This window comes from Tepidimicrobium xylanilyticum, assembly GCF_900106765.1.
In the GTDB taxonomy this organism is placed as follows: domain Bacteria; phylum Bacillota; class Clostridia; order Tissierellales; family Tepidimicrobiaceae; genus Tepidimicrobium; species Tepidimicrobium xylanilyticum.
The window spans coordinates 1-92,029 of record NZ_FNNG01000006.1 but is presented as its reverse complement, the minus strand read 5'-3'; the positions used below and the strand labels follow the sequence as shown (position 1 = coordinate 92,029).

96 protein-coding genes are annotated in these 92,029 nt (G+C 31.8%); 87 read left to right on the top strand and 9 right to left on the bottom strand.

The features are described 5' to 3' along the window. Positions 1 to 75: 75 nt before the first annotated feature. The 86 genes from BLV68_RS07985 (at position 76) to BLV68_RS07560 (ending at position 81,026) form a co-directional block, all read left to right on the top strand. On the top strand, positions 76 to 570 hold the full coding sequence (locus BLV68_RS07985; protein WP_234949859.1) for a magnesium chelatase subunit ChlI family protein: 495 nt from the start codon (positions 76 to 78) through the stop codon (positions 568 to 570). A 5-nt stretch (positions 571 to 575) separates the two neighbouring features. Then, complete coding sequence (gene dprA, locus BLV68_RS07980; protein WP_093752625.1) at positions 576 to 1,676, top strand: DNA-processing protein DprA; 1,101 nt, start codon at positions 576 to 578, stop codon at positions 1,674 to 1,676. Between the two features lie 25 nt (positions 1,677 to 1,701). Further along, entirely contained in the window at positions 1,702 to 3,786 is a 2,085-nt protein-coding gene (topA, locus tag BLV68_RS07975) for a type I DNA topoisomerase (protein ID WP_093752623.1), read from the top strand. A gap of 106 nt (positions 3,787 to 3,892) precedes the next feature. After that, entirely contained in the window at positions 3,893 to 4,423 is a 531-nt protein-coding gene (gene hslV, locus BLV68_RS07970) for an ATP-dependent protease subunit HslV (protein WP_093752621.1), read from the top strand. A 13-nt stretch (positions 4,424 to 4,436) separates the two neighbouring features. Beyond that, on the top strand, positions 4,437 to 5,822 hold the full coding sequence (gene hslU, locus BLV68_RS07965; protein WP_093752619.1) for an ATP-dependent protease ATPase subunit HslU: 1,386 nt from the start codon (positions 4,437 to 4,439) through the stop codon (positions 5,820 to 5,822). Between the two features lie 12 nt (positions 5,823 to 5,834). Next, a complete protein-coding gene (codY, locus tag BLV68_RS07960) occupies positions 5,835 to 6,617 on the top strand; it encodes a GTP-sensing pleiotropic transcriptional regulator CodY (protein ID WP_093752617.1) in 783 nt (260 codons plus the stop codon). Positions 6,618 to 6,881: 264 nt separating this feature from the next. After that, a complete protein-coding gene (gene flgB / locus BLV68_RS07955) occupies positions 6,882 to 7,289 on the top strand; it encodes a flagellar basal body rod protein FlgB (protein ID WP_093752615.1) in 408 nt (135 codons plus the stop codon). A 2-nt stretch (positions 7,290 to 7,291) separates the two neighbouring features. Beyond that, the gene (gene flgC / locus BLV68_RS07950) at positions 7,292 to 7,732 is read left to right on the top strand and encodes a flagellar basal body rod protein FlgC (protein WP_093752613.1); all 441 of its coding nucleotides are present in this window, start codon (positions 7,292 to 7,294) and stop codon (positions 7,730 to 7,732) included. A gap of 4 nt (positions 7,733 to 7,736) precedes the next feature. Then, on the top strand, positions 7,737 to 8,042 hold the full coding sequence (fliE, locus tag BLV68_RS07945) for a flagellar hook-basal body complex protein FliE (protein WP_093752611.1): 306 nt from the start codon (positions 7,737 to 7,739) through the stop codon (positions 8,040 to 8,042). A 31-nt stretch (positions 8,043 to 8,073) separates the two neighbouring features. After that, positions 8,074 to 9,597, top strand: coding sequence for a flagellar basal-body MS-ring/collar protein FliF (fliF, locus tag BLV68_RS07940; RefSeq protein ID WP_093752609.1), 1,524 nt, complete (start codon positions 8,074 to 8,076; stop codon positions 9,595 to 9,597). Between the two features lie 12 nt (positions 9,598 to 9,609). Continuing rightward, on the top strand, positions 9,610 to 10,614 hold the full coding sequence (fliG, locus tag BLV68_RS07935; RefSeq protein WP_093752607.1) for a flagellar motor switch protein FliG: 1,005 nt from the start codon (positions 9,610 to 9,612) through the stop codon (positions 10,612 to 10,614). Continuing rightward, positions 10,607 to 11,374, top strand: a complete 768-nt coding sequence (locus tag BLV68_RS07930; RefSeq protein ID WP_159428648.1) for a FliH/SctL family protein — start codon at positions 10,607 to 10,609, stop codon at positions 11,372 to 11,374. The genes fliG and BLV68_RS07930 overlap by 8 nt, the downstream gene beginning before the upstream one ends. A 5-nt stretch (positions 11,375 to 11,379) precedes the next feature. Beyond that, on the top strand, positions 11,380 to 12,711 hold the full coding sequence (fliI, locus tag BLV68_RS07925) for a flagellar protein export ATPase FliI (protein WP_093752603.1): 1,332 nt from the start codon (positions 11,380 to 11,382) through the stop codon (positions 12,709 to 12,711). Positions 12,712 to 12,727: 16 nt separating this feature from the next. Continuing rightward, on the top strand, positions 12,728 to 13,165 hold the full coding sequence (gene fliJ / locus BLV68_RS07920) for a flagellar export protein FliJ (RefSeq protein ID WP_093752601.1): 438 nt from the start codon (positions 12,728 to 12,730) through the stop codon (positions 13,163 to 13,165). 11 nt (positions 13,166 to 13,176) lie between these two features. Next, a complete protein-coding gene (locus BLV68_RS07915; protein WP_093752599.1) occupies positions 13,177 to 14,409 on the top strand; it encodes a MotE family protein in 1,233 nt (410 codons plus the stop codon). A gap of 26 nt (positions 14,410 to 14,435) precedes the next feature. Continuing rightward, complete coding sequence (locus BLV68_RS07910) at positions 14,436 to 15,734, top strand: flagellar hook-length control protein FliK (protein WP_093752597.1); 1,299 nt, start codon at positions 14,436 to 14,438, stop codon at positions 15,732 to 15,734. An 11-nt stretch (positions 15,735 to 15,745) separates the two neighbouring features. Further along, on the top strand, positions 15,746 to 16,348 hold the full coding sequence (locus tag BLV68_RS07905; protein ID WP_200773701.1) for a flagellar hook assembly protein FlgD: 603 nt from the start codon (positions 15,746 to 15,748) through the stop codon (positions 16,346 to 16,348). Between the two features lie 40 nt (positions 16,349 to 16,388). Continuing rightward, positions 16,389 to 16,769, top strand: a complete 381-nt coding sequence (locus BLV68_RS07900) for a TIGR02530 family flagellar biosynthesis protein (protein WP_234949858.1) — start codon at positions 16,389 to 16,391, stop codon at positions 16,767 to 16,769. Between the two features lie 75 nt (positions 16,770 to 16,844). After that, on the top strand, positions 16,845 to 18,236 hold the full coding sequence (locus tag BLV68_RS07895; protein ID WP_093752593.1) for a flagellar hook protein FlgE: 1,392 nt from the start codon (positions 16,845 to 16,847) through the stop codon (positions 18,234 to 18,236). Between the two features lie 61 nt (positions 18,237 to 18,297). Continuing rightward, complete coding sequence (locus tag BLV68_RS07890) at positions 18,298 to 18,507, top strand: flagellar FlbD family protein (RefSeq protein WP_093752591.1); 210 nt, start codon at positions 18,298 to 18,300, stop codon at positions 18,505 to 18,507. 3 nt (positions 18,508 to 18,510) lie between these two features. Further along, positions 18,511 to 19,296, top strand: a complete 786-nt coding sequence (locus BLV68_RS07885) for a motility protein A (protein ID WP_093752589.1) — start codon at positions 18,511 to 18,513, stop codon at positions 19,294 to 19,296. Continuing rightward, entirely contained in the window at positions 19,296 to 20,021 is a 726-nt protein-coding gene (locus tag BLV68_RS07880) for an OmpA family protein (protein ID WP_093752587.1), read from the top strand. The genes BLV68_RS07885 and BLV68_RS07880 overlap by 1 nt, the downstream gene beginning before the upstream one ends. Positions 20,022 to 20,039: 18 nt before the next feature. Beyond that, positions 20,040 to 20,459: a flagellar basal body-associated FliL family protein gene (locus BLV68_RS07875; RefSeq protein WP_093752585.1), complete on the top strand. Its 420-nt coding sequence runs from the start codon at positions 20,040 to 20,042 to the stop codon at positions 20,457 to 20,459. Between the two features lie 18 nt (positions 20,460 to 20,477). Beyond that, positions 20,478 to 21,464, top strand: coding sequence for a flagellar motor switch protein FliM (gene fliM, locus BLV68_RS07870; protein WP_093752583.1), 987 nt, complete (start codon positions 20,478 to 20,480; stop codon positions 21,462 to 21,464). Between the two features lies 1 nt (position 21,465). Beyond that, complete coding sequence (gene fliY, locus BLV68_RS07865; protein WP_093752581.1) at positions 21,466 to 22,605, top strand: flagellar motor switch phosphatase FliY; 1,140 nt, start codon at positions 21,466 to 21,468, stop codon at positions 22,603 to 22,605. Between the two features lie 28 nt (positions 22,606 to 22,633). Beyond that, positions 22,634 to 22,996 (top strand): response regulator, encoded by a 363-nt coding sequence (locus BLV68_RS07860; protein ID WP_093752579.1) that lies wholly within the window; start codon positions 22,634 to 22,636, stop codon positions 22,994 to 22,996. A gap of 1 nt (position 22,997) precedes the next feature. Beyond that, the gene (locus BLV68_RS07855; protein WP_093752577.1) at positions 22,998 to 23,507 is read left to right on the top strand and encodes a flagellar biosynthetic protein FliO; all 510 of its coding nucleotides are present in this window, start codon (positions 22,998 to 23,000) and stop codon (positions 23,505 to 23,507) included. After that, on the top strand, positions 23,491 to 24,234 hold the full coding sequence (fliP, locus tag BLV68_RS07850) for a flagellar type III secretion system pore protein FliP (protein ID WP_093752575.1): 744 nt from the start codon (positions 23,491 to 23,493) through the stop codon (positions 24,232 to 24,234). Before BLV68_RS07855 ends, fliP begins: the two co-directional genes overlap by 17 nt. A 10-nt stretch (positions 24,235 to 24,244) precedes the next feature. Then, entirely contained in the window at positions 24,245 to 24,514 is a 270-nt protein-coding gene (gene fliQ / locus BLV68_RS07845; protein WP_093752791.1) for a flagellar biosynthesis protein FliQ, read from the top strand. A 13-nt stretch (positions 24,515 to 24,527) separates the two neighbouring features. Then, complete coding sequence (fliR, locus tag BLV68_RS07840; RefSeq protein ID WP_093752573.1) at positions 24,528 to 25,298, top strand: flagellar biosynthetic protein FliR; 771 nt, start codon at positions 24,528 to 24,530, stop codon at positions 25,296 to 25,298. Positions 25,299 to 25,312: 14 nt separating this feature from the next. Continuing rightward, positions 25,313 to 26,425, top strand: a complete 1,113-nt coding sequence (gene flhB / locus BLV68_RS07835; RefSeq protein WP_093752571.1) for a flagellar biosynthesis protein FlhB — start codon at positions 25,313 to 25,315, stop codon at positions 26,423 to 26,425. Further along, complete coding sequence (gene flhA, locus BLV68_RS07830) at positions 26,412 to 28,436, top strand: flagellar biosynthesis protein FlhA (protein ID WP_093752569.1); 2,025 nt, start codon at positions 26,412 to 26,414, stop codon at positions 28,434 to 28,436. Before flhB ends, flhA begins: the two co-directional genes overlap by 14 nt. Further along, positions 28,436 to 29,506, top strand: a complete 1,071-nt coding sequence (locus BLV68_RS07825) for a flagellar biosynthesis protein FlhF (protein WP_093752567.1) — start codon at positions 28,436 to 28,438, stop codon at positions 29,504 to 29,506. The genes flhA and BLV68_RS07825 overlap by 1 nt, the downstream gene beginning before the upstream one ends. Continuing rightward, positions 29,507 to 30,385, top strand: coding sequence for a MinD/ParA family protein (locus tag BLV68_RS07820; RefSeq protein ID WP_093752565.1), 879 nt, complete (start codon positions 29,507 to 29,509; stop codon positions 30,383 to 30,385). A gap of 1 nt (position 30,386) precedes the next feature. Further along, positions 30,387 to 31,052 carry a flagellar brake protein gene (locus BLV68_RS07815; protein ID WP_093752563.1) on the top strand — a complete coding sequence of 222 codons (666 nt, stop codon included), beginning with the start codon at positions 30,387 to 30,389 and terminating at the stop codon, positions 31,050 to 31,052. Further along, complete coding sequence (locus BLV68_RS07810; RefSeq protein ID WP_093752561.1) at positions 31,053 to 32,105, top strand: protein-glutamate methylesterase/protein-glutamine glutaminase; 1,053 nt, start codon at positions 31,053 to 31,055, stop codon at positions 32,103 to 32,105. Next, positions 32,105 to 34,102 carry a chemotaxis protein CheA gene (locus BLV68_RS07805; RefSeq protein ID WP_093752559.1) on the top strand — a complete coding sequence of 666 codons (1,998 nt, stop codon included), beginning with the start codon at positions 32,105 to 32,107 and terminating at the stop codon, positions 34,100 to 34,102. The genes BLV68_RS07810 and BLV68_RS07805 overlap by 1 nt, the downstream gene beginning before the upstream one ends. Before the next feature lie 17 nt (positions 34,103 to 34,119). After that, the gene (locus BLV68_RS07800) at positions 34,120 to 34,551 is read left to right on the top strand and encodes a chemotaxis protein CheW (protein WP_093752557.1); all 432 of its coding nucleotides are present in this window, start codon (positions 34,120 to 34,122) and stop codon (positions 34,549 to 34,551) included. Positions 34,552 to 34,564: 13 nt separating this feature from the next. Beyond that, positions 34,565 to 35,167 carry a chemotaxis protein CheC gene (locus BLV68_RS07795; RefSeq protein ID WP_093752555.1) on the top strand — a complete coding sequence of 201 codons (603 nt, stop codon included), beginning with the start codon at positions 34,565 to 34,567 and terminating at the stop codon, positions 35,165 to 35,167. A gap of 1 nt (position 35,168) precedes the next feature. Then, on the top strand, positions 35,169 to 35,651 hold the full coding sequence (locus BLV68_RS07790) for a chemotaxis protein CheD (RefSeq protein WP_093752553.1): 483 nt from the start codon (positions 35,169 to 35,171) through the stop codon (positions 35,649 to 35,651). A gap of 24 nt (positions 35,652 to 35,675) precedes the next feature. Beyond that, on the top strand, positions 35,676 to 36,422 hold the full coding sequence (locus BLV68_RS07785; protein ID WP_093752551.1) for a sigma-70 family RNA polymerase sigma factor: 747 nt from the start codon (positions 35,676 to 35,678) through the stop codon (positions 36,420 to 36,422). 15 nt (positions 36,423 to 36,437) lie between these two features. Continuing rightward, the gene (locus tag BLV68_RS07780; protein WP_093752549.1) at positions 36,438 to 37,847 is read left to right on the top strand and encodes a DUF342 domain-containing protein; all 1,410 of its coding nucleotides are present in this window, start codon (positions 36,438 to 36,440) and stop codon (positions 37,845 to 37,847) included. 5 nt (positions 37,848 to 37,852) lie between these two features. Further along, on the top strand, positions 37,853 to 38,164 hold the full coding sequence (locus BLV68_RS07775) for a hypothetical protein (RefSeq protein ID WP_093752547.1): 312 nt from the start codon (positions 37,853 to 37,855) through the stop codon (positions 38,162 to 38,164). A gap of 14 nt (positions 38,165 to 38,178) precedes the next feature. Further along, positions 38,179 to 38,637 (top strand): hypothetical protein, encoded by a 459-nt coding sequence (locus BLV68_RS07770; protein ID WP_093752545.1) that lies wholly within the window; start codon positions 38,179 to 38,181, stop codon positions 38,635 to 38,637. Between the two features lie 154 nt (positions 38,638 to 38,791). Beyond that, positions 38,792 to 39,499, top strand: coding sequence for a 30S ribosomal protein S2 (gene rpsB / locus BLV68_RS07765; protein WP_093752543.1), 708 nt, complete (start codon positions 38,792 to 38,794; stop codon positions 39,497 to 39,499). A 71-nt stretch (positions 39,500 to 39,570) separates the two neighbouring features. After that, positions 39,571 to 40,218, top strand: coding sequence for a translation elongation factor Ts (gene tsf / locus BLV68_RS07760; protein ID WP_093752541.1), 648 nt, complete (start codon positions 39,571 to 39,573; stop codon positions 40,216 to 40,218). 73 nt (positions 40,219 to 40,291) lie between these two features. After that, positions 40,292 to 41,008 carry a UMP kinase gene (gene pyrH / locus BLV68_RS07755; protein ID WP_093752539.1) on the top strand — a complete coding sequence of 239 codons (717 nt, stop codon included), beginning with the start codon at positions 40,292 to 40,294 and terminating at the stop codon, positions 41,006 to 41,008. A 1-nt stretch (position 41,009) separates the two neighbouring features. Further along, a complete protein-coding gene (gene frr / locus BLV68_RS07750; RefSeq protein WP_093752537.1) occupies positions 41,010 to 41,567 on the top strand; it encodes a ribosome recycling factor in 558 nt (185 codons plus the stop codon). Between the two features lie 51 nt (positions 41,568 to 41,618). Continuing rightward, complete coding sequence (locus BLV68_RS07745; protein WP_093752535.1) at positions 41,619 to 42,362, top strand: isoprenyl transferase; 744 nt, start codon at positions 41,619 to 41,621, stop codon at positions 42,360 to 42,362. Beyond that, on the top strand, positions 42,363 to 43,136 hold the full coding sequence (locus BLV68_RS07740) for a phosphatidate cytidylyltransferase (protein WP_093752533.1): 774 nt from the start codon (positions 42,363 to 42,365) through the stop codon (positions 43,134 to 43,136). A gap of 22 nt (positions 43,137 to 43,158) precedes the next feature. Beyond that, a complete protein-coding gene (gene rseP / locus BLV68_RS07735; protein WP_093752531.1) occupies positions 43,159 to 44,172 on the top strand; it encodes an RIP metalloprotease RseP in 1,014 nt (337 codons plus the stop codon). Positions 44,173 to 44,176: 4 nt separating this feature from the next. Next, positions 44,177 to 45,226 (top strand): flavodoxin-dependent (E)-4-hydroxy-3-methylbut-2-enyl-diphosphate synthase, encoded by a 1,050-nt coding sequence (gene ispG, locus BLV68_RS07730; protein ID WP_093752529.1) that lies wholly within the window; start codon positions 44,177 to 44,179, stop codon positions 45,224 to 45,226. 21 nt (positions 45,227 to 45,247) lie between these two features. Continuing rightward, the gene (locus BLV68_RS07725) at positions 45,248 to 45,931 is read left to right on the top strand and encodes an MgtC/SapB family protein (protein ID WP_093752527.1); all 684 of its coding nucleotides are present in this window, start codon (positions 45,248 to 45,250) and stop codon (positions 45,929 to 45,931) included. Between the two features lie 6 nt (positions 45,932 to 45,937). Next, positions 45,938 to 50,215, top strand: a complete 4,278-nt coding sequence (locus BLV68_RS07720) for a PolC-type DNA polymerase III (RefSeq protein ID WP_093752525.1) — start codon at positions 45,938 to 45,940, stop codon at positions 50,213 to 50,215. Between the two features lie 173 nt (positions 50,216 to 50,388). Then, entirely contained in the window at positions 50,389 to 50,853 is a 465-nt protein-coding gene (rimP, locus tag BLV68_RS07715; RefSeq protein WP_093752523.1) for a ribosome maturation factor RimP, read from the top strand. Between the two features lie 14 nt (positions 50,854 to 50,867). Continuing rightward, on the top strand, positions 50,868 to 51,917 hold the full coding sequence (gene nusA, locus BLV68_RS07710) for a transcription termination factor NusA (RefSeq protein WP_093752521.1): 1,050 nt from the start codon (positions 50,868 to 50,870) through the stop codon (positions 51,915 to 51,917). Positions 51,918 to 51,934: 17 nt separating this feature from the next. Further along, positions 51,935 to 52,216 carry an RNase P modulator RnpM gene (gene rnpM / locus BLV68_RS07705; protein ID WP_093752519.1) on the top strand — a complete coding sequence of 94 codons (282 nt, stop codon included), beginning with the start codon at positions 51,935 to 51,937 and terminating at the stop codon, positions 52,214 to 52,216. Positions 52,217 to 52,242: 26 nt separating this feature from the next. Then, positions 52,243 to 54,291 (top strand): translation initiation factor IF-2, encoded by a 2,049-nt coding sequence (gene infB, locus BLV68_RS07700; RefSeq protein ID WP_093752517.1) that lies wholly within the window; start codon positions 52,243 to 52,245, stop codon positions 54,289 to 54,291. A gap of 13 nt (positions 54,292 to 54,304) precedes the next feature. Continuing rightward, the gene (gene rbfA / locus BLV68_RS07695; RefSeq protein ID WP_093752515.1) at positions 54,305 to 54,682 is read left to right on the top strand and encodes a 30S ribosome-binding factor RbfA; all 378 of its coding nucleotides are present in this window, start codon (positions 54,305 to 54,307) and stop codon (positions 54,680 to 54,682) included. Continuing rightward, positions 54,675 to 55,649 carry a DHH family phosphoesterase gene (locus BLV68_RS07690; RefSeq protein WP_093752513.1) on the top strand — a complete coding sequence of 325 codons (975 nt, stop codon included), beginning with the start codon at positions 54,675 to 54,677 and terminating at the stop codon, positions 55,647 to 55,649. Before rbfA ends, BLV68_RS07690 begins: the two co-directional genes overlap by 8 nt. Before the next feature lie 4 nt (positions 55,650 to 55,653). Further along, a complete protein-coding gene (gene truB, locus BLV68_RS07685) occupies positions 55,654 to 56,547 on the top strand; it encodes a tRNA pseudouridine(55) synthase TruB (RefSeq protein ID WP_093752789.1) in 894 nt (297 codons plus the stop codon). A gap of 10 nt (positions 56,548 to 56,557) precedes the next feature. Then, entirely contained in the window at positions 56,558 to 57,481 is a 924-nt protein-coding gene (locus BLV68_RS07680; protein ID WP_093752511.1) for a bifunctional riboflavin kinase/FAD synthetase, read from the top strand. Between the two features lie 128 nt (positions 57,482 to 57,609). Continuing rightward, positions 57,610 to 57,879: a 30S ribosomal protein S15 gene (rpsO, locus tag BLV68_RS07675; protein WP_200773699.1), complete on the top strand. Its 270-nt coding sequence runs from the start codon at positions 57,610 to 57,612 to the stop codon at positions 57,877 to 57,879. Between the two features lie 135 nt (positions 57,880 to 58,014). Further along, positions 58,015 to 60,105 carry a polyribonucleotide nucleotidyltransferase gene (locus BLV68_RS07670; protein WP_093752509.1) on the top strand — a complete coding sequence of 697 codons (2,091 nt, stop codon included), beginning with the start codon at positions 58,015 to 58,017 and terminating at the stop codon, positions 60,103 to 60,105. Between the two features lie 146 nt (positions 60,106 to 60,251). Beyond that, positions 60,252 to 60,959, top strand: coding sequence for a polysaccharide deacetylase family protein (locus tag BLV68_RS07665; protein ID WP_093752508.1), 708 nt, complete (start codon positions 60,252 to 60,254; stop codon positions 60,957 to 60,959). Positions 60,960 to 60,983: 24 nt separating this feature from the next. Continuing rightward, a complete protein-coding gene (locus BLV68_RS07660; RefSeq protein WP_093752506.1) occupies positions 60,984 to 62,255 on the top strand; it encodes a M16 family metallopeptidase in 1,272 nt (423 codons plus the stop codon). Between the two features lie 9 nt (positions 62,256 to 62,264). Next, complete coding sequence (gene dut, locus BLV68_RS07655) at positions 62,265 to 62,696, top strand: dUTP diphosphatase (protein WP_093752504.1); 432 nt, start codon at positions 62,265 to 62,267, stop codon at positions 62,694 to 62,696. A gap of 116 nt (positions 62,697 to 62,812) precedes the next feature. Continuing rightward, positions 62,813 to 63,043, top strand: coding sequence for a YlmC/YmxH family sporulation protein (locus tag BLV68_RS07650; RefSeq protein WP_234949863.1), 231 nt, complete (start codon positions 62,813 to 62,815; stop codon positions 63,041 to 63,043). 75 nt (positions 63,044 to 63,118) lie between these two features. Then, positions 63,119 to 63,799, top strand: coding sequence for a ClpP family protease (locus tag BLV68_RS07645; protein WP_093752500.1), 681 nt, complete (start codon positions 63,119 to 63,121; stop codon positions 63,797 to 63,799). Positions 63,800 to 64,038: 239 nt separating this feature from the next. Further along, complete coding sequence (locus tag BLV68_RS07640) at positions 64,039 to 66,150, top strand: FtsK/SpoIIIE family DNA translocase (RefSeq protein WP_399264114.1); 2,112 nt, start codon at positions 64,039 to 64,041, stop codon at positions 66,148 to 66,150. A 3-nt stretch (positions 66,151 to 66,153) separates the two neighbouring features. Further along, positions 66,154 to 67,482, top strand: coding sequence for a 30S ribosomal protein S12 methylthiotransferase RimO (gene rimO, locus BLV68_RS07635; protein WP_093752496.1), 1,329 nt, complete (start codon positions 66,154 to 66,156; stop codon positions 67,480 to 67,482). Beyond that, positions 67,479 to 68,024 (top strand): CDP-diacylglycerol--glycerol-3-phosphate 3-phosphatidyltransferase, encoded by a 546-nt coding sequence (gene pgsA / locus BLV68_RS07630; protein WP_093752494.1) that lies wholly within the window; start codon positions 67,479 to 67,481, stop codon positions 68,022 to 68,024. Before rimO ends, pgsA begins: the two co-directional genes overlap by 4 nt. Before the next feature lie 14 nt (positions 68,025 to 68,038). Beyond that, positions 68,039 to 69,256: a competence/damage-inducible protein A gene (locus tag BLV68_RS07625; RefSeq protein WP_093752492.1), complete on the top strand. Its 1,218-nt coding sequence runs from the start codon at positions 68,039 to 68,041 to the stop codon at positions 69,254 to 69,256. Positions 69,257 to 69,366: 110 nt separating this feature from the next. Next, complete coding sequence (gene recA / locus BLV68_RS07620; RefSeq protein ID WP_093752490.1) at positions 69,367 to 70,401, top strand: recombinase RecA; 1,035 nt, start codon at positions 69,367 to 69,369, stop codon at positions 70,399 to 70,401. Positions 70,402 to 70,443: 42 nt separating this feature from the next. Continuing rightward, entirely contained in the window at positions 70,444 to 71,430 is a 987-nt protein-coding gene (locus BLV68_RS07615) for a metallophosphoesterase family protein (RefSeq protein ID WP_093752785.1), read from the top strand. Positions 71,431 to 71,432: 2 nt separating this feature from the next. After that, positions 71,433 to 72,875, top strand: a complete 1,443-nt coding sequence (locus tag BLV68_RS07610) for an AAA family ATPase (protein ID WP_093752488.1) — start codon at positions 71,433 to 71,435, stop codon at positions 72,873 to 72,875. Between the two features lie 10 nt (positions 72,876 to 72,885). Next, entirely contained in the window at positions 72,886 to 73,134 is a 249-nt protein-coding gene (locus BLV68_RS07605) for a hypothetical protein (protein WP_093752486.1), read from the top strand. Positions 73,135 to 73,138: 4 nt separating this feature from the next. Beyond that, positions 73,139 to 73,795: an ATPase gene (locus tag BLV68_RS07600; RefSeq protein ID WP_093752484.1), complete on the top strand. Its 657-nt coding sequence runs from the start codon at positions 73,139 to 73,141 to the stop codon at positions 73,793 to 73,795. A gap of 178 nt (positions 73,796 to 73,973) precedes the next feature. Continuing rightward, positions 73,974 to 75,512 (top strand): ribonuclease Y, encoded by a 1,539-nt coding sequence (gene rny / locus BLV68_RS07595; RefSeq protein WP_093752482.1) that lies wholly within the window; start codon positions 73,974 to 73,976, stop codon positions 75,510 to 75,512. 140 nt (positions 75,513 to 75,652) lie between these two features. Beyond that, positions 75,653 to 75,913: a stage V sporulation protein S gene (locus BLV68_RS07590; RefSeq protein WP_093752480.1), complete on the top strand. Its 261-nt coding sequence runs from the start codon at positions 75,653 to 75,655 to the stop codon at positions 75,911 to 75,913. Positions 75,914 to 75,938: 25 nt separating this feature from the next. Beyond that, a complete protein-coding gene (locus BLV68_RS07585) occupies positions 75,939 to 76,199 on the top strand; it encodes a stage V sporulation protein S (RefSeq protein ID WP_093752480.1) in 261 nt (86 codons plus the stop codon). A gap of 133 nt (positions 76,200 to 76,332) precedes the next feature. Next, a complete protein-coding gene (locus BLV68_RS07580; RefSeq protein WP_093752478.1) occupies positions 76,333 to 77,148 on the top strand; it encodes a PHP domain-containing protein in 816 nt (271 codons plus the stop codon). Continuing rightward, positions 77,149 to 77,532: a PadR family transcriptional regulator gene (locus BLV68_RS07575; protein WP_093752476.1), complete on the top strand. Its 384-nt coding sequence runs from the start codon at positions 77,149 to 77,151 to the stop codon at positions 77,530 to 77,532. A gap of 42 nt (positions 77,533 to 77,574) precedes the next feature. After that, positions 77,575 to 78,768 carry a pyridoxal phosphate-dependent aminotransferase gene (locus tag BLV68_RS07570; protein WP_093752474.1) on the top strand — a complete coding sequence of 398 codons (1,194 nt, stop codon included), beginning with the start codon at positions 77,575 to 77,577 and terminating at the stop codon, positions 78,766 to 78,768. A 168-nt stretch (positions 78,769 to 78,936) separates the two neighbouring features. Further along, positions 78,937 to 79,623: a HesA/MoeB/ThiF family protein gene (locus tag BLV68_RS07565; RefSeq protein ID WP_093752472.1), complete on the top strand. Its 687-nt coding sequence runs from the start codon at positions 78,937 to 78,939 to the stop codon at positions 79,621 to 79,623. A gap of 425 nt (positions 79,624 to 80,048) precedes the next feature. Then, a complete protein-coding gene (locus BLV68_RS07560) occupies positions 80,049 to 81,026 on the top strand; it encodes a tyrosine recombinase XerC (RefSeq protein WP_093752470.1) in 978 nt (325 codons plus the stop codon). Between the two features lie 24 nt (positions 81,027 to 81,050). Here the strand turns inward: BLV68_RS07560 and yneA are convergent, their stop codons facing one another. Further along, complete coding sequence (gene yneA / locus BLV68_RS07555; protein ID WP_159428647.1) at positions 81,051 to 81,371, bottom strand: cell division suppressor protein YneA; 321 nt, start codon at positions 81,369 to 81,371, stop codon at positions 81,051 to 81,053. A 203-nt stretch (positions 81,372 to 81,574) separates the two neighbouring features. Here yneA and lexA point away from each other — a divergent pair, with 203 nt between their 5' ends. Then, a complete protein-coding gene (gene lexA, locus BLV68_RS07550; RefSeq protein WP_093752466.1) occupies positions 81,575 to 82,192 on the top strand; it encodes a transcriptional repressor LexA in 618 nt (205 codons plus the stop codon). A gap of 26 nt (positions 82,193 to 82,218) precedes the next feature. Here the strand turns inward: lexA and BLV68_RS07545 are convergent, their stop codons facing one another. The 8 genes from BLV68_RS07545 to BLV68_RS16285 form a co-directional block, all read right to left on the bottom strand. Beyond that, positions 82,219 to 83,523 carry a methionine gamma-lyase family protein gene (locus BLV68_RS07545; protein WP_093752464.1) on the bottom strand — a complete coding sequence of 435 codons (1,305 nt, stop codon included), beginning with the start codon at positions 83,521 to 83,523 and terminating at the stop codon, positions 82,219 to 82,221. 69 nt (positions 83,524 to 83,592) lie between these two features. Beyond that, positions 83,593 to 83,832: an RNA chaperone Hfq gene (gene hfq / locus BLV68_RS07540; RefSeq protein ID WP_093752462.1), complete on the bottom strand. Its 240-nt coding sequence runs from the start codon at positions 83,830 to 83,832 to the stop codon at positions 83,593 to 83,595. 12 nt (positions 83,833 to 83,844) lie between these two features. Next, positions 83,845 to 84,798 (bottom strand): tRNA (adenosine(37)-N6)-dimethylallyltransferase MiaA, encoded by a 954-nt coding sequence (gene miaA, locus BLV68_RS07535; protein WP_200773698.1) that lies wholly within the window; start codon positions 84,796 to 84,798, stop codon positions 83,845 to 83,847. A gap of 12 nt (positions 84,799 to 84,810) precedes the next feature. Further along, positions 84,811 to 86,649, bottom strand: coding sequence for a DNA mismatch repair endonuclease MutL (gene mutL / locus BLV68_RS07530; RefSeq protein ID WP_093752458.1), 1,839 nt, complete (start codon positions 86,647 to 86,649; stop codon positions 84,811 to 84,813). A 1-nt stretch (position 86,650) separates the two neighbouring features. After that, entirely contained in the window at positions 86,651 to 89,269 is a 2,619-nt protein-coding gene (gene mutS / locus BLV68_RS07525; RefSeq protein WP_093752456.1) for a DNA mismatch repair protein MutS, read from the bottom strand. A gap of 16 nt (positions 89,270 to 89,285) precedes the next feature. Next, positions 89,286 to 90,605 carry a tRNA (N6-isopentenyl adenosine(37)-C2)-methylthiotransferase MiaB gene (gene miaB / locus BLV68_RS07520; RefSeq protein ID WP_093752454.1) on the bottom strand — a complete coding sequence of 440 codons (1,320 nt, stop codon included), beginning with the start codon at positions 90,603 to 90,605 and terminating at the stop codon, positions 89,286 to 89,288. Positions 90,606 to 91,067: 462 nt separating this feature from the next. Further along, the gene (locus tag BLV68_RS07515) at positions 91,068 to 91,661 is read right to left on the bottom strand and encodes a MerR family transcriptional regulator (protein ID WP_234949856.1); all 594 of its coding nucleotides are present in this window, start codon (positions 91,659 to 91,661) and stop codon (positions 91,068 to 91,070) included. A 197-nt stretch (positions 91,662 to 91,858) separates the two neighbouring features. Further along, entirely contained in the window at positions 91,859 to 92,029 is a 171-nt protein-coding gene (locus tag BLV68_RS16285) for an IS3 family transposase (protein ID WP_407702352.1), read from the bottom strand.

The window sequence follows — 92,029 nt, the reverse complement described above, 5'->3', positions numbered from 1 at the left end:
ATCTTTCTCCAAGGGAAGACTCAGGTAGAGTTTCTACATTATATATAGGGTATTCTAAAGTTATGGTTTTGCTTTTTGCTAATACATCCATGTCCGTGTGGATATTATGGGGATCCCTATCACGAATGCACTTGTTCACAAAGCAGCATAGAAAAATACCTTGGGAAACTTAGCAGTCCACTATTAGATAGAATCGACATTCATATTGAAGTTTCACCCGTAGCCTATAAAGAATTAAAGGGAGAAAAAAATATCGAATCCTCTAAAGATATTAGAACAAGAGTAGAAAAGGCAAGAAGGATTCAGCTTGATAGATATAGAAATAAAAGTATTTATAGCAATTCTCAACTAAATTCAAATGACGTAAAACAGTGTTGCAAATTAACTAAAGGGGCAGAAAAAATAATAAGGGAAGCTTTTAATAAGTTTAGGTTTAGCGCAAGAAGTTATAACAAGATTTTAAAAATTAGTAGGACCATTGCAGATTTAGATGGTGAAGATTTAATACTTGAAAATCATGTATTGGAAGCTATAAGATACAGGAGCACTGATAAAAAATATTGGAGGTAACGCAAATGTCAATAATCACCAACAAAAGTGTGTTGGTTTGGTTAAATAGTCTAAGTATAAGGAATAAGACTATTGACAAGATAATGAAACAAGTACCTGAACTAACGGATTTATGGTATTCATCTTCTGATGCCATATATAGTTTAAATGATATTAATACAGAAATAAAGGATAGATTAATAAATTATCGTAATGAGGATTATCTTAAAAGATTATTTTATAATTTTGAAAAGCAGAACATAGATGTGGTTACTGTTTTTGACAAAAATTATCCAGATAGGTTACACTATATTTGTGACAGCCCAAAAGTTTTATATGTAAAAGGAAGTTTAACTGAAGATGACAATTTATCCATAGCTATAGTGGGCTCTAGAAAAACTACTTCTTATGGGAAATGGGCTACAGAAAAATTTGCTGAAGAATTGGTGGATTTAGGGGTAACTATAGTAAGTGGTTTAGCTTTAGGCATAGATGCGATAGCTCATAGGAAAGCTTTAGAAAAAAAGGGTAGAACTATAGGTGTACTTGGAAATGGAATTGATATAGTATATCCTAATACGAATAAGGCTTTGTTCGAGGAGATTCCTAAAAATGGAGCTATAATTTCAGAATTTTTTTTGGGGACACCACCTTTATCCTACAATTTTCCTCAAAGAAATAGGATAATCAGTGGATTGTCTTTAGGGGTAATAGTAATCGAAGCTAAGGAGAAAAGCGGTTCTCTAATAACAGCGCACCATGCACTAGAACAGGGAAAAGAAGTTTTTGCCCTACCCGGGAATATTAATAGCATATTTAGCAAAGGAACTAATAAGTTGATTAAAGATGGAGCTAAATTAATAATGGATATTGAAGATGTAGTAGAAGAGATACATGAATTACAAGAAAAACTGAGCAATAAAAGGAGAGTAGAACTAGATTATGACCAATTTAGTTCTAGTGAGGTAAAAGTGTTAGAAACTATGAAAGAAGGGCCAATTCATGCTGACAATATAGCGGTAAATACTGGAATAGATATATCAACTATCAATAGTATTTTAACCATATTAGAATTAAAAGGGGTTATTAAGGAAATAGGAGGAAGCATATTTACCTTATCAACTTAGTAATATTTAATCGGAGGTGTAATCATTGCAAAAGAATTTAGTTATCGTTGAATCACCTGCAAAGGCAAAAACTTTAAAAAAATTTTTAGGGGGAAATTATAAAGTCAAAGCTTCTGTGGGACATATAAGGGATTTGCCAAAGAGTAGTTTAGGTATTGATACTGATAATAATTTCGAACCTAAATATATAACTATCAGGGGGAAAGGGCCAATAGTACAGGAATTGAAAAATGAGGCTAAAAAAGCAGATAGAATTTTATTAGCAACGGACCCTGATAGGGAAGGGGAAGCTATATCCTGGCATTTAGCCCATATTTTAGGGATTGATGAAGATGAACCTATTAGAGTTGAGTTTAATGAAATAACTAAGGATGCTGTTTTAAAAGCTGTTAAAAAACCTAGACCAATAAATATGGATTTAGTTGACGCCCAACAGGCAAGGAGAATATTGGATAGATTAGTGGGGTATAAAATTAGTCCGCTTTTATGGAGGAAGATTAAAAAAGGTTTAAGTGCTGGGAGAGTTCAATCTGTTGCAGTAAAACTCATTTGTGATAGAGAAAAAGAGATTGAGAATTTTGTACCTGAAGAGTATTGGACTATAGTAGCTTTATTAGAAAAAGATGGTACCATATTTGAGGCTAATTTCTATGGAATATATGAAAATGGGGAAGAAAAGAAAGTAGAGCTGTCTAATAGAAAAGAAGTAGATGGAATATTGAAATCGATAGATAAAGATAATTTTATTATTAGAGAAGTAAAAAAGGGAAATAAGAAACGAAATCCATATCCGCCTTATACCACTAGTACCTTACAACAGGATGCATCTAAGAAATTAGGTTTTACTACCAAAAAGACTATGATGTTAGCTCAACAATTATATGAGGGCGTTGATATAGAAGGGGAAGGTACAGTTGGTTTGATTACCTATATGAGAACCGATTCTACTAGGGTTTCTAGCGAGGCTATTAAACTGACTAAATCCTTCATTGAAGGTAAGTTTGGGAAAGATTACAGTAATGGTGGAAAATCCTATGTTAATAGGAGTAAAAAGGAAGCTCAAGATGCCCATGAAGGTATAAGGCCCACATCAGTATTAAGAAGACCTGAAGATATAAAAAGTTCATTGACTCAAGATCAGTTTAAATTATACCAATTGATATGGAATAGATTTGTAGCCTCTCAGATGAGCCATGCAAAATATGAAACCATATCGGTAAAGATTTTTAGTAACAACATAATATTTAGAGCTTCTGGTTCTAAATTAGTTTTTGATGGTTTTTTAAAGGTATATAAGGCAGAGGAAGGAAATGAAAGTGAAAGGGAAATGCCTAGCTTCCAAGTTGAAGAACTAGTTAAAGTCAATAAAATTGAACCCAATCAGCACTTTACTCAACCTCCAGCTAGATATACGGAAGCTTCCTTAGTCAAGACTCTTGAAGAATTGGGAATAGGTAGACCTAGTACCTATGCACCTATAATTTCTACCATATTAAGTAGGGAATATGTAAACTTAGCAAATAAGTCTTTTGTGCCTACAGAATTAGGTATCTTGGTAAATGACCTTTTAAAAGAGTATTTTAAGAATATTATTAATGAAAAATTTACTAAAGAGCTGGAGGATAAATTAGACGAAATAGCTGAAGGAAAATATCCTTGGCAACTAGTCATTGAAGAGTTTTACGATCAATTTAAAAAAGAGTTAAAAGTTGCAGAGGAGGAGATTGATAAAATTAAGATTGAAGATCAAGTTACCGATGAAGTTTGCGAAAAATGTGGCAAGTATATGGTGATTAAACATAGCAGGTATGGTAAATTTCTGGCATGTCCTGGGTATCCAGAATGTAAGAATACTAAACCAATATTAGATGAGTTGGGAGTGCCATGTCCAAATTGTGGAGGAGAAATTGTTAGAAGAAAATCTAAAAGAGGAAGGATATTTTATGGCTGCAGCAACTATCCTGAATGTAATTTTGTATCCTGGTATGAGCCTATTAAAGAAAAATGTCCTAATTGTAATGGAATTATGATAAAGAAAAAGTCTAAAAAAGGGATAATGATAAAATGTATTAATAAGGATTGTAATTATAGTAGAATCGATGGGAAGTAAAAATTACTGTACTTTTTGTTAATTATGTAGTAATCTATAATATAGATGATGAAATATTCTGAAAACTATAACAAAAGGATTAGCACATAATGGTGGGGTGTTAAACATGCTAAATGGGACAACGATTATAGCGGTGAGGAAAGATGGTCAAATTGCTATTGCTGGAGATGGACAAATAACCTTTGGAAATACTACAATTATGAAGAACACTGCAAAAAAGGTTAGAAAAATTTACAATGGTAATGTTATAATAGGTTTTGCTGGAGCAGTTGCTGATGCATTAACCTTGGGTGAGATATTAGAAGAAAAGCTAGAACAGTATAGTGGCAATTTAAAGAGAGCTGCAGTAGAATTAGCTAAGGATTGGCGAAGAGATAAGATGCTTAGGAAATTAGAGGCCCTATTGATAGCAGCAGATAAAGAGAATTTGCTTTTAGTGTCAGGAAATGGAGAGGTGATAGAACCTGAAGAGGGTATAGTTGCTATTGGTTCTGGTGGAAGTTTTGCGCTTGCTTCAGGGAAGGCCCTACTGAAATATGCTAATTTAACTGCTGAAGAGATAGCAAGAGAATCAATATTAATTGCATCATCAATTTGTGTATATACCAACGATAATGTTACTGTTGAAGTACTCTAAGGGGGAATATAGGATGAAAGATTTGACTCCTAAATCAATAGTGAAGGAATTGGATAAATATATAATAGGCCAAAAGGAAGCTAAAAAGGCTGTAGCTATTGCCCTTAGAAACAGGTATAGAAGGAGTTTGCTACCTGATGAGTTTAAGGATGAAGTAAAGCCTAAAAACATACTCATGATTGGGCCTACTGGAGTAGGAAAAACAGAAATTGCTCGACGCCTATCAAAATTGGTGGATATTCCTTTTGTAAAAGTTGAAGCAACCAAGTTTACAGAAGTAGGTTACGTTGGAAGAGATGTGGATTCCATGGTGAGGGATTTGGTTGAAGAATCTATTAGAATGATAAAGGCAAAGAAAATTGAACAAGTCTATGAAAAAAGTAAAGAATTAGCAAATGATAAAATAGTAGAAATCATGTTGCCTTTTCCTAGTCGGAAAAGGAGTAATAATCCAATCGAGATGTTATTTGGTACTGTAGAAGAAAAGGATCATTTAGTTGAAGAAGAAAATGAGAATGTAAAGATAAAGCGTAAAGAATTGAAGGAAAGATTGTTAAAAGGCGAATTAGATAATGAAATAATAGAAATTCAAGTAGAAGATACCCATAACTCAACTATAGAGTTATTTAGTGGGCTTGGAATGGAAGAATACAATATTAATATGGGAGATATTTTTGGAGATTTATTACCAAAGAAAATGAAGAAGAAAAAAGTAACTGTAAAAGAAGCAAAGAGGATAATAAGTAATCAAGAAGCCCAAAAATTGATAGATATGGATGAAGTTATTGAATTGGGGATTAAACAGGCAGAAGAAAATGGTATGATCTTCATAGATGAAATAGATAAGATCGCGGGTAAATCTTATAGCGGTGGCCCCGACGTATCTAGAGAAGGTGTTCAAAGGGATATACTACCGATAATCGAGGGTACTACCGTTATGACTAAATACGGCCCCGTTAAAACGGACCACATATTGTTTATTGCAGCAGGAGCTTTTCACGTGTCCAAGGTTGGGGATTTAATACCAGAAATACAAGGAAGATTTCCCATCAGAGTTGAGTTGGAAAGCTTGACAGAAGATAACTTCAAAGAGATTTTAGTCAAACCTAAAAATGCCATAACAAAGCAATATAAATATTTACTTGGGGCTGAAGGTATAAATTTAGAATTTACCGAGGATGCAATAGATGCAATAGCAAAGGTAGCATATATCTCCAATGAACAGACAGAAAACATAGGAGCAAGAAGATTGCAAACGGTAATGGAAAAGCTACTTGAAGATATTTCTTTTGAAGCACCAGATTTAGATGTGAAGGAAATAGTAATTGACAAAGATTATGTTAACAAAAAGTTAATGGCTTATATATACGAAAAAGATATATCAAAATATATATTATAGAGGAGGATATAGATGACTGAAAGTTTATTGCAAAAAACAAGAAGATTAAATAAAACACTGCAGAGTTCAGGTTCAAATCCCGTGTCATTTCAAGAATTAAGTAAGATACTAAGTGAGATTTTAGATGCTAATGTTTATATTGCAAGCAAGAAGGGAAAAGTACTAGGTTATGAATTGGCAACAGGTTTTGAATGCGATATTATACAGATGGAAGTAGTAAAGGAGAAAAGATTTCCTAAAAGTTATAACGATGAACTTCTAAGGGTGACGGAAACTAGAGAAAACGTTGAAGAAACCACTGAATGTGTATTCGATCAAACTTCTCATTGCGATTATCCAGATAAAATAGTGACTATCATACCTATCATTAGCGGTAGGGAACGACTGGGTACCCTTGTTCTGGCAAGGTTTGGTAGATTATTCACAGAAGATGATTTAGTATTGGCTGAATATAGTGCTACCATAGTGGGAATGGAAATACTTAGGTCTAAGACTGAGGAGATGGAAGAAGAATCAAGAAAAAGGGCTATGGTACAGATGGCTATTAGCACCTTATCCTACTCTGAATTGGAAGCAATGGAGCATATTTTTGAAGAGTTAGATGGAGAAGAAGGATTGCTAGTGGCAAGCAAAGTTGCTGACAGAGTGGGAATTACAAGGTCGGTAATAGTCAATGCTTTAAGAAAACTGGAATCTGCAGGAGTTATTGAATCTAGGTCCTTAGGTATGAAAGGGACCCATATTAGAATATTAAATGACAAATTGTTAGAAGAGCTTGATAAATTGAAAGAATAAAACAATCAAAAAGTAGTGGTATTATACCACTACTTTTTTTTATCTTTAGGTCTATATCTTTAGGCATATAGTAGGTCTATAGACACAATTAACATTTTATGCATTTTTTTACTATGAAAATGTTGATAATTATTGTATTATATAGATTAGTGGCATAGAAATACGAACTTTGTAAATTTGCATACAAATTAAGAAAAAAACATGGTAAATTGTTGAAATTTCTGGCCATATTTATTATGATTTAAGATAACGAGGTGATTTGATATGTATAAAGGTCTAGATACCAAAATTGAATTGTTTAATAAGGTGTTGGATGGCATTTGGCTTCGTGATAAGGTCATTAAACATAATATAGCTAATGCTAATACGCCTAATTACAAAAAGCTTACAGTGAGTTTTGAGGATAAATTGAGGGAAGCACTATCAAAAGATAATACTAAATTGGTAAAAACCCATGAAAAACATTTACCATCTCCTACCAGATTAACAGAAATACAACCAAGTATTGATGTTAATAGGAACCTTTCTTATAGGTTTGACAAAAACAATGTGAATATAGATACGGAGATGGCAGATTTAGCTAAGAATACAATAATGTATAATGCTGTAATTGATCAGCTAATAGGTGAGTTTGATAAAATTAAAAATGTGATCCAAGAAGGGGGTAAATAGGAATGGGTATGTTTGATTCTATCAATATTAGTGCATCTGCATTGACAGCAGAAAAGACCAGAATAGATATTATTAGCAAGAATATGGCAAATGTTAATACTACTAGAAGTACTGGTGGTATGCCTTACAGAAGACAAATGGTCGTGTTTGAAGAACAAAGGGGTTCTAATTTTGCTACATATTTAGAAAAGCATACCAACAAATTTGCTGGGAAAGGAGTAGAGATCAGTGAAATTGTAGAAGATACTACTCCCTATAAGTTAAAATACGATCCTGGTCATCCCGATGCTAATGAAGATGGTTATGTCATGTTACCAAATGTAGATATTATTACTGAAATGGTGGATATGATAGATGCACAAAGAGCATATGAAGCAAATATTACCGCTATAAATGGGACTAAGTCCATGTTGATGAAGGCATTAGAAATAGGCAGGAGGTAATTAAATGGAAGTAAGAACCATAAGGACCATAAACCAAATAGTTCCTAAAGAAGTTGAAGAAGGACTAAATAGAAAATCAAGTAAAGGAACCATTCAATTCAGTCAGTTGTTAGAAAGTGCATTAAATAGAGTTAATGAATTGCAAATAGAAAGCGATGAGTATAAGAAATTATTACTTACAGGGGATTTGGACAACCTTCACGATGTGACTATAGCAGCAGAAAAGGCTAATATATCGTTTCAGCTAACTTTGAGCATTAGAAATAAGATAATTGAAGCTTATCGCGAGATTATGAGAATGCAGATATAGGAAAATTAGCTGTAAGAAATGAGGTGTTAAGGTGGGGGAATCAATACAGCAAATTAGGAATCAATTAAATGAATATTGGCAACAATTGGATAAAAATAAAAAAATAAAGATGATTATCATAGGAATAATAGTTTTACTATCCATAGTAATACTTTCTATAGCTTTGACAAGGACCAAGTATGAAATACTCTATCAGGACCTATCTTTAAAGGATACTTCAGAAATAACTAAGAAGCTAGATGAACTTGGTGTTAAATGGAAGACACCTAAGGACAATACTACAACAATCTTAGTTCCAGCAGATATGAAGAATAAAATAAAAATTGAGTTAGCATCTTATGGGCTTCCAAAAGAAGGTTATACTTTTCAAGATGCTTTTGATGACAGTAGCTGGACCATGACTGATTATGATAAAAAGGAAAGAATGAAATTAGCCTTACAAAATGAGCTGTCTTCGACTATTTCTGAAATTGAAGGGATAAAGAAGGCGACTGTGTACATAAATGAAAAAGAAGATACAGGTTTCGTTTTGGATGGTAGTAATAAAGAAACAACTGCTTCTGTATTCATAGAGAAGAGTGATAACAATACTTTAACTGTAGAAACAGTTAAAGCTATACAGAACCTTGTAGCAGGATCTCTGAACATGGATCCAGAAAAGGTGCAAATCGTAGATAGTCAAGGCAGGCTGTTAACGGGAGAACAGGATGAAACTGAATTATTAATGACGGACCAGTTCAATATTAAGACAAGCTTAGAATATAAAATCAATGAGAGTATACGAAAATTCTTAGAAAATGTATTTGGTCCCGGAAATGTTGATGTTAGATCTAGCGTAAAGATCAATTTCGACAGCGAAAGCACTAAAATAGTAGAATTTAGTCCTCCTATAGAAGGTAGTGAAGAAGGACTGATTCGGAGCATGGAGGAAATAGAAGAGCATATGGTAGGTGGGGCTGCTGCAGGAACTCCAGGACTTGGGGGAAATACTCCTGATGATCGAATGATAGATGACGGTAGTGAAAGATATGACAAGAGGAGTAGCACTATTAATTATGAATTAAATGAAATCAATAAGGAAATCAGGAAAGCTCCTGGTCAAGTGGAGGATATAACTGTTGCAGTGTTAATTAACAGGGATGTTTTAATAGGTGGGAATTTTACACCTGAAATAGAAGAAGAAATTACAGAATTGATATATGCAGCTACTGGATTAGATACAAAGAATGTAGCTGTAAAGGCAGAAAGCTTTAGATCTCATGAAACTGAAAGGGTTGTTGATGCAAAAGAAATTAACTGGATAATCGTTGGTTTGGCCTTATTTGCAGCAGCATTTGCATTAGGTTTTGTAGTCTATAGGAGAAGAAAGCTCAGAGAATTAGAGGAATTAGAGGAAATGGAAAGTCAATTAGAGGAAGTAAGAGCTATAGAGGAAGAGGTAGAAGATTTAGAATTTGCAACTGAGGAATCAAAGATGAAAGAGCAGATAAATAGGTTTGTCGAGAAAAAACCAGATGCTGTGGCACAGTTATTGAGAACATGGTTAAATGAATAGGAGCGAGTTATTATGGCAAGGAGACAATTTACTGGAAAAGAAAAAGCTGCAATATTATTAATAGCCTTAGGACCTGAAAAATCAGCGGAGATTTTTAAACATTTGAATGAGGATGAAATTGAAGAGTTAACTTTACAAATAGCCAATATGCGTTTGGTCTCAGCTGAAGAAAAACAACAGGTAATAGAAGATTTCTATCAGATGGCTTTAGCACAAGAATATATTTCAGAAGGTGGAATTAATTACGCTAAAGAAATCCTTGAAAGAGCTTTAGGTAATGATAAGGCTGTAGATATTATAACTAGACTTACTTCTTCTTTACATGTTAGGCCCTTTGAGTTTATTAGAAAAGCTGATCCTAATCAGTTATTAAACTATATACAAAACGAACATCCGCAAACTATTGCGTTAATCCTTTCTTATTTACAGCCTAGCCAGGCAGCTCAGGTATTGGCAAGCCTTACCCCTGAAAAGCAGGCGGAAGTAACCATGAGAATTGCCACCATGGATAGGACATCACCTGAGATTATAAAGGAAATTGAAAAGGTATTGGAAACTAAGTTTTCCGGAATACTATCTCAGGATTTTACTTCTACTGGTGGAATTCAAGCAGTAGTAGATATATTAAATTCTGCTGATAGGGGAACTGAGAAATTCATTATGGAAGAATTAGATATAATGGATGCTGAACTAAGCGAAGAGATAAGAAGGAGAATGTTCGTATTTGAGGATATTGTTTCATTGGATAATAGAAGTATTCAAAGAATTATCAGAGAAATTGATAATACTCAATGGGCTATTGCATTGAAAGGTGCAAGTGAAGAAGTTAAGGAAGTTGTGTTTGCCAATATGAGTAAGAGATTGTCTGAGATGATAAAAGAAGATATCGAATTTATGGGACCAGTACGTATTAGAGACATTGAAGAAGCACAACAAAATATAGTAAATGTTATAAGAAAGCTTGAAGAAGATGGAGAAATTATCACTCCTAGAGGAGGAGATGAAATTATTGTCTAATATCATTAAATCTTTCAGAGTTATTGAAAGCAATATTGAAATAAAGAAGGAACCTAAGGTTGAACAATATCAAGAATTGATTGAAAAATTACTTGAAGATGCCAAGGAAAAAGCTAAAGACATAATTCTTGAAGCGGAAAAAGAAGCAAATGCTATTATAGAAGCTGCTAATAGAGAATATGAGCATAAGCTAAATTCTGCATATAAAAAGGCAAAGGAAATCCTTGAAGACTCGAGAAAAGAAGGGTATGAGTTAGGTTGTGAAACAGGATTTAAAAAAGGATATGAAGAAGGATATGATCAAGGATATTCAGAAGGGAAAGAGGATTCAAGGAAACTAATAGAAGAGGCATTAAATATTAAAAAGGATTATATTGAAACCAGAAATAGATCATTAAAAGAATTGGAAGAAGAGTTAATCGAGTTGGTAATAACAATATATGAAAAGGTATTATATAAAAAAGTGGATGAAGATGAAGATTTAATTATTTCTCTAATAGCTAAAGGGATTGATAATTTGGAAATCTCTGAAAAACTAACGATTATTGTTTCTAAGGATGATTACGAGACAGTTCAAAAGTCAAAGGACCTTATATTAGCCAAGGCAAGCTTGGTTGAGGATTTAGAAATAAGGGTTAATAGCAACATGAAAAAAGGAGATTGTATATTGGAAACTTCTAAAGGAAGTGTAGATGTTAGTATGGGTGAACAACTTAAGGAAGTAAAAGATCTATTAATTTCAATATTAAGCGATGAGTGATGAGAATGTTAGAAAGTATTGATTTACAAAAATATATCAGGTCGATAAATGAAAAAAGATTTATTAAGTTTACAGGGAAGATTACAAAGGTGACAGGATTAACTATAGAATCCAATGGCCCCATTGCCACTATAGGTGAATTATGTAATATTTACCCCCATGATAATAAGGAGCCTATTCCTGCTGAAGTAGTTGGTTTTAAAGATGACCATATACTACTGATGCCTCTAGGCGATATGGAGGGAATTGCTTCAGGTAGCAAAGTAGTGGCAACAGGAAAATCCCTTAGAGTAAGTGTAGGGGAGGAATTAGTAGGCAGAGTATTAGATGGATTAGGTAATCCAATCGATGGAAAAGGGCCAATAAAAACTGAAAAAACCTATCCTGTTTCCAATTTTCCCCCTAGTCCTTTGGAGAGAAAACTGGTAGAAGATCCCTTGCCTTTAGGAATAAAAGCAATTGATGGTTTAATTACCTGTGGTAAGGGACAAAGAATAGGTATTTTTGCAGGTAGTGGGGTTGGCAAAAGTACTTTAATGGGAATGGTGTCTAGAAATAGTTCTGCTGATATCAATGTAATTGGATTAATAGGTGAAAGAGGTAGAGAAGTTCGAGAGTTTTTAAAAAAGGACTTAAAGGAAGAGGGGTTAAAAAAATCAGTAGTAGTGGTAGTTACTTCAGATCAACCAGCATTAATTAGGGTAAAGGGTGCTTTAGTTACCACTGCAATTGCTGAATATTTTAGGGATCAGGGTAAAGACGTATTATTATTAATGGATTCTGTTACAAGATTTGCCATGGCGCAAAGGGAGATTGGACTAGCCATAGGAGAACCACCTGTAACTAGGGGGTTTACTCCTTCTGTATTTGCTGTTTTACCAAAATTATTGGAGAGAGCTGGAACATCATCAAAGGGGACTATAACTGGCTTATATACGGTATTAGTGGATGGAGATGATTTAAACGAACCTGTTACCGATGCAGTTAGAGGTATTTTAGATGGGCATATAGTTCTTTCCAGAAAACTAGCAAATCAAAACCATTATCCAGCCATCGATGTATTAGCTAGTGTGAGCAGGGTAATGCCCAGTATAGTAGAAGTTAAACATTTAAAGCTTGCTAATTCAATTAAGAATATAATGGCAGTTTATAGAGAATCAGAGGACCTAATAAATATTGGAGCTTATAAAAGGGGTACTAATGTGAAGCTAGATAAAGCCATAGATGTGAAAGAGTCTATCGATGAATTTTTAACTCAGGCAACTCAAGAAACATTTTCTTTCGATAGTACTATATCAATCATGGAAGAAATTGACGCTAAAATTAATGAATCATAGTGGGGGTAGGTAAGGGATGAAATTCAATTTCAAATTAGAAAGGGTACTAAACTATAAAAGGACTGTAGAAGATTTAAAGAAAAATCAATATGGTTTTGTAAAGCAAAAGTTGAATAGAGAAGAAAACAAGTTAGATGGCTTTATGGAACGGAAGAAAGCAATAATTAATGAGAAAGATTCATCGATAGTTAAGACTAAGGTGGGAAATTTAGTAATGTACAATAATTACATAAAAGATATAAATAGAAGAATTGAGGAACAGAAGAAGGTTGTTGCTCAAGTTCAAGAGGAATTGGAAAAATCAAAAGAAGAAATGATTAATGCTGTAAAGGAAAAAAAGATTTTTGAAAAATTAAAAGAAAACAAATATGAAGAGTATTTATATCAAGTTAAAAAAGAAGAAGAAAAATTAAACGATACAATAGTAAATTTTAAGATAAGTACCCGACAGTAGGGGGAGAAGCGATGGAGAATGTAGAAGTTATAAAAAATAAAAAAGGTAAAGCAAAAAGGTTTATTATAGCCATTTTAATCATTATTCCTATTTTAGTATTAAGCTTATTATATTTTAATAATAAAACTTTTAAGTTGAAGGTCAATAGTCTGTTGGCAAAGGTGCCAGGAGGAGTTGGAGACTATTTTCGCACTACACCAACTGAGTTGGAAAGAGAAGATAAGAAGGTTTATCTAGCTGATTATTATCTTTCATTAGACCCAGTTAATGCAGCGGACAAGCTATATATTATAAAAAAAGATGATGAAAAATTATATAGTGAAATCATTAGATTAATGAATTCCAATTCTCCTACAAAAACCAGTGAAATAATAAAAAATATTAGAAATTTAGAACTTAGAAAGGATTTACTATTTTCCATTTATGATGAAATTCAGGAGGAAAAGGCAAATCAATTTTTAAATGAAGTAAGTAGATTAGAAAGCCAAGACTTGTTGATTACCATTAATGAAATAAAGAACAGATATGAAAGAGAAGCGGATTTTAAGGAAACATTACCCCAGATGCTTAGTCAGATGAACGAAGATAGATTGACAGATATACTCTTTTATATAGACGACTCTCTGAGAGAGGAACTTTTAAACAAGTTTAATATTGATTTAAGAACTAAACTGGACAATAAGTTATCAACTAAGAAATTTAAACGAAATAATTTAATGGATTTAGCTCATTTATATGAAGTAAAACCATTAGAAGAAGTTTTAGAGGAGATTGGAAATAGTGATAAGTATTCTTTTGAAGAATTAGGAACTATCTATAAGAATTTATCCATTATTAAATCTGCTGAAATTTTTTCTGAAATAGAAGATGACAGCTTTAAAGAACAGTTATTTGCTGCAATTAGGAAAGAAGAGGAGTTAGTAGGTGAAGAGAATTCTATTACCAATGATATTAGCAGAGCTATCCAGTTTTTAACTGAGTATAATAAAAAGATAGATGATTTAGTAAAACTTTATAATAGAATGAGTCCTGATAAAGCAGCAAAGGTTGTTGAAAAGATGTTGGCAAATGAAAATACAGTAACTGCCTTAGAGATAAATTCAGAACCAATATATGAAATTTCCGATGCAACCATAATAGTCGATGTATTATCCAGGATGAATAACAAAAACTTATCCAGTATTATGGATAATATGAACACTGAAAATGCTTCTAAGCTAACTCAACTGTTAGCTAAACCATAAAAACAAGCAAAAAAGGAGGTGAAAAATTGTTAAATCTAGCTATTGAAACCAAGAATTTAGATAATTTTCAAAACAATCCTATTCAACCTAAAAAGAAGGATACAGTAAAAGAAAAGGACTTTGCACAAGTTTTAGAAAAAGAAAAGATTAAGTCAGAAAACAAGGCAGTAAGCGATGGGAAAGAAGTCACATCATCCATGAAGAATATTGTTAAAATCAACCATTCGGACGAGGAAGAATTTGTAGAAGATACGCTTTTAGAGTCACCAATGGATGAAGATAATTACCTTATTAATCTTCTTCATGGGCTAGCGTTAAATCTCGATTTGTTAACTAATGACTACGACAAGACTAAAGTAGGAGTTATAGAAGATATGCTTCAAGAAATTGCTGACGTAATTGCAGAAATTGACCTTTCTGAAAATGTTATAGTGCCCTTTGAAAGCTACGAAGAATTAATTGAAGTAACCAATGCGTTGGATGATTTGATTTTATACGCTAGGAATAAGAATCTAATAGAAGATGGTATTATACCTGAAGAACTCGTGGAAATGGAATCTAATTTGGATTCAATAAAGGCAATGATAGAGGAAATAGGATCTAAATTCAAGAATGAAGATAAGCAAACTGAAGAACATTTATTGGAGATTGAGGATGACAGCAGTCTTACTCTACCAAAGGAAAACAGAACAGAGAATACTAGTTTATTGGAACCTAAACAAGATAGTAAGACAAATATTAAAAAAGCTGAAAATGATCCAGAAGTAGTTATTGCAGACAATGAAGAAATCGATGAAGAAGATGTGGAATTTAAAATACCTTATCAAATTGAGGATAAGGTTATGACAAAAACTGTTCCCCGCCAGAATGTTAAAGAATTTGAAGCAATTGACAAGAAACAGGTTTTTGATCAAATAATTGAAAAAGCAAGGTTAATAGTAGATGAAAACAAGCAGGAAATACGCATTAAACTTAAGCCTGATGTATTGGGGGAACTGGTATTAAAAATGGAAATAGAAGATAAGGCCATACTTGCAAAGATAATGGTGGACAACTACAGGACAAAGGAATTAATTGAAACCAACTTATTCCTCTTAAAAGAGGAAATGAGAGAAAATGGATTAGAAATTAAGACCTTTGAAGTCTTCGTAGGGACTAACGAGGATTTTCAAAAAGATTTTAAACGGGAGTTTTACTTTAATCAAAAGCCATCCAAGGTTAAAATTCGCAATAGTGGTTCAAATGAACTCAAAAAGTATGAAGAAAAAGTGTTCCGCAAAAATCAAGTGGATTATCATGAAGGCCAGCTAAATCTGTTGGCATAGGAGGTGGAGATTTGAAAGTAAATAACTACGATGACCTAGAATATATTTATAGGTTTGATGATAAAAAGAATAATGAAAAGGATAATAAAACTACAAACAGAACTAACAACGATTTGGATAAAACTGCCTTTTTAAGACTGTTGACTACCCAACTGGCTAATCAGGACCCATTAAATCCAATTGAGGATAGGGAATTTATCGCTCAACTAGCCCAATTTACAGCGCTAGAACAGATGCAAAATTTAAATAAGACCGTGGAAACCTTGGGAGGAGAACTATTAGATTCAATTGAAATGCTAAATGTAAATCAGATACAAGCTAATATTCAACTGTTAAAGGAAGTTACAAACATTAGAAAGGCCATGGAAAGCTATTTTGGGATAGAACCAGATCCAGGAAAAATTGATAAGTTAGAATTGAAAATAAAAGTTGAAATGGTTAAGAGATTAAAGGAAGATAATTTCACGAAAGAGTCCTGGGCTGTACTCCAAGAAGCTATCAATATGGCTATAGAAGTAATTGAAAATGAAGAGGCAACCGATTCAGAAATAGAAAATGCGTACAGGAAACTATTAGCAGCTGTAGAAGGTTTAGAAGGAAAAGAATCGAAGTAGATGAAATTAAGATTTTTTCTTAAAGACAGGGATGATGTATATGGATAATTTTAAAATTAGAAGACTGGAAAACCAGTTAATAAACTCAGCTAAACCCGTTGAGAGGAAAAGCAATCTTTCAAATAAGAGTTTTGAGTCAATATTACAACAGATTCAAAATAGGGATTATGAAATAAAATTTTCAAAACATGCTATAAATAGGATGGATCATAGGGATATGACTCTAAGCAAAGAGGAACTTCAGAGGTTAAAGACGGGTTTTAATAAAGCTGAAGAAAAAGGTGTTAAAGATGCTTTAATCCTTATGGGAGATAAGGCTTTTATCGCCAGCATCAAGAATAAAACTATAATTACAACTGTATACAAAGAGCAATTAAAAGATAATGTATTTACTAATATAGATGGGGCAGTTATAGTATAGCTGGACCTTTATAGGAGGCTATATATATCCGACTGATAGAGGATATATCTGCCCTAATAAGGGGAGGTAATAATTATGTTGCGTTCTATGTACTCAGGAGTATCGGGATTAAGAGTACACCAAAATAAGATGGATGTAATAGGTAATAATATTGCCAATGTAAATACTGTTGGTTATAAGAGAAGTACAATGACTTTCCAAGAAGTATTTAGTCAAGTTATACGAGGTGCTAGTGCTCCTCAAGGAGGAAGGGGAGGGACAAATCCTCAACAAATAGGATTAGGAGTAAGTATTGGCTCTATAAACACAATTCATACAAAGGGTGCAGCTTTAAGGACTGATAATCCTGAAGATTTAATGATAGACGGAGAAGGGTTCTTTGTAGTATCTGATGATGAAAATTTCGAGAATAGATTCTATACTAGAGCAGGAAATTTTACGTTGGATAAGGATGGGAATTTGGTCACTGCTGATGGATATAAGGTATTAGGATATCTTGTTGATGAGAATGGAGATATTACTAATCAAGTAGGAGCAATTAGAGTTAATAGGTCAGAAACAGTAGCAGCAACTGCAACAGAGAATATTCAGTTTAGGGGTAATTTAGATTCAAGATTAAAAGAAGATGATAAGCATGAAGTTGACACTATAATCAAAGATAGCCTTGGAAATTCTTATACTGTGACTTTTAATTTCCAAAAAGGTGCATCAGAAGCAGATGGTACAACTTGGGTTTTAAGTGTAAGTAGAATAACTGATCAGGCTACTGGTAATTATTTTGAGCCGGGTAGCACTAATATTTTTGATGGTGATGCTACTGGAAATAGTTTAAATATAAAATTCGACAAAAATGGCAAAATAGTTTCTATTGGAAATTCTTCGTTAAATGATTTGGATAAAGTTTTGCTTAATCTAGAAACTCTATCTTTTAATAAAGACAAAAATAATGGTGACATCAATCCACCAGTACTTCCTGCAGGGTTATTTGGCACAGGTGGAAATGGCCAGATTGTCATTTTTGATGGAGAAGATAGCAAGATTGCAAGTAATTTAACTCAATATGCAAATGATATGGATGCTAAGCCCTATGCCTTAGATGGCAATTCTTCAGGCAAGCTGGATGGTTATGCTATTGATAGTAGTGGTGTTGTGGTAGGTATATTTAGTAATGGAGAAAGAAAGTCTTTAGGACAAATTATGTTGGCTAAATTTGACAATCCAATGGGATTGCAAAAAGCAGGTAATAACTTTTTTGTTGATACTAGAAATTCTGGAGAACCTCAATATGGAAGGGCGGGTAGCGGTGGTTTTGGAGCCATAGCTCCAGGCACTTTAGAGGCATCTAATGTGGATTTAGCTCTGGAATTTACAGAAATGATTACAACCCAGAGAGGATTCCAAGCAAATTCTAGGATAATTACCACTTCAGATGAAATGCTTCAAGAATTGGTAAATATTAAGAGATAATTAAAGGGTCTTAGGAAGGGGAAGATTTTCTCCTTCCTAAGGAAATGAAGGTGGGGTATAGATGATTAGAGTAAAAAGGTTAAATGGAAAGGAATTCGTTGTTAACAGCGACTTAATCCAATTTGTAGAGGAAACTCCAGACACGGTTATTACATTGACAACAGGACAGAAGATAGTTGTGTCCGAATCAATAGATGAGATTATCGATAATGTAATTAAATATAAGGCAATGATATTAAAATATAAAAGCGCTGAAGAGAAAGAGGTGTAGCAATTGGATATATCAACTATAATAGGCCTCATTTTAGGTGCGATCTTTTTAGTGTGGGGTATAATGGAATCAGGCTTAATAAGTTCCTACTGGGATTTTGCATCGGTGATGATCACCCTTGGAGGAACCTTTGCATCTACTTTGGCAAGCTATCCTATGAAAAATTTTTTAAATACAGTAAATGTTGTCAAAAAGGCTTTCGTTTATAAAGAAGTATTTCCAGACGAAGTTATAGGTGAAATAATTAATCTGGCAAATATTGCCAGAAAGGAAGGTCTATTAGCTTTAGAAGAATATGCTGAAGATTTACAGGATGATTTTCTAAAGAAGGGGATAATGTTAATTGTTGATGGAACAGATCCTGAATTAGTTAGAAACATTTTGGAAACTGAATTAACTTTTTTAGAGGAAAGGCATACAGAAGGGCAAAGTATATTTGAAACTATGGCATCTTTTGCTCCTGCATTTGGTATGATTGGGACTTTGATAGGGTTGATTAATATGCTTAGAACTATAGATGATACCAGCAGCATAGGTCCAAATATGTCTGTAGCACTAGTAACTACCTTTTATGGCTCTGTGTTAGCGAATGCCGTATTTTTACCTCTAGCAAATAAGTTGAAAGTTAGGAGTAAATCTGAGATATTGGTAAAAGAGCTGATGGTTGAAGGGTTATTGTCAATCCAAGCTGGAGAAAACCCAAGGATTATTGAAGAAAAATTGAAGACTTTTATTCCGCCAGATGCAAGAGTAAATTATAAGCAAAAACTTGAGAGAGAGGGAGCATAATGAGTAGAAGAAGAAGGCGAAGAACAGAGTCGGGTAGTACTGGCAATTGGCTTACTACATATAGTGATATGGTAACATTATTATTATGCTTCTTTGTATTGTTGTTTGCCTTTTCAGAAGTTGATGCCCAAAAATTTCGAAGTATATTGAGTAGTTTTAGGGGAGGCACAGGAGTATTTGACGGTGGTACCTCATTAGAATTGTTGGATTTTGAAACTGCAGAACAGGATGAAATGAAAAGAGAATTAGAAGAACTAAAAGAGCTATTAGAGGAATATGCAGGCGAAAATGGCCTGGGACCTGAGATAACATTATCCATCGAAGAGCGAGGCTTAGTTATCCGCTTCATGGACAAGGTGTTGTTCGATTCGGGAAAGGCAGATTTAAAGCCTGAATCAATTCAAATTTTAGATTCCATTGGCGACATATTAAATAGTGAAGAGTTTAAAGAAAAATTGATCAAAGTAGAGGGGCATACCGATACGGACCCAATAATCTACTCTTCAAAGTTTCCAACCAATTGGGAATTGTCAGCAATTAGAGCTACTAATGTACTAAGATATCTAGTTGAAGAAAAAGGCATTGATGGCAATAGAATATCCTCTTCAGGATATAGCTACCATAGGCCTATTGCACCAAATGATACTCCTGAAAATAAACAGAAGAACAGAAGAGTAGACATTGTTATTTTAAAATCTATTTATGAAGATATGGAACCGAAGTAGAAGGGAATGAGATGAGTTATGAATAATAAAACTATTATTTTATTAATCGTTTTAATATTGGTAATTGTACTTGCAGTTTTAGGCATTGTGTTGGGAATTACTTATTATAGAGGTAATACTCAGCATACTTCCAAATCAATGGAAACTTATAGTTTTACATTAGAGGAAATGTATTGCAATATCAAGGAGAGTAAGAGAATACTGAGAGCAGTAATAACTATTGAAGCAAATAATGAAAGCACCATAAAGAATTTACAGGAAAAAGAATTTTTAATCAGAGATGATATTAATAAAATTATAAGAAGCAAAACAGAAGAGGATCTTGAAGGAAAGGAAGGACAAATTTCTTTGCAAGATGAAATAAAGAATAGTTTAATAAACCTATTTAATGATAGTTCAATAACCAATATTTATTTTAACGAATTGATTATTCAATGATAGAGGAGGTAGAGGCGGTTGGCGGAAATATTATCTCAATCTGAAATTGATGCCCTACTTCACGCACTGAGCTCTGGAGAGGTTGATGTTCAGGATATTAAGGAAGTAGAAAGTTCAAAGAAAATAAGAAAATATGATTTCAAAAATCCACAAAAGATTGCGAAAGATCAATTACGAACCCTTGAGATGATTCACGAGAACTATGGAAGACTTTTTCAAACTTTTTTATCTGGATATTTGAGAGCTCCAGTAAGGGTCTCCATCTTAAGTGTAGATCAATTTGCATATAGTGAGTTTAGCAATGCTATAACTAATCCTGCTTTTTTAACTGTAATTGATTTCCATCCATTAAGTGGGCAAATACTGATAGATATATCTACCAATGTTGTGTTTTCAATGATTGATAGACTTCTAGGAGGCGATGGCACTAAAGAACAGGAATTAAGAGCTTTTACAGAAATTGAACTTACCCTCTTACAAAGTTTAATGAAAAGGTCTATGCCGCTAATAAAAGAAGCTTGGAGCAACGTCATTGATTTAAAGCCTAGTTTAGATAAAATTGAGGTGAATCCACAATTTGCACAAATAGTACCTCATAATGAAACCATAGCTTTAATAACTATGAATATTGAAATTGGAACAGTGGAAGGAATGTTAAATATATGTATTCCCTATTTGGCAATAGAACCTATTTTAGATAAACTTAGCACTAGATTTTGGTTTTCAACTACTCAAAAAGAATTAACAGAAGAAGAATTGAAAATTATTAAGAAAAGGATGCTCGAAACTAAAGTTCCAGTTGTTGCGGAATTAGGTTCAACTTTAGTTGATATAAGGGATATATTAAATCTTCAAATAGGGGATGTTATAAAACTGGATACTTCCATAGAGGATAAAGTTAAAATCAGAATTGGTTCAAATATTAAATTCTATGGCAGTATTGGTAAATCTAGGAATAAGATGGCCATAAAAATTTCAAATGTTGCAAAGGATGGTGAAGATTAAAATGGATAAGGACATACTTTCCCAAGAAGAGATAGATCTACTTTTAAAAGGTGATAGTAACTTAGAGGGTAATCTGGATGAAAACTTTGAAGATGATGGAGTCATTACAGACATTGAAAGGGATGCAATTGGGGAAATTGGGAATATCAGCATGGGTACTGCTGCCACTACGTTATCTACTTTGCTTAATAGAAAAGTCACTATTACAACTCCAAAGGTGGAAGTGACCACAGCAGGGGAGTTATCTAACGAATATCCCATTCCTTTTGTTGCTGTAGATGTAAAATATAAAGAGGGGTTTGAAGGTTCTAATATATTAATTATACATGTTGATGATGTAAAGATAATTACTGATATTATGATGGGAAAGGAAGAAATTGATACAAGTAGAGAGTTAACGGAGATGGATTTAAGTGCAATTTCTGAAGTTATGAATCAAATGATGGGTTCTTCTGCAACTTCTTTGTCGGAAATCTTTTCAAAGAAGATAGATATTGAACCTCCAAAATCTTATGAAATTACTTTTAGCGAAGGAAGAAAAAAGTTAGACGTATTAAAAACTTCTGATCCGATTATAAAAGTATCTTTTAGAATGGTTGTAAAGGATCTAATTGATAGTGAGATCATGCAATTAATACCTCTTGAATTTGGACAAGGAATGGTAGAAAACCTTATGGGTACTCCTCAAAGAGAGGTTATAGATAGCATAGATAGAAGGGAGGAAACTAAATTAGTAGAAGAAATTTCTTCGAAAAAAATGGATATGGCTACTTCAAACGGAATAAAACAAAAAACTGCAAGAATTGACAAAATGAGCGAAAATAAAGATGAAGAGCACGTGATAATTAAAAAACCAGAGTTTGAGACTTTTGACGGCAGTGATGATGTCAGCTATAATGAATCTATAGATTTAATAGGCGATATTCCTGTTGAATTAACGGTTGAATTAGGTAAAGCTATCAAGAAAATTAGCGAAATATTGGAATATGGACCAGGTACCGTCATAGAATTGGATAAATTGGTTGGAGAGCCGTTGGAGATATATGCAAATGGGAAGTTTATTGCAAAAGGTGAAGTTGTAGTTATAGACGATAATTTTGGTGTAAGGATCACTGATATACAGAATAGATATGGACATTAATATTGTTAATATTAAAGGGGGAATTGATATGGCGAAGGGTATATTAATAGTTGATGATGCATCGTTTATGAGAATGATGATTAAAGACATTCTTACAAAAAATGGATTTGAGGTAGTTGGAGAAGCTGAGAATGGTGCAATTGCCGTTGAAAAGTACAAAGAACTGAATCCAGAACTGGTAATTATGGATATCACTATGCCAGAGATGGATGGAATTCAAGCTGTAAAGGAAATAATAAATATTAACCCAAATGCAAAAATAATCATGTGTTCAGCAATGGGGCAGCAGGCCATGGTTATTGAGGCAATACAAGCTGGAGCGAAGGATTTTATAGTTAAACCCTTCCAGCATGAGAGGGTAGTAGAAGCTGTAAAGAAGGCTTTGAGGTAATATGAATAAATATGCGTTTTTACTAAATGCTGTTTTAATAAGTCCATTATTAACTTCGAATAATTATCCCTTAGCTATGGAGGATGAGAGTCTTGGTAAAGCTTTATTTAGACTAGCTTTCTATATATTCATAGTCGTATTTGTAATAATTGTTGCTGTTTATGGGACAAGGTTCCTTGCAAAAAGTACAAAGAAATTTATTAATAGCAAATATATTAAAATAATTGATAGCTTAAATGTAGGTGTTAATTTAAAAATTGTGATAGTTCAAATTAATAATTTTATATACATTCTGGCTATAACAAGCAATAATATACAGTTGATAGATAAAATTGCTGAAGACCAATTTCAAAAGGATATAAGTTTTGAAGAACATTTAGAAGCATATACTGATATCTATTTTAGAAGCGATAAGTTTTTTGATCGAATACAGTGGGGTATATTAAAGAAGCTGAGTGGATTAAGCAAAGATATAGATGAGGAAGAAGGTTGCAATGAAAAGGACGATTAGAATAACTTTAATTATAGCTATAATAATTATAATGGGCGGAGTTTCCTATGCAGAACCAGATATATCAATAATGGAAAGGCTAGTAGGTAGCCAATCAGGAGATTATGTATTCTCTTTACAAATATTGTTCCTGTTAACAGTGCTTACACTAGCCCCATCTATTTTAATTATGATGACTAGTTTTACTAGGTTAATAATAGTGTTATCTTTCATAAGGAATGCATTGGGACTCCAGCAAACACCTCCAAATCAAGTTATAATTGGGCTTGCTCTATTTTTAACATTTTTTATCATGGCCCCTATAGGAGCCCAGATTAATGAAGAGGCAATCCAGCCTTATTTAAGAGAAGAAATTAATCAAGAAATTGCTTTGGAAAGAGCTATGGAACCTATTAGGGAATTTATGTTTAGGCAGACTAGAGATAAGGATCTAGGATTATTTTTAAACATAAGGAATATGGAGAATGTTAATGATATTAAGGATGTCCCAAATCATGTTTTAATACCAGCTTTTATAATAAGTGAATTAAAGACTGCATTCCAAATAGGATTTGTTATATACATACCATTCCTTGTAATAGATATGGTCGTATCCAGTACTTTAATGTCTATGGGTATGATGATGTTGCCGCCGGTAATTATTTCATTGCCTTTTAAAATACTATTATTTGTTCTAGTTGATGGTTGGAACTTAATAGTGAGGTCGTTAGTGCTTGGTTTTAGATAGGGGTGATAAAGTGAATCAAGGGGATGTGCTGAAATTAGCTCAGGATGCTATAAGGACAGCTTTAATGATGTCTGCTCCAATGTTGATTTTTAGTTTAACAGTAGGATTGCTCGTAAGCATTTTTCAAGCTGTAACTCAGATACAGGAAGCTACTTTGGCATTTGTGCCCAAAATAGTAGCCGTACTTATATCGATTATAATATTTGGTCCATGGGTAATGAAAGTAATTACTCAATTTACAACAAATTTGATTAGTAATATAAATCTATATATACAATAGCTAGGTGTTTAATATGGATGAAGTTTTTAACTTATTACTAAATCAATTTGAAATTTTCCTATTAGTTTTTGTTAGAACCTCAGGGATTTTCATTGTATCTCCGTTTTTTAGCACACAAAATACCCCAAATACATTAAGAGTGGGTTTTGCTTTTATTTTATCTGTACTATTAGCTTTAAGCTTAGACTTTGATTCTAGCATTGTAGAAAATGGCTATATTCTATTAATATTTAAGGAATTGGTTGTCGGAATGATTATAGGCTTTATAAGCTATAGTTTTTTTTCAACTTTTTATATAATGGGCCAGCTTGTTGATATGAAGATTGGATTTGGTATGGTGCATGTTATAGACCCTCAGCACAGGGTGCAAGTACCTTTAATGGGGAATTTTTACTACATACTATCCTTTTTGTTATTTATGTCAATTAATGGTCACCATTCTATTATTAATAGTTTGGTTGATAGTTATAAATTCATCCCCATTGGAGAGTTTTCTCCTATTGCAGAAGATGGATTTTTTTTAATCGACATATTGTCAAAAGTTTTTAACATAGGTTTTAAATTGAGTTTGCCAATAGTTGTTACAATTCTGTTAATAGATGTACTATTAGGTATTTTGGCTAGAACTATACCTCAGATGAATGTTTTTGTAGTAGGTCTACCTTTAAAAATTTTAATTGGATTGGTAGTAATAGGGTTATCTTTGTCTATATTTTATTCTATTTCACCAACTATTTTTGATAGCGCAATTAAGGAAATATATAATTTTCTAAACTTATTTTAATAAAGGTTGATATTATGAATTACACCTTGGATTTACAGCTATTTGCAAATGGAGAAAAAACTGAAAAAGCAACTCCTAAAAAGCGTAGGGAAGCAAGAGAAGAAGGACAAGTTTTACAGAGTAGAGAGGTAACTGCTACCTTTATACTTTTGATTTCCTTTTTAGGAATAAAGATTTTTGGAAAGTATTTCTTAAGTTATATGCTTAAATTTATAAAGGATATTTACGAAGGGATAGAAAATGTAGACCAAATATTTTATGAGAATAATTTAATGATAAATTTTGTTAAAGTTATTTCTGCTTTTGCAATATTGGTTGGTCCTATTACATTCATATCCTTTATTGCTGGGCTAGTGATTAATTATCTGCAAATAGGTTTTTTGTTTACTACTAAACCGTTGAAAATCAATTTAAACAGGCTTAATCCTGCAGAAGGTTTAAAAAGACTTTTTTCTAAAAGATCTTTAGTTGAATTAGTAAAATCCATATTGAAGATAGTCTTAATTGGATATATAGCATATTCTTATATTAATAAGAATATGTTGAAAATAATCAATTTACCTAAATTTGAACTTCTTTCATTTCTAAGCAATTTTTCTAGTTTATTATTTGGTTTTTCCATAAGAATAGTGGGAGCCTTGGTAATTATATCGATAGCGGACTATTTTTTTCAATGGAGAGAATATGAAAAGAATTTGATGATGACAAAGCAAGAAGTTAAAGAAGAATTTAAACAAACAGAGGGAGATCCATTAATCAAGTCTAAAATTAGAGAGAAACAAAGAAAAATTGCGATGTCAAGGATGATGCAAGATGTACCAAAGGCCGATGTAATTATTACTAACCCTACTCATATAGCTGTTGCTATCGAATACGATAGGAATCTTTATGAGGCTCCTTATGTTTTAGCTAAAGGAATGGATGTAGTGGCTGAAAATATTAAGAAGGTTGGGGAAGAACATTCTATTCCGATAGTTGAAAATAAGCCTCTAGCTCGAGCTTTATATGAAACAGTTGAAATTGGCGATTTGATACCAGAAGAATTGTACGAAGCGGTAGCAGAAGTGCTGGCATATGTATATAGTTTAAAGGATGAGTTTAGGAGGAAAGACGATGAAATTTGGTGATATTGTAGTCGCTTTGGGTATTATTGGAATTGTCTTAATAATTATTATACCAATACCAAGTGGTTTATTAAGTGTATTATTAACAATTAATATTGCTTTGTCATTACTAATTCTGTTGATATCAATGTATACAAAAGACGTGCTAGAAATTTCTATTTTCCCATCTTTGCTTTTAATTGCTACAATTTTTAGACTGGCTTTAAATATTTCTACCACACGAAGCATTTTAACTGAAGCGAATGCAGGTGCTGTTGTTGAGACTTTCGGTAAATTTGTGGTACAGAATAATTTAGTTGTTGGTTTTGTAATATTTCTTATAATAGTTGTTATCCAATTTATTGTAATAACTAAAGGTGCTGAAAGGGTAGCTGAAGTATCAGCAAGGTTTACTTTGGATGCTATGCCAGGTAAGCAAATGGCTATTGATGCTGATTTGAATTCTGGTCTAATTACGGAACAAGAAGCTCGAAAAAGGAGAAGAGATATACAAAGATATGCAGATTTTTATGGAGCTATGGATGGTGCTACAAAGTTCGTTAAAGGGGATGCAATAGCAGGGATATTAATAACTATAATTAATGTAATTGGAGGATTGCTAACAGGTATTCTTTCAGGAATGAAATTGAATGAGGCATTACAAACCTATATATTATTAACTGTTGGAGATGGATTAGTTAGTCAAATTCCCGCCTTGTTAGTTTCTACAGCTACAGGATTAGTTGTAACAAGAGCAGCTTCTGAATCGAACTTAGGACAAGATTTAATTGACCAGTTGTTTAAAAACAATTCAAAAATTTTATTTGTTGTTGGTGGGGTATTAATATTTCTAGGGATTACCACTACATTACCATTCTTTACTTATTTATTACTGGGATCTATCTTCATTTCTATGGGATATGTAATGAATAAAGGCGCTAAAGAGGAAAATGAGGAGCCAGTAGAAGAAATTTCAGAAGCAGAAGAGTTAAGAAAACCAGAAAATGTGTTAGAGCTTTTGAAAGTAGATGATATTGAACTTGAATTAGGTTATGGATTGATTCCATTAGCAGATGTAAATCAAGGAGGAGACCTATTAGACAGGATTGTAATGATTAGAAGGCAAATAGCTATGGAATTAGGATTAATAGTTCCTATAGTTCGGTTGAGAGATAATATTCAACTTAATCCAAATGAATACATCATAAAGATAAAAGGGGTTCAGGTATCTAAAGGAGAAGTTTATTTTGATCATTATTTGGCAATGGACCCTGGTACAGCTGAAGGGGAAATAGAGGGAATTGAAACTGTTGAACCTGCCTTTGGATTACCAGCTAAATGGATAAGTGAAAGTGAACGAGAAAAAGCGGAAATTTTCGGATATACTGTTGTTGATCCTCCTTCAGTGATTGCTACTCATCTGACAGAAGTTATAAAAGAAAGAGCTTTTGAATTAATTGGTAGGCAGGATGTAAAAATGCTAATTGATAATGTTAGGGAAGAATATCCTGCTGTAGTGGAAGAAATTGTGCCTAAAGTACTTTCATTAGGAGAAGTTCAAAAAGTACTATCTAACCTATTGAAAGAACAGATAAGTATAAGGGATATGGTGACAATCTTAGAAACCTTAGCTGATTATGGAAATGTAACAAGAGATGTAGATTTATTAACTGAATATGTTAGACAGAGGTTATCTGGGTATATAACTAATAAATATGTTGAAAATAGCACTTTAAATGTAATAACCTTAGATAGTGAAGTCGAAGATATAATTATGAAGTCCATAAATAAAACAGAAACCGGCTCCTATTTAACTTTGGAGCCAAATATAGCTCAAAGAATACTAAACAATACATTAAAAGCAGTACAAAGGCTTACCTCTGTTGGACAACAACCTATAATTTTAACTGCTCCGATAGTGAGATTATATTTTAAACGATTAACAGAACAGATGACTCGAGATTTAATTGTTTTATCATATAATGAAATTGAACCTTCAGTAGAAGTTCAATCCGTTGGGATGGTGAACTTATAATGAAAATAAAAAGGTATGTTGGATATACCACCCACGAAGCTATGAGTAAGTTGAAAAAGGATCTTGGTTCTGAGGCTGTTATTTTAAGTACTAGAACCATAAAGCAAAAAGGCCTTTTTGGCTTTTTAAAAAAACCAATGGTGGAGATAACTGCCGCCTATGAAAAGAAAGATTTAAACAGCGAATTATTTGATGAAAAACTTAAAAAAATTAATAGCGAATTATATCTATTGAAAAATATGGTGTTGCAGATTACTTCTGAAGCAAATATTAAGCCACCAGCTCTTCCTAAAGAGCTGGATAACTTTAAAACTAAGCTAATTGAAAATGGGGTAGATTATAAAATTGCTACTACAATTCTAGAGAGATTGAACAAGCAGATTAATATTAATGATAAGAGCGATAACACAATCAAGAGTATCTTAAAAGAAACTTTAATGGAATATATTGGTTTAATTGAACCTTTGAATATGGATGATTTAAATCAGAAATTTATATTCTTCTTGGGACCTACAGGGGTAGGAAAAACGACTACATTAGCAAAAATTGCAGCTAAATTAGTAATGGAAGGAAAATATAACATAGGATTAATTACAACTGATACTTATAGAGTAGCAGCCGTGGAACAGTTAAAAGTATATTCAGATATTTTACAATTACCTTTAAAGGTAATATATAGCGAAGAGGATATGTATAAATCTTTAGTAAACTTTAGGGATAAGGATGTTTTACTCGTTGATACAGCTGGAAGAAATCATAAGGAAATAAAAGATGATGATATTATTTTTAAATTGATAAATTCAATCAAGAATAAAGAGATTTTTCTGGTATTAAGCTGTACTACAGAATATGGTGTATTGAAATCTATAATTGAGCAATATAGTTTTATTCCAGACTATAAAATAATTTTTACTAAGGTTGACGAATGTGAGAATTTTGGAAATATATTAAATGCAAAATTGTTGACCAATAAGCCACTTTCTTATATTACAACAGGTCAAAATGTACCTGATGATATTGAGATATTAAACAGAGAAAAGATAGCGAATAGCCTAATTGGGGAGATTTAAATGAAAGACCAAGCAGAAAGATTAAGGCAAATAATGAAAAACAAGGATGAACTGAATAAAAGTATTAGCAATAAAGCCAAGGTATTAGCAGTAACAAGTGGTAAGGGGGGCGTTGGTAAAACCAATTTTGCACTCAACTTAGCCATATCCATTAAACGATTAGGCCATAAAGTATTAGTCTTAGATGCAGATTTAGGATTAGCAAATGTGGAAATATTGAGTGGTACTAATGTAAAATTTACAATATTTGACTTTATAATAGGGGAAAAAAGTATTAATGAAATAATTGCCACAGGTCCTGAAGGAATTAAATTGATTTCTGGTGGATCTGGTTTGGAAGGATTATCCGTTATGGATGAAAATAATATTAACAGATTAATAAAGGAATTAGAAGGCTTAGAATCATCAACAGATTTTATTATAATAGATACAGGTGCAGGCATATCGGGAGTAGTGACCAATTTTGTAATGGCAGCAGATGAAGTTATAATTATAACTACTCCAGATCCAACTGCTGTAATGGATGCATATACTATGATTAAGACTTTGGTAAACAATGGTTATAATGGTAGGATAAATGTAGTTGCTAATATTGTAAACAACAAAAAAGAGGCTATTTCCACATTTAATAGATTGAACTTGGTTGCCGATAATTTTTTAAAAATCAAACTTAATTTTTTAGGATATTTGGAAAGAAACACTGCAGTAGACAACGCTGTAAAAAAACAGATACCTTTTTTATTATCCAATCCTAAGTCGTCCATATCAAAAAAAATTAATGTTATGGCTTTGAAATTTGTTGAATCCAATAATGATATTAAGGATAATAGTTTTACTGGTAGATTAAAAAAATTACTTGTTAGGAGAGGCGGTTTATAGCATGTACAATGAGAAGGATGAACTAATGATTGGCCATAAGATTAATATTGGCAGAGGTTCATCGAAGACTAAAAAGACTTATCCTAGCCAAATATTAGATATTTTAGATGACGACATTTTTGTAGTAAGTGGACCGATGTATAAAAGAGGTGTAGTTTTACTACATAAGGGTGAAATAATTGAGGTTAGCTATATGGTAGAGAATAAAGGAAAATATTACTTTAAAGCCAAAGTATTGGAAAGGTGTGATAAAAGGATTTATAAAATTAAATTGAAAAAGGTTTCAGATATTAAACGAGTACAACTAAGGAATTATTATCGATTTGATTTAGATTTGCCGGTTGAAAAAGATTTTGCTATCGAAATAGATGGCAAAAAAGAAGTAATTACTGAAAATTGTAGGACGAAAAATATTAGCGGTGGAGGGCTAAAGCTTTATTCTAATTTTCATCACAGAATTGGGGATAGAGTAGTTTGTAGTTTTTATATCAATAACCACAAAATTGTTATAAAGGGTGAAGTTGTAAGAATTGAGGAAGTTGATGTTTTTTATTATAAATACGGATTAGGCATTAAGTTTATTGGTTTAAAGGAAAAAGATAGGGACAGAATTATAAGGTTTATTTTTCAAAAAGAAAGAGAATTAAAGAAAAAAGGATTGATATAAGTGGTTAAGGTATTAATAGTAGACGATTCTTTGTTTGCTAGGAAAATATTAACTGATATATTGAATAGCGATAAAGATATAGAAGTAGTAGGAGTAGCCAAAAATGGAAAAGAAGCTTTAGAAAAAATCCCCATTTTAAAGCCCGATTTAGTAACCCTTGATGTAGTCATGCCCATTATGGATGGCATTGTTACGCTGGAAAGAATAGTGGATAAATATGATATACCGGTCATTATGGTTAGCGATCTAACACAAGAAGGTGCAACACTAACGTTAGAAGCGTTAGACAAGGGTGCAATTGATTTTATACCTAAGCCTAAAAATATATTTAGCTTAAATAATGAAACTATAAAAACTCAGATTATCGATAAAATTAAGATTTCGGCTCAATGCAATGTTCATGTTAAACCCGTTATAAAAGAACCTAAAAGTATTCCTGAAAGGGCTGCTTTAACAGGGAAAACATCTAAAGATGGTTTTGATTATATAATAGCCATAGGGAGTTCAACTGGGGGTCCTAAAGCTTTACAACAAGTTTTGCCATTAATACCTAAGAATATCAATGGATCAATAGTTGTAGTACAACATATGCCTCCCAAATTTACAAAATCCCTTGCTCAGAGATTGAATGAAATTTCAAGTATCAATATAAAAGAAGGAGAAGAAGGTGAAGTATTAAAGAGGGGTCATTGTTATATAGCACCTGGGGATTTTCATATGGAAGTAGTGAAAAGGGGCAGTGAGTATGTTATTAGATTAAACAAGGACAGTCCTATTAAAGGTTTAAGACCTTCAGTAGATGTGTTAATGGATTCAGTAGCCCGTTTAGATAGTATAAGAAAGATTGGTGTAATCTTGACAGGAATGGGGTCGGATGGTTCAAAAGGTATTGTGTCTATAAAGCAATCTAATGGTTTTACTATTGCACAAGATGAGAAGACCTCTGTAATATTTGGAATGCCTAAATCTGCTATTAATACTAATCATGTAGATAAAGTTGTACCATTAGATGAAATAGCTTATGAGATAACTAGGAAAGTGGAGGTGTTATGATGGATTTCGACATAAATCAATATATTAATTTATTCGTTGAAGAGGGAAAGGAACATTTGCAAAATATGAATGATGCACTATTAGCCTTAGAGAAGGACAGAAATAATGAGTCATTAGTAAATGAAATTTTTAGAATAGCCCATACTCTAAAGGGTATGGCAGGTACTATGGGATTTATCAACATGGCCAACTTAACCCATGAGATGGAAAATGTTTTGGATGGTATTAGAAATAAGCAAACAGTATTGTCAGAGGAAGTTATAGATATTATTTTTGAGTGTTTTGATGTCTTGGATAATTCGGTAAATCATATAGCTAAAACTGGCAAAGAAGAAGAGGAAAATTATAGCTTTCTTATTGGAAAGCTAAGAAATGTTTTAGATAAGAATGGGATTGAGGGTGATAATCTACCCAATGACAGGAAACAAGAAATTCATATTAATGAATACGTTACAAATATAATAAGTGCAGCTAAGGAAAAGGGATTAAGTGCCTATAACATAGAAATAGAATTGAGTCCTAGTTGTATGTTAAAATCTGCTAGAGCTTTTATTATAATTAATACTTTAGAATCAATGGGAGAAATAATATACTCTAATCCCGCTATTGAGGAAATTGAAGATGAAAAATTTGACTTAAGCTTTAGTTTAATCGTTATTTCTGAGGCAAGCGAAGAAAAGATAAAAGAAAGCTTGGAAAAAATATCAGAAATAGAAAACATTACCATCAACCATTTGGAGCAGGCATTTAAGGAACAATTGGAATATTTAGAAGAAGCAAGCACTCCTGGTTCCAATTTAAAAGATAGTTCTATAGATACAGAAAAATCTAAAGTTTTTGAAAGGCAAAGCAAGGTTGGAAAAACAGTTAGGGTTGACATAGATAGATTGGATAATTTAATGAATTTAGTAAGTGAATTAATAATTATTAAAACTAGGATGGATGATTTAAGCGGTATATCCAACAGGGAAAACATGACAGAGGCAATTGAGTATCTAGAAAGGATTACAACTAGTTTACATGATGCAGTAATGAAGGTGCGAATGGTACCCATTGAGAGAGTTTTTAATAGATTCCCTCGTATGGTAAGGGATTTATCAAAAGAATTGAATAAGGAAATAAATCTTCAAATGTTTGGTGAAGAAACTGAGGTAGACAGAACTGTAATAGATGAAATAGGGGATCCGTTAATTCATATTATACGAAATTCAATTGACCATGGGATTGAGACACCTGAGGAAAGGATAAGGTTAAACAAACCTAAGGAAGGAAATGTAATTTTAAAGGCTTATCCCGATGGTAATAGTGTTGTGATTGAAGTAATAGATGACGGAAAAGGAATTGATGTCCTTAAAGTAAAGAAAAAAGCTGTAGAAAAAAATCTTCTTACTGCTGAAGAAGCAGAGTTATTATCTGAAGATGATATATTATCTTTATTATTCCAACCAGGTTTTAGCACTTCTGATGAGATATCTGATATATCAGGACGAGGAGTAGGTCTTGATGTAGTGAAGAATAAAATCGAATCGATTAATGGCTCAGTTGAAGTAGAAACTCAAGAAAATGTAGGTACAAAGTTTATAATTAGAATACCATTGACTTTAGCAATTATACAAGCATTGCTTATTAAATTAAATGATGAAATATATGCTATACCATTAAGTTCTGTTACGGAAATAATCGATTTGCCTAGAAACAGCATTAGGAATGTTCAAGGACAGGATATTATCCTTTACAGAGGGAAAACCATCCCTATGGTTAGATTACATCAAATAATGGGATTGGAATTCAATAATTCGGATGAAGAATATTTGGTGGTAGTTGTAAGGAAGGGAGAAAAATTAGCTGCATTATTGGTGGATGATTTAATTGGTCAACAGGAAATTGTTATTAAGCCACTAGGCAAATATTTATCTAATATTAGATATATTTCTGGGGCAACTATATTAGGAAATGGGAACGTATCATTAATTTTGGATGTTAATTCTATGATTTAGGAATAGGAGGTGGCGTTATGTCTTCTAATATAGGCAGTAGGTATGTAGTATTTAAACTAAAAGAGGAATATTATGGAATACCAATAGAAAAAGTCATATCCATAGAAAAAATAGGAAGAATTACCCGAGTACCAAATGCACCTGATTATATTAATGGTGTCATCAATTTAAGAGGAGAGGTTATTCCTATTGTCAATTTAAGGAGAAAATTAGGGATAGATGAAAATGGTATAAATAAGAATTCAAGAATAATAGTAGTTAATGATGATGATATGGTTGTGGGGTTAATAGTGGACTTTTCTTCAGAGGTACTGGAGATAGATGGAGAAAGTATAGACAAGCCTCCTAAGATGGAAGATAATCAGCTATTAGATTATATCAGTGGAATTGGTAAAGTTCCAGATAGATTGGTTATACTATTGGATTTAGGGAAATTACTACTTAATTAAGGGAGAAGTAGGTATGGATATAGATAATTTAAACAATATGATGATAGATATCATGAAGGAAATTGGGAATATTGGTTCTGGCAATGCAGTAACTGCTTTAGCTAATATGTTGGATAAAAGGGTTGATATGACAGTTCCTAAAGTAAGGATTATGGAATTTAATGATGTAGCAGAAATACTAGGAGGAGAAGAAAATATAGTAGTAGGTATATATTTAGATTTAAATGTTGATATACATGGAAATATTATGTTCATATTGGATATGGAATCTGCCATTAATCTAACTAATATGCTTCTTAATAGGGAGGATAAGGAATTAGATGATATTGCTGTATCTGCCTTGTCTGAGATAGGCAATATATTAGCTTCTTCCTACGTCAATTCGTTAAGCGGTTTAACTGGGTTAAAGATAACCGTTTCTGTGCCTTCGTTAGCCATCGATATGGCAGGAGCAATTTTATCTGTTCCAGCTATTCAATTTGGCCTTGTAGCTGACCAAGTGCTTTTTATAGAAACCGTATTTAAAGAGGGAGAAAATTCCGTTCATGGGAATCTATTCTTATTACCAGATATAGATTCATTTGATAAAATACTTTCTAAATTAGGGGTTTTGTAAAATGAAAGCGATTAAAGTAGGTATGGCTGATTACAATGTAGTAAAGGCTCCTGGAATTTTAACAACGCTTGGTTTAGGATCTTGCGTAGGTATAGCTTTATATGACAAATACAATAAAATAGCTGGATTGGCACATGTTATGTTGCCATCTAGTAAAGAAATAAAAAATAACCAAAATAAGTCAAAATTTGTTGACACAGGTATTGAATTGCTTATAGAAAAGCTATTGAAGGAAGGAGCAAATATGGATAATTTAGTTGCAAAGATAGTTGGTGGTTCTCAGATGTTCTCCTTTAATGACAATAGTAGTATTTTAAGAATTGGGGAAAGGAATGTATTAGCTACAAGAGAGAAATTGAAGGAATTAAAGATTAGGATTTTGGCAGAAGATACTGGTGGAAACTATGGAAGAACTGTGGAATTGAATGCAGAAGATGGTTCTTTGCTAATAAAAACTATTGGTCATGGCATTAAAATAATCTGATTCCATAGGGAGGTTGTAGCTATTATGAAAAAAGATGAACTATGGAAAAGATATGCTAAGAACAGGGATAGAGCGACAAAGCAACAGCTAATAGAAACGTACATAGATCTAGTAAAAATAGTTGCTGGTAGAATGTATAATTTCTATGGAAGTAAGGTTGAGTATGAGGACCTAATTGGGTTTGGGATTATTGGTTTAATTGACAGCATAGAGCGATTTGATGTCAATAAGAATATAAAGTTTGAAACTTATGCTCAGATTAGGATTAAGGGAACCATCATAGACAATATAAGAAAACTTGACTGGATTCCAAGAAGTTTAAGGAAAAAATCAAAGGATATTCAAAATGCAATATTCCATCTTGAAAATAAGTTAGGAAGAAACCCAACTAACGAAGAGCTTTCAGAACATTTAGGTATACCTTTAGAGGAAGTGGAAGCTTGTCTTGCTGATATAACTAATTTCAATATGGCTTCTTTAGAAGATTTACTAATAAATAAGGGAGAGCAATATATAAAGGATAGTCAGAACCCAAATACCCCAGAAAGCATATTTGAAAAAAAGGAATTAATAGAAATACTAGGTAAGATAATCGATGAGTTACAGGAAAATGAGAAAATGGTTATTTCCCTTTACTATTACGAGGAATTAACTTATAAAGAAATAGGTCATATTATGGAACTGTCAGAATCAAGAATTTCTCAAATACACAGTAAAGCCATATTGAATATTAAAAATAAACTGATGAAATTAGGAATATATGAAAATTAAATAGGAGGCAGGAGCATGTATAAGATTTCTCCCAATATTATAATTGAAGTTTCTAGAGATGGACTGGAAGGCTATATTACGATAGTAGGCAAACCTCAGGATTATAGCGAAGAATTTACAGAAGGAATATATAGCGATGGAGAAATAGAAGGAATTATTGAAGAAGTGAAGAAGGTAATAAAAATTGGATTAGATGAAGATACATTGAAAAGGGCACTTTATGAAAGGTATTATAATACCAAGATATTAATCGCAGAAGGGTTCAAGCCAGTTAATGGAAAAGATGGGTACATAAAATATTTTTTTGATTTAGAAAAGAAAATTGCACCTAAAGTATTAGAAGATGGTACCGTCAATTATAGAGAATTAAATATAATAAATAATGTTAGTAAGGGAGACGTTTTGGCTGAATTAGTCCCACCTAAGGAAGGGAAAGATGGATTAAAGGTTACAGGTGAAACAATATCCTATAAAAAAGGAAAATCTCCCGTATTAAGATATGGGAAAAATGTTAGGTTGTTGGATAATGGAGTTACCCTTGTTGCAACGAAAGATGGACATGTAGAAATAAAGGGTGGGAAAATTGTAGTTTCAGATGTGTATGAAGTTGAAAATGTAGACAATACGGTAGGGAATATATATTTTAATGGTTCGGTTTTTGTTAAAGGCAATGTATATAATGGTTTTCAAATTAAAGCTGATGGAGATGTTGTTATAAACGGTTTAATTGAAGGGGCTTATGTGGAAAATGGGGGAGATGTAGTAGTTAAAAGAGGGATACAGGGACTTAACAAGTTAACTATCAAAACAGCAGGTCGAGTAACTACTAGGTTTATTGAAAATGCAATAATAAATTCTAAAATGACTATTACAGCAGAGGCCATTATGCATAGCCAAGTATTTACTAAAGAAGACATTACATTAATAGGTAAAAGAGGTCTCATTGTTGGAGGAGTTTGTAGGGCAGGAAAGAATATTCATGCTAAAACCATTGGATCCTCCATGGCTACTAAAACTATTTTGGAAGTAGGAACAGATCCTGAACTCAAGGATAAAAGCGAAAAATTGAAAAATGAAATTGAGCAATTGGAAGAGAATTTAGGAAAAATAATGAAATCATTGGAGTTAATGAATAAGTTGAAAAATATTAGATCGTTAAATAATGATCAAGCTGAAATGTACTCAAAACTCATTATGACTAAAGAGACATTGGAAGAAGATCTAAATAAACTGAAAGATGAATATGAGTTTATAAGAGTACAAATAGAAAGTATTTCGAGAGGAAAAATTAAAGTTGCAGATACTGTATATCCAGGAGTTAAGATTGTTATAGGTAATGGCACTATGACTGTTAGAGATGAGCTTAAAAGGTGTACTTTCTACAATGAAGGTGGAGAAATACGAATTGGTCCATATTGGGAGTGATTTTCATGTCCATTAGGTCCGTAGATTATGTTAACATAGTAACTAAATCTCAAGAAGTGTCGAAGATCAGACAAGTTGAACACGATAAGTTGCGAGTTCAAGTGGAACAGGGGATTGTACAACAGGAAAAGTTAAGGGAGACGAAAAGTAAAAGGGTATTAAATACAAATAAAAGTGAAGGTCTACGAATTGATGTTGATAAAAGAGATCAGTCTAGGGACAATTCTAGTGAAAGCAATAGAAAAAGAAAAAAAAGGGATAATAGTGGAACAGATAATAATAGTCAACTGGGCAATAAAGTAGATATTAAAATTTAGATGAGGATGATTAGATGGCTATTACATTGAATATATTAGGTATATTATTTATCTTAGCATCATTAATGGTTATCAACAGGACAGATAAAGGTGAAAAAGAGATTTATGAATCCATTGTATCAATGCATAGAGATGTAAAATATTATCATGGTATTATGGAGGATATTTTAACCAGCTTCGACGAGTTAATTGAAGAAAGCTTAGCTAAATTGGATAAGCTACAGTCTATAGATTATCAACAATTAGGACGTATAAAATCTAATGAAGTATGTGATATTCAGCTAGAAGAAAAGATGGCTAGAACCAATGATGGAGTAAAAATCCCTGATAAAAATGAAATTAGTTTCAGGGAATTGAGAAAAAAGATTCATCAATTAAATAGGGAAGGTTTATCCAAGGAAGAAATAGCTAAGACATTGAATAAAAGTGTCAGGGAAATTGAAGTGATATTAAAAATTTGGTCTGATATTTAATAAAAATATTAACTTGAAAATATTGATAAATAATTTCGTATATGTTATACTACTAACGTGATTACACACACTTTCTGATATTTGAAGTTGTGCCTTATAGGTCCTTTAAATAGATGAGGGAAGTGGAGGATTAAAACATGGAGGTGAATTAGATATGTCAGTTATTACAATGAAAAGTCTACTAGAAGCAGGAGTACACTTTGGACATCAAACTAGAAGATGGAATCCTAAGATGGCAGAGTACATTTTTACTGAAAGAAACGGAATTTATATCATCGACCTTCAAAAAACGGTTAAAATGGTTGAGATTGCATATGATTTCGTTAAAGAAGTAGCTGCCAATGGTGGAGAAATTCTTTTTGTTGGGACTAAAAAGCAAGCTCAGGAAGCTATTGAAACTGAAGCTAAAAGATGTGGCATGCATTACGTAAATCAAAGATGGCTTGGAGGAATGCTTACCAATTATAAAACCATCAGGAAGAGAATCGAGAGATTGCATGAATTAGGCAAAATGGAGGAAGAAGGGCTATTCGAAATATTGCCTAAGAAAGAAGTAATCCAATTGAAACATGAAAGAGAAAGACTTGAAAAGTTCTTAGGTGGTATAAAGAATATGGATAGAATTCCTGATGCTTTATTTGTTGTAGATCCTAGGAAGGAAAAGATTGCTGTAAACGAAGCAAAGATTTTAGGAATACCAGTTGTAGCAATAGTTGATACTAATTGTGATCCGGACGAAGTAGACTATGTAATTCCTGGAAACGACGATGCTATAAGAGCCGTTAAATTATTAACTGAAACTATGGCTAATGCTGTATTAGAGGGCAAACAGGGAGAACAAATAATAGATGTAGAAGAATAGGAAAGGGTAAGGGTTTAAAGGGTTATATTCCTTTACGCTCTTACCATTTTTAACAATAAAGGAGGGTTAGAATGAGTATAAGTGCTGCACAAGTAAAGGAACTAAGAGAGAGAACTGGAGCTGGAATGCTTGATTGTAAAAAAGCTTTAGAAGAGACTAATGGCGATATAGAAAAAGCTATAGTTTTATTAAGAGAAAAAGGATTGTCACAAGCTGCTAAAAAATCTGGAAGAATTGCAGCAGAAGGATTAATAGAAGCCTACATTCATGGTGGAAGAATAGGTGTTTTGATTGAAGTTAATTCGGAAACAGATTTTGTTGCAAAAACTGATGAATTTAAACAATTTGTAAAGGATATGGCTATGCAAGTAGCTGCATCAAGTCCTAAATATGTTAAGAAAGAAGATGTTCCTCAAGAAGAAATAGAAAAAGAAAGAGAAATACTAGTGCATCAAGCATTAAATGAAGGAAAACCAGAACATATAGCACAGAAAATAGTGGAAGGAAGACTAGAGAAGTTCTTCGAACAAGTATGTTTATTAGAACAGCCCTTCATTAGGGAGCCAAGCATGAAAGTTAAAGATTTATTAAATGAAAAAATAGCAAAGATAGGTGAAAACCTAGTAATTAGAAGATTTGTTCGATTTGAAGTTGGAGAAGGATTAGAAAAAAAAGAAGAGAACTTTGCCGAAGAAGTAGCAAAGCAATTAAAAATGTAATTAAATGGAGAACACTAGTTGTTCTCCATTTAAATAGGCAATCATTTTATTCATAAAATTTGGGAGGATATATATGGTAGAACCTGTTTACAAAAGAGTTGTACTAAAGTTAAGTGGAGAAGCACTGTCTGGTGGTAAAGGGTTTGGAATAGATATGGAAACTATCAATAGGATTTCTACAGAAATTAAGGAGTTAAGAAATCTTGGAGTAGAAGTAGCTATAGTAGTAGGTGGCGGGAATTTCTGGCGGGGTAGGTCTGCATCGAATATGGATAGAGCCACATCAGATTATATGGGTATGTTGGGTACAGTTATTAATGCACTTGCTCTTCAAGATGCTTTAGAAAATATTGGGGTCATTACAAGAGTGCAAACTGCCATTGAAATGAGACAAATTGCTGAACCATATATCAGAAGAAGAGCTATAAGACATTTGGAAAAAGGAAGAGTGGTTATTTTTGCAGCAGGCTCAGGCAATCCATATTTTTCTACTGACACAACTGCAGCTTTAAGAGCTGCTGAAATAGAAGCAGATGTTATATTATTAGCCAAAAAAGGGGTAGATGGCGTTTATGATTCTGACCCATATGTTAATGCTTCTGCTAAGAAGTTTGATGAATTGAGGTACATAGATATACTAAATATGGGTTTGGGAATTATGGACTCTACTGCAACATCTCTATGTATGGACAATGATATACCAATTATCGTATTTGGTATAGACAAACCAAATAACATAGTGGATGTGGTTTTGGGTAAAAAAATAGGCACTCATGTAAAGGAGGGGTAATATGTATTTAGACATTCATAAGGAATCTGAACAGAAAATGAAAAAAACCGTTGAAGTTTTCAAAGAAGAGCTAAAAAGTTTAAGAGCTGGAAGAGCTAATCCTGCATTATTAGACCAAATATCTATTGACTACTATGGAACTTTAACACCTCTAAAACAAGTAGCTAGCATTTCTGCTCCTGAACCTAGGTTGTTGGTGGTTCAACCATGGGACGCAAATCTTATACCGGTTATTGAAAAGGAAATACTCAAATCCGATCTAGGGTTAAACCCATCAAATGATGGTAAGCTAATAAGGCTTCCTATTCCATTGCTGACCGAAGAAAGAAGAAAAGAGTTAGTAAAGATTGTTAGGAAAAGTGCAGAAAATGCTAAGGTTTCCATAAGAAATATAAGAAGAGAAACAAATGATGCCATTAAAAAGATGGAAAAAGATAAGGAATTAAGTGAAGATGAACGGAAATTAGCAGAAAATGAGACCCAAAAGATTACAGATAAATATATTGAAGAAATCGATGAGCTTACGAGAAAAAAAGAGGAAGAGTTGTTAGAAATCTAAGCATTCCCCTTCTTGCAATAGAAGGGGTTTTTAATGATAGGAGGAATTTTCATGGAGAGGAACCCTGTTACAGAGCTTAGAGAAAAAATTGATATGGATAGATTGCCAAGTCATATTGCCATTATAATGGATGGTAATGGAAGATGGGCTAAAAAAAGACTTTTACCTAGGACAGCAGGCCATAGAGAGGGAATGAAAAGGGTAATTGATATAGTTCAAGTTGCCTCAGAATTAAATATAAAATATCTATCTCTCTATGCATTTTCAACGGAAAATTGGAAAAGACCAAAGGAAGAAATAGATGGATTGATGAAATTATTAGTTGAATATATAAGGATTGAATTAGACAGAATCCATAGGAATAACATTAAAATTCAAACCATGGGAGATTTATCAAAGATACCTGAGTTTGCTAGGAAGGAAATAAAAAGAGCAATAGATACTACCCAAAATAATACAAAAATGGTATTGAATATAGGGTTGAACTATGGTGGTAGAGATGAAATTATTCGGGGTATAAAGAGTTTGTTAGAAGATATTAGAATGGGTAAAATAAATATAGAAGAAGTGGATGAAGGTTCATTTAAGAATTACCTTTATACCAAAGATATTCCTGATCCAGATTTATTGATTAGACCAAGTGGTGAACTTAGAATTAGCAATTTCATGTTATATCAAATTGCTTATACCGAGTTCTGGTTTTCTGATATACTTTGGCCCGATTTTAAAGAAGAACATTTGTATATGGCAATAATTGATTATCAGAGAAGAAATAGAAGATTTGGAGGAATTTAGGTGAGAAATTTAATAATAAGAACTTTAAGTGGAACTGTATTAGTATTGCTAACCTTATCTATGCTCTATAAAGGTGGGTTTTATACATCCTTTTATATATTCATATTATCCCTTATTGGAATAAGAGAGTTTTATGCAGCTGTGAATAATAATGGTTTTAACCCTATCAAAGAGATAGGGTATATAAGTTGTATTGGTTTCCTTTTTAATTCATTAAATATTAAATGGATTACGTTGAAATCTATAAGTTTATTGATTATTATACCGACAATTTTTTCCCTTTATAGAAAGAAAGCCAATGTGAAAGATGTTATGATTACAATTCTTGGCATAATTTATATACCTTTTTTGTTTCAATATATTATACATTTAAGAGGAAGCTCTTATCTTTGGTTTGTTTTCATAATTGCATGGGGTACTGACACTTTTGCTTATTTAATAGGATTATTATTTGGAAAAACTAAATTATGTCCAAAGATTAGCCCAAAAAAGACTGTAGAAGGGGCCTTAGGAGGAATATTGGGTTCAATTTTTTTAACTATAATTTTTGTGAATTATTTTGATTTATCTTCAATGGGGAAATTTATATTGCTTTCTGTAATTGGGTCTGTTTTAGCTCAAATTGGAGATCTAACTGCTTCAAAAATTAAAAGGAAAACGGGCATAAAGGATTTTGGTTTTATTATGCCTGGTCATGGCGGTGTACTAGATAGATTTGATAGTATATTATTTATTGCACCATATGTATACTACATAGTTAATTATTTCATATAATGTTTAACAGGTGGTGATGTATATGGTAACGCTAGTAGCAGCAATTTTTGTATTTCTACTGGTAGTACTTTTTCATGAATTTGGTCATTTTATAATTGCAAAATTGGTTGGTATCAAGGTAAATGAGTTTTCAATTGGTATGGGGCCTAAAATTTTTCAAAGAGAAAAAAATGAAACAAAATACAGTATTAGGTTACTTCCTATTGGCGGATATGTGAGCATGGAAGGAGAAGATGAAAAGTCTAAAGACCCAAGAAGCTTTAATAATATGCCTGCCATATATAGGATTGCAGTAGTTGGAGCAGGAGCATTGATGAACTTTGTTTTGGCATTAATAGTTTTCTCCTTAGTTTCTTTTAGTGTAGGTATGCAAACAACTACAGTAGCAGAAACACTAGCTGGATCTCCAGCAGAAAAAGTGGGTATCAAAGCTGGAGATAAGATAGTCAGCATAAATGACGCAAAAATAAAAAACTGGGAATCCATAGTAAATGAAATAAGTAACTCTAGCCCAGATGAAGATATGACTATAGAAGTATTGCGTAATGGAGAAAGGATAGGTTTTGTTTTAAGACCGGAGATAAATAGTGAGAATAGGGTTTTGATAGGTATAACACCAGTTATTGATAAGGGATTGATTCCTGCTATAAAGGGTGGTATTCAAAAGACCATTTCAGCCCTTACACTTATGTTTGACTTCATTAAGATGGTATTTAAAGGGCAAGTAACCACTAAGGACCTGTCAGGTCCGGTAGGAGTAATATATACCATTGGAGAAGCTGCAAAATATGGAATTACAGACCTACTTTTTTTAACAGGTTTAATAAGTGTGAACCTAGGATTCTTCAACCTATTACCCATACCAGCTTTAGATGGAAGTAGAATAGTTATTTTATTCCTTGAAATAATAAGAGGAAAAGCTATTGATCCTGAAAAGGAAGGCTTTATACATTTTGTTGGATTTATAGCCTTGATTTTATTGATGCTAACTATTACCTATTCTGATATAACTAGAATAAATATGCTTAGAAGGTGATTATGTGGAAAGAAAAAAGACAAAAAAGATTATGGTTGGAGATGTTGCCATTGGAGGGGATAGTCCAATAACCGTCCAGTCTATGACCAATACTATCACAAAAGATATCAATGCAACTATTAAACAGATTAAGGAGTTGGAGGAAGCAGGTTGTAATATAATAAGATCTGCTATAACTGATTCTGATGATGCTAAAGCTATAAGAGAGATTAAAAAACATATAAATATTCCATTCATTGCAGATATTCAATATGATTATAGATTAGCAATTGAGGCTGTTAAAAATGGAGCTGATTGTTTAAGGATAAATCCAGGCAACATAGGCTCTGATATAAAAGTAAAAGAGGTAATAAGTGCTTGCAAAGAAAGAAAGATACCTATTCGCATAGGGGTTAATTCAGGCTCTATAAAGCAAGAATACTTAAATAAATACAATGGCGTCAACGCCAATTCTATGGTGGAAAGTGCCCTTGAACATGTAAGAATATTAGAAAGAATGGGCTATGACGAGATGAAAATATCTTTAAAGGCAAGTAATGTTCTTCTTACCATAGAAGCATATAAAAAAATATCTAAAATGGTTGATTATCCTCTGCATCTTGGAGTAACAGAAGCTGGACCTGTTTGGAATGGCACTATAAAATCAGCTATAGGTATGGGTAGCCTTCTTTCAATGGGGATTGGGGATACTATAAGGGTTTCACTAACTGGTTATCCTGTCGAAGAAGTAAGAGTAGGACGTGAGATTCTACGGTCCTTAGGCCTATTGCAAGAAGGGGTAGATATAATATCGTGTCCAACTTGTGGCAGAACAAGGATAGACCTTATTGAGCTGGTAAAAGAAGCTGAAGAAAGATTTAAGTTCATAAAGAAACCCTTAAAGGTTGCCATTATGGGATGTGCAGTAAATGGGCCAGGAGAAGCTAAAGAAGCTGATATAGGAATTGCAGGAGGAAAAGGTGAAGGTTTAATATTTAAAAAAGGAAAAGTTTACAGAAAGGTAAAAGAAGAGCTTTTATTGGATGAGTTGTTAAAGGAAATTGAGGACCTTTAATTCAATGTAAAGGGTGTTAATATGCTAGATAACAAACAGGTAGTAATTAGAATGTTGTTATCCATTTTATTGTCTGGCTTTATAGGCATTGATAGAGAGAGTACAAAAAAGCCTGCCGGTTTAAGAACTCATATTTTAGTTTCTTTAGGCTCTACATTAATTATGTTGTTGTCCATATACATGAATACCTATTATCATGATACTCCTAGCTATTATTCAGATAGGATTGCAGCACAAGTGATAAGTGGTATTGGTTTTTTAGGAGCTGGAACTATACTAAGAAGGGATACTGGGGCTGTAACTGGATTGACTACTGCTGCAAGTTTATGGGTAGTGGCTGCTATAGGCTTAGCTGTTGGAGCTGGTTTTTATATTGGTGCAATAATAGCCACTTTATTAGTAATGGTTACCCTTATGTCCTTTCATAGGTTTGGAAGAGGTTTACAGAGAAGATTTGTTCCATTTATTTCGTTAAGTATTTTGACAACAGATAAGCCAGGGCAAATTGGAAAAATAGGAAAGATTTTAGGAGAGTATGATTCTAGCATATTTAATATAGAAATTGAACATAAAGATGATAGATTAGTGAGAATAAACATAGATACAAGAATAAAAGATTCTAATATAAAATATGAAATACTTAATTCCCTTGCAAGTATAGATGGAATATTAGAAGTCTCCGAGGGCATTAAAAAGGGGGAATAGCTTAAAATGAGCAAGTCCAGTATACGATTGGCAGAAGTGTTGAAGAAGAATAACATACCAATAGATAGTGAACTAGATTCAATAATTATTGATAAGGTAAAAATAAACAGGGATTTAAATTTAGTTGAGATATTATTAATTTCTAATAACATTGTGGAAGAGAAAATTTTGGATAATATAACTTGTTTATTTAAAGAGAAGTTTGATGGGTTGCAGGTATCTCTTAAAATTGAGTATAAAATAGATAAAAAAAATGATGAAGTAATGGAAAAGTTTTGGAGTAATATATTATACTTAGTTGAAAAAGATCTACCCTCTAGTCGATCTTGGATTGACCAATTAGAATACAAAATAAATGATGAATCTATTATTATATATCCTTTAAATGGGGTAATAAGTTTTGCATTAATAAATAATGGGATAGATAATAAGATAAGGGATAAATTTAGAGAAGAACTCAAGTTAGATATTAATGTAATAATTGATGATTCCAAAATAGAGAATAATGGTGATAAGATAATAGAAAAAACCATTGATGAGGAGAAAAAGATTTCTATTGAAACTTTAAATAGCATTAATGAAAATAAAGATAAAAAAATAAAGAATGAAAAACCTGTTTCTAACGGGAATTATGTATTCGGGAGAAAAATTGATGATGAAATAATAAAAATTAAGGACATTACGTTGAATAGTGGAACTGCAGCAATATGTGGGGAGATATTTCAGCTAGAATATAAGGAAATTCGTGAGAATAGAATACTTGTTACATTTAATATTACAGACTTAACGGATTCTTTAACTGTAAAAGCCTTTTTAAATGATAAGCAATTTGAGGATTTTAAAGCCAATATCAAAAATGGACTGCATGTGAAAGCAATGGGCGATGTAGCATATGATAGCTATTCTAAATATCTAGTGTTAATGCTTAAAGCATTAAACCTTGTGGAGAAAGAAGAGAGAATGGATTTAGCTGAAGAAAAAAGAGTAGAATTGCATTTACATACTCAAATGAGCGCCATGGATGGAATTAGTAGTTTTAAAAAATTAGCTAAAAGGGCAAAAAAATGGGGTCATACTGCCATTGCTATTACCGATCATGGAGTCGTTCAAGGGTTTCCAGAAGCCATGGAGGCTAGCAGAGAATTAGGGATTAAAGTTTTGTATGGAGTAGAGGGATATTTAGTAAATGATAAAAAGCCCATAGTTTCCAATTACAGTAGAGAAAAAGTATACGATAGTTTTGTAGTATTTGATATTGAAACTACAGGTTTATCTTCAAGAAATGATATGATAACGGAAATAGGTGCCGTTAAAATTAAAAATGGGCAGATAGTTGATCGATTTAGTCAGCTGATAAATCCTGAAGTACCTATTCCCAGTAAAATTACAAATCTAACTGGGATTACTGATGAAATGGTAAAGGATAAACCTACCATAAAAGAGGTATTGCCTAGATTTTATGCTTTTATTGAGAATTCAGTCTTGGTTGCTCATAATGCTTCCTTCGATGTTTCCTTTATTAAAGAACAGTGTGCAAGATTAAACTTAACTTTTGATAACCCCATTTTTGATACATTGGAATTGTCAAGGGCATTATTTCCTGAGCTTAAAAGTCATAAACTTAATTTAGTAGCTAAACATTTAAATGTAAGCTTATTAAATCATCATAGGGCAGTAGATGATGCAAAAGCTACTGCAGAGATATTTATCAAATGTATGGAGATTTTAAAAAGTAGTGGGATTAATGGATTTGATGCGATCAACAGGCTAGTAGAGGGCAAGAATATTTCAAAAAATGAATCCTTTCATATTATCATATTGGTTAAGAATCTAACTGGCTTAAAGAATTTATACAAGTTAATATCTGAATCCCATTTAAATTATTTTTATAGGAGACCGAGAATACCTAAATTTTTACTCAAAACCTATAGGGAAGGGTTAATTTTAGGAAGTGCATGTGAAGCGGGTGAACTGTATAGAGCCATCATTAATAATAAAGACACAAATGAGTTAAAAGAGATAGTTGATTTTTACGATTACTTAGAAATTCAACCCATTGGTAATAATATGCATTTAGTTAGAAATGGTCTTGTGAAAGGAGTAGAAGAGTTAATTAGTATAAATAAAAAAATTGTAGAATTAGGGGAAAAATATAATAAGCCTGTAGTAGCTACGGGAGATGTGCATTTTTTAGACCCGGAGGATGAAGTTTTCCGAAGAATTTTAATGCATGGACAAGGGTACGATGATGCAGACTTTCAACCTCCTTTATATTTAAAAACTACTGATGAAATGTTAAAGGAGTTCGAATATTTAGGCAGTGAAAAAGCCAAGGAAGTAGTTGTTAAAAACCCAAATTTAATTGCTGATATGATAGATGAAATAGACCCCATTCCTAAAGGCACTTTTCCTCCTGTAATAGAAGGAAGTGATGAGGAATTAAGAAGGATAACCTATAAAAGGGCTATAGAAATCTATGGTAACCCATTGCCAAAGATAGTTAGGGATCGATTAGATAGGGAGTTAAATTCCATAATATCCAATGGATATGCAGTTATGTATATTATAGCACAAAAATTGGTATGGAAATCCTTGGAAGATGGTTACCTAGTAGGTTCAAGAGGTTCAGTAGGTTCTTCTTTTGTTGCTACCATGAGTGGAATTACTGAAGTTAATCCATTGGTACCCCATTATGTATGTCCTAATTGTAAATATAGCGAATTTATAGAAGATGGTTCAGTAGGTTCGGGAGTTGATTTACCTGATAAGGATTGTCCTGTATGTGGTACTAAATTGTTTAAGGATGGGCACGATATTCCCTTTGAGGTCTTTTTAGGCTTTGAGGGAGATAAAGAGCCAGATATAGATTTAAACTTTGCTGGAGAATATCAAGCCACTGCTCATAAATATACAGAAGAGCTATTTGGTGAAGGTTATGTTTTTAGAGCAGGAACTATTGGCACTATTGCAGATAAAACAGCATATGGTTTTGTAAAAAAATACTTTGAAGAAAAAGGATCAAATGTCCATCCTGCTGAAATAAATAGATTAGTACAAGGCTGTACTGGAGTGAAGCGTACATCGGGTCAACATCCTGGCGGGGTAATGATAGTACCAAGGAATAAAGAAATTTATGATTTTACTCCTATACAATATCCAGCTGATGATAAAAACTCTGGAGTAATAACAACCCATTTCGACTATCATTCTATAAGCGGTAGGATACTTAAATTGGATATTCTTGGACATGATGTTCCTACTATAATAAGGATGTTAGAAGAGATAACTGGAGTTAATCCAAGGAAAATTCCTTTAGATGATAGATTGACTATGGAACTTTTCACTAGTTCAAAACCTTTAAATATTAAAGATGAAAGTGTTAAATTAGAAGTTGGAACCTTGGGGATTCCTGAATTTGGTACTAAGTTTGTCAGGCAGATGTTAATTGATACAAGGCCTACTACGTTTGCTGAACTTGTTAGAATAAGCGGCTTATCTCATGGAACCGATGTTTGGTTAAATAATGCTCAGGATTTAGTTAGAAGTGGCATTGCTACTTTAAAGGAAGTAATTTCTACTAGAGACGATATTATGCTTTATTTAATCTATTCTGGCTTAGATAAAAAGAGGGCTTTCAAAATAATGGAGAATGTAAGAAAAGGTAAAGGTTTAACTCCAGAAGATGTAGAATATATGAGGAGTTTTAATATCCCAGAATGGTATATTGAATCCTGTAATAAGATCAAATATATGTTTCCTAAAGCTCATGCTGTGGCTTATGTAATGATGTCTTTTAGAATAGCTTATTTTAAAGTTCACTATCCCGAAGCTTTTTATGCTACCTATTTTACGACTAAAGCGCAAGATTTTGATGCAGAACTAGTATTAAAAGGCAAGGAAGCAGTGGCTGAAAAAATCAGAGAATTGGATAGTTTATCTAATCAAATGACAGCTAAGGAAAAGAATTTACTTACCGTTTTAGAAGTAGTTCAAGAAATGTATGCGAGAGGTTATAATTTTGAAAATGTAGATCTATATAAATCACATAGCAATCGTTTTTTAATAGGAGAAAAAGGAATAATTCCTCCTCTAGTAAGTTTAGAAGGAATTGGAGATACTGCAGCAAAGAGCATTGTAAAGGAAAGAGAAAATGGAGAATTTATGTCTATAGAAGACTTAGTTTCTAGAACTAAGGTAAGCAAGACAGTTGTGGAAGCCCTTAAAGCTCATGGTTGTTTAAATAATTTGCCTGAAAGCAACCAAATTAGCCTTTTTAATATTTGATTTTATTTCATATTATGTTATAATATTATTGACCAATATCAGAAGACAATAATGACTTTGATTGCTAATAGAGTGGGCTGACCCACTCTTATTTGTTTAATTTCTAATAGAGAACGATAGTATATTTATTTTGGTATTACAAAAAATAGGAATGATTTTGTGGAGGTGAGAATATGAGCAGAAAAAACATTATAAAAACTGTCAGAGAACACTGTGAACCCATTATTGAAGAATTAGGATACGATTTGGTAGATTTAGAATATGTAAAAGAAAATGGTAGAAACTTTTTGAGGTTTTACATAGGAAAACCCGAGGGTATAAGTATTGATGACTGTCAGAAGGTAAGCGAAGTGATTAGTGATAAATTGGATGAAATAGATCCTATTGAGAGCAGCTACTATTTGGAAGTTTCTTCCCCAGGCCTAGATAGACCATTAAAAACTGACAAAGACTTAAAGCGCAATATTGGTAGGAATGTAGAGATAAGTCTCTATAAAAACATTGATGGGAGGAAAAAGTTCTACGGTATATTATTAGGTTATACTGAAACTCATATAACAATAGAAGAGGAAAATGGAATTGAAAGAAATATTGAAAGAGAAGCTATTTCAAATATAAAATTGACTGTTGAATTTTAAGGGAGGTTTAATTAATGAATGCAGAGTTTATTGATGCCCTTGTGGAGATTGAAAAGGAAAAAGGGATCTCCAAAGACATCATTTTTGATGCTTTAGAGTCTGCTCTTATATCAAGTTATAAGAAGAACTTTGGATCATCTCAAAATGTTGAAGTGACAATTGATAGGAATACTGGAGAAGTTAAGGTATTTGCTAAAAAAACAGTAGTTGAAGAATTGGAAAATGAAACATTGGAGATTAGCTTAGAAGATGCTAAGGCAATTAATGAAAAATATCAGATTGGCGATGTGGTTAAAATAGAAGTGACCCCAAGAAATTTTGGAAGGATTGCTGCTCAGACTGCAAAACAGGTAGTAATACAAAGAATTAAGGATGCGGAAAGAGATGTTATATATGAAGAATTTATAAATAGAGAAAATGAAATAATAACTGGGATGGTACAGAGAATCAGTAAGAATAACGTATATATCGATTTAGGAAGGACTGAAGGGGTACTACTTCCCACAGAACAAATTGAGGGAGAAGTGTACAATCAAGGGGATAGGCTAAAATTATATATACTAGAAGTTAAGAAGACTACTAAAGGACCACAAATAATACTTTCTAGGTCCCATCCTGGATTGGTAAAAAGACTTTTTGAGTTGGAAGTCCCTGAAATCCACGAAGGCATCGTAGAGATATACGCCATATCAAGAGAAGCAGGTTCAAGGACTAAAATAGCGGTCTACTCAAAAGACCCTAATGTAGACCCTGTAGGGGCATGTGTTGGGTTTAAAGGTAGCAGGGTTAAAGCAATAGTTGAAGAATTAAACGGTGAGAAAATAGATATTATAGTTTGGAGTAAAAATATTGAGGAATTTATTGCTAATAGCTTAAGTCCCTCTAAAGTCCTAAAAGTAGAAATCAATGAAAGAGAGAAATCTGCATTGATTGTAGTTCCAGACTATCAGCTATCCTTGGCTATTGGCAAAGAAGGACAAAATGCTAGATTGGCTGCTAAGCTTACTAATTGGAAAATAGACATTAAAAGTGAAAGTCAATATAATGAAGAAACGAGATCTTGATATAAAGGGGTGGTAATTTGAGAAAGAAAAAAATACCATTGAGGAAATGCGTTGCTTGTAATGAAAATAAGCCAAAAAGAGAAATGATTAGGATTGTAAAGAATAAAGAAGGAGTTGTGGATGTAGATTTAACTGGTAGGATGAATGGCAGAGGTGCTTATATTTGTTATAATGTGGATTGTTTAAGTAAATCCAAAAAAGGTAAGAAATTGGATAGAGCTTTAGAAATAACAATACCCGAAGATGTTTATTCTAAAATAATGGAAGTAATAGAAGAAGCGTCAGAAGCTGATAAATAATGGTTATAGATTATCACCTATAATAAATGGGGGTGCATAGTTTGGTTAAGATAAGAGTTTATGAATTGGCAAAGGAACTTGGAATGACTAGTAAAGATTTAATGCAAAAGCTAAAAGATTTAGATATTAATATTAGCAGCCATATGAGTTCAATAGAAAATGAAGAAGCAGAGATGATAAAAGAGCTTTTTGAAGAGGAAAAGGAATCAAAAGTCAAAGACAGTAAACCAAGCAAGAAAAAGAGTAAGAAAAAAGTGAATAAAGAAAATAAGGGTAAAAAAGCTGAAGTAATACCACAAAAAGAGAAAGAAGAGAAAGAGGAAATTATAGAAATAGATGATACGATTATAGTAAAGGATTTGGCAGACAAAATGGGATTAAGTGTTACCCAGGTAATTAGCAAGTTGATTGGATTAGGTGTTATGGCAAACCAGAACCAATCCATCGATTTTGATACTGCTAGTATTGTTGGAGACGAGTTTGGATTTAAAATTGTTAAGAGCAATATAGAAGATGAAACGAGTATGGTAGAGGAGTTCCGTTTAGATTTTGAAGATGATCCAGAGGATTTAAAACCAAGACCACCTGTAGTTACAGTTATGGGACATGTAGACCATGGCAAAACTTCGTTATTAGATGCAATTAGAAAGACTTCAGTAACTTCACAAGAAGCAGGTGGGATAACACAACATATAGGGGCTTCAACGGTAAATATAGATGGTAATAAAATTGTTTTTTTGGATACACCAGGGCATGAAGCTTTCACTTCTATGAGAGCTAGAGGTGCACAAGTTACAGATATAGCAATTTTAGTCGTAGCAGCTGATGATGGAGTAATGCCTCAAACAGTAGAAGCTATAAACCATGCTAAAGCTGCGAATGTACCTATAATAGTAGCGGTTAACAAAATTGATAAACCTACAGCTAACGTGGATAGAATTAAACAAGAATTGGTAGAGCATGGATTGGTTCCAGAAGAGTGGGGAGGAGATACAATTTGTGTACCCGTTTCAGCATTGAAAAAAGAGGGTATAGATGAATTACTTGAGATGATTCTTTTAGTAGCAGAAATGCAGGAATTAAAAGCCAATCCAAATAGAAATGCTGTAGGGACTGTTATTGAAGCCCAGTTAGATAAGGGAAGGGGTCCAGTTGCAACAGTATTAGTGCAAAAGGGTACATTAAAAGTAGGGGATATGGTGGTATCTGGAAGTGCATATGGAAGAGTTAGAGCAATGTTTGATGATAAAGGAAAGAGGGTTAAAAAAGCAGGTCCATCCATGCCAGTTGCCATATTGGGATTATCGGAAGTGCCTTTATCTGGTGACTTGTTATATGCAGCTGATGATGAGAAAACTGTTAAAGAATATGCTGAAAGAAACAAAGAGCTTGCACGGGAAGAACAACTGAAGTCTTCACAAAAGGTATCTTTAGATGACCTGTTTGAAAGAATTCAATTAGGAGAAATAAAAGATTTAAATATAATTATAAAAACTGATGTTAGAGGAACAATAGATGCTATAAGACAATCATTAGAAAAATTGGAAACTGATGAGGTAAAGATCAATATAATTCATGGAGGGGTTGGAGGTATTACTGAAAGCGATATAATGTTAGCTTCAGCATCAAATGCTATTATCATTGGATTTAACGTTAGACCCACATTGAATGCTCTAGATATAGCAAAAAGAGAGAAGGTAGATGTAAGAACATATAGAGTTATTTACGATGCAATAGAGGACATAAAATCGGCTATTAAAGGGATGTTAGAGCCTCAGTACGAAGAGGAAGTTATAGGCAGAGCTGAAATAAGAGCAGTATTTAAGGTGCCAAATGTAGGGAATGTAGCAGGAATCTACGTACAGCAAGGCAAAATTACAAGAAGTAGCAGCATTCGTCTATTGAGAAATGATGTAGTAGTTTATGAAGGAAAAGTTTCATCTTTAAAACGATTTAAAGACGACGTTAGGGAGATAAGCTCAGGTTATGAGGGTGGCTTAGGATTAGAAAATTACAATGATATAAAAGAAGGTGACATTTTAGAAGCCTATATAATGAAAGAAGTGGAAAGATAAGAGGTGTGATCTCATGAATCCTAAAAGATTGAATAGAATTTCAGAAGAAATTAAAAAGGTTGTTTCAGAGCTAATATCTAGAGAAATAAAGGACCCAAGAGTTAATCCTATGACTAGTATAGTCGATGTAAAGGTGACTAACGATTTGAGTTATGCAAATATTTATGTCAGTGTTCTTGGTGATAAAGAAGCTAAAAATGATACTATAACAGGGCTTAATAATGCAAAAGGTTTCATCAGAAAAGAGATGGGAAGAAGGATAGATTTAAGACATGTTCCAGAAATCAACTTTCATCTAGATGAATCGATAGAACAAGGCCTTTATATTTCAAAATTAATTGATGAGGTAAGTAAGGAAAATAGAATTAGAAGAGGAGATGAGAATGAGTAATCTCATAAATCAAAATATGATGGAAGCCATAGATTGGATAAATAAATCCGATAATATCTATCTAGTATCACATGTACAACCTGATGGTGACAATATTGGGTCATTGTTAGCTCTGGGTTTGGCTATTAAGAGATTAAAAGGAAATGTAAGTATTATTAAAGTAGATGATATACCCTCTGATTTCATGTTTCTGCCTAATATAGATATGATTAAAGAGCAGGATATCAATAAACCTATAGATTTATTGATATCCTTGGATTGCAGTGATTTGGGTCGACTAGGTATAGGAAAGGAATTTGCTTTGAAAGCTAATATAGTAATTAACATCGATCATCATATATCGAATGACAATTTTGGGCACATAAATATCGTATCACCTTCTTCTGCTGCTACAGCTGAGATAGTTTATGATTTTATTAATAAAATGGGAGTCTTGATTGATAAAGACATTGCGACTTGTTTGTATACTGGCATTAGCACAGATACAGGTAGTTTCACATACAGCAATACTAGCTATAAAACTCATCTTATAGCTGCAGAGCTACTAAAAACTGGCATTGATGCTGACTATATTAATATAAATCTCTATCAAAACAGGAGTATGATTAGAACGAAATTATTCATTGACTCCCTAAACTCCTTGGAAACCTACTTAGATGATAAGGTAGGGCTAGTTATGATAACCCAAGATATGCTAAAACAGAATAATGCTAAGATGGAAGATACTGAAGGGATAATATCCTTCATAAAGGGTATTGATTCCGTTGAAGTAGCTTGTCTTTTAAAAGAAATGGATCAAAGGGAAATTAAGGTTAGTTTAAGGAGTAAAAGGTATATTGATGTTTCAAGGATATGTAGTAAATTTAATGGTGGTGGCCATGTTAGAGCTGCTGGTTGTACTATCTATGAAGAAATATTAGATGCTAAGAAGTTAATATTAAATGAAATCATATCAAATTTCAGGTGATTTTATGAATGGAGTAGTAAATATATTCAAACCTAGAGGCATTACTTCCCATGATGTAGTTAAAAAGATGAGAAAGGTTTTAGGAATAAAGAAAATTGGTCATACTGGAACCTTAGACCCCAATGCTTCTGGGGTACTTCCCTTGTGTATTGGTAAGGGAACGCGAATTAGCGAATATCTATTAGATTTAGACAAGGACTATATTGGGGAATTGACTCTTGGAATGGCTACCGACACTCAAGACATGGAGGGAAAAGTAATAAGTTACTCCAACAAAGAGGTCAATGAATCTGACATATACTCTGCATTTAACAGATTTATAGGGGAGATATATCAAGTTCCCCCCATGTATTCTGCCATAAAACATGAAGGAAAAAAATTATATGAATTGGCAAGAGAAGGTAAAGAAGTAGAGCGTCCTTCTAGAAAAGTAAAGATATATGATTTAAAAATACATCAAATAATAGGTAATAAAAAAGTAATATTCTATGTTAGATGTTCAAGGGGCACCTATATAAGGACTTTATGCAATGATATAGGTGAAATTTTGGGTACATATGGCTATATGTCTTACTTAATAAGAGTTAGAGTGGGTAATTTTGATATTAAGGATAGCTATAGCATTGAATATATAGAGAATTTAAGTAAAGGAGATTTAAAGGAGATCATTTGTCCATTAGATAAGAGTTTAATACACTTGGATTCTATTGATATGGAAAATAAATTTTATGGCAACTTAGTAAATGGCAATATTATTCCCTTAGGTTGGGAAATGGAAAGGCCTTATCAATTAAATAAACCTATGAGAGTATATTGTAAAGGCAAATTTATAGGAATAGGAAGGATATTTAAAATAGATAATAAAGTAAATTTAAAAATGGATAAAGTGCTTATATAAGGTGGTAGCTATGGAAATTATAGATTTAAATGGATATGTGGAAAGAAGATTTGGAACAGCTGTTGCTTTAGGGAATTTTGATGGTGTACATGTTGGTCACGAATTTTTGCTAAAAGATAACATAAAAAAAGCAAAAGAAATTAATTTAAAATCGTCTGTGTTATTATTTAAAAATCATACTAAAACAACTCTTAATAATAAAGATAAATTAAAGTTAGAAATTATCACTCCATATTACAAAAAAATACATTTATTAAAAAAACTAGGTATCGATTTAATATATAGTATTTACTTTGATGAAAGTATAATGAAATTATCACCGGAAGAATTTGTTGAGAAGTTTTTAGTTAAAAAGTTAAATTCAAAACTTATTACTGTAGGATTCGATTATAGATTTGGATATAAAGCCAAAGGCGATAGTGAATATTTAAAAAAATTAGGTAAGGATATGGGGTTTATAGTTAATATAATAGAACCAATTTACATTGAAGGAGAACCAGTTAGCAGTACTAAGATTCGTAACCTATTAAAATCTGGTTTGATTAGTAAGGCTAACCATTATCTTGGAAAAAACTATTCTATTATTGGGAAAGTGGTAAAAGGTGATAAAAGAGGAACTGGTATGGGTTTTCCTACTGCTAATTTAAAGTTAGATGATAATTATGTAATACCTAAGATTGGTGTATATGAAACTATGACTATTATAGACAACGAGAAATACAGGAGCTTAACCAATATTGGATATAATCCAACATTTGATGGAAACGAATTGAAAATTGAAAATCATATATTAGATTTTGAAGGAAATCTATATGATAAATATATTGAAGTAAGTTTCATTGATTATATAAGAGATGATGTAAAATTTGATACTGTTGAAGAATTAATTAATCAGATTAAAATGGATATTGAATATGTGATGAAAAAACAATAGTGTTTACATTTAGCAAAATATGTGATAATATTGATTTGATAGTAGTAATACCATTTGCAAAGTTCATCGTACCTCGGCGGTTTACTTAGCTTATGGTGCAATATAATTAAGAGGGAGGTAAAATAGAAATGACAATGACAAAAGAACAAAAACAACAAATAATTGAAGAATATCGACTACATGAAGGCGATACTGGTTCACCAGAAGTTCAAATTGCAATTTTAACACATAGAATCAACGCTTTAACAGAACATCTTAAAGTGCATAAAAAGGACCATCATTCGAGGAGAGGCCTATTTAAGATGATTGGTCAAAGAAGAGGTCTATTGAAATATCTAGAGAACAAAGATATAGAAAGATATCGAGCACTAATTGAAAAATTAGGTATTAGAGGATAATAGGAGCGGGGACTTTCCCGCTCTATTGTTTACCCTTTATCGAATTTAAAAATAATAATCATAGCAACAATTGGTGTTTAAAATCAATAAAGGGTTATACTATAATAATGAAAAAATATTAAAAGGAGGTAGAGCATGGAAAGACAGTTTAGATACACCTTAGCTGGAAGAGATCTAGTTATAACTATAGGAAAAGTAGCTGAACAGGCCAATGGTGCATGTTTGGTCCAATATGGAGATACAGTCGTACTAGTAACTGCTACAGCATCTAAAGAGCCAAGAGAAGGTATAGACTTTTTCCCATTAAGTGTAGATTATGAAGAGAGATTGTACTCAGTAGGAAAGATACCCGGGGGATTCATAAAAAGGGAGGGTAAGCCGAGTGATAAAGCAATACTTACTTCGAGGTTAATCGATAGACCTATAAGACCCCTTTTTCCAGAAGGTTATAGAAATGATGTACAAGTTATTGCAACAGTATTATCAGTTGATCAAGATTGTACACCAGACATAGTTGGAATGCTAGGTTCTTCCATTGCATTGACTATATCAGATATTCCCTTTAATGGCCCTACTGGCTCTGTATTAATAGGATTGGTAGATGGAAAGTTTATAATTAATCCAACGGCTGAGGAAAGAGATAATTCAATGCTTAACTTGGTGGTTTCAGGAACCAAAGATGCAATCATGATGGTGGAAGCTGGAGCAAATGAAGTAGAAGAAAATGTTATGTTAGAAGCTATTTTATTTGCTCATGAAGAAATTAAAAAATTATGTATATTCATTGAAGAAATACAAAAGGAAGTAGGCAAAGAAAAACAAGATTTTGTAATATTTAAACCAGATCCCCAGATAGAGGTAAAAGTAAAACAATTTGCAACAGAAAAGCTTATAGATGCCATTCAAACTGAAGACAAATTGGAAAGAGAAGATGCAATTGAAAAGGTATATGAGGAGACATTGGAGTATTTTGCTGAAGAATATCCTGAAAGTGAAAAGGACATTATAGAGGTATTAGATGTGATGTTAAAAGAAGAGGTTAGGAGACTAATTTTAGAGGAAGGCATTAGACCTGATAATAGGAAAGTAGATGAAATACGTCCGATTAGCTGTGAAGTAAGTATACTTCCAAGAACCCACGGGTCAGGTCTATTTAAAAGAGGGCAAACTCAGGTATTAACTGTAGCAACATTGGGAGCTTCAAGTGATGTTCAAATAATTGATGGATTAAGTGAAGAAGAGTCAAAAAGATATATGCATCACTATAATTTCCCTCCCTATTCGGTTGGTGAAACTAGAGTACTAAGAGGCCCGGGAAGGAGGGAGATAGGTCATGGTGCATTGGCTGAAAAGGCTCTTGAACCTGTAATACCAGATGTAGAGGAATTCCCTTACACCATTAGATTGGTGTCTGAAGTATTGAGTTCGAATGGTTCTACTTCTCAAGCTAGCGTCTGTGGCAGCACTTTGGCACTATTAGATGCGGGAGTACCTATAAAGGCTCCAGTTGCAGGAATTGCAATGGGATTAATCAAATCAGAAGATAGAGTAGTGATTTTATCCGATATTCAAGGCATGGAAGACCATTTAGGAGATATGGATTTTAAAGTAGCTGGAACAGAAAAAGGAATTACTGCCATACAGATGGACATAAAAATACCTGGCATTGACAGAACTATATTGGCGGAAGCATTGAGAAGGGCTAGAGAAGGTAGATTGTATATTCTAGAAAAGATGAAGGAAGTTATTTCAGAACCTAGAAAAGAACTTTCTCCTTATGCTCCAAGGATAATTACAATGCAAATTGATCCAGAAAAGATAAGGGATATTATAGGGCCTGGTGGAAAAGTAATAAATAAGATAATTGATGAAACTGGAGTAAAAATCGACATTGAAGATGATGGCTTGGTTCAAATAGCCTCTGACAATATGGATAACGGAGAAAGAGCTAGAGAACTAATTAACAATATCGTAAAAGACGTAAAGGTTGGAGAAGTTTATATGGGAAAAGTAATCAAAATAGTTCCCTTTGGTGCTTTTGTAGAAATTGCTAATGGGAAAGAAGGATTGCTTCACATATCTAATATTGCAAATGAGAGGATAAATAAAGTTGAAGATGTATTATCTACTGGAGATGAAGTTTTGGTAAAGGTAGTAGAAATAGATAGTCAAGGTAGAATAAACCTATCAAGGAAGGCTGCACTTCCTAAGGTAGAGAAGGGATAAAATTTAAATATGATATCAAAACGCATGAACCCAGATATGGTTCATGTTTTTAATTTATAAATAATTTAATATTATCTATATTATTAAAATAAAAAGATATCCCTCTGAATATAAATATTGGTAGAAAGAAATTAGGAGGGATGTAATTGAAGGTTTTAATAATAAACAAAAAGATGCTTTCTACATTTATTATCATTTTTTTAATAATTATAGTTGTAGGTATTTATTTTTCTTTTTATAATAGAGCTGATGAAACTTTTAAAATTGATATCTATTATAAAGGAAATGTAGATGATAAGATTGTGTCCTTTGCTTGCAATGTGGATTGGGGAAATGAGTATATAGAGCCTATGCTAAAAATTTTTGCACAGAATAACATTGAAATAACATTTTTTGTAACTGGTACTTGGGCGAAAAAAAATCCTGAGTTATTAAAGACAATTTATAATAAAGGTCATGAAATTGGAAACCATGGGTATAGACATATTGACTATGATAAATTGAGCTATGAAGGCAATAGAGAAGAAATATTAAAAGCACATAATATTATATACAATATATTAGGTGTAGAACCAAAATACTTTGCCCCTCCTTCTGGAGCATATAATGATAACACTATTAAAGCTGCTAAGGATTTAAACTATGATATAATTATGTGGAGTATTGATACTATAGATTGGAGAGACGATAGTACAAAAGAAAAAATTATTAATAGAGTAATTAGTAAAATACATGATTCTGCCATTATACTCATGCATCCTACAAAAGAAACAGTGTATTCTTTACCTGAAATAATAGAGTATTTAAATAATAAAGGATATAAAATTGGGAAAATAAGCGATGTAATAAAATAATTACTAATGATTAGGAGGACAGCTATGTATATATTGGACAGATTAGACAATGGAATACAGGTGGTTATGGAGAAAATTCCAAGCGCTAACTCCGTTTCCATTGGAGTCTTTGTAAATGTTGGAGTTGTAAAAGAAGATAAGAAGATTAATGGAGCATCACACTTTATTGAACATATGTTGTTTAAAGGAACTAAAAATAGGACAGCAGTAGAAATTGCTCAAACTATTGACAATATAGGTGGACAGATAAATGCTTATACCAGTACTGAATATACTTGTTATTATGTAAAGGTATTAGATAAGCACATTTCTATTGCAATCGAATTACTATCTGATATGATTATTAATTCTCTATTTAATGAGGAGGAAATAAGAAAGGAAAAGAGAGTAATTAATGAGGAAATAAAAATGTATTTAGATTCTCCAGAAGATCTAGTTTATGACCTATTAAGTGAAATAATGTTTGAAGGGACTCCATTATCGCTGCCTATATTGGGAACTTATGATACAGTTAATAGTTTAAACAGGGAATCTTTATTGGAGTTTTATAATAAAAACTATATCTCGGAGAACATGGTTATTTCAATAGCTGGAAATTTTGATTATAAAAGTGCTTTAGATATATTAAATAACTATTTTAATAATATATTGAATAAAGGCGTAAATAGACTTATTAGTATAAATCCAGTATTTAAGCAAAAAATTGGATTTTATCATAAAAATATTGAACAATTAAATTTTTGTCTAGGAATGGAAGGAGTAAAAAGAGATTCTGATGACCTTTATCCTTTATGGATTTTGAATAATATATTTGGTGGAAGTATGAGTTCTAAATTGTTTCAAAAGATTAGGGAGGAAAAGGGATTAGCATATTCCATATATTCTAATATGGCTTCTTTTAAAGATACAGGCATTTTCACTATATATGCTGGCTTAGGAGTAGAACAATTAGTAGAAGTTGCTAAACTAATTAATGAAACCATAGAGGATATAAGAAAAAATTTAATTACTAAAGATGAGGTGGAAAAATCTAAAGAACAATTAAAGGGAAACTATATTTTGGGTATGGAAGGGACATTTAGTCGAATGTTAGATATAGGTAAGTCAAAGTTATTATTAGGTAGGATTGTAACTTTAGAGGAAGTCTTAGAAAAAATAGACGTGGTAACTATAGAGGATATTGAAAGGATAGTTCAAAGGATATTTAATAAGGACAAGTATAATATTGCTTATGTTGGAAGCATAGGTAACCAGGATAAAATTGAAACCCAACTAAAGGAAATATTTTTTAACTGAGGTGATGATATGAAAATTAAAGTAGTAAATAAAAGTAATTTTCCACTTCCAAGCTATAAAACCAAGGGATCAGCAGGCATGGATCTGTATGCTAATTTAGATGAATCCATTACAATTAAACCTATGGAGAGAGTGTTAGTTCCTACTGGACTATATATTTCTATACCTAATGGATATGAAGCCCAGATAAGGGCCAGAAGTGGACTAGCTTTAAAACATGGAATTACTTTAGCAAATGGTATTGGTACAATTGATAGTGATTATAGAGGTGAAATAGGAGTTATTTTATTGAATTTAAGTAAAGAAGATTATACTATAAACAGAGGAGATAGAATTGCTCAATTGGTTATTGTAAAATACGAGAGAGTAGAATTTGAAGAGGTTTTATCTTTAGATTCAACAGAGAGAGGAGAAGGTGGATTTGGTCACACGGGATATTAATTTCCCGATACTCAAATATCATATTTAATGTTATCATAATTGATAATACATATAAATAAATCAACTGCATATCTATATATTGAATAATATATAAGGAGTTGATGAATGTGACAATCATGCTTAGCCAACTAGGCGGAAAGGAGATTATAAATTTAAATAACGGGCAACGCTTAGGTATAATTGCAGATACAGACATAATAGTGGATAAAAAAACTGGGAAAATATTGACTTTAGTAGTGCCTGAAAGAAAATTTCATATCAAATTGCTTGGTGACAATTCAGTAATTGAAATTCCATGGCATACAATTAGGAAAATTGGTAATGATATGATAATAGTAGAAATATAAAATGTTTTAGCATATTATACTTTGAACTGTAAAAACTATTAATAGTAAATAACATAGTTTAATGGAGGTAATAAAGTGAGTAAGGATACAGGACAAGAAAATAAGGGTATAATAGATAACGTAAATGAATTTGGTATTCCTAACACTTCAACTTTTCAAAATAATATTCAATTTATCTCCATAATTGGGGAAATAGAAGGTCATAATATATCTTCTTCTGAGAAAAAAACTACTAAATATGAACACATAATACCTATGCTTATTGCTGCAACTCAAGATTCTAAGATAGAAGGGATTTTTGTAATTCTAAATACCATTGGTGGAGATGTTGAAGCAGGATTGGCTTTAGCAGAAATGATTAATTCCATTAATAAGCCAAAGGTGTCTTTGGTACTAGGAGGAGGGCATAGTATTGGAGTACCATTGGCTACAGCCACTGACTATTCCTTTATTGTTCCCTCTGCAGCTATGACTATTCACCCAATTCGAACTACTGGTTTAGTAATAGGAGTACCACAGACATTTAGGTATTTTGAGAAAATGCAAAAAAGGATTGTTAATTTTATATTAAGGACATCTAATATTAATAAGGATGTACTGAGAGATTTAATGTATTCCACCGATGAAATAGCAAATGATGTAGGTACAATCTTAATAGGTAAAGAAGCTGTGGAAGTAGGCTTAATAAACGAAGTAGGAGGCTTCAATGAAGCGTTAGATAAGCTATATGCCTTTATAAGAGAGAAAAAGTCATAGTATAACAACTCTATTTATGCTATAATATCATGAGAATATAAATCTAAAGGGGGATTAGACTCTATTTCATTTGAATCGTATTGCACTATGCAATAATTTTCCGCTTTATGGTATAATAAAATTATAGGAAATTATCTTAGCAAATTAATTTCCTAAAATAAGACAAGCTAATCATGTTTATAGATCAGGTGGTGGTCTTATTGAGTAAGAAGAATATTAAGAGTAAAAAGAAAAAGAATATGGAAATCGCTAGAGAGGTAATAGGTATTATAATTATATCCTTTGGTCTACTTACATCTATAAGTTTAATTAGCAATAAAACAGGTATTATTGGTGCTTTTTTGCGAAATATATTTTTTACTTTAATGGGATTTGGAGGTTATATTTTTCCTTTGATAATAATAGCTGTAGGGTTATTATTTATTATAAATAAACTTAATATAGGCAGGGATGTAAAATCAGTTTATCTGCTAGTTTTATTTTTTTGCTTTTTAACTATAGTAGATATTAATGCTGAAACGGGTATTATTTTTTCTGATAAAGTTGCTAGTTCCCTTGAAATGGGTAAAAAAGGTCTAGGTGGAGGAATCTTAGGTGCAATTTTGGGATTTGTTTTTTTAAAATTATTTGGTTCAGTGGGATCTTATATAGTTATTACATTAATTGCATTAATATCTATACTGCTTTTTACTGAGATTCGAATTATGGATTTTATTAAAAGGATTGAATTTAAGAAGAGAAGGAAGAACAAACCTAAATCTAATACAAAAATGGAAGTTAGCAAACATAATAGCAAGAAATTGTATGCTGAAAATAATGAAATTATAATCCATGATTACACCAATAACGAAGAATCTGAATATGAAGAAAAAAACACAGTACATAAGGAGATGGAATTTAAAACAAATACTAATGTAATTACTAATTATACCTTGCCTTCTCTGGAATTATTGGAAACTATAGAAAATAAATCGGATTCATTTAGTAAAAGAGAAATATTAAATAATGCAAAAAAAATTGAAGAAACGTTAAATAATTTTGGCATTGAAGCAAGTGTTATTCAAATTAATAAAGGACCTTCTATAACATGCTATGAAGTTCAACCAGCTCCTGGCATTAAAGTGAGTAGAATAGTTAATTTAGCGGATGATCTAGCTTTAAGTTTAGCAACATCGGATATAAGAGTAGAAGCTCCAATACCGGGGAAATCTGCAGTAGGTATAGAAGTTCCTAATAGAGTAAAGGATAATGTAGGATTGAAGGAGTTATTGCAGTCTGAAGAATATATTTCTTTGGATAGCAATATACCTTTACTATTGGGAAAGGACATATCAGGTAAGCCAATAGTTTCTAGTATTGATAAAATGCCACATTTACTTATTGCAGGTGCTACTGGTTCTGGTAAAAGTGTTTGTATAAATACCATTATTATGAGCATATTATTTAGAGCCCATCCAGATGATGTTAAGTTATTGCTTATAGACCCAAAGGTAGTTGAATTAAGTGTTTATAATGGTATTCCTCATTTATTAATACCAGTAGTAACAGAACCGAAAAAAGCTGCTCTATCACTTAATTGGGCTGTTGAGGAAATGGAAAAAAGGTATAAATTATTTGCTAAAAACAATGTGAGGGATATTAAATCCTATAATGATAAATTTCAAAATGATAAGGAAAAAAAATTACCTAGTATTGTTATAATTATAGATGAACTGGCAGATTTGATGTTAGTAGCAGCACAGGAAATTGAAGATTTAATATGTAGGTTAGCGCAAATGGCAAGAGCTGCTGGTATGCATCTCATAGTTGCCACTCAAAGACCTTCTGTAGATGTTATTACCGGTACTATTAAGGCAAATATACCTTCTAGAATATCTTTTGCAGTGTCATCTCAAGTCGATTCAAGAACTATATTGGACATGAGTGGTGCTGAAAAACTATTAGGTAAGGGAGATATGCTCTTCTATCCTTCAGATTTACCGAAGCCTATTAGAGTTCAGGGGGCTTTTATAAGTGATAAAGAAGTTGAAAGGGTTGTAAATTTTTTAAAAGATCAAAATCTAACGGGATACGATAATGAGATAATAGAAACGATTGAAAATGATATTGAATTAGATGGTATATTGGGAAATTATGATGAATTATTACCAAATGCTGCTTATTTGGTTGTAGAGGAAGGCCAAGCTTCTATATCCTTATTACAACGGAGACTAAAAATTGGTTACGCCAGAGCTGCTAGAATTGTAGATGAAATGGAAAGCATGGGAATAGTGGGTAGTCATGAAGGAAGTAAACCAAGAAAAGTACTTGTATCTAAGGATGAAATCGATTCTTTATTTAAGGAGAGGTAATTGATGAATAGATTAAAATTTTTTATTATAACTTTAGGTTGCTCAAAAAATGAAGTAGATTCGGAATTAATGGCAGGCATTTTAAAAATGAGTAATTATATGGCTGCAAATTCATTAGAAGAAGCTGATGTAATAATAGTCAATACCTGTGGATTTATACAAGCTGCTAAAGAGGAATCCATTGAAACCATTTGGGAAATTACAAAATATAAAAGAAATGGGAAATGTAAATATATAATATTAGCAGGATGCTTAGCAGAAAGATATTCTCAGGAATTATTAGATGAGATAGAGGAAATTGATGGAATAATTGGTACCGGCAATATTAAAGATATGGATAAAATAATAAATAGATTAGAACGAGGGGAGAAAAAGATAGTATTTACAAAAAATATTAATGAGGCTTATATTGAAAGTATTGAAAGACAGAGCTTTAGGCCGACTGAATACGTTAAGATTTCTGAAGGTTGTAATAACTACTGTACTTATTGTATAATACCTAAACTCCGAGGTAAGCATAGAAGTAGGAAGATAGAAGATATAGTAAAGGAAGTTAAATATCTAGTGTATAGTGGGGTAAAAGAAATAATATTAATTGGACAAAATATCACTGACTATGGAATAGATTTATATGGGGAATATCGCTTATATGAGTTATTAGATAACTTAAATCAAATAGATGAATTGAAATGGATTAGACTACATTATCTTTATCCAGATAATATTACCGATAGACTGATCCAGTCAATAAAAAATAATGAAAAAGTACTTAAATATTTAGATATACCATTGCAGCATATAAATGATGAAATTCTAAAAAAGATGAATAGAAGAACTTCAAAAAAGGATATTGAAAATTTGATATATAAGTTAAGAACTGAAATATCAGATATTATACTGCGAACAACTTTTATAGTAGGTTTTCCAGGGGAAGATGAGAATAAATTTAGTGAACTTTACACATTTATCAAAAAGATAAAATTTGATCGATTAGGAGTTTTTACTTATTCTAGAGAAGAGGGAACGCCTGCATACGATTTTAAAAATCAAATAGATGAAAGTACAAAAGAACAGAGAAGAAGTGCTATTATGGAATTGCAGCAGAATATTTCATACTCACTAAATAAAGCTAAAATTGGGAAGATATTTGAAACTTTAATTGAAGAAGTAAATGGAGATGGAACTTATATTGGAAGAAGCTATATGGACAGCCCAGAAATAGATGGGGTCATATATATTAAATCAAATAAACGTTTAGAAGTAGGCGATTTTACCAATGTGTTGATTACTGATTGTTTGGAATATGATTTGATTGGGGAGAGAGTAGAATGAATTTAGCAAATAAGATTACCATGTTACGAGTGCTTATGATACCAATTTTTGTTGTAATTCTGTTTTCCGATTTTGAAAACAACCATTATATAGCAGGCTTGGTTTTTGCTATTGCATCAGGAACTGATTGTTTAGATGGTTATATTGCAAGACACAAAGGCCAGGTGACTACTTTTGGGAAATTTATAGACCCTTTAGCTGATAAAATATTAGTTTCAGCAGCTTTAATTTCTTTAGTTCAATTGGGAAAGGTGCCTGCTTGGGTAGTAATAGTAATTATTGCAAGAGAATTTACAATTACCGGTTTTCGCATTGTTGCAGCATCTGAAGGTATAACAATTGCTGCCAGCCCCTTAGGCAAAATCAAGACAATAACCCAATTAATAGCTATTATTAGCCTCTTAATCAGGAATTTTCCATTTAATTTGTTGAATTTTCCATTTGATTATATTATGCTATATATTTCATTGTTTTTCACTATATTATCAGGGGTAGACTATATTTACAAAAATAGACATGTACTATATACTAGCAATAAGTAATTGGGGTGTTATGCATGAAAGCAGAAATTATTTCAGTAGGAACTGAGATAATACTAGGCAATATATTGAATACCAATACTAATTATCTATCTAAAAAGCTGTGGGAAATTGGAATAGATGTTTTATACCATACTTCTATAAAGGACGATCCTAAACTATTAAAAGAAGTATTAAATATTGGATTAGAAAGATCAGATTTGCTAATATTTACTGGTGGTTTAGGACCTACATCTGATGATATGACCAAGGAAATAGTTTGCAAGACTTTAGGGATAGAGATGGAATTGAATAAAAGAGCTGAAGAGGATATAAAGGAATATTTCAATAGGTTAAATAAACCTATGACTTATACCAATATAAAACAAGCTTATTTGCCTAAGGGAGCTAAACATTTAATTAATGAAATAGGTACTGCTCCTGGTGTTTATATTGAATATGGTAGTAGAAGAATAGTTTTACTTCCTGGTCCTCCAAAGGAAATGGCCCTGATGTTTAATAAGTATGTAGTTCCTTTAATTAAACAGGACTATATTATTAAAGTAAAGACAATTAATACTATAGGCATAGGGGAATCTACTTTAGAAACTGTACTTGCGGATTTAATTGGTAATCAAAATCCAACGGTTGCAACATATGCTAAAGAAGGATTAGTAGACATTAAAATTGTTGCAAAAGGTCATAACACTGAAAGAGTTAATTTCTTGTTGGATGAAATGGTGGGAAAAATTAGCAGTAGAATATCTGAATTCATTTATAGCTATGAAGATGAAAAGATTGAAGAAGTGATTGTGAATAAGTTGAGAAGAAAAAAGATAAAAATAGCAATTTGTGAATCCTGTACAGGAGGTTTAATTACTTCAAAATTGACCAGAGTTCCTGGCGCTTCAGAAGTTCTTGAAAGAGGGATTGTAACCTATTCCAATATTTCTAAAATAGAGGAAGTAGGTGTTAAAAGAAGCACCTTAGAAAGATATGGTGCGGTAAGCAAGGAAGTTGCTTTAGAAATGGCTAGAGGGCTTTATGATAAAACAAATGTAGATATAGCGGTATCTACTACTGGCATAGCTGGACCTACTGGTGGGTCTGAATTGAAGCCAGTAGGACTTGTGTTTATGAGTATTGTTACTAAAGATAATTCATACGTAATAAAGTCTATATTTAATGGAGATAGGGAATCTATTCAAAATAGAGCTAGTATAAAAGTTTTTGATGAATTAAGGAAAATATTATAAATAGTTGTTATTCCCAATTGACTAAAATATAAAAATAATGTACAATAAACTAAGAACTAATGTTCTAATTTAGCGGAAAAGGTGGTGAGTCCAGTTTATCTGGGGAAGCTATGGTTAACAAAAATGAGAGAAATAAAGCTTTAGATGTAGCTATTAGCCAAATTGAAAAACAGTTTGGCAAAGGTTCTATAATGAGATTAGGCGACACTAAGACTGAAAGGATGGAAGTCATTCCAACGGGTTCATTGGAATTAGATATTGCATTAGGAATTGGAGGTTTACCAAGAGGTAGAATTATTGAAATATTTGGTCCGGAATCTTCAGGAAAAACTACAGTTGCATTGCATGTTGTTGCGGAAGCACAAAAAATGGGCGGGATAGCAGCTTTTATTGATGCAGAACATGCATTAGATCCAAGTTATGCAAAAAAATTAGGCGTAGATGTTGAAAATCTCATAGTATCTCAGCCTGATACAGGAGAACAAGCATTAGAAATTACAGAAGCTTTAGTAAGGAGCGGTGCTGTGGATATAATAGTTGTGGACTCAGTTGCTGCTTTAGTCCCAAAAGCGGAGATAGAGGGAGAAATGGGGGATAGTCACGTGGGGCTGCAAGCAAGATTAATGTCCCAAGCTTTGAGGAAATTGACTGGAGCTATCAATAAATCAAATGCCATTATAATATTTATAAATCAATTAAGGGAAAAAGTTGGGGTTATGTTTGGTAATCCTGAAACTACTACAGGAGGCAGAGCTCTTAAATTTTATTCTAGTATTCGATTAGACGTTAGAAGAGTAGATTCCATAAAGCAAGGTGAAGATGTTATTGGTAATAGAACAAGGGTAAAGGTTGTGAAAAATAAAGTAGCACCTCCTTTTAAACAAGCAGAATTTGACATAATGTATGGTTTAGGAATTTCAAAGGAAGGTAATATATTAGATACTGGTGTTACAGCAGAAGTGATAAGCAAATCTGGTTCTTGGTATAGCTATGGAGAACAGAAACTAGGTCAAGGTAGAGAGAATGCTAAAGAATTTTTAAGAGAGAATCCTAGTGTTGCTTTGGAAATTGAAAGAAAGATTAGAGAAAAATTTGGTTTAATAAATGAGGAAAAGAAAGATAGTGACAATGATAATAAAGAATAATAAACCTCCTTTTAGGAGGTTTATTTGCAAGGAGTGTTAGTTTTGAAATTACTTTTTTTAACAGATACTCACATTAGAGGTACAACTCCAAAAAGTAGGAAGGACAACATTGTTGAAACATTAGAAAGAAAGTTAATGGAAATTATAAAGATAATAAAACATTATAATATTGATTATGTGTTACATGGCGGCGATCTATTTGATAGGCCTGATATTTCAGTCTCTATAGTAGGCAATTTTGCTTCCATATTAAATGAATTTAAAGTTCCTATATATATTGTTTGCGGGAATCACGATATCTATGGACATAATCCTAATACTGTTAACAGAACGATGCTAGGTCTTTTGGATGCTTTAAGTGTAGTTAAAATAGTACAGAGAGATGAACCTGTCTACTTATGTAAGAATGGGATAAAGGTGCAGTTGACTGGGCAATCTTATACATATGACATAGATAATGGAAATAATAGCGATAAATATATAATAACGGATATACCAAAGGATGTAAATTATGCAATACATATGGTTCATGGTATGTTATTAAATAAACCATTTATTAAAGGGATTCCTTATACATTAATAGATGACATCAAAGATACAAAGGCTCATGTTACTTTATCAGGCCATTATCATTCCGGATTTGGGGTAGTAGAGGTTAATGGGAAGTACTTCATCAATCCTGGTAGTTTAATTAGAATTACAAATAGTTTATCAGAAATAGAACGAACTCCTAAAGTGGCCATAATTAATTTGGATGATTCGATAAAAGTAGAGCTTGTTGGATTAAAAACTGCTGAAAAAGGAGAAAAGATATTAGATAGAGATGAAATAGAAAATCATATTTTTAAGAGCGAAAGGTTATTTGAATTTAAGCAGTCAATAGATGCAGCTATAAACTTTGATAAATTAGAAATCAACGAAATATTAATTGAAGTTTCAAATGCAGAGGGAGTATCTGAGGAAGTAAAAAAGGAAGCATTAAGAAGAATAGCTCATTCTCAGATGAAAAATATAGGAGATGAGATATAAAAATGAAATATATAAAGAAAATAATATTGGAAAATTTTCAATCTCACAAATATACGGAAATAGAATTAGATCCATACCTAAATGTAATAGTAGGTCCTTCAGATCATGGGAAAACAGCAATCATCAGAGGACTAAGATGGGCTTTATTCAATGAGCCATCTGGAGATTTTTTCATTAGAGAAGGAGAAAAGGACTGTAGTGTAACTGTTATTTTTAGCGATAATACAAAAATTAAAAGGTATAGGAGTAAAAGCAAAAATTCTTATTATCTATATAATAGTCAAGGAGAGAAAACCATATTTGAAGGATTTGGAACCAAAGTTCCTAAAGAAATAATCGATCAAATATCGATGAGAAAAATATCGTTAGATGGGGATCAATCCAATTTAATTAATATATCTGAACAATTAGAAGGACCCTTTTTGCTTTCAGAAAAAAACTCTGCTAAAGCTAATGCCATTGGCAGGCTAGTTGGAGTTCATATTATAGATGATGCTATTAAAGATACATTAAAAGATATAAGAAACTTGAATCTTAAAAAGAAAAATTTAGAAGAGATGTTGAAGAAATTGCAAATCGAATTAGCTGAGTATGATTATTTAGATTCATTAATTGAAATTAAGGATAATTTAATCAAAATAAAGAGTAGCATTTATAACTCACAAGTAAGGTTAAATAGACTAATTGAAATATCTGATAGTTTAAAAGAAATAAGTGAGGAGATTTTATTTATAAAGGAATACTTAAATAAATTAAAAAATATAGATGAAATGAAAGAGATTGAAAGGAAATTAAGTAATAAAATTAATAACTTTAACTCTATTTTTAATAAGTATAGTAGATTAGAAGCTATTAATAGAGATATCGCCATCAATAAAGCTATAATCCAAGGATTAAAGGGCGTTGACAGATGTTCAGAAATAAATAACCTTTTATCTTCATATATTGACAGAATGATCAAATTGGATAGAATTAGCAAACTTTTAAAGGAAGCTAATAAGAAGATAATATATAATAACCAGATATTGAAATTCTTAAGGGAAATAGAAAAAGTCAGATTTAATATTGAAATAGCTAAAAGTAGCTACGAAAAAATGACACAGCTGATGAGCACAAAGGCTAAATTAGATAGCATTAACAAAAGCATAGCCATAGGTGAAAATTTCTTAGACAAACTATCTCAAATAGATAGGTTATTGATGTTAAAAGATACGCTAGAAAATAAATATAGTAGATTAAAGTCTTTACTAGATTGTTATGATAGATATAATAAAATTAATATAACTAAACTAGATACTGAAAAAAATTTAAAAGAATTAGAAGAAAGACTCAATTCTCAATTAAATCGTTATAAAACCTTGTTGACAGAACTGAAGGTTTGTCCTCTATGTTTTAGTAGTATAGATAGAAATAAAATTGAAGAGATAATCGAAAACTTTAGATAGGAGGGAAACTATGGATTACGAGAAGGAACTTAATAATTTAAGAAATAATTTGGAGAGAGCAAAGAGCTTAAAATATAAGGCAGAAGCAAGACTGGAACAGCTAAATAACCAGAAACAAGAATTGATTAAGGAGCTTGAAGAATTAGGGGTTAACCCAGAGAATTTAGAAGAAGAGATAAAGAAATTACAAGCTGAAATTGATGAATTATTTAAGGAAGCAAATCAATTATTACCAAAGGATATTTTAGAAAAGAAGTGATATTATGATAAATAGTTATGATGATCTTGATAATTACATTTCTAATATAGAATCTTATATTTCTAAAGAATTAGGTAAAAAGGAAAAAATACTTGAACAAATAAAAGAGCATAACAAGATAATAGAGGATATTAAAAAAGAGATGGACCTAATAGAAAAGGCTAGCCTTTTATTGCAAAAAACTTCAGAGTTTGCGAGAAATCAAGCAAAAATACAAGTAGAATCCTTAGTGACTAATTGTTTACAGTATATTTTTGAAAGTAATATTGAATTTAAAATAGAAATTGAAGAATTGTATGGAAAACCAAATGCTGAGTTTTTTGTTGTCACTAAACATGACGATACTGTAATAAAAAACAAACCAGAATTATCTAGAGGGGGAGGAGTAGTTGATATCATTTCTTTGGCATTACGTATAGCTTTTTTGCAGATTCATAAACCTAGAATTGATGGCCCTTTAATTTTAGACGAGCCTGCTAAACACGTAAGTGAAGAGTATATTTTTAATGTAGCTGATTTTTTAAAACAAACCTCAGAATTGTTCGAAAGACAGATTATAATGGTTACCCATAACAATCACCTTTCTTCCATTGCTACAAATGCTTATAGAGTTGGGATGAAAGGGACTGAGAGCGTTGTAGAGAAGTTAACATCTAATTAATCCACTTGACATATTTAATTAAAAGTAATAAAATGTAATCGTACCTATATGTATATGAATACAGTATAAGCCGAAAATTAAGGTCAATCGGTTTATATTTTTACCTAATGATTATGTTATAGTCATTTGAAAAGGATATGTGGTATGAAACTTGAAAACTTAATAGAATAGGAGGTGCATCGTTATTGGTAATCTAATAATTAATATTTTAATTGCTATTGTAGGAGTCGTAATTGGTTTTTTAATAAGAAAAACCATCGGTGAAAGAAAAATAGGAAATGCTGAAGAATTAGCCAAAAGAATTATCGAAGATGCAAATAGGGATGCAGAAACCCGTAAAAAAGAGATTCTTTTAGAGGCTAAGGAAGAAATTCATAAAATGAGAATAGATTATGACCGTGAAATTAGAGAAAGAAGAACTGAGATTCAAAAGCAAGAAAAGCGTTTGCTACAGAAAGAAGAATCTATAGATAGAAAAATGGAATCCTTGGAAAAAAAGGAAGATGTCCTTAATAAAAAGACCAAAGAGCTAGAAGAAAAGGAAGATCTTATAGATGAACTATATACTAAGCAAGTAGAGGAATTGGAAAGGCTTTCAGGTCTTACTAGCGAAGAGGCAAAAGAAATATTATTAAATGATATTAAAAAGGAGATAGCTCACGAATCTGCAGTTCTTATAAAAGAAATGGAAAATAAAGTTAAAGAGGAATCAGAGAAAAAAGCAAGAAAAATCATTTCTTGTGCTATTCAAAGATGTGCTGTTGATCATGTAACCGAATCTACTGTAACTGTAGTAGCTCTACCTAACGATGAGATGAAAGGTAGAATTATTGGTAGGGAAGGTAGAAATATTAGGACATTGGAAACTTTAACGGGTATCGATTTAATAATAGATGATACCCCTGAAGCAGTGGTATTATCGGGATTTGATCCTATTAGGAGAGAAGTAGCAAGAATTGCTTTGGAGAAATTAATAGTAGATGGTAGGATTCATCCAGCTAGAATCGAAGAAATGGTTGAAAGAGCAAAAAGAGAAGTAGAAAATGTTATTAGAGAAGAAGGAGAGCAAGCTGCTTTTGACACAGGCAATCATGGCATTCATCCTGAATTAATAAAGTTGTTGGGTAGGCTAAAATTTAGAACTAGTTATGGACAAAACGTATTAAAACATTCTATAGAAGTATCTTATTTAGCAGGCTTAATGGCTGCAGAGCTAGGTGCCGATGTAAAACTAGCTAAAAGAGCAGGCCTATTGCATGACATAGGCAAAGCAGTAGACCATGAAGTAGAAGGTCCCCATGTTGATATAGGAGTAGAATTGGCTAAAAAGTATAAAGAGTCTAAGGAAGTGATACATTGTATCGCTGCACACCATGGAGATATTGAGCCAACCACTGTAGAAGCTGTGTTGGTACAAGCTGCAGATGCTATTTCTGCTGCTAGACCAGGTGCACGTAGAGAAACTTTAGAAGCTTATATAAAAAGATTGGAGAAGTTAGAAGAAATCGCCAATTCATTTGAGGGAATTGAAAAGTCTTATGCAATTCAAGCAGGCCGCGAATTGAGAATAATGGTTAAACCTGAAGATATTGGAGATGACGAAATAGTTTTAACAGCTAGAGATATTGTTAAAAGAATTGAAGCTGAATTAGATTATCCTGGTCAAATTAAAGTTAATGTAATAAGAGAAACTAGAGCAATAGAATATGCAAAATAAATAAAAGGAGCTATTTAATATTAAGTTCGCATATTTTTTGCAAAAAAATTTAAATTAAAAGAGGATTTTAATTTTATCTGTAGAATAATAAATATAGACTTATAATATATTAATAATATAATTTAGAGGGGGATGTTATAATGGATGTATTAAAAGTATCAGCAAAATCAAGCCCAAATTCTGTAGCAGGAGCTCTAGCTGGAGTTTTAAGAGAGAAAGGTAGTGCAGAAATCCAAGCTATTGGAGCAGGTGCATTAAATCAAGCAGTAAAAGCAGTAGCCATAGCGAGAGGATTTGTTGCACCTAGCGGTATTGATCTAATTTGTATACCTGCATTTACGGACATTGAGATCGACGGAGAAGAAAGGACAGCTATTAAATTAATTGTTGAGCCTAGATAGTGAAAATCTTAAGGGGGATGTTATAATGGATGTATTAAAAGTATCAGCAAAATCAAGCCCAAATTCTGTAGCGGGTGCTCTAGCTGGAGTTTTAAGAGAGAAAGGTAGTGCAGAAATCCAAGCTATTGGAGCAGGTGCATTAAATCAAGCAGTAAAAGCAGTAGCCATAGCGAGAGGATTTGTTGCACCTAGCGGTATTGATCTAATTTGTATACCTGCATTTACGGACATTGAGATCGACGGAGAAGAAAGGACAGCTATTAAATTAATTGTTGAGCCTAGATAAAGTTAAAAGAACTCAATAAAAAAACCTACTAGTTTTCAGTAGGTTTTTTATTTTTATAATACATTTGAATATTCTTGATAGATAAACAAATAATTGTATATAATATAGTTAGTAAATTAGAGGAGAAATTGCTATGATATTTGATTTACACGTTCATACCAATTATTCAGATGGATTATTTTCACCTACAGAGGTAGTGAATTTAGCTATTATCAAAGGAATAGATGGCATTGCTATAACAGACCATGATACCGTTTTAGGAATTGAAGCTGCTATTAATTATAGTAAGAGAATTAATAAAATAATAGTTATACCTGGTATTGAATTAGGTTGTATTCATAATGATGAAGAGGTGCATCTGCTGGGATATTTTTTTGACTATAAATCAAAGGATATAATGGATGTAACAGAGCAATTGAGAATAAATCGAGTTATAAGAGGCATCAAAATGGTAGAAAGAATAAATGATTTAGGCATGGAATTGACTTTAGAAGAAGTCCAAAAGCTAACTAGGAAGGATTACATTGGAAGACCACATATTGCTCAAGCTCTAGTGAATCGGGGCTATGTTAATAGTATAGAAGAAGCTTTTGATAGATTATTAAATAGAGGCATGCCTGCATATATTGAAAGAGAAACTTTATCTATAGTTGAAGCTATAGATCTAATACATGATTTAGATGGAATAGCCATTTTAGCACATCCAGGCCTTTTAAGAAGCCAAGAAACTTTATTCTACTGTATAGAAAAGGGAATTGATGGGCTTGAAGTAATCCATTCAAAACATACGAAAAATAATATTGATTTTTTATTACAAATTTGCGATAATAGTGATCTTATAGCAACTGGTGGTTCTGACTGTCATGGACGCATAATAGATGGAGATTATCTATTAGGTAAGTATTACGTAAATATCAATCATATTCCTATGATGAGAAGGAGGATTTAATTGACTCATTATAAAAGTGAAAGAAATAGACAATTTCCTTCGATAATTAGCACTACTTCCTTTGTTAAACTATATATACTCCATTTGTTAAAAGAGAGAAGCTATTATGGTAATGAAATTATAGAGGAGATAAAAAAGAGGTTAAATAATAAATGGATACCAAGTCCTGGAATGGTTTATCCTCTTTTAAGGGATTTAGAAGAAAAAGGATATGTAACTGGTTGGTGGGAGGAACCTGATAAGAGATCTATAAGGAGATATCGTATTACCGATGAAGGATATAAACATTATAAGATAATTTTACTTCAATATAAGACAGGCTTTGAAGACTCGCTATTTATATTGAAGAGTGTTTTAAAAGATATATATGGAGTTGACGCATAATTTTGGTATTTATGATAATTGAATTAAAATAGGAGGGATATAATGGATTTAATTTTATCTGAAAAAGGATTAAGTATTTCCCCGTCAGTAACATTAGAAATCACAGCAAAAGCTAAAGCAATGAAAGCGGAGGGAATAGATGTCATTGGATTTGGGGCAGGAGAACCAGATTTTAATACTCCTGAAAATATTAGAAATGAAGGTATTAGAGCCATAAATGAAGGATTAACTAGGTATACTCCAGCTTCTGGAATAGAAGAACTAAAAAAGGCAATCTGCAAAAAATTCAAGGATGATAATAACCTAGATTATACTCCAAAAAATATAGTTATATCTAATGGAGCTAAACATTCAATATATAATGCCTTGCTTGCCATATTAAATCCAGGAGATGAAGTAATCATAGGAGTGCCATATTGGGTAAGCTATCCAGAATTAATAAAAATAGCTGGAGGCGTTCCGGTATACATAAATACGAATGAGGAAGAAAATTTTAAGTTCACAGTTGAAAAGTTAGATAAAGTTTTAACAGAGAAAACAAAGGCTTTAATATTGAACAGCCCTGGCAATCCGACAGGATCTATTTATGAGGAAGAGGAATTAAAAATGATTGCTGATTGGGCAGTAAAAAATAATATAATAGTAATTTCAGATGAAATATATGAAAAATTAGTCTATGATGGAAAACATGTTAGCATTGCTTCGATGAATCCTGAGATAAAGGAGCTAACCATAGTAATAAATGGAATGTCAAAAGCTTATGCTATGCCTGGATGGAGGATTGGTTTTACAGCAGCAAATGAGCAAATTGCAAAGGTTATGAATAATATTCAAAGTCATACAACTTCTAATCCCTGTTCCATTTCTCAATATGCCAGCGTAGTAGGTTTATTAGGAGATCAATCAGAAGTATATAGGATGAAAGAAGAGTTCAAAAGAAGAAGAGATTATATGGTGGAAAAAATCAACTCAATAAAAGGTTTAAGTTGTAGAAAGCCAAAGGGAGCTTTTTATATAATGGTAAATATTACTCAGATTAAAGGTAAAACTATAGATGGAATTCAGGTCAATAGTTCCTTAGACTTTGCTAAGGTTTTACTTGATAAAGCCAGAGTAGCGGTAATCCCAGGAATAGGATTTGGAGATGATGATTATATTAGATTATCTTATGCCACTTCAATGGAAAATATAAAAGAAGGATTAAACAGAATTGAAGAGATTATTGAAAGAAATTAATTTTATATTATTGCTTTTGCAGCAGACGATCTTCACATATAAAGGCACTATATATTCAAGTGTTATAATAACTTTATCAGAGAGGTTTACATAAATATATTATGTAAACCTCTTTCGATAATTATATAAAATATATATCGTACATATAATATTGTGAGGTGATATAGGATGAAAAGATACGCTAGGAATATGGAGGCAATAACGGCAGATGAGATGAAGATTTTGGAAAAAAGCAAAGTATGTGTCGTTGGATGCGGAGGTCTTGGGGGATATATAATAGAATTATTAGCAAGGATTGGAGTAGGGTCAATTACAGCAATAGATGGTGATGTGTTTGATGAAACTAACTTAAATAGACAATTATTTAGCCATAGTAAAAATATAGGGAAAAGCAAATCGGAAGAAGCTAAAAAGAGAATAGAATTGGTGAATCCTCTTATAAATATAGAATCAGTAAATGTTATGATTAATGAATCTAATTCCTTATTTCTACTTAAAGGGCATGATATAATAGTAGATGCTTTAGATAATATAAAAACTAGAAAACTGATTCAATCTAGCGCAGCAAAGCTAAATATACCAATGGTACATGGCGCTATTGGAGGCTTTTATGGTCAAGTTACAACTATTTTTCCTAATGACAATACTTTAGATTACCTATATCCTAATGATATCAAATTGGATAGAGGGATTGAAAAGAGACTGGGAAATCCTTCCTTTACACCAGCGTTAATCGCTTCCATAGAAGTTGCAGAGGTAATAAAAATTCTATTAAGAAGAGGCGATCTTTTAAGGGGAAAAGTACTTTTTATAGATTTATTAGAAAATAGTTTTGACATCCTTGAATTTGAATAATATAAAATTGTAATTTAATATTTTATTTATTTTATAAATGCAATTAATATAAGAAATAAAGTTTTAAAATAAAAAAGTTTACATAAAATAATTATATTAACCTTATAATCTAAAAATAACGGACGATAAACTATAGTCGTTTTTATATATTTTAGAATTAATAGAAAAATCATAGGTCTCTAAATTTACGATATAAGGCTTTTGTATAGTATCATCGGTAGAAAGTCAATAAATCAAATTCAAATCAATTATGGCTCAATTTTGAAGGTCGTTTTTGATGGTTTAACTGTAATTTTGTTTTGGTATTATACATAGAAATTATATTTTAAAAGAAGGATTTTTTATTTTAATATCGAATATATAAATAGTCACAAAATATGTATTTTGTGACTATTTATATAAAACATACAGAAAAGAGGGATAAAATGAACAAAATACCGCTATTACTTGAAGATTATCTAAATTATATGGAAACCATTAAAGGTACTTCTTATAACACTACAAAGGAGTATTTCTTTGACTTAAGAACTTTTTTTAGATATATTAAATTAAGATATAAACTTGTAGATAAAGATATACCGTTTGAAGAAATAGATATTAGTGACGTAGATATTGATTTGATTAAGAAAATAAATTTACAAGACCTCCACTCTTTCATCTCTTATGTAGACAAATATAGGGATAATGGAAATTTTGCTAAATCTAGAAAAGTTGCGAGTTTAAGGTCTTTTTTTGATTACCTTCATTTAAAAGTCAATTTAATTGACAAGAATCCTGCAGTTGGGCTTGAGTTCCCAAAAACCAATATAAGACAACCTATCTATTTAACTTTAGAGGAATCGGAAAGGTTATTGAAAACTATCTTAGATAATAAAAATGAATTTTTTAGAAAAAGGGATTATGCAATTGTGATGTTGTTTTTAAACTGCGGTTTAAGGTTATCAGAACTATCTAGTATTAATATTACTAAAATCAAAGATGATACTCTAACAGTTATTGGGAAAGGCAATAAAGAAAGGACTATTTACTTGAATGAAGCTTGTATTGATGCCTTAAAGGATTATATTGCTGTGAGGCCAAAAGATAGCACTGATAAAGAAGCTCTTTTTTTGAGCATGAGAAAAAAGAGAATGAGCAATAGGGCTATACAACATATGATTGATAGATATCTTGAAAAGGCTGGGTTTGATACTAATGTCTATTCTACCCATAAACTTAGACATACTGCTGCTACTTTAATGTACAAGCATGGTAATGTAGATATTAGAGCGTTGCAAGCCATATTGGGCCATGAAAATGTATCTACAACTCAAATATATACACATATTGATGATGAAAGATTAAGAGCTGCTGTTAAAAGCAATCCTCTTGGAAAAGCTAATCCTAATTCTAAAAACAAATAGCAGGCATCTTAACTAAGGTACCTGCTATTTATCGGGAGCATATTTGATGGGTACTTTTATTACGTCTCCAGGATAGATATTGCTATCTATTATCTGATTGAACTCTTTTATCTCATATACCATTTTTCTTACGTCATAATTGGATGGCATATTTTCAATGGCTATTTTCCACAAAGTATCCCCTTCTTTAACCAACACTTCCTTATATAAGCTATCATAAGTAGAACTATATACTCTTTTTTGATTACTAAATATAGCTATAATTATTAATGGTATAGTTAGCAAGATGATCAAAAACGTATAAAACCTTCTTTTATTTGTTATCTTATAACCTAATCTATTCATATACACCACCTCGCACAACCGTTCTGAACTCATGTTCTGATTATATTTTATAAAAACATAAGTTCGTTGTCAATAGAAAAAACAAAAAAGAACTAATGTTTGAAATATCTTTATATTTATGATATAATAAGATAAATTTAGAATTAGTTACTACATAGTTTAATTTTGTTTCTATATTGAGTTTATTATTGTGAGGTGATTTTATGTATGAAGATTTAAATCAAGTCCAATTTGAAATTTTACATTTTATTAAAAGTCAAATCCAAAAGAATGGCTATCCCCCATCTGTAAGAGAGATTTGCAAAGGCGTTAACTTGAAATCTACTTCTACTGTCCATAGACATTTAGAAAAACTAGAAACTAAAGGTTATATCAGAAAGGATCCAACTAAACCAAGGGCAATTGAAGTCTTAGATAAGGAGGAAGATTCTTTATTTACGTCCAAAAAGACTGTAGATGTCCCTATATTAGGTAAAGTTACTGCTGGTCAACCTATTTTAGCTGTAGAACATATTGAAGATACTTTTCCAGTACCCATTGAAATTGCAGAACGTGGTCCCCTTTTTATGCTTAAAATACAAGGAGATAGTATGGTTGATGCTGGTATTCTTGATGGCGATTATGTTCTAGTAAAGCAACAGAATGATGCTATAAATGGAGATATTGTAGTGGCATTATTAGGAGATGAAGCTACAGTTAAAAGGTTTTATAAGGAAAAAGATTATATTCGCTTGCAACCAGAAAATGAGGCTATGTCGCCAATATTAGCTAAAGAAGTAACCATATTAGGTAAGGTTATAGGATTATACAGAAAGTTTTAATATTTCCCATAATAAAAATAAGCTAACTACGTAGTTAGCTTATTTTTATTTATTAAATTGTTGTGATAAAGGTTGTTTAATGACTTCATAACTCCAAGTTTACAATGTTGGTATGTTAATCCACCTTGAAAATAGGCGTAATATGGTTCTCTCATTGGTGCATCAGCACTTAATTCTATTGAAGAACCATCTATAAATCCTCCAGATGCCATGATTACTTTATCTTGATAACCGGGCATATCCCAAGGAACCGGGGTTACATAGGAATCTACTATTGCAGCTTCTTGAATGCCTTTGCAGAACTCTATGACTCTATCAGGAGAATCGAATTTTACGGCTTGTATTATATCACTTCTAGTATCGTCTATATCTGGTACAATTTCAAAACCCAATTCTTTATAAACCATACCTACTAATAATGCTCCTTTTAATGCTTCTGCCACAACATGTGGAGCCACGAAAAGACCTTGTAATGTAGATCTGGTAGTTCCGAATGTTAAACCGCAATCCTTTCCTAGACCAGGTGCAGTACTTCTGTTTGAAATTTGCTCAACAAGTTCAGATTTTCCAACTATATAACCTCCGGTAAGAGCTATACCTCCTCCTGGATTTTTTATTAAAGATCCTGCCATTATATCTGCTCCAACTTCTGTTGGTTCCTTTATTTCAACAAATTCACCATAACAATTGTCTACCATTATGATTATATTTTTATACTTTTCTTTAATTATTTTTATAGCCCTTTTCATTTCATCTATAGTTATAGCTTTCCTGTCGCTATAACCAGTGGACCTTTGTATTAGCAACAGTTTAGTACTACTAGAAATGCACTTTACAACCCTATCTACATCAATTCTTCCATTTTTTAAAGGAACTTCCTTATATTTTATTCCATATTCTAATAAAGTACCTTTTTCCTTTCCTTTTACGCCAATTACTTTTAGTAATGTATCATATGGAGTTCCAGAGATGGAGATAAATTCATCATTAGGCCTTAATAAACCGGATAGGGTTAGAGTAATTGCATGTGTTCCAGAAACAATAATAGGCCTTACCAGCGCATCTTCTGTGTTAAAAATTAAAGAATAGATTTCTTCAACCTTATCTCTTCCTATATCACCATATCCGTATCCGGTGGTCCAATTAAAATCTGTAGAGCTCAACTTTGATTCTTGAATTTTTCTAATTACCTTATATTGATTATATTCTCTAATTTCATCAATATAATTAAATTTGTCTTTAAGTAATCTTTCCTTATCATCAACGAATTTTATTATTTTTTCATCCAAGCCATAAAGTTTACATAATAAATTTACTGTCAACTCTTTCATTTTTATTTCCTTTCTAATAGTATTTAAATACAAAAGCCTCTGAAATGCTCAGAGACATTTGTATTAGTATTAATTTTCAGCCTTTGATTTTTCTGTAAAATTAATTGGTTTTACTGGAACTATCGTTGATATTGCGTGTTTATAAATTAGCTGTTGTTTACCTTCGCTGTCAACAATAATAGTATAATTATCAAATCCCTTAACTAGGCCCCTAATTTGGTATCCATTCAATAAGTAAACAGTAATTGTAAGTCCATTCTTTCTTGCTTGATTTAAATAAATGTCTTGTAAATTGTTGGTGTTTTTCACTTATTCCCCTCCTTAAATTTTTAGTTTTCCATTTATCTTAATATAGTTAATAATGTATTCGGTAATATCAGCTACAGAGCTATATCTAGTTACATCTATCCAATGTATTCTTTTATCGCGCTTAAACCATGTTAATTGCCGCTTTGCAAATCTCCTAGTATTTCTCTTAAGTATTTCTATAGCTTCATTTAAATTCATATTACCTTCTAAATACTCAACAATTTCTTTGTACCCAATAGCTTGCATTGAAACTAGGTTTTTGTCGTATCCCATAGAAAGTAAATTTTTTACTTCGTCAATTAATCCTTCTTGGATCATCTGGTCAACACGTCTATTTATTTGATTATATAATGTGGCTCTATCCGTAGTTAATCCAATCATAGCTAAATTGTATTTATCGGTTTCTTTTCTAAAATTTAAATTATAATTGGACATGGGTTTACCAGTTTCATAATAAATTTCCAGAGCTCTTATTATTCTTTTCCTATCATTAGAATTGATACGTTTAGCAGTTGCCTGATCAACATTATATAACTCATCAAAAATATATTGATTTCCATATATATCAGCTAGTTCATTATATTTTCTTCTAAATTCTTCATTTGGTTTTACTTTTGAAAAATTTAAGTCATATACTAAAGAGTTAAGATATAATCCTGAACCTCCTACCACTATAGGAATTTTACCCCTTTTATTGATTTCACATATACATTTCTCAGCACATTTCTTATAATCTGCTACAGTGAATTCTTCATCAGGATAAACTATATCAATTAAATAATGAGGAATGTTCTCCATTTCTTCTTTCTTAACTTTTGCTGTACCTATGTTCATATATTTATATATTTGCATAGAATCAGCAGATATTATTTCCCCATTTATCTTTTGTGCTAAATCAATTGATAATGTTGTTTTACCTATAGCAGTTGGTCCAACAATAGCAAGTAAGTTTTTTTTAGTATCCAATACTATCATCCTTTACATTATTCTACTAAATTCTTTCTCTATGTCTTTTTTTGATATTTCAATGATAGTTGGTCTTCCATGTGGGCAGGTATAGGGGTTTTTTGCTTTGCTTAACTGGTCTATTAAGCTTTGTATTTCTATATCACTAATATTATCGCCACTTTTTATTGCTTTTGTACATGCAATTTTCATAATCTTTTCCGATTTTACTTCATAGCTACTTCTTATATTCTCTGTGATAGTATCGGCTAAATCCATAAATAAACTTCGTATTTGGGGTTTGCCAAATAACATAGGTACTCCTCTTATTATAACGCTATTATTACTAAACTCTTCGACCATAAAACCTAACTTATTAAATAATTCTATATTATTTATTACTATTTCAAAATCAAGGTTGTTGAGTTCGATTATTTCGGGCGCTAAAAGTGGCTGGATTATAACATTTTCAGATTCGTACTCTCTTTTATACTGTTCATATAATATCCTTTCATGAGCAGCATGTTGGTCAATTAAGAAGGCTTTTTCCAATTGAGCATTTTCTAATAAAATAAAAGTAGAAAAAAGGACACCTATGATTCTCGAATTCTTTAATGAGTCAAATATTGGGTTTTTATCTATTTTATTAAGTTGATTGTTGATTTTATTTATATTTAACTCAGTATCGTTATGATCTTTTATGGTGTTATCTTGTATGGAGTCGCTAAAATCTTTTAAAAACCAATCTTGAGAATCTTCAATTTCATATTTTTTTCCCCTTACAGGCAAGTTATTATTTTCAACAAAAGCTTTTTCAAATAACAATGGCAGCTCGTCAGTTTCTTTGCTTTTATCTTTGCCAATAGAGATTTCAGGTATGGATAATATACGGTTAAATGTTTGATCAATTGCTTTATCAAGAGCATTTGCTACTTGTTGGAAGTTTAAGAACTTTATCTCTTGTTTTGTTGGATGAATATTTACATCAATTAAAGACGGATTTATATCTATAAATACAACATAAACAGGAAATTTATTAATAGGTATAATGGATTTATACTTCTCTTCAATTAATTTTGTTATATCATAATTTTTTACATACCTATTATTAACATACAAGTATTGATGATTTCTATTGCTTCTGTAGAAAGTGTTTTTAGATACATAACCTCTAACACTAATATTGGATGATTCAAAACTTATTGCCACCATATTATCAGCAAATTCTCTACCAAGTAAAATGTAAATATTTGTTAATAGGTCATTATCTTTAGAAATATTAAAAATTACTTTATTATCCTTAATATATTTAAATGAAATGCCCTCATTGCCTAAAGCAAGTCTACATATAATATCGCTAATATAATTGGCTTCTATGGTATTGCTTTTTAGAAAACTCTTTCTTACTGGGATATTATAAAACAGGTCTTTAACTATCATTGTAGTTCCTTTAGGGCATCCTATTGGCATCATTTCTAGAATCTCTTCGTTTTCAACATAGCCCCTAATACCATGTAAAGCATTTTCTGTTTTTGTAAGTACTTCAACTCTTGAAACTGAGGATATGCTAGCAAGGGCTTCCCCTCTGAAACCAAAGGATATGATTTTATATATATCATCAATATTATTCAATTTGCTAGTTGTGTGCCGTTTAAACGCTATTTTTAGATCATCCTCATTAAACCCATGGCCGTCGTCTGTAATTCTAATGTAATCTTTGCCACCGTTTCTTATTTCTAGGGTTATACTGGCAGCATTAGCATCTAATGAGTTTTCAATTAGTTCCTTAACAACTGAAGAAGGCCTTTCAATTATTTCACCGGCAGCAATTTTTTGAATTGTAGACCTATCCAATATTTTGATTTTGCTCATTTTAAGCTCTCTCCTTAAGTTTTTTGGCTTCTTCTACCAACTCAAATAGAATATTTATAGCTTCAATAGGAGTTAGATGATTCACATTTAAATTTTTAACCTTATCGATAAAATAGTCCTTTTTATAATCTAGAAAATTCAACTGTTTATTTTCTTGAACTACATTACTTTTTGGCGTGGATAGATTGCTTTTTTCAATTTGTTGGAGTATCTCATTGGCTCTATCTATAATCTTATTATCAATTCCAGCTAATTTTGCTACTTGGATTCCATAGCTTTTATTAGTACTGCCTTCTACTATTTTCCTTAAGAATATAATTTCATCTCCTTTTTCTTCTACTAAAATGGTTAAGTTTTTTACACCTTTTAACTTGTTTTCTAAATCTACAAGTTCATGATAGTGGGTTGCGAATAAGGTTTTTGCACCTATGTTTTCAGCTATATATTCAACTACTGACCATGCTATGCTTAGTCCATCATAAGTACTTGTACCTCTACCCACCTCATCTAATATAATCAAACTATTTTTCGTTGCATTCTTAATTATATTTGCTACTTCATTCATTTCAACCATAAAGGTACTTTCTCCTTGAGACAAATTGTCAGATGCACCAATTCTTGTGAATATCCTATCAATAATACATATATCTGCTTCTTTTGCAGGTATAAAGGAACCAATTTGAGCCATTAAAATTATTATTGCTACTTGGCGCATATAGGTGGATTTTCCTGCCATATTAGGGCCAGTTATTATCTGGATCTTATTATCATGATTATCCATATAGGTATCATTTGGAACGAAATAACCATTTGATAAAGTAGCTTCTACAACCGGATGCCTTCCTTCTATTATTTTTATTATACCTTTATCGTTAAGTTTTGGCATTACATAATTATTTTCATAAGCCACTTGAGCTAGGGAATTTAATACATCAATTTGAGAAATTAATTTGCTAATTCCTTGAATCCTTTCTATTTCCATTTTTACTTTTTCTCTTATTTGGTTAAATAGATTATATTCTATTTCAATTATCTTATCTTCTGCACCTAAAATCTTGGCTTCCAATTCCTTTAATTCTTTTGTATGATATCTTTCTGAATTAGTTAAAGTCTGTTTTCTAATGAAATAGTCTGGAACTAAGTTTATATAGGATTTGGTCACCTCAAAGTAGTATCCTGATATTTTATTGAATCCAATTCTTAAATTTTTAATTCCTGTCTTTTCTTTTTCCTCTATTTCCAAATTAGTAAGCAATTGTTTGCCAGTCCTGCTAATATTTTTTAATTCATCTAAATCTTTATTGTATCCTGATTTTATCAATCCTCCTTCTTTAAGAGTAATCGGAGGATTGTCTACTATGGATATATCCAACAGTTGGTAAATATCCTGTAAAGAATCCAATTCCATTCCTAATTCAACAAATTCTTTTTTATCAGAATTGAATAATAAACTCTTCAGCTCAGGTATATGACCAATAGAAATTTTCAAGGAATATAAATCCCTAGCATTACAATTTCCATAAGAAATTTTCCCTGCCAATCTTTCTAAGTCATATATATTCTTTAAGCAATCTTTAACTTTGTCCATTAGAATTATATCTTCCAAAAAGAGTTGAACAAACTTTTGTCTTTTTTTGATTTTGTCAATATGAATAAGAGGTTGTTCTAACCAATTCTTTAATAGTCTACCCCCCATAGCTGTTGAAGTCTTATCTAATAACCATATTAAAGCTCCTTTTTTCTCTCTAGTCATAATGGTTTCATGAATTTCTAAATTGATTCTAGTATTTATATCCATTATCATGTACTCATTTATATCATAGTATTCTAATGAGCTTATATGGTTTAACGAACCTTTTTGAGTATTATATAAATAGTCGATTAATTTTCCTGCAGATGCAATACAGTACATTTTACCTTCTATACCTAAATCTTCTAACCCATTTGATTTAAAGTGGGATAAAAGATTTTTTTCCCAATCAACCTCTTCAATGGATTTTGTGTCGTAACTATTTATATAAGGATTGATTCTGTTTTTTATGGTCTTTAATATTTTTTTATTCTTTAAAAAGTCACTATTACAAATTATTTCAGAGGGGGAAATTTTGCCTAACTCATCCAATACAAAATCATATATGATTCTTTCATCTTTTATTAAAACTTCAGTGGTGTACATTTCACCTGTTGAGCTATCAACATAGGATATTCCAGCTCCCCAACTATCCATATAAATTGAAGCTAGAAAATTATTGCTCTTTTCATCTAAAACATTGGTGTCTGTGATGGTGCCTGGTGTAACTACCCGAATAACGTCTCTTTCTACTAATCCCTTAGCGGTAGAAGGGTCCTCAAGTTGTTCGCAAATTGCTACTTTATAACCCTTTTTTACTAATTTTGAAATATATACATCTGAAACATGGTAAGGTACTCCACACATGGGAGCTTTCAAATTGTTACCTGCATCCCTTTGAGTCAAGGCGATCTCAAGTTCTTTGGATGCTATAATAGCATCGTCAAAAAACATCTCATAGAAATCGCCTAATCTAAAAAATAAGATTGAATCTTTATACCTTTCCTTGATTTTTTTGTATTGTTTCATCATTGGCGTCAAGTTATCCAAGTTTTAACCCTCCGTATTAAATAATATGTCCTTCTAAAGTAAAAGTTTTTGCATTATCTATTTTAACGTTTACTAACTGACCGATAAGAGATCTATCGCCCCCAAAATGAACAAGTCTTCCATGTCTAGTTCTTCCTGACAATATTTTTTCATTATTTTTACTTACTTCTTCAACTAACACTTCTACAATTTCATTTTCATACTTTAGATTTTTTTGATAAAAAATTGGATATAAAGTATCTATCAACTGTTGAAACCTTTTATGTTTTATTTTATCAGGGATTTGATTTTCCATTTTTGCTGCTATAGTTCCTTCGCGTATAGAGTATAGAAAAGTAAAAGCAGAATCATATTCAACTTTTTTTACCAAATCTAAAGTTTCATTAAAGTCTTCCTCTGTCTCGCCCGGGAAACCTACTATAATATCTGTTGATAATGAAATATCTGGAATCCGGGTTTTGATTTTTTCAACTAAATTTAGATAATCTTCTTTTGTATATTTTCTATTCATTGCTTTTAATATTTTACTACTACCTGATTGAACAGGTAGATGTAAGTGTTCGCATACCTTTTCCAACTCTGCCATGGCTTCGATCAGTTCGTTAGATAAATCCTTGGGATGGGATGTCATAAACCTTATCCTCTCTATTCCATCAATTTTATTTATATCCTTTAATAGGTTAGCAAAGTTATAGTCATAGCTTAAGGTTTTACCATAGGAATTAACATTTTGGCCTAATAAAGTTATTTCTTTACATCCATTTTCCGCCAAATTCTTAATTTCCTCTAGTATATTTTCTGGTTCTCTGCTTCTTTCTCTTCCACGTGTATAAGGTACAATACAATAGGTACAGAAATTATTACATCCATACATTATATTCACATAGGCTTTAAAAGTATATTTTCGATTTGCTTCTATGTTTTCAATTATCTCTCTGGTATCTTCTACTATATCTACTACGGTTTCGTTTGTTTGATAATGCCTACTTATTAATTGAGGTAGTTTATGGATATTTCCAGTTCCGAATATAATATCTACATGTTTGTATTTTTCAAGGATTACATTTCTAATTGGCTCCCTCTGCATCATACAACCGCAAACAGCAAGAATTAAATCGGGTTTTTTTCTTTTCAATTCTTTCAGTGCTCCTAATTGACCATAGACTTTTAGCTCTGCATTTTCCCTAACCAAGCAAGTATTATATATTATAAAATCGCTATCTTCTTTACTATCTGTCCATATATAACCCATATTTTCTAATATCCAAGATATTTTTTCTGAATCATGTTCATTCATTTGACAACCATAGGTAACAATAGTATATTTTTTGCTCATCTTTTGTTTTCCTCCTTAAGTTAATCGTATATCATACTTCCAAAAAACTAAAAAACTCTTCAAAGCATATTTCTTCTATATATTATACCATTATAAATAGCCTATTGGAAGTCAATAGGCTATTTATAAAATCCACTATTCTAATCTTCTTGTATAAGTACATTTTCATAAAATTGACATTTTTCAAGAAAACACAATCCACTAAAATTGTTAATACATGAGATAGCTCCACATTTTTTAAAAGACATTTTAAGTTTAAATTTGTTATGTTTAGTTCTTTTTCTCATATTAATCAACTCCAAATTTTAGTTGCTAAAAACATTATATCATATAAACTAATATATTACAAGAAAATTTTCTGAATATTGTAATATACATTATTATATATTGCAATTTATCATTCGTTATAGCGAAATAGGCTATAGAATTTGCAACTCTACCTTCACATTAATTCATATTGTGTTATTTGCCTTTAAATAACCGTTGTAAAAACCCTCTGCTATTTTCCATTCTCTTAATTCTTTCTTTTAAACCTGCAATCTCATAGGATTTTTCCTTAAGCTTCATTTTTAACTTTGCATTTTCACAAATTAATACATCTCTTTCCTTGCTATTTAATTCGTTTTTTAATGCTATGATTTCATCCATTAATTCATTTATAAGCTTTACATTATATCCATTGTTATCATTTAACACGTTAACAAGTTCATCAAAAAAAGATTCTCGTAAGTTTAAGCTGATTTCTTTAGCTATTTCTATAGCATCTATTATTGCTGGAGGATTTACGCTAGTTAATGCAGTTTCTTCATTTGTGTCTACCACTATTTCTGGAGATTTAAGAATTAATTTGATTTGTTTATTACTAAAACCTTTATCTTGAAGAGATTTTATATATTGTAATTGTTCTATTTCTAAGTAGGTATAAAATCTATGGTTAGATTCATTTCTAGGAATTTTTAGCTCAAATTCCTTTTCATAGTATCTTAGTACATGGGGAGGATAACCTGTTATTTCAGCAACTTCCGATATAGTATATTGCTTATCAACCTCTAACACTATAATACCCCTTTCAAACAATCTTATATACAGTCCTATATAAGTATTCTTTAATACTCATTAAATTCCTTTACAAAAATTCATATTTTATCTATCAAATATTGATATTATATGCCAAATACTCTCATGTAATTTAGGAATTAATGAAAAAGAGCTGGAAATTGAACTGACCCTTGTCAAGTAAACAAGCAATTTAATTAAAATTTATACACATTAGGATGCATGTTTCGATATTCTAAAGGAGCCACGCATCCTAATCCTTTTTGAAATCTTTTTTCATTGTAAAATTTTATATATTGAATTATTTTTTCCCTTAATTTTTCAAGTGTTTTAAACTTCTTACTGTAAAACATTTTAGTCTTTAATAT

What these genes read in the sequence shown, in the direction of transcription:
- rbfA (WP_093752515.1), top strand. Translation starts at nt 54,305, where the DNA reads ATGAATCCTAAAAGATTGAATAGAATTTCAGAAGAAATTAAAAAGGTT.
- BLV68_RS07795 (WP_093752555.1), top strand. Translation starts at nt 34,565, where the DNA reads ATGGATATAGATAATTTAAACAATATGATGATAGATATCATGAAGGAA.
- flhA (WP_093752569.1), top strand. Translation starts at nt 26,412, where the DNA reads ATGAAATTTGGTGATATTGTAGTCGCTTTGGGTATTATTGGAATTGTC.
- BLV68_RS07565 (WP_093752472.1), top strand. Translation starts at nt 78,937, where the DNA reads ATGAAAAGATACGCTAGGAATATGGAGGCAATAACGGCAGATGAGATG.
- tsf (WP_093752541.1), top strand. Translation starts at nt 39,571, where the DNA reads ATGAGTATAAGTGCTGCACAAGTAAAGGAACTAAGAGAGAGAACTGGA.
- BLV68_RS07720 (WP_093752525.1), top strand. Translation starts at nt 45,938, where the DNA reads ATGAGCAAGTCCAGTATACGATTGGCAGAAGTGTTGAAGAAGAATAAC.
- BLV68_RS07725 (WP_093752527.1), top strand. Translation starts at nt 45,248, where the DNA reads ATGCTAGATAACAAACAGGTAGTAATTAGAATGTTGTTATCCATTTTA.
- BLV68_RS07690 (WP_093752513.1), top strand. Translation starts at nt 54,675, where the DNA reads ATGAGTAATCTCATAAATCAAAATATGATGGAAGCCATAGATTGGATA.
- miaB (WP_093752454.1), bottom strand. Translation starts at nt 90,605, where the DNA reads ATGAGCAAAAAATATACTATTGTTACCTATGGTTGTCAAATGAATGAA.
- codY (WP_093752617.1), top strand. Translation starts at nt 5,835, where the DNA reads ATGACTGAAAGTTTATTGCAAAAAACAAGAAGATTAAATAAAACACTG.
- nusA (WP_093752521.1), top strand. Translation starts at nt 50,868, where the DNA reads ATGAATGCAGAGTTTATTGATGCCCTTGTGGAGATTGAAAAGGAAAAA.
- BLV68_RS07775 (WP_093752547.1), top strand. Translation starts at nt 37,853, where the DNA reads ATGTCCATTAGGTCCGTAGATTATGTTAACATAGTAACTAAATCTCAA.
- BLV68_RS07790 (WP_093752553.1), top strand. Translation starts at nt 35,169, where the DNA reads ATGAAAGCGATTAAAGTAGGTATGGCTGATTACAATGTAGTAAAGGCT.
- rpsO (WP_200773699.1), top strand. Translation starts at nt 57,610, where the DNA reads ATGACAATGACAAAAGAACAAAAACAACAAATAATTGAAGAATATCGA.
- BLV68_RS07820 (WP_093752565.1), top strand. Translation starts at nt 29,507, where the DNA reads ATGAAAGACCAAGCAGAAAGATTAAGGCAAATAATGAAAAACAAGGAT.
- BLV68_RS07890 (WP_093752591.1), top strand. Translation starts at nt 18,298, where the DNA reads ATGATTAGAGTAAAAAGGTTAAATGGAAAGGAATTCGTTGTTAACAGC.
- hslU (WP_093752619.1), top strand. Translation starts at nt 4,437, where the DNA reads ATGAAAGATTTGACTCCTAAATCAATAGTGAAGGAATTGGATAAATAT.
- BLV68_RS07590 (WP_093752480.1), top strand. Translation starts at nt 75,653, where the DNA reads ATGGATGTATTAAAAGTATCAGCAAAATCAAGCCCAAATTCTGTAGCA.
- BLV68_RS07560 (WP_093752470.1), top strand. Translation starts at nt 80,049, where the DNA reads ATGAACAAAATACCGCTATTACTTGAAGATTATCTAAATTATATGGAA.
- BLV68_RS07640 (WP_399264114.1), top strand. Translation starts at nt 64,039, where the DNA reads ATGGAAATCGCTAGAGAGGTAATAGGTATTATAATTATATCCTTTGGT.
- fliG (WP_093752607.1), top strand. Translation starts at nt 9,610, where the DNA reads ATGGCAAGGAGACAATTTACTGGAAAAGAAAAAGCTGCAATATTATTA.
- infB (WP_093752517.1), top strand. Translation starts at nt 52,243, where the DNA reads ATGGGGGTGCATAGTTTGGTTAAGATAAGAGTTTATGAATTGGCAAAG.
- fliI (WP_093752603.1), top strand. Translation starts at nt 11,380, where the DNA reads ATGTTAGAAAGTATTGATTTACAAAAATATATCAGGTCGATAAATGAA.
- lexA (WP_093752466.1), top strand. Translation starts at nt 81,575, where the DNA reads ATGTATGAAGATTTAAATCAAGTCCAATTTGAAATTTTACATTTTATT.
- BLV68_RS07650 (WP_234949863.1), top strand. Translation starts at nt 62,813, where the DNA reads ATGCTTAGCCAACTAGGCGGAAAGGAGATTATAAATTTAAATAACGGG.
- BLV68_RS07545 (WP_093752464.1), bottom strand. Translation starts at nt 83,523, where the DNA reads ATGAAAGAGTTGACAGTAAATTTATTATGTAAACTTTATGGCTTGGAT.
- BLV68_RS07780 (WP_093752549.1), top strand. Translation starts at nt 36,438, where the DNA reads ATGTATAAGATTTCTCCCAATATTATAATTGAAGTTTCTAGAGATGGA.
- mutL (WP_093752458.1), bottom strand. Translation starts at nt 86,649, where the DNA reads ATGAGCAAAATCAAAATATTGGATAGGTCTACAATTCAAAAAATTGCT.
- BLV68_RS07770 (WP_093752545.1), top strand. Translation starts at nt 38,179, where the DNA reads ATGGCTATTACATTGAATATATTAGGTATATTATTTATCTTAGCATCA.
- BLV68_RS07610 (WP_093752488.1), top strand. Translation starts at nt 71,433, where the DNA reads ATGAAATATATAAAGAAAATAATATTGGAAAATTTTCAATCTCACAAA.
- flgB (WP_093752615.1), top strand. Translation starts at nt 6,882, where the DNA reads ATGTATAAAGGTCTAGATACCAAAATTGAATTGTTTAATAAGGTGTTG.
- BLV68_RS07815 (WP_093752563.1), top strand. Translation starts at nt 30,387, where the DNA reads ATGTACAATGAGAAGGATGAACTAATGATTGGCCATAAGATTAATATT.
- BLV68_RS07860 (WP_093752579.1), top strand. Translation starts at nt 22,634, where the DNA reads ATGGCGAAGGGTATATTAATAGTTGATGATGCATCGTTTATGAGAATG.
- flgC (WP_093752613.1), top strand. Translation starts at nt 7,292, where the DNA reads ATGGGTATGTTTGATTCTATCAATATTAGTGCATCTGCATTGACAGCA.
- BLV68_RS07900 (WP_234949858.1), top strand. Translation starts at nt 16,389, where the DNA reads ATGGATAATTTTAAAATTAGAAGACTGGAAAACCAGTTAATAAACTCA.
- BLV68_RS07805 (WP_093752559.1), top strand. Translation starts at nt 32,105, where the DNA reads ATGGATTTCGACATAAATCAATATATTAATTTATTCGTTGAAGAGGGA.
- rimP (WP_093752523.1), top strand. Translation starts at nt 50,389, where the DNA reads ATGAGCAGAAAAAACATTATAAAAACTGTCAGAGAACACTGTGAACCC.
- rseP (WP_093752531.1), top strand. Translation starts at nt 43,159, where the DNA reads ATGGTAACGCTAGTAGCAGCAATTTTTGTATTTCTACTGGTAGTACTT.
- BLV68_RS07745 (WP_093752535.1), top strand. Translation starts at nt 41,619, where the DNA reads ATGGAGAGGAACCCTGTTACAGAGCTTAGAGAAAAAATTGATATGGAT.
- BLV68_RS07895 (WP_093752593.1), top strand. Translation starts at nt 16,845, where the DNA reads ATGTTGCGTTCTATGTACTCAGGAGTATCGGGATTAAGAGTACACCAA.
- fliY (WP_093752581.1), top strand. Translation starts at nt 21,466, where the DNA reads ATGGATAAGGACATACTTTCCCAAGAAGAGATAGATCTACTTTTAAAA.
- BLV68_RS07855 (WP_093752577.1), top strand. Translation starts at nt 22,998, where the DNA reads ATGAATAAATATGCGTTTTTACTAAATGCTGTTTTAATAAGTCCATTA.
- BLV68_RS07580 (WP_093752478.1), top strand. Translation starts at nt 76,333, where the DNA reads ATGATATTTGATTTACACGTTCATACCAATTATTCAGATGGATTATTT.
- BLV68_RS07680 (WP_093752511.1), top strand. Translation starts at nt 56,558, where the DNA reads ATGGAAATTATAGATTTAAATGGATATGTGGAAAGAAGATTTGGAACA.
- pyrH (WP_093752539.1), top strand. Translation starts at nt 40,292, where the DNA reads ATGGTAGAACCTGTTTACAAAAGAGTTGTACTAAAGTTAAGTGGAGAA.
- dut (WP_093752504.1), top strand. Translation starts at nt 62,265, where the DNA reads ATGAAAATTAAAGTAGTAAATAAAAGTAATTTTCCACTTCCAAGCTAT.
- BLV68_RS07785 (WP_093752551.1), top strand. Translation starts at nt 35,676, where the DNA reads ATGAAAAAAGATGAACTATGGAAAAGATATGCTAAGAACAGGGATAGA.
- BLV68_RS07625 (WP_093752492.1), top strand. Translation starts at nt 68,039, where the DNA reads ATGAAAGCAGAAATTATTTCAGTAGGAACTGAGATAATACTAGGCAAT.
- BLV68_RS07880 (WP_093752587.1), top strand. Translation starts at nt 19,296, where the DNA reads ATGAGTAGAAGAAGAAGGCGAAGAACAGAGTCGGGTAGTACTGGCAAT.
- BLV68_RS07800 (WP_093752557.1), top strand. Translation starts at nt 34,120, where the DNA reads ATGTCTTCTAATATAGGCAGTAGGTATGTAGTATTTAAACTAAAAGAG.
- BLV68_RS07670 (WP_093752509.1), top strand. Translation starts at nt 58,015, where the DNA reads ATGGAAAGACAGTTTAGATACACCTTAGCTGGAAGAGATCTAGTTATA.
- fliR (WP_093752573.1), top strand. Translation starts at nt 24,528, where the DNA reads ATGGATGAAGTTTTTAACTTATTACTAAATCAATTTGAAATTTTCCTA.
- hslV (WP_093752621.1), top strand. Translation starts at nt 3,893, where the DNA reads ATGCTAAATGGGACAACGATTATAGCGGTGAGGAAAGATGGTCAAATT.
- rimO (WP_093752496.1), top strand. Translation starts at nt 66,154, where the DNA reads ATGAATAGATTAAAATTTTTTATTATAACTTTAGGTTGCTCAAAAAAT.
- rpsB (WP_093752543.1), top strand. Translation starts at nt 38,792, where the DNA reads ATGTCAGTTATTACAATGAAAAGTCTACTAGAAGCAGGAGTACACTTT.
- recA (WP_093752490.1), top strand. Translation starts at nt 69,367, where the DNA reads ATGGTTAACAAAAATGAGAGAAATAAAGCTTTAGATGTAGCTATTAGC.
- BLV68_RS07915 (WP_093752599.1), top strand. Translation starts at nt 13,177, where the DNA reads ATGGAGAATGTAGAAGTTATAAAAAATAAAAAAGGTAAAGCAAAAAGG.
- truB (WP_093752789.1), top strand. Translation starts at nt 55,654, where the DNA reads ATGAATGGAGTAGTAAATATATTCAAACCTAGAGGCATTACTTCCCAT.
- BLV68_RS07570 (WP_093752474.1), top strand. Translation starts at nt 77,575, where the DNA reads ATGGATTTAATTTTATCTGAAAAAGGATTAAGTATTTCCCCGTCAGTA.
- dprA (WP_093752625.1), top strand. Translation starts at nt 576, where the DNA reads ATGTCAATAATCACCAACAAAAGTGTGTTGGTTTGGTTAAATAGTCTA.
- frr (WP_093752537.1), top strand. Translation starts at nt 41,010, where the DNA reads ATGTATTTAGACATTCATAAGGAATCTGAACAGAAAATGAAAAAAACC.
- BLV68_RS07825 (WP_093752567.1), top strand. Translation starts at nt 28,436, where the DNA reads ATGAAAATAAAAAGGTATGTTGGATATACCACCCACGAAGCTATGAGT.
- flhB (WP_093752571.1), top strand. Translation starts at nt 25,313, where the DNA reads ATGAATTACACCTTGGATTTACAGCTATTTGCAAATGGAGAAAAAACT.
- BLV68_RS07875 (WP_093752585.1), top strand. Translation starts at nt 20,040, where the DNA reads ATGAATAATAAAACTATTATTTTATTAATCGTTTTAATATTGGTAATT.
- BLV68_RS07660 (WP_093752506.1), top strand. Translation starts at nt 60,984, where the DNA reads ATGTATATATTGGACAGATTAGACAATGGAATACAGGTGGTTATGGAG.
- BLV68_RS07605 (WP_093752486.1), top strand. Translation starts at nt 72,886, where the DNA reads ATGGATTACGAGAAGGAACTTAATAATTTAAGAAATAATTTGGAGAGA.
- fliE (WP_093752611.1), top strand. Translation starts at nt 7,737, where the DNA reads ATGGAAGTAAGAACCATAAGGACCATAAACCAAATAGTTCCTAAAGAA.
- BLV68_RS07600 (WP_093752484.1), top strand. Translation starts at nt 73,139, where the DNA reads ATGATAAATAGTTATGATGATCTTGATAATTACATTTCTAATATAGAA.
- pgsA (WP_093752494.1), top strand. Translation starts at nt 67,479, where the DNA reads ATGAATTTAGCAAATAAGATTACCATGTTACGAGTGCTTATGATACCA.
- fliP (WP_093752575.1), top strand. Translation starts at nt 23,491, where the DNA reads ATGAAAAGGACGATTAGAATAACTTTAATTATAGCTATAATAATTATA.
- fliJ (WP_093752601.1), top strand. Translation starts at nt 12,728, where the DNA reads ATGAAATTCAATTTCAAATTAGAAAGGGTACTAAACTATAAAAGGACT.
- yneA (WP_159428647.1), bottom strand. Translation starts at nt 81,371, where the DNA reads ATGAATAGATTAGGTTATAAGATAACAAATAAAAGAAGGTTTTATACG.
- BLV68_RS07585 (WP_093752480.1), top strand. Translation starts at nt 75,939, where the DNA reads ATGGATGTATTAAAAGTATCAGCAAAATCAAGCCCAAATTCTGTAGCG.